The sequence below is a fragment of the Caulobacter sp. GW456-12-1-14-TSB4 genome, assembly GCF_059424195.1.
In genome coordinates this window covers 1-103,239 of record NZ_JBWKZF010000009.1, presented here as the reverse complement: position 1 = coordinate 103,239, position 103,239 = coordinate 1, and the positions used below count along the sequence as shown (strand labels likewise).

Below are 103,239 nucleotides of genomic sequence, written 5' to 3'. Positions count from 1 at the left end.
CCCCCCCCCCCCCCCCCCCCCCCCCCCCCCCGCGACTCTGTCCAGACCATGGCCGCTTCTCCTGATGACCCGATGATCCTGGTCGGCCGCGTGGCCGGCGGCTTCGGCGTGCGCGGCGAGGTGCGGATTTCGACCTATACCGAAGACCCGATGAGCATCGCGGCCTTCAAGGCGCTGAAGCGACAGGACGGCTCGCCCGCCCTGACCATCGCCTCGGCCCGCAAGACCAAGGACGGCGTCGTCTGCCGCTGCCCTGGCGTCGAGACCAAGGAAGCCGCCGACGCCCTGCGCGGCCTGCGTCTCTACGTCCCCCGCTCGGCCCTGCCGACCCCGGACGAGGACGAGTTCTACCTGACCGACCTGGTGGGCCTGACGGTCCGCCACATCGCCACCGACGTGCTGCTGGGCCGCGTGAAGAGCGTCCAGAACTTCGGGGCTGGCGACATCCTCGAGATCACGCCCGACCTGGGCGGTCCGACTTGGTACCTGCCGTTCACGCGGGCGGCCGTGCCCGAGGTCAAGATCGGCGAAGGCCTGATCCTGGCCGATCCGCCCGCCCTGGTGGGCGAACAGGAAGGCCCCGACAAGGAAGGTCAGGGCGAAGACGAAGAACTGGGCGACCGGGACTGAACTTCCTAAGAGGGACCTTGGCGATGTCGGACGGAAAATGGCGGGTCACCGCCTCGCGCCACATCCACAAGGACCGCTGGATCAGCCTGCGCGCCGATGACTGCGTGACCGACGAGGGCGCGGTGGTCGCGCCCTACTATGTCCTGGAATATCGTGACTGGGTCGAACTGGTGGCCCTCGATGCGGACAACAATGTCCTGCTCGTGAAGCAGTACCGCCACGGCCTGGGCGACATCTCCACCGAACTTCCGGCGGGCGGCATGGACCCAGGCGAGACCGATCCCGTCGCCGCGGCCGGGCGTGAGCTGCTGGAAGAGACGGGTTGCGCCGGGATCCTCAGCCTGGTCGGCGAAAGCTGGCCCAACGCCGGCACGCACACCAATCGGACGCACATCGTCCTGGCGCGCGATGTGGTCCGCGTGGCCGCGCCGAAGGACGATCCGGGCGAACGCATCGAGGCGCTGTGGGTGTCGGCCGCCGAGGCCATCCGCATGGCCTTGGCCGGCGAGCTCACGGTCGGCATGCAGACCAGCGCCCTGCTGCGGGGCCTGGCGGCCGCCGGCGTGGCGCGGATCGAACTCGCCTAGCGCTTACTTCCGCACCCGCATCAGGCATTCCTGGGCGACCGAGGCGACCAGCTTGCCGTCGTGGCTGAACATCTGGCCGCGCACCAAGCCACGGCCCTGCGAGGCGCTGGGGCTGTCCTGGGCGAATAGGGTCCAGTCGTTGAAGTCGAACGGGTGGTGGAACCACATGGCGTGGTCCAGGCTGGCGGCCTGGATGCCCGGCGTCGTCCAGATCAGGCCGTGCGGGCGCAGGGCGCTTTCCATGAATGCCATGTCCGAGGCGTAGGCCAGGGCGGCCTGCTGCATCTTGATGTCGTCGCCCAGCGGGGCCTTGGCCCGCATCCAGACTTCCTTGGCGCCCGGCTTCTTCACCGGGGCGACCGGGTTCTGGATATCGACCCAGCGGATGTCGACCGGGTTCGGCCGCTCGGCTTGGGCGATGATCTTCGGATGGATCGGCGGAACCATGGCCTTGAAGGCCTCGGCCACGGTCGGCAGGCTCTCGGGATCGGGCGCGGCCGGCATGTCCGACTGGTGCTCGAAGCCCTCTTCCGGCGTCTGGAACGAGGCGGCTAGGTTGAAAATCTGCTCGCCGTGCTGGATGGCGGCGACGCGGCGGGTCGTGAAGGTGCCGCCGTCGCGGGCCCGCTCGACCTCGTAGAGTACCGGGGCGGTGACGTCGCCCGGGCGGATGAAATAGGCGTGCAGCGAGTGGCAGATCCGGTCCGGCACGGTCTTGTAGGCCGCCAACAAGGCCTGGGCGATGACCAGGCCGCCGAAGATGCGCGGGAAGCCGTCGTTCGGGCTGACGCCTCGGAACAGGTTCACCTCGATCGGCTCGAGGTCGAGGATGTCGGCGAGGTTCTCGGTCGTCTGCATGGCGCAGTGCGATAAGCCTCGTTTTGCTGCATCGCAAGACGTCACCTTGCGTCAGGCGAACCGGGTCCCCATCGTGGGACGATGCGCCGCAGCCCGCCCGTCATCCACCACCCCGCCTTCCGCGCCGAGATGCCGGCGGGGCACCGCTTCCCGATGGACAAGTTCTCGCGTCTCGCCTCGTTGCTGGAGGCGCAAGGCGTTCCGGGTCCGGACGGGTTCGTCAGGCCCGAGTTCATCGACGTCGAGACCCTGCGGCTGGCCCACACCGAGGACTATGTCCGCGGCGTGATCGAGCTTTCGCTGCCGGCCGAGGTGGTGCGGCGGATCGGCATGCCCAATACCGACAGCGTCGCCACGCGGGCCAGGGCGGCGACCGGTGGCACCTTGCTGGCGGCGCGACTGGCTCTGGAGCACGGGATCGCCTGTAACACGGCCGGCGGCAGCCATCACGCCTCGGCCGAGAGCGGGGCGGGGTTCTGCGTGTTCAACGATGTGGCGGTGGCGGCCAAGCGGCTGTTGGCCGAGGGCGCGATCGGCCAGGCCCTGGTCGTCGATCTCGACGTCCACCAGGGCGACGGCACGGCGCGGATTTTCGAGGGCGATCCCAGCGTCTTCACGCTGTCGATGCATGCCGAGAAGAACTTCCCGCATCGCAAGGCTGTCAGCGATCTCGACGTCGAGCTGGCCGACGGGACCGGGGACGAGGCCTATTTGGAAAAGCTGGGGGAGATCCTGCCGGCGCTGCTGCGCAGCGTCCGGCCGGACATCGTCTTCTTCAATGCGGGAGTCGATCCGCACGCGGACGACAAGCTGGGCCGCCTGTCGCTGACCGACGAGGGTCTGGAGCGACGGGAAGCCTATGTCCTGGGCGCTTGTCTTTCGTCTGAGATCCCCGTGGTCGGGGTCATCGGCGGTGGCTACGACGCGGATATCGATCGTCTGGCGGGCCGCCACGCCATCCTGCATCGGACGGCGAAATCTCTTTATTCTTAAGCGTTTAGTTCGGTCGTTCTGTCGCCATCTCCGTCGAGGCGGCCCAGCTGGGCGGCCCGACGGAGGTTACGCGGCGATCACTTAGAAGCTCGTGGCGAGCGAACCGGCGATGACGACGAGCGGCAGAACGGCCAGAACGAGCGAGGCGAAACCGGCGACGGCGTTGGTCTTCATGGTCATGGTCTTGATCCCTGTTTTTGTTGTCCGGCGCCCGTTGGCGTCCGGTGATCAGGGATATAGGCGCTGACTCTCGTTAATGCACGTTACTCATGCTTCATGACGCCGTTTTAAGAAACTTTGTCGCACCAAAGCCGCATTACAGAGGATTAATGTGGTCGCCAAATTTAGTTTCTTGGGAAACATTATCCTTTGAGACGATCGTTCCGGACCCTGACGATTAATCATCACTGGGCGCGACGAGGAAGAGTCCCCGCATCGTCGCGATGGGTGCCGAGCGTGTCTCTTGCCAGGCCTCGACGTGGACATTGGCGATGCGGCGGCCCAGCTTCTTGATGCTGGCGCGGGCATAGGTGGTCAGCGGCCGGCCCGAGCGCAGATACTCGATCGAAACGTCGATGGTGCGCGGCTGGCGTTTCATCGGCGCGGCCACGGACAGCTGGGCGAGAGCCGTCATCTCCATGAACGCCCCCAGCACTCCGCCGTGGATGGCCGGCAGCATCGGATTGCCGACGATGTGGTGGGCGAACGGCAGGATGGCGGTCATCTCGTCGCCGGCCAGCTCGGCCTTGATCCCCAGGAAGCGGGCATAGGGGATGGAGTCCAGCATCGAGACCAGACGGGTGTCGACTTCGCTCATTGGCCGGCGCTCCCGGTCTTGGCCCGCGTCTCGCGTGGCGGCTTGAGGTTGGCGCCGGGTTTCTTGCCGGCGCTCGAGTCCAGCATGAAGGTCGCCTGGGCGGTGGCGACGGGGTCCTCCGGATCGCGGTCGTAGGCGACGGCGCGGACGAAGGCGACCGAGCGGGTCAGCTTGTAGCAGTGGGCCCTCGCCATGACGTCCAGGCCCGGCTCGGCGGCGCGCATGTAGTCGATGCGCAGGTCCAGGGTGGCGATCGAGGTGAAGGTCTCCATCGCCGCGTGCACGGCCTGGCCGCTGGCGTGGTCCAGCAGGGTGGTGACCACCCCGCCGGCGATGACCCCCGTCTCGGGATCACCGATGATCTCGGGCCGGTAGGGGACCTTCAGGATCGCGACCGCGTCGCCGATCTCCAGGGTGGTGAAGCCCAGGGCCTTGGCCTGCGGGCTGCCCTCGTTCATCGCCGTGGCGATGAGTTTCGTCTGCTCGTGATCGCTCATGTGGATAGGCTTAGCGCTTCCCGCGTTGTCATATCCAGCCGTGATCAAGCCCGAAGACCTTCTCTGTCCCCGGCCGGACGGCCTCTACTGCCCGCCGGGAGACTTCTTTATCGACCCTGTCCGCCCCGTGGACCGGGCCGTGATCACCCATGGCCATGCCGACCATGCCCGCGCCGGGCACGGGACGGTGGCCGCCACGCCCGAGACCCTGGCGATCATGGCGACCCGGTATGGCGAGGACTTCACCGAGCGTCGCCAGGCCGCGCCCTACGGCGAGAGTTTCTCTCACAACGGCGTCGAAGTGACCCTGGTCCCGGCCGGCCACGTGCTAGGCTCGGCCCAGGCGGTGGTGCGCTGGAAGGGCCTGACCATGGTGGTCTCCGGCGACTACAAGCGTCGCTGCGACCCGACCTGCGCGCGGTTCGAGCCCGTGCCGTGCGACGTCTTCATCACCGAGGCGACCTTCGGCCTGCCGGTCTTCCGCCATCCCGACGACGCCGGCGAGATCAGGAGCCTGCTGGCTTCGGTCGAGCAGTTCCCCGAGCGTTGCCACATCGTCGGGGCCTATGCGCTGGGCAAGGCGCAGCGGGTGATCAAGCTGCTGCGCGAGGGCGGCTGGGACAAGCCGATCTTCGTGCATGGGGCGCTGGAGCGGCTGAACGCCCTGTACGAAGCCCACGGTGTCGAACTGGGCCCGTTGGCCCCGGCGACCTCGTCCGGCCCAAAGGTGGCCTTCGCCGGCCAGATCATCATTGCCCCGCCTAGCGCCATCGCCAACAGCTGGTCGCGGCGGTTTCCGGACCCGGTCGATTGCTTCGCCTCGGGCTGGATGCGAGTGCGAGCGCGGGCGAGGCAGCGGGGTGTCGAGCTGCCGTTGATCCTCTCCGACCATGCCGACTGGGATGAGTTGACGGGGACGTTGAGCGAGCTCCGACCCGGCGAGGTCTGGATCACCCACGGACGGGAAGAGGCGCTCGAGCGCTGGTGCGAACTGGAAGGTTTGCCGGCTCGCGCGCTGCGGTTGGTCGGCTACGACGAGGAAGAGGGCGAGTAGCTCCCATCTAGCCCCTCTTCCTAAAGGAGAGGATTTTCACCCACGTACCGGGCTCGGGGTCTTATCAGCCGCCCCGTCTGGAGCTGCTCGATCGCGTGAGCGGCCCAGCCCGCGCTCCGCGCCGTCGCGAACAGGATGAACGGCGCGTCAGCGGGCAGTTTCAGCATCCGCGCCAGGGTCACCAAGGCGAAGTCGATGTTCGGCAACAGCCCCGTCGCGGCTTCGGTCGCCGTGCGCAACTCGGCCAGCAGAGGCGGGGCCTCGAAGGCCGCCAGCAGCGCCGCCGCGCGGGGATCGCCATCGGGATAGAGCGGGTGGTCAAAGCCCGGCATCGATGCGCCGCGCGCGAGCCGCGCCGAAACGGCATGAGCGGCGTCGCGCCGCTCGGCTTCCTCGACAAAGGCCTCGACCCGCGCGGCCATGCCGCCGTGTAGCGGTCCCGACAAAGCCGACAGCCCGGCGAGGCAGGCCGCCGACAGCGACGCGCCGGTCGAGGCCGCCACCCGCGCCGCGAAGGTCGAGGCGTTCAACTCATGATCGGCCAGCAGCACCAGGGTGCGGCGGACGAGATCGGCGCCGACGGCGTCCAGGCCCCAGGCGGCGGCGAAGCGAGCGTGGGCAGGGCCTTCGCCGGCTTGGCCCGTGGCGGCGTCGACCACGGCCTCCAGCAGGTCGGCGGCTTCCATGGCCAGGGCGAGCGGCGCGCGGCCTCGGGCCGGCGGTTCGCGACCGGCGCGGGCGGCCAGGGTGAGGAACAGTCGCGCTCGCGCGCTGTCGGCGGGCGGCGGCTCCGGCCGGCGGGACGACTTCAGCGCCGCGCCGTGGCCGCCGCGCAGCAGCCGGCCGACGTTTTCCAGGGTCAGGCCCTGCTCGGCCAATTCGACCGCGTCGCGACCTCGGTACCAGAGTCTCCCGCCGGCGACCGTGGTGATGGCCGAGGGCAGCACCGGCTCGCCCCAGGCGATGGCCTCGGCGGCGACGTCGGCGGCGCGGCGGCCGCGCGCCTTCTTCTGGGCCAGGGCGGCGACGTCCGAGGCGCGGTAGAGGCTTCGGCGCGGGTCGTGTGGATGGGCGGCGGCCTCGATCCGGCCCCGGCTGACATAGGCATAGAGGGTCTGCGGCCGTATCCCCAGCCGTTCCAGAACCTGATCCGCGTCCAGCCAATCCGCCATATAGATTGATTATATTGATCAAGATTGACGATCAAGCGCGGCCGGCGCTTTTCGACATTACGAAAGGAGACCGCACATGTCTGATGGTCTTGAGGGCGTCATCGCCGCCCGCACCGTTCTGTCCGATGTCGACGGGGCCAAGGGTCGCCTGGTGATCCGGGGCTACGCCGTCGAGGATCTGTCGGGTCGCACCCGCTATGAGGAGGCCGCGCACCTGCTGTTCGACGGCTTCTTCGAGGACGCGCCGTCGGATCTCGCGCCAGCCCTGGGCGAGGCTCGCGTCCGCGCCTTTGCCGAGGTCGCCGCCCTGGACGAGGGCCTGGCCCGTCGCGACCCGGTCGAGGCCATGCGCGCTCTGCTGGCTCGCCTGCCGGACGGCGACGACCTGCCGACCGCCCTGTTGCTGATCGCCGCCCCGGCCGTCTTCACCCCCGCCGTGCTGCGGGTGGCCAAGGGCGAAAGCCCCGTGGCGCCTGACCCGGCCCTGTCGCACGCCGCCGACATCCTGCGGATGACGCGTGGGATGCCCGCCACCGACGCCGAGGCCGCCGCCCTGGACGCCTACCTCGTCACGGTCTGCGACCACGGCCTGAACGCTTCGACCTTCGCCGCCCGGGTGGTGGCCTCGACCCGCGCGGGCCTGACCTCGGCGGTGCTGGCGGGGTTGTCGGCCCTGAAAGGCCCGCTGCATGGCGGCGCGCCCGGTCCGGTGATCGAGATGCTGGACGAGATCGGCACGCCCGAGAACGCCCGCCCCTGGCTGGAGAAGGCCCTGGCGCGCGGCGACCGGCTGATGGGCTTCGGGCATCGTATCTACCGTGTCCGTGACCCGCGCGCCGACGCCCTGAAGGCGGCCGTGCGCAAGCTGTCGGCGGCCTCGCCCAGCCTGCCGGGCCGCGTCGCCTTCGCCGAGGCCGTCGAGCAGGCGGCCCTGGAAATCCTGCGCGAGCACAAGCCCGACCGGCCGCTGGACACCAATGTCGAGTTCTACACGGCGCTGCTGCTGGAGGCCCTGGGCCTGCCGCCGTCCAGCTTCACCTGCGTCTTCGCCATGGGCCGCGTCGCCGGCTGGCTGGCCCATGCGCGGGAGCAACTGGCCGGCGGCCGCCTGATCCGGCCGCAGTCGGTCTATGTCGGGCCGGAGGCTCGCGCAGCGGCTTAGCCAACTGCGGCGGTGTGCGGTAGATAGGGCTCATGTCCCTGTCCGCCGCCGCCGATCCGAAAGCCACGCGCAACGTCGCGCTGCTGTCCGTGGCGACGGCGACCGTCCTGATCATCGTCAAGGCGATCGCCTGGCGGGCCAGCGACAGTGTGGCGATCCTGGCCTCGCTGTCGGACTCGGCGCTAGACTTGGTCGCCTCGCTGATCACCCTGCTGGCGGTGCGCTACGCGGCCGAGCCGCCGGACGCCGAGCACCGCTTCGGTCACGGCAAGGCCGAGGCCTTCTCCAGCCTGATGCAGGGCGGCCTGGTCTTCGCCTCCGGGGCGCTGATCGGGCGCGAGGCGTTCCAGGCCTTCCTCCATCCGCGTCCGGTCGAGCACGGCCTGGCCGGCGTGATCGTGATGATCGTCTCCATCGTCCTGACCCTGGGCCTGATCACGGCCCAGAGCCGGGTACTGAAGGCCAGCGGCTCGATCGCCATCGCCGGAGACCGGGCGCACTACGCCGCCGATCTCGGTTCGAACGCCGTGGCGCTGGTCGGGGTGGCGGCGGCGTCGTGGCTGGGCCTGTCCTGGGTCGATGCAGCGGCGGGCCTGGTCGTGGCGCTGTGGCTGATCTGGGGGGCGGTCGGCGTGTTCCGCGACGCCTCGAACCAGCTGCTGGACCATGAGCTGCCCGAGGGGGACCGCGCCAAGATCCTGGCCCTGGCCACCGCCGACCCCCGTATCCTGGGCGTCCACCAGCTGCGGACTAGGGCCTCGGGGCCTTACGTCCACATCCAAATGCACGCCGATCTCGACGCGGACATCGCCCTGGCCGAGGCCCACACGATCATGGTCGAGGCCGAGAACCGCCTGCTGGAAGCCTTCCCGGCGGCCGATATCCTGATCCACCCGGACCCGCGCGGTAAGGCCGAGCCGCACGGCGGCCTCTTCGCCCAGCCTGTCGAGGGTTGAGTTCCCAGAGCGTGTGAGAGTACGGAAGCCGTATGAACGACGCCCTCTCGCACCTTCCCCGCGCCTTCGCCGGCAAGACCGTGCTGGTCCTCGGCGACGTGATGCTGGACCGCTTCATCTATGGCGCGGTCGACCGCATCTCGCCCGAGGCGCCGGTGCCGGTGATCGCGGTCGAGAAGGAGACCGCCATGCTGGGCGGGGCGGGCAATGTCGCCCGTAACGTCGCCGCCCTTGGGGCCAAGGCGGTACTGATCGGCCTGGTCGGCCAGGACGACGCCGGCGCGGCCCTGCGCGGCATGATCGACGCCGAGCCGGGCCTGGAAGCCGAGCTGGTCGTCGACGCCCACCGCCGCACGACCGAGAAGGTCCGTTACATCTCCGGCTCCCACCAGATGCTGCGCGTTGACCGTGAGGATCGCGGCCCCGGCGACGCCGCCACGCTGCTGTCCGCCTTCAAGGCGCACCTGGCCGCCGCCGATGTCGTGGTGCTGTCCGACTACGCCAAGGGCGTGCTGACGGTCGAGGTCGTGCGCGGGGCGATCGACGCGGCCCGCGCCGCCGGCAAGCCGGTGATCGTCGATCCCAAGAGCCGCGACTTCGCCCGTTATGACGGCGCGACCCTGATCAAGCCCAACCGCAAGGAGGCCGCCGAGGCCACCGGCGTCACCGACAATACCGACGAAGCCTCGGAAGACGCCGGCGCGGCGATCCTGGCCATGGCCCCGGGCCTGGACGCGGCCCTGATCACCCGTGGCGGGGCCGGCATGACCCTGTCGGTGCGCGGCGAGGCGCCGGTGCATCTGCCGGCCACCGCCATCGAGGTGTTCGACGTCTCGGGGGCCGGCGACACCGTTGCCGCGACGTTGGCTCTCGCCGTAGCGGCCGGCGCGAGCCTGGTGGACGCCGCCCACCTGGCCAACCTGGCCGGCGGGCTGGTGGTGGCCAAGCTGGGCACCGACGTTGTCACCGCCGCCGAGCTGACGGCCGTCGCGGTCTCGGCCCAGGGCGAGCCCGGCGAGATCAAGATCGCCGATCGCGAACAGGCCAAGGCGATCGTCGAAGGCTGGCGGGCGCGCGGCCTGAAGGTCGGCTTCACCAACGGGTGCTTCGACCTCCTGCACCCCGGCCACCTCTCGCTGCTCAGCCAGGCCAAGGCCGCCTGCGACCGGCTGATTGTCGGCCTCAACACCGACGTCTCGGTCTCCAAGCTGAAGGGCCCGACCCGTCCGGTGCAGAAGGAAACCGGCCGCGCCACGGTGCTGGCCTCGCTGTCGTCGGTCGACCTGGTGGTGCTGTTCGGCGAGGACACGCCCTTGGAACTGATCAAGGCCTTCCGCCCCGACGTGCTGGTCAAGGGCGCCGACTACACGGTCGAGACGGTGGTCGGGTCCGACATCGTGCTCGGCTATGGCGGCAAGGTTGTCTTGGCCGAACTCAAGCAAGGCCAGAGCACCACGAACCTGATTGCTCGGATGAACAGCTGATCGCGAGCGCGTCAGGCGAAGTGTGAGCGGTTCGCCGCCCGGACGCGCGACATAAGTGTGTAAAGCGCCGTACAAAGGCCTGCTTTTCCTGGGTAAACCCCGTTCGGCAATCTCTTGTTAAGCAAAACGGCGCATCGCTCTTTCGATGCAGCCTGAGCGCACCTGGGCATGAGCGTCGAACGCACCCTTCACCATTTCCCGCTGGATCCCGCCTCGCGACAGGTGCGTCTGGCGCTGGGCGAGAAGCGGCTGCCGTTCCTCGAGGTGCAGGTCCGCTACTGGGAGATGCCGCAGGAGTTCACCTCGCTGAACCCGTCGGGCATGCCGCCGGTGCTGGTCGAGACCCGCAACCAGCGCAACCTCGTCGTCTGCGAAACCCGGGCCATCCTCGAGCATATCGAGGAGACCGAGAGCGAACCGGCCTTGCTGGGCCGCGACGCCAGCGAACGCGCCGAGGCCCGCCGCCTGATGCAGTGGTTCGACCGCAAGTTCGACAACGAGGTCAACGGCTTCCTCCTGCACGAGAAGATGGAGAAGCGTCTGCTGCGGATGGGCGCGCCGGACCTGGCCGCCCTGCGCCAGGGCCGCGAAGCCTTGAAGGCGCATCTGGGCTATATCGACGGCCTGCTGCAGACCCGCGACTGGCTGGCCGGTCGCCGCATGAGCCTGGCCGACTTCGCCGCCGCCGCGCACCTGTCGGTGATCGACTATTTCGGCGACGTGCCCTGGAAGGACTTCCAGACGGCCAAGACCTGGTACATGAAGCTGAAGTCGAGGCCGGCCTTCCGTCCGATCCTGGCCGACCGCTGGCCCGGCCTCGCGCCGGCCGCGCACTATGACGACCTCGACTTCTGAGCTTTCTCCCGAAGCGATCAAGGCTGAGATCCGCGCCGAGGCCCTGAAGCTGGGGTTCTCGACCTGCGGCTTCGCCGACGCGGCGGCGGCCTGGCCCAACGGCGAGTGGCTGAAGGCCTTCGTCCAGGCCGAGCGCCACGGTGACATGGGCTGGATGGAAGAGACGCTGGAGCGGCGCTCGCACCCCACGGCGATGTGGACCGAGGCCAAGTCGGCGGTGGTGCTGGGCGTCAACTACGGCCCCGACATCGATCCGTTGGAGCAACTGGCGCGCGGCGACCATGCGGCGATCTCGGTCTACGCCCAGGGCGACGACTATCACGACGTCATCAAGAAGCGCCTGAAGCTGCTGGCCGGCTGGATGCACCGCCGGTTCGGAAACGACGTGAAGGTGTTCGTCGACACCGCGCCCTTGATGGAAAAGCCGCTGGCCCAGCGCGCCGGCCTGGGCTGGCAGGGCAAGCACACCAACCTGGTCTCGCGCCAGTTCGGCTCGTGGCTGTTCCTGGGCAGCGTGCTGACCACGCTGGACCTGCCGCCCGATGACGCCGAGGTCGATCACTGCGGCCGCTGCAGCGCCTGTCTGGACATCTGCCCGACGCAGGCCTTTCCCGCCCCGCGACAGCTGGATGCGCGGCGGTGCATCTCGTACCTGACCATCGAGCTGGCCGGCCCGATCCCGGCCGAGTTCCGGCCGGCGCTGGGCAACCGGATCTATGGCTGCGACGACTGCCTGGCGGTCTGTCCGTGGAACAAGTTCGCGTCGCTCTCTAGCGAGGCCAAGCTGCAGGCGCGCCAGGAGCTGCGCCAGCCGGCGTTGGCGGAACTGGCCGTGCTGGACGACGCGGAATTCCGGGCGCTGTTCTCGAAGAACCCGATCAAGCGGATCGGCCGCGATCGCTTCGTGCGCAACGTGCTCTACGCGATCGGCAATAGCGGCGATGCAGGCCTGATGGCGGTGGTCGAGCCGCTGCTGGCCGACCCCGCGCCGGTGGTGCGCGGCGCGGCCGTCTGGGCCGCGCGGCGACTGGCCGGGGAGGACGCCTCGGCGCTGAAGCGCGCCGAGGACGATCCCGAGGTCCTGGCCGAGTGGGGCATCTAGATGCTCCCCCGCGCTGCGGGGGAGCTGTCACGGAGTGACTGAGGGGGCTAATGCGGCCTTGGCCGAGCTGGCCCCCTCCGGCCCTCTGGGCCACCTCCCCCGCAGCGCGGGGGAGGATCTTTACTTCAGCAGCTCTTCGATCGCCGTGCGGGCGGCGGCGCCCAGCTCCGGATTGGCCAGGGCCAGGGCGACATTGGCCCGCAGCAGGCCGATCTTGTCGCCGCAGTCATAGGTGACGCCTTCGTATTCCAGGGCGTGGAAGTCTTGGGCTTTCAACAGCTTCAGCATCGAGTCCGTCAGCTGGATCTCGTTGCCGGCGCCCTTCTCCTGGCTGGCCAGCAGATCGAAGATCTCCGGCTGCAGGATGTAGCGGCCGCTGATGAACAGGTTCGAGGGCTCGGTGCCTTTCGGCGGCTTCTCGACCATGCCGGTCATGCGGTTCAGGCGGCCGTCCTGGCCGTCCAACGCGACGATGCCGTACTGGTGGGCCTGGCCCTCGGGGCAGGGCTCGACCACGACGATGTTGCCGCCGACCTGGTCATAGGCCTCGATAGCCTGGGCCATGGCCGACTTCTGGGCGTGCATGACCATGTCGGGCAGCATGACGGCGAAGGGCTCGTCGCCGATGATGTCGCGGGCGCACCACACCGCGTGACCCAGGCCCAGCGGGGCCATCTGGCGTACGAAGCTCATCTCGCCGGGCTTGGGCAGCTCCGACAGCAGTTCGTCGAGCAGGGCGGTCTTGCCCTTGGCGGCCAGGGCGGCTTCCAGCTCGACCTGGTGGTCGAAATAGTCCTCGATCGCGCCCTTGTTGCGGCCGGTGACGAAGACGAAGTGCTCGATGCCCGCCGCGCGGCCCTCGGCGATGATGTACGACAGGATCGGCCGGTCGACGACGTTCAGCAGTTCCTTCGGAGTGGTCTTGGTGCCGGGCAGCACGCGGGTGCCAAAGCCTGCGACGGGAAGGACGGCTTTACGAACGGGTTTCATGAGTAACTCGTCTTGCTGTTCGGGACGCCGTTTCTAGAAGGGCTCGCGATTGAAAGCCACCGCTGTTCTGTGAAATCTCAGGCAAGTCCCGATGATGTTTGTACGGAGATGGATTTCCGAGCGGTCCGTGTTAGCTGGGTGATCTGATCGTTCGAGGTTCTTCCCATGCATCGCCGCGCCGTCTTCGCCACCCTCGCCGCCGCCGGCCTCGTCCTGGCCGCCTGCGGACCCAGCAAGAAGGCGCAGGAGAACCTGACCGCCGCCGACGCCTTCATGGCCAAGAACGCCAAGGAGCCGGGCGTCGTCACCCTGCCGCAGGGTCTGCAGTACAAGGTGGTGCGCGACGGTCCTCAGGGCGGCCTGCATCCGACCCAGGCCGACGAGGTCAAGGTCCACTACGAAGGCAAGCTGCTGGATGGCACGGTGTTCGATAGCAGCTACGAACGCGGCGTGCCGGCGGTGTTCCCGCTGGACGGCCTGGTGCCGGCCTGGGTCATCGCCCTGCAGCGCATGAAGGCCGGCGACGAGTGGATCCTCTACGTGCCGCCGGCCCTGGGCTATGGCGCGCAGGACAAGGGCCCGATCCCGGCCAACAGCGTGATGATCTTCCGCATCGAGCTGCTGGGCGTGAACCGCCTGGGCCCGGGCAAGCCGAAGGAATAAATCTGCTCCCCTTCCGGGGGAGCTGTCGGCGAAGCCGACTGAGGGGGCATCGCCGGCCTCTGCCGAGCTGCCCCCTCCGGCCCTTCGGGCCACCTCCCCCAAAGGGGGAGGAGATTTCAGATCACACCACCCGCGGCGGATAACCCTTTTCGCGCAGGGCGTTCATGACGTCCTGGGTGTGCTGGGCGTCGCGGGTCTCGATGGTGATGTCGAACTCCGCGCCCTTGGCTGGGACGTCCAGGGCCAGGCGGTTGTGGTTGACCTCGATGATGTTGGCGCCCATCGCGCCGATCTCGTGGGCCACGGTCGACAGCAGGCCCGGACGGTCGTCGCCGATGATCCGCAAGGATATCAGGCGCTGGGCGCGGACCAGTTCGCGGGTCAGCACCGAGGCCAGCAGGCGGGTGTCGATATTGCCGCCGCACAGGATCAGGCCGCACTTCTTGCCCCGGAAGCGTTCCGGATAGGCCAGCAGCGCCGCCAGGGAGGCCGCGCCGGCGCCCTCGGCGATGGTCTTCTCGACATTGCAGTAAAGCGCCACGGCCTGCTCGATGTGCGGCTCTTCCAGCAGCAGCACGTCGTCGATCAGCGGACGGGTGACGCCGTAGGTCAGGTCGCCGACCTGCTTGACCGCCACGCCCTCGGCAATGGTCTGGCCGCCGCAATGGGCCGCGACGCCGCGCATCTTGGCGGTGAAGGACGGGTACATGGCCGGCTCGCAGCCGATGATGTGGATGTCGCTTTTCAGCGCCTTGGCCGCCGTGGCCACGCCGCTGATCAGGCCGCCGCCGCCGATCGGCACGGGCAGCATCTCCAGGTCAGGCACATCTTCCAGCATCTCGAGGGCGATCGTGCCCTGGCCGGCCATGATGTCGTAGTCGTCGAACGGGTGGACGAAGGTCAGGCCCTGTTCTTCGCGCAGCTTGCGCGCATGGGCGTTGGCGTCGTCATAGGTCTCGCCCTCGATGATCACCGTCGCGCCGAAGTCGCGGGTGTGCTGCACCTTCACGAAGGGCGTGGTCTTGGGCATGACGATGGTGACGGGCACGCCGAGGCGCGCGCCGTGATAGGCCAGGCCCTGGGCATGGTTGCCGGCGCTGGCGGCGATGACGCCCTTGGCCTTCTCGGCCTCCGAGAGCAGCATCAGCTTGTTCAGCGCGCCGCGCTCCTTGTAGGCGGCGGTGAACTGCAGGTTCTCGAACTTCACCCAGACTTCCGCGCCGGTGATCTTCGACAGCGTCTTGGAGTGGCGGCACGGCGTGCGCTCGATCTGACCCTTCAGGCGGCCGGCGGCGGCTTGGATGGCGGCGAGGTCGAGGGTCATAGGCGCTCCAGCACGAGAACTCGCCGGGGCTCTAACACGGCCGCACCGTCCGGGCACACCCCTTTAGGGCGCGACCTCCAGCAGGTTTTCTATCGCCGCCCAAGCTTCGGGTTCGGTCAGCATCGGCGCGTGGCCGACGCCGGGGACCTCGGCATAGGCCATATGCGGCGCGGCGGCCTGCATGCGCTCGGCGATGGCGGGGTCGATCAGGTCGGAAATACCGCCGCGCACCAGCAGCAACGGGCGATCCTTCGCCAGGGCCCGGAACAGCGGATACATGTCCGGCGGAGCCAGCGCCGCGCCGCCTTCGGCCTGGCTCTTGGCGGCGGCTTCGGCGGCGGCCTTGATCGGGGCCGAGATGTCCGGGTCGTAGGCCAGGACGAACGCGCCGTCGGCTTCGTCGAACAGCCGGCGGGCGAAGACGTCCCAGTCTTGCGCGCCATACGCCGGGAAGGCGGCCGCGTTGATCGCCTTGGCGTAGGCCACGGCGTCGTCCCAGGTCTCGAACCGGCTGGCCATACCGGTATAACCAGCGATGCGGGCCAGGCCGACGGGCGAGAGCTCGGGGCCGACATCGTTGAGCACGGCGGCGGCGATCGCCTGGGGCATGATCGAGGTCAGCACCAAGGTGATCAGTCCGCCCATGCTGGTGCCGACGAACACCGCCTTGTCGATGCCGGCCGCCTGGAGCAGCGACACGACGTCGGCGGCGTAGGTCCCCGGATGGTAGTTCATCGGGTTCGGATCGCGGGCCGACAGGCCTCGCCCGCGCACGTCGACCGCCAGCACCCGGCGGCCCGTGGCGGCGATGCGCGGCGCCAGGTCCTCGAAGTCGCGGGCGTTGCGGGTCAGGCCATGGATGCAGATCACCGGCAGCTTCCCGGTCTCGCTCGTTGGCGCATAGTCCCGCGCGTGCAGCGGCAGGCCTTCGTGCGAGGTCCAGAAGAAGTCGGTGAACAGGGTCATCATCGGGCCTCGTCGGTGAACGGCGGGTCGCCAGGGCGCGCGGGCGTGGTAAGCAGCACTCCGTACCGCGATTTGAGAGCCCACCGGCCACCGATGCCGCCTGACACGATGGAAGACAAGAGCAAGCCCGGCCCTGCGATCACCGTCGTGATCGTCTCGTACCAGAGCGGTTCGACCCTGCAGCCGTGCCTGGACCAGCTGGCGGCCCAGACCTTCCGCGACTTCGAGACGATCCTGATCGACAACGCTTCGACCGACGGCGCCCCGCAGGCGGCGGCCAAGGCCCATCCGTGGGTCGATTTCGTCGAGGCGGGCGCGAACCTAGGCTTCGCGGCCGGCAACAACTTCGCGGCCCGCCGCGCCAAGGGGCGCTGGCTGGTCCTGCTCAATCCCGACGCCTATGCCGAGCCCGAATGGCTGGCCGAGCTGATGGCCGGCGCCGCGCGCCACCCGACCGTGAAGAGCTTCGCCTCGCTGCAGCTGTCGGCCGACGAGCCCGGGCTGCTGGACGGGGCCGGCGACAACGTCACGAGCGCGGGCATACCATTCCGCGGCGGGTATCGCCGGCGCGAACCGGCGGTAATACCCGAGGGCGAGGTGTTCTCGGCCTGCGGCGCGGCCATGCTGATCGACCGCGAGCTGTTCCTCGAGGTTGGCGGCTTCGACGAGCGCTACTTCTGCTACTGCGAGGACGTCGACCTGGGCTATCGCCTGCGGGTCTACGGCCAGCCGACCCTGCTGTTGCCGAAAGCCAGGGTCGCCCACGTGGGCTCGGCCAGCACCGGCGTGCGGTCGGACTTCGCCATCTTCCACGGCTCGCGCAACCGCCTCTGGACTTTCTTCAAGAACACGCCCGGCTGGCTGTTCCCGGTCACCTTGCCGCTGCACGTGGCGGTGACGGGGGGTCTGCTGCTGCTGCACTGGCGGCGCGGCGACGTCGGTTCGGCCATCCGGGGCATCAGGGCGGCGCTGAAGCGCGAGGACCTGGATCAGGTGTTCGCCGACCGCCGCGCCATCCAGGCCAAGCGCAAGGCCTCGATCGGCGCGATCCTGCGGGTGATGTCGGTCGACCCGGCGGCGTTCGTCGGCCGCCGGTTCATCATCCGGAAATGGAAAGGTCCTCGATCAAGCGCCGCATGAAGGCCGCGCCGCGCTGCATCTGGCTGATCTCGACATATTCGTCGGGCTGGTGGGCCTGGTCGATCGAGCCGGGGCCGCAGATCACCGTCGAGAAGCCCGCGCCCTGGAACTGCCCGGCCTCGGCGGCATAGGGCACGACCCGGGCCGGGCCGTTGTCGCCGGCCATACGGCGCGCGAAAGCCTCGGCGACGCCGTCCTCCTCGGGCGCGAAGGCGGGGGTCAGCGAGCGCCGCTCGACCTTGACGCCGCCTTCGGGGGCCTTGGTCTTGATCTCTGCGTCCATGGCTTCAACGGCGGCGAAGAAGTCGGCCAGGATCGCCATCGGCTCCAGATTGGCCGGAGTGCGCAGGTCGAACAGGAACTTGCACTCGCGGGCCAGGATGTTCCCGGCCGTGCCGCCGTGGACCATGCCGACCGTCAGGGTCGCGCCCTTGGGCGTGAATGGCGAGTTCGGATCGGCCTCGCGTTCGAGCTTTTCGGCCAGCGCCACCAGCATCGCCATCAGCTTGATCGCGACCGTATTGGCCGAGATGCCCAGATGGGTGAGGCTGGAATGGGCTTCGCGGCCGGTGACTGTGACCGAGAAGGTGGCGATGCCCTTGTGGCCGCACACGGCGACCATGTCGGTGGGCTCGCCGACGATCACGAGGGCCGGGCGGGGCAGGTCGCTGGCGATGACCTCGATCATGTCCGGCGCGCCGAGGCAGCCGACCTCCTCGTCATAGGAGAAGGCGAGGTGGACGGGCTTGCTCAGCGTCGCCTTGGCCAGGTCCGGCGCGGCGGCCAGGGCCAGCGCCAGGAAGCCCTTCATGTCGCAGGTCCCCCGGCCGTAGAGCCGCCCGTCGCGCTCGGTCAGCACCCACGGATCGCTGGACCACGGCTGGCCATCGACCGGCACCACGTCGGTATGGCCGGAGAGGACGACCCCGCCCTCGACCGCCGGGCCGAGGGTGGCCATCAGGTTCGACTTGGTCCCGTCGGCGTTCGGCACTCGGCGGGTCGGCACGTTCAGATCGGCCAGATAGGCCTCGACCCACTGGATCAGCTCCAGGTTCGAGCGGCGCGAGGTGGTGTCGAACGCCACCAGCGTACGCAGGATGTCGACGGCGAGTTCAGACAAGACTTCGGAGGAGGAAACCATGATCAGAGCCTAGACCCGTTCTCCCCGCGCCGCCTACCCACGCGCAGCAAGATCGCGGTCACGGGCGTTGTTGCCCCTAAAGCCCGCAGGAGACGCCCGTGATCGACCTCTACACCTGGACCACGCCGAACGGCCGCAAAGCCTCGATCATGCTGGAGGAGGTCGGCCTGCCGTATCGGGTCAATCCGGTGAACATCGGCAAGGACGAGCAGTTCGACCCGCACTTCCTGGCCATCTCGCCCAACAACAAGATTCCGGCCATCGTCGATCACGACGCCCAATGCGTCCATGGGGGCGGTCCGCAGAAGGTGTTCGAGAGCGGCGCGATCCTGGTCTATCTGGCCGAGAAGACCAGCCAGCTTCTGGCGCCGAGCGGCCCTGAACGCTGGGCGGCGTTGGAATGGACCTTCTGGCAGGTCGGCGGTCTCGGGCCGATGGCCGGCCAGTACAACTATTTCGCCGTCCGCGCCGAGGAGAAGGCGCCGCTGGCCATCAACCGCTTCGGCGACGAGGTCGTGCGCCTGTTGGGCGTCATGGACCGGCGGCTGAACGACCATCCCTGGCTGGCCGGCGAGCACTATTCGATCGCCGACATCGCCAGCTACGCCTGGACCAAGGCCATCCTGGCGGCCCTGGCCAAGGCCGAGCCGGATCGCGAACCAGGCGTGCCGGCCGTCGAGGCCTGGGTGCAGGCCGTGGGCGACCGCCCGGCCGTCCAGCGGGGCATGGCCGTGCCGCAGGTTTAGGAAAACTCCAGTCGTCCGGGGAAAATCGGCCTCGCCTCTGGCGTTCAGCCGCTTTTCTTCGGCGATACAGTTCTCTAGAGGGAGCGGACCATGATCCTGACCCTCTCCTGCCCCGACCAGCGCGGCATCGTCGCCAAGGTCTCCGCCTTCCTGTTCGAGCGCGGCTGCAACATCCTCGACGCCCAGCAGTTCGACGACCAGGAGACCGGTCAGTTCTTCATGCGCGTGGTGTTCGACGCCGATGGCGCCGACCGCGCCGAGTTGCGTGACGCTTTCGGGGCCCTGGCCGACGGCTTCAAGATGAAGTGGACCCTGCGCGACCGCGCCGAGCGCTATCGCGTGCTGCTGCTGGCCAGCAAGTTCGACCACTGCCTGGCCGACCTCGTCTATCGCTGGCGGATCGGCGAGCTGCCGATGGATATCGTCGGCGTGGTCTCCAACCACCCGGCCGAAACCTACGAGCATATCGACCTGTCGGGCCTGGCCTTCCACCACATGCCGGTGACCAAGGAGACCAAGTTCGAGCAGGAAGCCGATCTCTGGAAGCTGATCCAGGAGACCAAGACCGACATCGTCGTGCTGGCCCGCTACATGCAGGTTCTGTCGGACGGCCTGTCGGCCAAGCTGCAGGGCCGCTGCATCAACATCCACCACTCGTTCCTGCCGGGCTTCAAGGGCGCCAAGCCGTACCACCAGGCCCACGCGCGGGGCGTGAAGCTGATCGGCGCCAGCGCCCACTACGTGACCGGCGACCTCGACGAGGGTCCGATCATCGAGCAGGACGTCGAGCGCATCAGCCACCGCGATACGCCCGAAGACCTGGTCCGCAAGGGTCGCGACATCGAGCGCCGCGTCCTGGCCCGCGCCCTGCGCTATCGCCTGGAGGACCGCGTGCTGCTGAACGGCCGCAAGACGGTGGTGTTCACCGACTGATCTACGACCACGACACGCTGGAAAAGCGTCTCGCCGTCAGCGACAGTCCAACGTTGTCATAAGAAGCGTTGGGGAGGCCGCACGTGTCCAAGAAGATCATCCTCGCCGCCATCGCGGCGACGCTGCTGGCCGTTCCGGCCGCGCCGGCCTTCGCGCGGGCGACTCCGGCCGCTGAGGCCGCCGCTCCCGTCAAGATCGAGCCTCTTAAGATAAACGGGGCCCGGATCGACGCGGCCCTGAAGGCCATGGTCGACAGCGGCCGCGCCGTCGGCGTCTCGGCCCTGGTCTGGCAGGACGGCCAGGAGCGCTATTTCGGAACCGCCGGCATGGCCGACCGGGAGGCCGGCAAGCCGATGCGCCGCGACACGCTGGTGCAGATCTTCTCGATGACCAAGCCGGTCACCGGCGTGGCGCTGATGCAGCTGTGGGAGCAGGGCAAGTTCGGGCTCGACGACCCACTGTCGCGCTACCTGCCCGAATTCGCCGACATGAAGGTGATGGACGCGCAAGGCGCCGTCGTCCCGCCCAACCGCCCGATCCTGATCCGCGACGTCCTGCGCCACACGGCCGGCTTCTCGTACGGCGGGCGCGGCCTGCCGGCCGACAAGGTGTTCGCCACCGTCGATCCGCTGAACCTGAAGAACGACCTGGCCGAGTTCAGTCGCCGCCTGGCGACCGTGCCGCTGCTCTACCAGCCCGGCGAGCAGTGGAGCTACAGCGCCGCCGTCGATGTCCAGGCCCGCCTGGTCGAGGTGCTCAGCGGCCAGCCCTACGAGGCCTACGCCAAGGCCCACATCCTCGATCCGCTGGGCATGAAGCAGACCGGCTGGACCCAGCCCGAGGCCGCCTTCGCGCGCCTGGCCGCCACCTACAACAAGGGCGCGGACGGCAAGCTGGCCCGCCAGGACGACGCCGAGACCCGCAAGCTGAACTTCGACCCGTCGCGCCGCCTGACCATGGGCGGGGCGGGCCTGGTCGCGCCGATCGACGACTACGCCCGGTTCTCGCGGATGCTGCTGGGCGGCGGCACGCTGGACGGGGTCCAGATTCTCAAGCCCTCGACCGTGAAGCTTATGGCGACCGATCACCTGGACGCCCGCGTCACCGAAAAGTGGTGGCTGCCCAGCAAGGGCTCGGTGGGCTTCGGTTTCGACTTCGCGGTCCGCAAGAGCCAGCCCAAGACGCCTGAGGAAAACCGCGGCGCGACCGGCGAGTTCTTCTGGGACGGCCGCGAGACGACGCTGTTCTGGGTCGATCCAGCCAACAAGCTGACGGCGGTCTTTTTCGTCCAGACCTTCCCGTTCGAGGCCAGCCTGCATCGCGACATCCGGGCGGCGGTGTACGGTCCGAACTACCTCGGCCCCAAGGGCGACTAGGGCTTGGGCTGATCGGCCAGGTCCTGGATCTTCGACGCACAGCCCCGCAGGGTCTCGCCGTCGATCCAGACCTCGGCCGAATAGCCGTAGCGGCGGTGCGAGATGCCGTCCGAGCAGTCGCCGGGCGTCAGGCGCAGGACGAGCCGCTGCTTGTCCGCCGTCCCGTCCCAGACGCCCTGGTCGCCATCGGCCCGCACGCCGGGATTGGCGGTCGCGACGGCCGCCAGGTCCGGACGGGCCAGGGTCATGCTGGCGGCGCGGACCTTGAGGGTCCAGAACGGCTCGGTCCCGACCGCGTCGAAGTCGCCGCTGTAGTCCGGCCCCACTATCACCGGCGCATCGGCCGGCGGCGGGACGTTCTCGTTCGAGCCCAGCGGCGCGTCGCAGGCGGCCAACAGGGCTGTGGCCAATAAGCCTGTTGAAAGGAGGGCGATCAGGACGGCGGCGCGCATGTCTTTGGCTATCCCGGCGAGGCCCGGTGAGGCTAGACTCGCCGTCGATGAATCGCACCGGCCAACACGCCTTCCTTGAATTCTTCGCCGGCGGCGGCATGGCGCGCCTCGGCCTGGGCGCCGGCTGGTCCTGCGCCTTCGCCAACGACTTCGACGCGGTGAAGGCGGCGACCTATCGCGCCAACTTCCCGGGCGACGCGGAGGGTCACTTCCACACGGGCGACGTCTTCGACCTGACCGTTGACGCCCTGCCGAGCGCGGACCTGGCCTGGGCGTCCAGCCCCTGCCAGGACTTCAGCCTGGCCGGCGCGCGGGCGGGGCTGGCGGGCGGCAAGTCCTCGGCCTTCTTCGGTTTCTGGACCCTGATGAAGGCGCTGTCGGCGCAGGGGCGCGCCCCGCCGGTGATCGTCATCGAAAACGTCGTGGGCCTGCTGACCTCGCACCACGGCGACGACTTCACCGCCCTGTGCGGCGTGCTCTCCGAAGAGGGCTACCGCTTCGGCGCGCTGGAGATCGACGCCGGACAGTTCGTGCCGCAGTCGCGGCCTCGCGTCTTCGTGGTCGCCACCCGCCTGCCCACCGGTGAACTGGAAGGGACCAGCGCCTTCCACACCCGCGCCGTGCGCGAGGCGGCCGCGCGGCTGCCCGAGGACCTCCAGGCCAGCTGGATATGGTGGGGCGTCCCGTCGCCGCCGGCCCGCAACACCGACCTGGCCGTCATGCTCGAGCCCGACGCGGCCGTGACCTGGAACCCGCCCGAGCGCACCGAGGCCCTGCTGGCCCTGATGGCCGACAGCCACCGCCAGGCGGTCGAGACGCGGCGCAAGGCCGGCGGCCGTTCGGTCGGCGCGGTGTTCCGCCGGATGCGCGGTGGCGAGCAGCGCGCCGAGGTGCGTTTCGACGGTCTCGCCGGCTGCCTGCGCACGCCGCGTGGCGGCTCCTCGCGCCAGACCCTGCTGGTCATCGAGAACGGCGATGTCCGCTCGCGCCTGGTCAGCCCGCGCGAGGGCGCGCGCCTGATGGGCCTGCCCGACAGCTATCTCTTGCCGCGCGCTCAGACGGCTGGCCTGCAGGTGATCGGCGACGGCGTCGCGGTCCCCGTGGTGCGCTGGCTGGCGCAAAGCCTGCTGGAGCCCTTGCTCGATAGCAAATCTGCAAGCCTCGCCGCCGAATGACCCGCTGACAGTCCCCGCTTCGGGGTTTAGGGTGCCGCTCGCTTCCCGCAACCTTAAGGCTCTGGGCTTTCAGATGGACGACGCTTCCTCCCTCTATGACGCCGCGCGTTTCAAGCGCGCCGGTCGCGGCAAGATCTACGACTCGATCATCGACACCATCGGTGACACGCCGCTGATCCGCCTGCCGCGCCTGTCGGCCGAGCTGAAGCCCAAGGGCGAGGTGCTGGCCAAGCTTGAGTTCTTCAACCCGATCGCCTCGGTCAAGGACCGCATCGGCGCCTCGATGATCGAGGCCCTGGAGGCTCAAGGGCTGCTGAAGCCCGGCGCGACCATCATCGAGCCGACCTCGGGCAATACCGGCATCGCCCTGGCCTTCGTGGCCGCCGCCAAGGGCTACAAGCTGATTCTGGTCATGCCCGAGAGCATGTCGATCGAGCGCCGCAAGATGTTGCTGCTGCTCGGCGCCAAGCTGGAGCTGACCCCGGCCGAGAAGGGCATGCGCGGCGCCGTCGCCCGCGCCCAGGAGCTGATCGAGGCCACGCCCGGCGCGGTCATGCCCCAGCAGTTCGAGAATGGCGCCAACCCCTTGGTCCACCGCGTCTCGACCGCCGAGGAAATCTGGAACGACACCAACGGCGCCGTCGATGCGGTGGTTTCTGGCGTCGGCACCGGCGGCACCATCACCGGCGTCGGCCAGGTGCTGAAGGCCCGCAAGCCCGGCCTGAAGATGGTCGCGGTCGAGCCGGAAGCCTCGGCCGTGCTGTCGGGCGGCGCGCCCGGCCCGCACAAGATCCAGGGCATCGGCGCGGGCTTCGTGCCTGGCGTGCTGGATCGCGGCGTGATCGACGACATCGTCCAGGTCAATAATGACGACGCCTTCGGCATGGCCCGCCGCGCGGCGGCGTCGGAGGGTCTGCCGGTCGGCATCAGCTCGGGCGCGGCCCTGACGGCGGCCTTCGACCTGGCCTTGCGCGACGAGTATGCCGGCAAGGTGATCGTGGCGATCATCCCCAGCTTCGCCGAGCGCTACCTGTCCACGGCCCTGTTCGAGGGGCTCTGAGCCTCGCGGACCGAGCGCCTTGACCGACGTCTACGACAAGGCCAAGCGCTCGGCCGTCATGGCGCGGGTGAAGAGCAAGGACACCACGCCGGAAAAGGCCCTGCGCCGCATCCTGACGGGCCTGGGCGCGCGCTACCGCCTGCATCGCAAGGACCTGCCGGGCAATCCGGACCTGGTGATGTCGGGGCGCAAGCTGGCCTTCTTCGTCCACGGCTGCTTCTGGCACGGGCATGACTGCGCGCGGGGCTCGCGGGTTCCGAAGGCCAACCGCGACTACTGGCTGGCCAAGGTGGCCCGCAACGTCGCCCGCGACGCGCGATCGGTCGCGGCGCTGAAGGCGGCCGGCTGGCGGGTCGAGGTGATCTGGGAGTGCGACTTCAAGGACGAGGCGGCCCTGACCGCCCGTCTTCAGGCCCTGCTGGCCAGGACGTCGGAATCCTCGACGGCGCCCGCCAGCACCTGAGCCAGGGCTCCGAACAGTTCGACCGGATCGATCGGCTTGGCGACATGGGCGTTCATGCCCGCGTCGGTGCAGGCCTCCCAGTCCTTGGGCGTGGCCGAGGCGGTGACGGCGATGACCGGGGTGTCGCGATTGGGGCCGTTGCTGGCCCGCAGGATCCTGGTCGCCTCGCGGCCGTCCATGCCGGGCATGTAGAGGTCCATCAGCACCACGTCGAAGACCTCGGCCGCGAGAAGCTCCAGGGCCTCTTCGCCGGATTCGGCCAGGGTGGCGTCGACGCCGAGCGGTTCGAGGACCAGCTCGATGGCCCGGCGATTGACCACGTGGTCATCGACGACCAATACCCGCAGGCCGGTGATCGAGCGGCTCTCTTCCTCGACGCGCGGCGCCTCGGCCGGGTCCAGGGTCGCGGTCAGGGTGAAGCTGGCCCCCTTGCCTTGATCGGCCGCGCTGGCGGCGGTCAGGTCGCCGCCCATCAGGCGGGCCAGCTCGCGGCTGATCGCCAGGCCCAGGCCCGAGCCGCCGTGCTGGCGGACCACGGACGCGCTCAGCTGGTCGAACGGCGTGAACAGGCGGGGCAGGGCGGCCTCGGGGATGCCCGGACCGGTGTCATGGACCGTGATCGAAAGCAGCAGCTGGTCGCCGACAGGGCGGGTGTCCAGCACCACGGTGACGGCGCCCCGCTCGGTGAACTTGATGGCGTTGCTGAGCAGGTTGTTCAGCACCTGCTTCAGACGCATGGCGTCGCCGGTCGTCCAGCGGGGCAGGCTGGCCGCGCCGGTGACCCGCAGCCGCAAACCCTTCCGCGCCGCCTCGGGCCGCCACAGACGCAGGGTGTCCGACAGGCTCTGGCGCAGGTTGAAGGTGGTCTTCTCCACCGACATCCGGCCCGCTTCCAGCCGCGAGAAGTCCAGCAGGTCGTTCAGCAGGGTGCGCATCAGGCCCCCGGCGTCGGTGATCAGCTGGGCGTGGACCTTGGAGCTGGCCTCGGGGACCTCGCTATGCAGCCGCGCCGCGCCGGCCAGGATGGCGCTGATCGGGGTGCGCAGCTCGTGGCTGATCATGGCCACGAAGGCGGATTTGGCGGCGACGGCCTCTTCGGCCTCATGGCGGCGGCGTTCGGCCTCGGCCTTGGCGTCGGCTTCGGCCTTGAGGGCGGCGCCCAGGGTGCGGGCGGCCACGGTGACCGAGACGATCATCAGGATCGCGCCGAACCACAGCATGTCGGCGAGGCTGGCGCCCGGATTGGCCGCCTTGGCCACGAAGGGGACGATCAGCAGATAGAGAGCGTGGGGCATGGCGGCCATCAGGGTGGCCCAGCGGTTGCCGGCGTTGACGACGACGACATTCAGCAGGGCCCCGGCCAGCAGCATGCCGCCCAGGGTGGGCGCGAAGCGGATGTGGGACGAGAACAGCACGACAGAGAGGGCGCCGAACGCCGTCGAGGTGATGGCCGGCGAGACGAAGGCGGCCCAGCGACGCCAGGTGGCGACGACCGCGCCCGGATTGAGCGCCAAGGGGCGTCGCACCCAGAGCTCGAACGTGTAGCAGAGCGTGTAGATCAGCGCCCACAGCCAGCCCCAGGCCGGCCGCAGATAGATCTGCAGCATGGCGGCGATGACCAGGGTGGCGCCCAGGCGCAGATAGGTGTTCGCACGCCGCGAAGCGGCGGCGCGAGCCACATCCCCCTCTACTCCAGTCCTCGACATGGACGCCTGACACCCCCAGGGATCCCCCGATCCCCTTCGCGGCCTAGGCTAGGCGCGAAGGGCTAAAGGAAAATATAGAAAACCCCGCCGCGTCAATGGGTTGGCTCACTATGGGGTTGGGGCAAGATCGTGCGCTGAAACGCGCGTTTAGCGTGCTGGGGAGGTAAGTTTTTCCTGGCTAAGCTTGATCGGGCCTCGGGCCGAACGTCCGCTCCAGGTCCTCGGACGTAACGTCGTCCAGTTCCAGCCGCTTGAGGCGCGCGGTGTCGCCGGCGGCCAGGCGGATCGCCGAGCGCGGGATTTTCAGGGTCTTGGCCAGGAAGGCCAGCAGGGCGGCGTTGGCCGCGCCATCGACGGGCGGACTGGCGACGCGCACCTTCAGATAGGGCCGTCCGTCGCCGTCCAGCGCCCAGCCGTCGATCGCGTCGCGACCGCCGCGCGGGGTGATCCGGACGGCCAGGGTTTCCTTAGCCAAGGAGGCTCAGCAGCGTGCCTTGCAGGGCGGGCATGATGAAGCGCTGGACGCCGCGCAGCAGCAGCAGCACGACGATTGGGCTGATGTCGACGCCGCCGATCGACGGGATGATCCGGCGGAACGGCGCCAGGATCGGGTCGGTGACGCGGTCAAGGAAGGTGGCCGCGTTGTAGACGAACTGGTTGCGCCGATTGATCACGTCGAAAGCGAACAGCCAGCTCAGGATCGCCGAGATGACGATCGCCCACCACAGCAGGTCGAGCAGGGCGTTGATGATGAAGAAGACGAGATTGATGATCGGCGCCATGGGATTTCCGTCTGATGCCCCAGCTTCTTGCCGCGCCCGGAGGTTGCTGGCAAGGCGCGGTGAGAACCCCGCTTGACGTCCGCGCTCTGGGGCCGTATCTCCGCCGCTCCTTGGGGCCGTAGCTCAGATGGTAGAGCGCCTCGTTCGCAATGAGGAGGTCAGGGGTTCGATTCCCCTCGGCTCCACCAAGGACCTTTCGCAAAACTTGCATTCGTGACGATGAGCCGCTCAGGCTGATCCCCGCACGTTCTTGCCCTTGGGCCTGGACGCCGTGCGACGACACGCCACAGTCCTGGTTTACGGGATGGCGCCCCCTCCCGAGCGATGACGCTGATGCCCGATCGAATGTCGGGTCAGCGGGGGCGAAATGCGCCAATCGACGACTTACCGCGCGGCCGCCGCCGCGTTCCTGATCGCCGCCGGGTGCCTCTTGGCCGCCCACGGCGCGCATGCCCAGGACGGGCCGGCCTTCAAGCTCAGCGGCAGTTACACCGCCGACGTCGCCGGCACGGTGAGTGGCGGTCTGGCCAAGCGCGGCCGCCTGCTGGACGATCTGCAGGTGTTCGGCGACCTCGACCTCGACAAGGCCGTCGGCTGGAAGGGCGCGACCGCCCACTTCGAGCTGCTGAACAACAGCGGCGCCATGCCCAATGACGACGCCGGCACGCTGCAGGGCGTCGACAATATCGAGGTCACCCGCCAGCGCGCCCGCCTGTTCGAGGCCTGGGTCGAGCAGGGCTTCGGCGACAAGGCGTCGGTCCGCGCGGGTCTCTACGACCTCAACAGCGAATTCTATTCCAATGACAGCGCCGGCATGCTGCTGGCGCCCGCCTTCGGCATCGGTTCGGAGCTGGCGGCCACGGGCCCGAACGGTCCGTCGATCTTCCCGTCCACGTCCCTGGCCATCCGCGTGCGCTGGACGCCCAACGAACACGTCTATGCCGAGGCCGCGGCGCTGAACGCCAATGCCGGGGTGCTGGGCGATCCGGGCGGCATCAAGACCTCGTTCGACAATGGGTTGCTGCTGATCGCCGAGGCCGGCTGGACGGGGCGCGGCAAGATCGCCGTCGGGACCTGGCGCTACACCGACAAGCAGGACGACATCCGTTACCTGGCGCCATCGGGCGATCCGGCCCCGGCCACCGCGCAGGGCGCCTATGTTCTGCTGGAGCGGCGGTTGACCGGCGAGGCCGATGATGCGGTGCGCAAGACCACCGCCTTCGCGCGCCTGGGTGTGTCGGACGGCGACACGACGTCGTTCAAGGGTGGCTGGCAGGCGGGGATGCTGGTCGAGCAAGTGTTCGAAGGCCGCCCCGACAGCGCCTTCTCGATCGGCGTCAACCAGGCGTTCCTGTCGGGCAAGTACCGCGACAATGCCATCGACGCCGGCCTGCGCCTGCAACGCTCCGAGAGCGCGATCGAGGTGACCTATGCCGACAAGATCGGGCCGGTCACGATCCAGCCCGACATCCAGTATGTGAAGGATCCCGGCGCGGACGCCGGGGTGGGCCACGCCTTGGTGGCGATCCTGCGGGTGGGCGTGGAGTTCTAGAACTCCACGCCACCACAGTGCTTAGGCGCCGGCGGCTTCCGCGACGGCTTCGGCGGTGATGCCGAATTCCTTGTAGAGGCGCTCGAACGGGGCCGAGGCGCCGAAGCTCTTCATGCCGACGAACTTGCCGTCCTCGCCGATGAAGCGCTCCCAGCCCATCTTGATGCCAGCTTCGACGGCGACGCGGACAGGCGCCGTGCCGATGACCGAGGCCTGGTAGGCGGCGTCCTGCTTGGCGAACAGTTCCCAGCAGGGGGTCGAGACGACGCGGGTCGGCTTGCCCTTGGCCTGCAGGATGTCGCGCGCGGCGACGGCGACGCCGACCTCGGTGCCCGAAGCGAAGATCGTCACGGCCGCTTCACCGCCCTCGGCGGCCAGCAGCTCGTAGGCGCCCTTGGCCGACAGATCGCCGCCGGCCGTGCGGACGTGCGGGGTCTTCTGGCGCGACAGGGTCATGACCGACGGGGTGCGGGCGCTTTGCAGGGCGACCTTCCAGCACTCGGCGGCTTCCACCGCGTCGGCCGGGCGGAAGACCAGCAGGTTCGGGATGGCGCGCAGGGAGGCGACCTGTTCCACCGGCTGGTGGGTCGGGCCGTCTTCGCCCAGGCCGATGGAGTCGTGGGTCATCACGTGGATGACGCGGGCTTCCATCAGCGCGCCCAGACGGATCGCGGCGCGGCTGTAGTCGGCGAAGGCCAGGAAGGTGCCCGAATACGGGATCACGCCGCCGTGCAGCGACATGCCGTTCATGGCCGCGGCCATGCCGAACTCGCGCACGCCGTAGTGGACGTAGCGGCCGGTATAGTCAGGCGCGTCGAACGCGCCCATGCCCTTGACCAGGGTGTTGTTCGAACCGGTCAGGTCGGCCGAGCCGCCGATCATTTCCGGAATGGCCGGGATCAGCTGGTCCAGGGCCGCGCCCGAGTGGACGCGGGTGGCGTTGACCGGCTTGGTCTCGACCGCCTTGGCGATGTGGGCGTCCAGGACTTCGAAGGCGCTGGCGGGCAGTTCGCCGGCCATGGCGCGCTTGAAGTCGCTGGCGTGGGTCGAGGCGGCCAGCTTGGCTTCCCAGGCCTTGCGAACCTTGGCGCCGCGACGGCCGACGCTCTTCCAGGCCGTGGCGATGTCGCCCGGCACGGTGAAGGGCTCGGCGTCCCAGCCCATGGCGACGCGGGCGTCGCGGATCTGGTCGTCGAACAGGGTGTAGCCGTGGCTGTGGGGGTCGCCTTCTTTCGGACCCGCGCCCTTCGAGATCAGCGTCTTGCACGCGATCATGGTCGGGCGGTCCTGCTTGGTGGCCCAGCGCAGGGCGGCGGCGATCTTGCCGTGGTCGTGGCCGTCGACGACCTTCACGGCCCAGCCGGCGGCCTTGAAGCGGGCGACCTGGTCGCCGGTCTCGGCGATCGTCGCTTCACCGTCGATGGTGGTGTTGTTGTCGTCGAACAGCACCGTCAGCTTCGAGAGCTTCAGGCGGCCAGCGATGCTGATCGCCTCATGGCTGACGCCTTCCATCAGGCAGCCGTCGCCGGCGATCACCCAGGTGCGGTGGTCGACGATGTCGGAGCCGAAGCGGCCGGCCAGATGGGCTTCGGCCATGGCCATGCCGACGGCGGTGGCCAGGCCCTGGCCCAGCGGACCGGTCGTGGTCTCGACGCCGGGGGTGTGGTGCACTTCCGGGTGGCCGGGGGTCAGCGAACCCCACTGACGGAAGTTCTCGATCTCCTTCATCGTCACGGCCTTGAAGCCGGTCAGGTGAAGCAGGGAATAGAGCAGCATCGAGCCGTGGCCGGCCGACAGCACGAAGCGGTCGCGGTCGTGCCAGCCCGGCTGGCTCGCGTCGAACTTCAGGAACTTGCCCCACAGGACGGTCGCCACATCGGCCATGCCCATCGGCATGCCCTGGTGACCGGACTTGGCCTTGTGCACGGCGTCCATGGAAAGGACGCGGATCGCGTCGGCCATCTTGATGGGCGAAACGGGCATGTTGGCTTCCGTCTTTTCTATGTTTTGCGGGGCTGCGCGAGGGGCGCACTCGCATGGGAACCCCCGGGGGTCAACCCGCCGGGCCTTTTCTCAGGACTTCCGGACACGCATCGAGGACGCTAGGCAACATCGTCCGGCAGCGTTATAGCTGGATATAGACTTATGCTCATTTTCAGCATAACCCTGAAAGGCCGGTAGCTTGGCTCATCCGTCGTTCTTCTCGCCCTATCGCCATGGCTTCGTCCGCGTGGCCACCGCCGTTCCAAAAGTGAAGCTGGCCGATCCGGCGACCAATGCGCGGAGCGTCCTGGCCCTGGCCCGCGAGGCGCACGAGGCCGGCGTCGCGGTCATCGTGTTCCCGGAGCTGGGCCTGACCGGCTACACGATCGACGACCTCCTGCAGCAGGACGTGCTGCTGGACGCCGTCGAGGCGGCGATCGCCACCCTGGTCGAGGAAAGCGCCGAACTCGCGCCGATGATCGTGGTCGGCGCGCCGCTGCGTGACGGCGGCCGGCTCTATAACACCGCCGTGGCCATCCAGGGCGGCAAGGTGCTGGGCGTCACGCCCAAGAGCTTCCTGCCCAACTATCGCGAGTTCTATGAGCGCCGCTGGTTCACGCCGGGCGCGGGGGTGACCGGCAAGAGCCTGGTGCTGGCCGGCCAGACCGTCCCCTTCGGGACCGACGTCCTCTATTGCGGTGAGGGCGTGACGCCGTTCACGGTCGGCGTCGAGATCTGCGAGGACGTCTGGACGCCCACGCCGCCCAGCACCGCCCAGGCCCTGGCCGGCGCGGAAATCCTGCTGAACCTCTCGGCCAGCAACATCACCATCGGCAAGTCCGAGATCCGCCGCCTGCTGTGCGCCAGCCAGTCGTCGCGGATGGTCGCGGCATATGTCTATTCGGCCGCCGGGGCGGGCGAGAGCTCGACGGACCTGGCCTGGGACGGCCATGTCGACATCCACGAGATGGGCAATCTGCTGGCCGAGAGCCCGCGCTTCTCGACCGGCCCGGCTTGGACCTATGCCGACATCGACGTCGATCGCCTGCGCCAGGAGCGGATGCGGGTCGGCAGCTTCGGCGACGCTATGGCCCTTTTGCCGCCCAAGGTTCCGTTCCGGATGGTGCGGTTCGCGTTCGAGCCGCCGGCCGGCGACCTGGCCCTGGCCCGGCCGATCGAGCGCTTCCCGTTCACGCCGTCCGATCCCGCCAAGCTGCGTGAGAACTGCTACGAGGCCTACAACATCCAGGTCCAGGGCCTGGCCCGGCGGCTGGAGGCCTCGGGCCTGAAGAAGCTGGTGATCGGCATCTCGGGCGGCCTCGACTCGACCCAGGCGCTGCTGGTGGCGGCCAAGGCGGTCGATCAGCTCGGCCTGCCGAGGACCAACATCTTGGCCTACACCCTGCCGGGCTTCGCCACCTCCGACCGCACCAAGGACAATGCCTGGGCGCTGATGCGGGCCATGGGCGTCACCGCCGCCGAACTCGATATCCGCCCGGCCGCGACCCAGATGCTGAAGGACCTGGACCACCCGTTCGGGCGCGGCGAGCCGGTCTATGACGTAACCTTCGAGAACGTGCAGGCGGGCCTGCGCACCGACTATCTGTTCCGCCTGGCCAACCACAACGGCGGCCTGGTGGTCGGCACGGGCGACCTGTCGGAGCTGGCCCTGGGCTGGTGCACCTACGGCGTCGGCGACCACATGAGCCACTACAACCCCAACTGCGGGGCGCCCAAGACGCTGATCCAGCACCTGATCCGCTTCGTGGCCCACTCGGGCGACGTGGATGCGGCCACGACGGCGCTGCTGGAGGACATCCTGGCCACCGAGATCTCGCCGGAGCTGGTGCCGGGCGAGGTCACCCAGGCGACGGAGAGCTTCGTCGGGCCGTACGCCCTGCAGGACTTCAATCTCTACTACATGACCCGCTACGGCATGGCGCCGTCCAAGATCGCCTTCCTGGCCTGGACCGCCTGGCATGACGCGGGCAAGGGCGGCTGGCCGGTCGGCCTGCCGGAGTCGGGGCGTCGCGCCTACGAGCTGGCCGAGATCAGGAAGTGGCTCGAGCTCTTCCTGAAGCGGTTCTTCGCCAACCAGTTCAAGCGCTCGGCCGTGCCCAACGGACCCAAGATCTCGTCGGGCGGCGCGCTGTCGCCGCGCGGCGACTGGCGGATGCCGTCGGATGTCGCCGCCGACACCTGGCTGGCCGAGCTGAACGCCAACATCCCGAACTGATACGAGCAGGGCCGAAAAAGCTTTCGTTTTCCGCGCGCTTCACGATATCCCCACGCCCAAGCAGGGGTGCTTGTCAGTCTGAGGTTACTCTTGGCCGCGATCTATCCGGTTATCCTTTGCGGCGGTTCGGGCACGCGCCTCTGGCCCGCCTCGCGCAGCGACCAGCCCAAGCAGTTCCTGAAATTGGTCGGCGACCGCTCCAGCTTCCAGGAGACGGTGCTGCGCGTGCGCGACCTGCCGGGTGTGGCCGAGATCGTCGTGGTCACCGGCGAGGCCATGGTCGGTTTCGTCGCCGAACAGACGGCCGAGATCGACACCTGGGTCACCATCCTGGTCGAGCCCGAAGCCCGTGATTCCGCGCCGGCCGTCGCCGCCGCCGCCGCCTATGTCCAGACCCTGGACGCCGACGGCGTGGTGCTGATGCTGGCCGCCGACCACCACGTGGCCGATCCCGAGGTGTTCGGCGAGGCCGCCGTCACCGCCGCCAAGGCCGCCGAGCACGACCTGATCGTCACCTTCGGCGTCAAGCCGACCGTGCCGGCCACGGGCTTCGGCTACATCCGCCCCGGCGCGCCGTTGCTGGACGGTTCGGTGCGCGAGGTCGCGGCCTTCGTCGAGAAGCCGGATCGTGAGACCGCCGAGCGTTACCTGCTGGAAGGCTATCTCTGGAACAGCGGCAACTTCGCGTTCAAGGCCTCGACCTTGATGGGCGAGTTCGAGGCGTTCGAGCCCACCGTGGCCGTCGCGGCCCGGGCCTGCGCGGCCAAGTTGGAGCTGGAGGCCGGCATCGGCCGCCTGGACCGTGAGGCCTTCGCCGGCGCGGCCAGGATCAGTCTCGACTATGCGGTGATGGAGCGGACCCACAAGGCCGCCGTGGCTCCGGCCTCGTTCGCCTGGTCGGACCTGGGCGCCTGGGACGCGATCTGGGAGGCTTCGGACCGCGACCACGCCGGCAACGCCAGCGACGGCGATGTCGAACTGCAAGGGACCTCGAACGTACTCGTGCGCACGACGGGCCCGTATGTCGGCGTCATCGGCGTCAGCGACATCGTGGTGGTGGTCGAGCCCGATGCGGTGCTGGTCTGCCACCGCAAGGACAGCCAGGCGGTGAAGAGCCTGGTCGATGGCCTCAAGGCCAAGGGCCGCTCGATCGCGTCTCGGAAAAGCGCCCAGCCGAACGGGACCGAGACCCTCGTTTCGACCGACGGCTTCGATGTCGAGTTGCGCCGCGTGCCGGCCGGCGAGACGATCACCCTGCCGACCGCGACGGTGCAGCTGCTGGAAGGCGTGCTGGAGATGGACGGCGACGTCTATGCCGCCGGCGCGCTGATCCCGCTCGACGCCGAGACCCGCGCGCGGGCCATCGGCGCGGCGACCCTGCTGGTCACGAAACCCCGTTAGGATTGGGCCGCGCTGACGGCGCGGTCCATCTCCAGGATCGACAGCACGATGTGGTAGAAGGAGCTGGCCGGCGCCGGCTCCTCCACGAAGGTCTCGTCGGGCTGGTGCTTGTCGCGCCACAGGCCCGTCACCGGCGTGCGCAGATAGGCCAGCAGGCCCTCGGCGCCGGCGGCGGCCATGTCCCAATAGCGCGCCTCGCCGGTGGTTTCGGCGGCCAGGACGGCGGCCTTGATCCGCTCGGTCTGCGGCCAGAGGCGCGCGCCGTTGTCGTGGATCGAGAGGTCGTCGAGCAGGGCGTTGATCGCCACGCCGCGCGCCAGGTCGGTCCCGTGCGTCTCGCCGGCGTCGATCATCCTCAGCGCCGCGGCGATCGCATCGGCGCGGCCGGCCAACTTGCCCCAGCGTAGCAGCAGCCAGCCCCATTCGAACTGGTGGCCGGGCTCGCAGATGCGGCCTTCGACGCCCGGCGCCGGGTTCCAGTCGAGGTCGAAGAACTCGCGGACCATGCCGGTCTCGGCGTGGATGAACTTGGTCAGCGCGAGCTCGGCGATCTCGTCGGCCAGGGCGCGCCAGGCCGGGTCACCGTCGATCGCGTTCCAGGCCAGCATGGCCTCGAACAGGTGCATGTGCGGGTTGGACTGCAGCGGCGCGGTCGGGGGGTTGCTCTGGTGGAAGCCGGCGACGGGGTGCTTGCGCTCGGCGACCAGCTTTTCGCGCACCGCCACGGCGATCGCCTTGGCCTCATCGGCGCGGGCCGGCAGGGCCGTGGCGACGGCGGCCAGGGCGAAGATGGCGAAGGCTTGGTCGTAGAGGTCGGCGGTCTCGTCCAGGCTCTCGCCATCCGGCCCGACCAGGGTGCGGAACAGGCCGTCCGGGCGACGATAGGACGCCAGATAAAAGTCCAGGCCGTGCTCGACCGCCTCGCGCCAGGGGCCGCTCCAGCCCAGGTCGCCGGCGATGGCGAACGAATAGATCTGGCGGGGCAGCACCCGGCCACGACGCGGGCCGTCGACCGGCGCGCCCTCCAAGTCGATCTTCTCGAAGAAGCCGCCCTTCTTGTGATCGGCCCCGACCCGCCACCACAGCGGATAGGCCGCCTCGGCCGCCCAGGTCTTGAGGCGGTCGCGCAGGCGGGCGGCGTCGGTGAGGGCGTTCGTCATGGGCGCCATTTCTAGGCAGCTTGGGCGACGAGGCCAAGACATCCGGCGCGACGCGCGGTAGTGCTCACGTCCATGACCGCGCTCGCCGATCTCCCTCCGCTGAAGGCCGTGTTCCTGGATCGGGACGGCGTGCTGAACGTCGACCACGGCTATGTCTCCGACCCGGCCAAGCTGACCTGGATCGACGGCGCCCGCGAGGCGGTGGCGGCGATGACCCAGGCGGGCTTGAAGGTGCTGGTGGTGACCAACCAGTCGGGCATCGGCCGGGGCTATTTCGACGAGGCGCAGATGGACCGGTTCCATGCCGCCATGCAGGACCAATTGGCCGAGCTGGGCGGGCGGATCGACGCCTTCTACCACTCGCCGTTCCACGAGACGGCCGTCGTCGAGGAATTCCGCGTCGCCGACCACCCGGACCGCAAGCCCAATCCCGGCATGATCCTGCGGGGGCTCTCGGACTGGAACCTGACGCCGGAAGAAGCCGTGATCATCGGCGACCGCCACATCGACGTCGAGGCCGGCAACCGCGCGGGGATGCCGGGCTATCTGTTCAAGGGCGGCAACCTGCGGGCCTTTGTCGGCCAGGTGCTGGGCGAGCGCGTTCCGGCTCTCAAATGAGGATTCTGCAGTTCGGCAAGACCGGCCAGGTCGCGACCGCGGTCCAGGCCGCCGCCCAGGGGCGGGCCGAGATCATCGCCTTGTCCCGCGCCGACTGCGACCTGGAAAATCCCGAGGCCGTCCGCGCCGCGATCCTGGCGGCCGACTGCGACCTCGTCCTCAACACCGCCGCCTTCACCCACGTCGATCCCGCCGAGGCGCGGCCGGACGAGGCCTTCGCGGTCAACGCCGCCGCGCCGGGGGCCATGGCCGCCGCCTGCGCCGAGCGCGGCCTGCCGTTCGTGCATCTGTCGACCGACGCGGTGTTCGACGGCCTGACCGATCGCCCCTATGTCGAGACCGACGAAGCCCGGCCGATCAATGCCTACGGTCGTTCCAAGCTGGCCGGCGAAAGGGCCGTGCTGGCCCATCCCAAGGCGGTGGTGCTGCGCATCTCGTGGGTCTTCTCCCGCTACGGCCGCAACTATGTCAGCTTCATGCTGAAGCTGGCTCGCGAGCGCGAGGTCTTGAAGGTCGTCGCCGACCAGTACGGTACGCCGACCGACGGTGAGGCCCTGGCGGACTTTCTCGTCTCGACCGCGCCGCGCTGGGCGGCCGCCTCGGCCGAGGACCCGATCTTCGGCCTGTTCCACTTCGCCAATGCCGGCGAGACCAGCCGCTTCGACTTCGCCCAGGCCGCGATCGATCGCGATCCCCAGACGAAAGCACGGCTGGAACCGACCACCCAGGCCGCCTTCGCCGAGCCCGCGCCGCGTCCGCCGCGCTCGCCGCTCGACACCGGCAAGCTCCAGCGCGTGTTCGGTTTCACGCCCGAACCCTGGCGCGTGGCGGTCGAGCGCTCGGCCGATCGTCTCGTCCAAGCTGGTATGACGAGTCTGGCGTGACGCCGCCGCTCGGGCTAAACCGGCGCAACTTCCGCCCATCATCAGCAGCGCGAGCGACCATGCAGATCTTCCTCGACAGCACCGACACCAAGGTGATCGCCGACCTGGCCTCGACCGGCCTGATCGACGGCGTGACCACCAACCCGACCCTGATCGCCAAGTCGGGCCGGCCGATGCTGGAAGTGATCGCCGAGATCTGCGACATCGTCCCGGGCCCGATCAGCGCCGAAGTCGCCGCCACCACGGCCGACGCCATGATCGCCGAAGGCCAGAAGCTGGCCAAGATCGCCCCGAACGTGGTGGTCAAGATCCCGCTGACCCGCGACGGCCTGATCGCCTGCGCCGCCTTCGCCGACGAGGACATCAAGACCAACGTCACCCTGTGCTTCTCGCCGACCCAGGCCCTGCTGGCCGCCAAGGCCGGCGCGACCTTCGTCTCGCCGTTCATCGGTCGCCTGGACGACTACGGCTTCGACGGCATGGACCTGATCCGCGACATCCGCACGATCTACGACAACTACGGCTACGAGACCGAGATCCTGGCCGCGTCGGTGCGCAACGCCGCCCACGTCAAGGAAGCCGCCATCAGCGGCGCCGACGTCGTCACCATCCCGCCGGCCGTGTTCAGCGACCTCTACAAGCACCCGCTGACCGACAAGGGCCTGGAACAGTTCCTGAAGGATTGGGCCAGCACGGGCCAGTCTATCCTGTAGGCATGTCGTGCTCCCGGGCGGGTCTTTCACTCGCCCGGGACGCGAATAACTGATCACAGTTTATTTCGCACTGGCGAAGCTGGTTCGCAAATGCGAGTTCGTGCGTTAAGTCTTGGTCCGTTCACAGAGGGCCGCGCACATGGTTCCGACTGCCGCTGAGACCGAAGTCCGTTTGGCCGGCCCCGAAGAGGCCGACCGCTTCTCGCGATTCCTCCACGGCTTCCTGTCCGCCAACGGTTTTCCGTTCGTGATCGTCCACGACGCGCCCGAGTTTCTGGGCCAGCTGCGCCGGGTGGTGTTCGAGGACGTCTGCCTGTCGCGCAAGTTCGCCAGCGAGTGGCTGAACCAGCGCGGCACCCTCGGGACGGCCTAGGCCTGAAGCCGGGCCCGCACCTCCGGGTGGTCCTTCCAGGCGGGCATTTTCGACATGTAGGCGATGGTCTCGGTTTCGGCCTGGGCGCGAGGACTGCCGCGCCGCTCCTGCCATTGCACCATGCGTTCGAAGCGGGTCGGGAAGTCCTGCAGCACGCCGGCTTCATCGACGCAGTACTGGCAATAGTGACCGGTCTCGATCGGCATGCCGCAGCTTTCGCAATTGTGGCTCATGGGCGGGCTCCTTTCAGCTGGGCGACGAAGGCCTTGAAGTGGTCGAGCAGGGCGTCGCGCTGCTCGGGCGACAGATGCGCGCCGGCGGCGGCCAGCATCTCGAGGTCCAGGACATTGCGGCTCTCGATCAGCGCGGCCTGGCCGGCGTCGGTCAGCCAGATCAGGCTGCGGCGGGCGTCGGCCGGATCGCGGTCGCGGGTCAGCATCCCCTTGTCGACCAGGTGATCGACCATCTCTGAGAGGGTGCTCGCCGCGCGATCGACATGGCGGGCCAGCTCGCCGGCCGTCAGCCGGCCGTCAGCGGGCCGGCGGCGGCCAGGTGGTCCAGCAAGGCCACGGTCTCGGGCGACAGACGCTCGCGCTTATCGCGCACGCGGCGGACGGCGGCCCGGTAGGTCGCGCGGAACAATTCCTCGAAATCGGCGGCGAAGGCGTCGGTCATATAACGACGCTATGAGGGGCGTGATCCTTCGTAAATCCCGAACCAACGCCCTATATCCGACGGCCCGGCTCCTCTTCCCTTCATTCGGGAAACAGGCCTAGCTAGGGGAAATCGTTTCACCCGACGGCGGAGCTGCGCCATGAACGACCTCAAATCTGGCCTTCCGGGCATCGCTGGTTCCGCCCTGGACCTGATCGGGCGCACGCCGATGGTCGAGGTCAAGCACATCGACACCGGCCCCTGCCGGCTGTTCCTCAAGCTCGAGAACCAGAATCCCGGCGGCTCGATCAAGGATCGCGTCGCGCGCTCGATGATCGAGGCGGCCGAAGCCGATGGCCGGCTGAAGCCTGGCGGCACCATCATCGAGGCGACGGCCGGCAATACGGGCCTGGGCCTGGCGCAGGTCGCGACGATGAAGGGCTACAAGCTGATCCTGATCGTCCCCGACAAGATGGCGCGGGAAAAGATCCTGCACCTGCGGGCCATGGGCGTGGACGTGCGCCTGACGCGCAGCGACGTCGGCAAGGGCCACCCGGAATACTACCAGGACATGGCCCAGACGCTGGCTCAGTCGATCCCCGGCTCGCTCTACGCCAACCAGTTCGAGAACCCGGCCAATCCGCTGGCCCACGAGACCACGACGGGTCCCGAGCTGCTGACCCAGATGGAGGGCGACATCGACGCCATCGTCGTCGGCGTCGGTTCGGGCGGCACGCTCACCGGCGTTGGCCGCTACATGAAGGCCAACTCGCCGAAGACCAAGATGGTGCTGGCCGATCCGGTCGGCTCGATCCTGCGCGACTATGTCGAGACCGGGAGCTTCGGCGAGGCCGGCAGCTGGATCGTCGAGGGCATCGGCGAGGACTTCATCCCCGACAACGCCCAGATGGACTTGGTTTCCCAAGCCTATTCGATCAGCGACCGCGAGAGCGTCGACACCGCCCGCCTGCTGCTGAAGAAAGAAGGGATTCTCGCGGGCTCGTCCTCGGGCTGCCTGCTGGCCGCGGCCCTGAAATACTGCCGCGAGCAGACAGAACCCAAGCGGGTCGTGACGCTCGTCTGCGACACGGGCTCGAAGTACCTGACCAAGATGTTCAACGACTTCTGGCTGGCGGCCCACGGCTTCGACGGCCGCGAGCTGCACGGCGACCTGCGCGACCTGATCGCCAAGCGCTATGCCGAGGGCGGTGTGATCGCCATCGGCTCCGACGACACCCTGCTGACGGCCTATAACCGCATGCGTTCCAGCGACATCAGCCAGCTCCCCGTGGTCGATCACGGCAAGCTGGTCGGCATCCTCGACGAGAGCGACGTCCTGGCCGCGGTCGAGGCCGGCGACGACGCCCCGCGCTTCAAGACCCTGGTCGGCGCGGCCATGACCCGGGGGGTCAACACCCTGCAGGCCCATCAAAGCGTCGATGACCTCCCCGAAGTGTTCGACCGCGACGAGGTAGCCCTTGTCTGCGACGGCGAAGAATTTCTGGGTGTCATCACCCGGGTCGATCTGATCAACCACCTGCGTCTGAGCGCGTAGAGGATCCCGCATGACCGACATCCCCGGCAAGAACCGCCTGGACTTCGCCACGCGGACCATCCACGGCGGCCAGTTCCCCGACCCGACCACCGGCGCGGTCATGGTGCCGATCTACGCCACCTCGACCTACGTCCAGTCGAGCCCCGGTGAGCACAAGGGCTTCGAATACAGCCGCAGCCACAACCCGACCCGCTTCGCCTTCGAGCGCAGCATCGCCGACCTTGAGAGCGGCGCGGCGGGCTTTGCCTTCTCATCCGGCCTGGCGGCGGCCTCGACGATCCTGGAGACGCTGGACAGCGGCGCGCACGTGATCGCCAGCGACGACCTTTATGGCGGCTCGTTCCGGCTGTTCGACAAGGTGCGCAAGCGCTCGGCCGGCCTGACCTTCAGCTTCGTGGACATGGCCGACCTGGCGGCGGTCGAGGCGGCGATCACTCCAGCGACGCGGATGATCTGGGTCGAGACCCCGACCAATCCGATGCTGCGCCTGGCCGATCTGGCCGGCATCGCGGCCCTGGCCAAGACGCACAACCTGGTCACCGTCGCCGACAACACCTTCGCCAGCCCGTTCATCCAGCGGCCGCTGGAGCTGGGCTTCGACATCGTCATGCACTCGGCGACCAAGTATCTGAACGGCCACTCGGACGTGGTGGCGGGCGTGGCGGTGGTCGGCGACAACGCCGAGCTCGCCGACAAGATGAAGTTCCTGCAGAACGCCGTCGGCAGCGTGCTGGGCCCGTTCGACAGCTTCCTGGCGCTGCGCGGCGTCAAGACCCTGGCCCTGCGCATGCAGCGCGCCTGCGACAGCGCCCTAGAGATCGCGCAGTGGCTGGAGAAGCACCCGGCCATCGAGCGGGTGATCTATCCGGGCCTGGAAAGCCACCCCCAGCACGACCTGGCCAAGCGCCAGATGGTCGGCGGCTTCGGCGGCATCATCTCGGCCGACGTGAAGGGCGGCCTCGCGCCTGCGCGCCGAATGCTGGAGCGCACCCAGCTGTTCACGCTCGCGGAAAGCCTGGGCGGGGTCGAGAGCCTGATCGAGCATCCGGCGATCATGACCCACGCCTCGATCCCAGCCGATCAGCGCGCGGCGCTGGGCATCTCCGACGGCCTGATCAGGCTTTCGGTGGGGATTGAGTCTTGCCGGGACCTGATTTCCGACCTCGACGCGGCTTTATCAGACTGAGCAGATGATGGTGCTCGCCCTCGCCCGGCATGGCGGGTGAGGGGTCCTTGGCCTTGGTCGGACGCGGCGGCGGCAGGTCCTCGCGGACGGGGTCTTCGGACAACAGGTGCGCCACCAGCATCAGGTCGGTCTTGACCGGGCCGAAGTCGGCGGCGGCGGTCCAGGCGCGGATCGCGGCCTGGGCGTAGACCTCCGACAGGTCGGTGACCTCGATCATCACCGCCGGGTCCTTGCGGATGCGCGGGTCGTTCTCGGCCCGCTCGCGCAGCCGCTTCAACACTGCCACCAAGTCGGTCTTCAGCGGGACCTTGAACAGCACGTCCACGCGCCGGGTGCGGTGGGTCGAGTAGTTCAGGATCACGTCCCCGAACACCTTGCTGTTGGGGATCATCACCTTGACGTTGTCGGGCGTGGCGATCTCGGTGAACAGCAGGTCCAGCGACTTCACCGTGCCCTGGCGGGTCGAGGTCTCGATGACGTCGCCGACGCGATAGGGCCTAAACAGCAGGATCATCACCCCGGCCGCCACGTTCGACAGGGCGCCTTGCAGAGCCAGGCCGATGGCCAGCGAGGCCGCGCCCAGCACCGCGATGATCGAGGTCGCCTGCACGCCCAGCTGCTGCAGCACCGCCACCAGACCGATGGCGATGATGGCATAGCGAGCCAGGGAAGCGCTGAAGCTCTCCAGGGTCGGGTCCGGGTTGTTCCGATGCACGCGCATCAGGGTCCGGCGCATGAACCGCGCCGCCAGCCCGGCGACCCAGAAGGTCACCATCAGGATCAGGGCGGCGACCACCAGGTTCACCGCCACTCGGCCCAGCCAATCCAGGAAATGTCCGAACATGGTCTCGTCGGCCTTCACGTTGGCGATCGAGGGCAGGCGCGCTTCCGCCGGGATGATGCTGGGCTTGGTCTGCATGAAGGTCTCGATAGGCGCCCCCGCCGTGATTGGTCAACGACAAGGCGAGAGTGCGGTTCCGCTTCGCACCGACTTGCGAACGGAAACAGTCGGTTACATCAATTGGCTCGAAATCGCCGTGAACGGACTCTAGAGGCTGCGCTCATGAGCATGCCCTTCATCGACCTCGCCGCGCAGCAGCGCCGGATCCGCGACAAGATCGACGCCGCCATCGCCAAGGTGCTGGACAGCGGCGCCTATGTCATGGGCCCGCAGGTCCGCGAGTTCGAAGCCAAGCTCGCCGAGTTTGGCCAGGCCAAGCTCGCCTTGTCCTGCGCCAACGGCACCGACGCCATCGCCCTGCCGCTGATGGCCTGGGGCGTGGGCACGGGCGACGCGGTGTTCTGCCCGTCCTTCACCTTCGCCGCGACGCCGGAAGTCGTGCCGTGGGTCGACGCGACGCCGGTGTTCGTCGACGTGTTGCCCGACACCTACAATATCGACCCCGCCAAGCTGGACGCCGCCATCGCCGCGGTGAAGGCCGAGGGCAAGCTGACCCCGAAGGTGGTCATCGCCGTCGACCTGTTCGGCCAGCCGGCCGACTATCCGGCCATCAAGGCCATCTGCGATCGCGAAGGCCTGAAGCTGATCGCCGACAGCGCCCAGGGTTTCGGCTGCGCGCTGAACGGCCTGCATCCGCTGCACTGGGCCGATGTCGCCACCACCAGCTTCTTCCCGGCCAAGCCGCTGGGTTGCTACGGCGACGGCGGGGCGGTGCTGACCAACGACGCCACCTTGTGGGACCTGATGGACAGCTACCGCGTCCACGGCAAGGCGGTCGGTCCGGACCTGGAAGGCAAGACCTTCGACCACGACCCCAAGTACCTGAACACCCGCATCGGCATGAATTCGCGCCTCGACACCATCCAGGCGGCGATCCTGATCGAGAAGCTGGCGATCTTCGCCGAGGAAATCGAACTGCGTCAGGCCGTGGCCGACCGCTATGCCGAGGGCCTGAAGGGCGCGGTGATCGCGACCCCGGCCGTGATCGACGGCGGCGTCTCGGTCTGGGCGCAGTACGTGATCGAGCACGCGAACCGCGACGGCCTGGCCGCGCACTTGAAGACCCAAGGCATCCCGACGGCGGTCTACTATCCCGTGCCGATGCACGTGCAGGCGCCCTATGCGGACTTCCCGCGCGGCGCCGGCGGTCTGCCGGTCACCGAGGCCAAGGCCGAGACCGTGCTGGCCCTGCCGATGCATCCCTATCTGGGCGAGGCTGACCAGCAGAAGATCATCGACGCGATCCGGGCCTTCAACGGCTAGGCTGCGGCGAGACGCCGGCGACGCAGCAGGTTCACAGCCTGCAGCGCCGTCGCCGTGGCGGTCAGCGCCACGCCCATGGCGCAGACGCCGGTCCAGCCCGTCGACTTCCAGAGCGTGACCGCGACGCCCGAACCGGCCGCGCCGCCCACGAACATACCGCCCATGAAGACGGTGTTCAGGCGGGCGCGGGCCTCGGGCTTCAGCGCGTAGACGATGTGCTGGTTGGAGACGAGGACGCTCTGGATCGCGAAGTCCAGCAGGATTACTCCGGCGATCAGGGCCGGGATGCCGTCCCAGACGCCGAAGATCAGCCACGAGACCAAAGCGAGCGCCGCGCCCAGCATGATGACCGGTCGCGGGCCACGCTTGTCGGCGAAGCGGCCGGCGATCGGCGCGGCCAGGATGCCGACGGCCCCGATCACCCCGAACAGGCCGGCGATGTCCGAGCCCAGGTGGAACTCCTGCAGGTGCAGGGCCAGCACCGTCCAGAACGAGGTGAAGGTGGCGAACAAGAGCGCCTGCGTGGCGACGGCCAGGCGCAGCGAGGGGAACTCGCGCCACAGCTGGCCCAGCGAGATCATCAGGCTGCCATAGCTCAGGCCCGACTGCGGATGGCTGCGCGGCAGCTTCAGCGCCATCCAGCCGCCGGCCGCCAGGGCCACCGGCGCGGCCAGCCAGAACATGGTCCGCCAGCCGTAGTGGGCGCCGACGAAGCCGGCCAGGGTCCGCGACAGCAGGATGCCGCACAGCAGACCGGCCATCACCGTCCCCACCGTCGCGCCGCGCTTCTCGGGGCTGGACAGGTGGGCGGCGAACGGCACGATCTGCTGGGCCACGGTCGCGGCCGCGCCCATCAGCAGCGAGGTCAGGATCATCAGGCCGGCGGTGGGCGCCAGGGCCGTGGCGACCAGGGAGACGGCGAGCGCCAGGAACTGGAAGGCGATCAGCCGCCGCCGCTCCACGAGGTCGCCCAGCGGCACCAGCAGGAAGAGGCCGGCGGCATAGCCGGCCTGGGTGGCCGTCGGGATCATCGCCGCAGCCTCGCCGGGCAGGTCCTTCAGCATCAGGCCCAGCATCGGCTGGCTGTAATAGAGGTTGGCGACCGCCAGCCCCGTGGCCGCCGCCATGGCCAGGGTCAGGCCCCGGCTCAACGGGGCGGGGTCGATGTCTTTGTTGTGCATGGCGCCGCATATAGGGGCCAAGGCGCGTCGAGGCGACCCATATCAAGGGATGATGGTCGAGCGGCGGTTGGCGGCGCGGGGCTCGGGGCCTATATGGCCTGCAAGACCTCTCGCGGGACCGAGACGTCACCCGCGGGAAAATTCGTATGTCAGACACCAACCCCTCGCCGCACCCCGGCATGGGCTTCGGCCAGTTCGTCGCCCTGATCGCGGCGATGATGGCGACCAATGCTCTGGCCATCGACTCGATGCTGCCCGCCCTGCCGCATATCGGCGAGGCGTTGGGCGTGCATGATCCGAACGCCCGCCAGTGGGTGATCACCGCGTACCTGCTGGGCTTTGGCGTCGCGCAGCTGGCCTATGGCTCGCTGGCCGACCGCTATGGCCGCAAGCCGGTGCTGATGGTCGGCCTGACGCTGTACACGATCTTCGCCGCCCTCTGCGCCTTCTCGACCTCGTTCGAAATGCTGCTGATCGCGCGGTTCCTGACCGGCCTGGGCGCGGCCTCGACGCGGGTGCTGTCGGTGTCGATCGTCCGCGACTGCTATGCGGGCCGCCAGATGGCGCGGGTGATGTCGCTGGCCTTCATCGTGTTCCTGGCCACGCCGATCATCGCCCCGTCGCTGGGCCAGGCGATCATGCTGTTCGCCTCGTGGCGCTGGATTTTCGGCATCCTGTCGATCTTCGGCCTGATCGTCATGGCCTGGGCGGCGATCAAGCTGCCCGAGACCCAGCATCCCGAGGATCGCATCCCGATCTCGGTGGCGGGCGTCAGCTCGGCCTTCAAGACCGCCCTGACCGACCGCATCGCCATGGGCTACACCCTGGCCGCGACCCTGGTGCTGGCCGGCCTGTTCGGCTTCCTCAACTCAGCCCAGCAGGTGTTCGCCGAGGTGTTGGGCGCGGGCGACATCTTCCCGCTGATCTTCGCCGCCATCGCCGGGACCATGGCGGTGTCGTCGCTGCTGAACGCGCGGATCGTCGACAAGCTGGGCATGCGCAAGGTCTCGCACTGGGCCTTGATCGGCTTCATCGCCTTCGCCGCCGTCCACGCCGCGATCGCCCTCACCGGCCACGAAACCTTGCTCAGCTTCTCGCTGATGCAGGCCGGCATGATGTTCTGCTTCGGCCTCGTCATGTCGAACTTCGGGGCCATCGCCATGGAGCCGCTGGGCCACGTGGCCGGCGCGGCCGCCTCGATCCAGGGCTTCATCACCACGATCGGCGGGGCGCTGTTCGGGTTCCTGATCGGCCAGATGTTCGACGGCACCACCGTGCCGCTGACCTTGGGCTTCACGGGCTTCGGCCTGGCGGGCCTGCTGATGGTGCTGGCCACCGAGAAGGGCAAGCTGTTCCAGGCCGGCGCGTCCGGCCCGGCTCCGGCCGCGGCGCACTAGTCGAGCATCGCTTCCAAGGTGGCGAGCTCGTCGGCTTCGCGCGCAGGCTTGTCCCAGCGGATGCGGTTGATGCGCGGAAAGCGCATGGCCACGCCAGATTTGTGCCGGGTCGAGCGCTGCAGGCCCTCGAAGGCGACCTCGAACACCAGGCCGTGGTCCAAGTCGGCGCGCACCGAGCGCACCGGTCCGAAGCGCTCGATCGTGTGGTCGCGGACGAACTTGTCGATCAGCTTCAGCTCTTCGTCGGTGAAGCCGAAATAGGCCTTGCCGACGGGGGTCAGGTGGCGAACGCCCGCCTCGTCCTCGCGCCAGACGCCGAAGGTGTAGTCGGAATAGAAGCTGGACCGCTTGCCGTGGCCGCGCTGGGCGTACATCAGCACCGCGTCGATCAGGTGCGGGTCGCGCTTCCACTTGAACCACGGACCCTTGGGGCGGCCGGGCTCGTAGACGCTGTCGCGGCGCTTCAGCATCAGGCCTTCGGAAAGCCGGGCGTCGCCTTCGGGCGGGTCCAGGCGCAGGGCGGCCAGTTCCTCCCAGGTCTCGAAGGGCTGGAGGGGCGAGAGGTCGATGCGGGGTGTCGTCAGCCTGGCGACGAATGCCTCCAGCCGCGCGCGGCGCTCGACGAAGGGCAGGCCGCGCACGTCCTCCTCGCCATCCATCATCAGGTCATAGGCGCGGATGCCGGCCGGGAAGGTCGCCAGCTGCTTGCCATCGACCGTCTTGCGGTTCAGCCGCTGCTGCAGGTCTCCGAATGGGGCCAGGGCGCCGTCGCGCAGGACCAGCAGCTCGCCATCGATCGCGCCCTCGAAGTCCAGGGCCTCGACCACGTCCGGGAAGCTGGCGGAGATGTCGTCGCCCGTGCGGGTGTAGAGCCGCCGCTCGCCGCGTTCGCTGACCGCCTGGACGCGGATGCCGTCCCACTTCCATTCGGCGATGTAGTCGGCCGGATCGAGCTTGGCGAAATCGACCGCCTCGTCGATCGGCTGGGCCAGCATCACCGGTCGGAACCGCCCCGGCGCGTCGGGGGAGGGGCGTTCGGAGCGACCTTCCAGCCAGGCGAAGAGATCGCCATACGGCGGCTCCATCGCGTGCCAGACCTCCTCGATCTCGCCGATCTCGACACCGCCGAAATTGGCGCAGGCCTGCTTGGCCAGGCGCGAGGACACGCCCACTCGCAGGCCGCCGGTCATCAGCTTCAGCAGCGCCCAGCGGCCGTCGGGGTCGAGCGCATCCAGCCAGCCCTCGATCAGCCGCTGGACCTCGGTCCGCGAGGCCGAGTGCAGGGCCTCGATCACCTCGGAAAGCTCCGGCGGCCGGTTGGCGCCGGGCTTGGCGGGCCACACCAGGGCGACGGTCTCGGCGAGATCCCCGACATAGTCGTAGGACCAGGCGAACAGCTGCGCATCCATTCGCGCCTCGACCGCCTTGCGGATGAAGGCCGGCTTGGCGGCGTTGAACGACAGCGCGCCGGTCAGGGCCGCCAGGGCGTAGCCGCGATCGGGGTCGGGCGTATTGCGCAGATGGTCGGCGATCAGGGTCAGCTTGGCGTTGCGCGAGCTGGTCAGGGACAGCCGGTCGAGCAGGTGGGCGAAGGCGCGCATGAGTCATTGAACGCGGAAAAGCTAAAGCCGACCAGCGCTTGCCAACGATGGAGATCCGTGAGGATATCTCTGGAGGAGTGAAATTGGCGGGGCAATCTATGCGTTATTTGGCCGGCCTGTTGGCCGCAGCGACCCTTTGCGTGTTTTCCAATGCACAGGCCGAGACACTACCCGCCGCGCCCAAGGCTCCCGACATCAGCTGGCAAGACAAGCTCACTCATCGCACCGGCGTGATTCAGCTGCCCGCCGGCAGCGCGCGCCTCAACATCGGTCCCGATTATTATTTCCTCGACGAGGCCGACAGCCAGAAGGTGCTAGTCGAGGGCTGGGGCAATCCGGCGGAGGCGGCTAACGGCGTACTCGGGATGATCTTTCCCACCAAGTACAAGCCGTTGGATGATGCCGCGTGGGGCGCGGTGATCAGCTACGAGGACGTCGGCTACGTCTCAGACAAGGACGCCAAGAAGACTGATCCCGACAAGCTTCTGAAAAACCTGCGCGACGGCGAGGACGACAGCAACGCCGAGCGCCAGAAGCAGGGCTATCCCAGCGTGCACTTGGCCGGCTGGGCCGAGCGTCCAGCCTACGACGCCGATCGCCATGTGGCGATCTGGGCGCGGGACCTACAGTTCGGCGACGCCCAACACCACACACTGAACTATGATATTCGCCTCTTGGGGCGACGCGGCGTGCTGAGTCTGAACGTCGTGGCTTCGATGCAGGACTTGCCGCAAGTCAAGGCGGCCGCCGATGGGGTTCTGGCCCAGGCGGCCTTCGATCCGGGCTCCCGCTACATCGACTACCAGAAGGGCCAGGACAAGGTCGCAGAGTACGGCGTGGCCGGCATGATCGCGGCGGGTGTCGGGCTGGCCGCGGCCAAGAAGCTTGGCTTGTTGGCCCTGGCCATGGTCTTTCTGAAGAAGGGCTTTGTGCTGGTCGTCGCGGGCTTCGCGGCGGTAGCTAACTGGTTGCGGCGACTGTTCGGCAAGAAGGACAAGGTCGAGAGCGCGACGCCCAAGGGGCCGGACCTGATCTCGTAGCTGGACGGCTAACCCGCTCGAGCTTCGTCCAGCTGGCCCAGGATCATGATCTTCTGCCAGATCTTGCGGCCCAGGTCCGAGGCCAGGGTCTCGATGTCGTTGACGGCCGCGACGATGACGGGATCGTCGCTCTCGCCGGCATAGAGGGCTGCCAGCTTGGCGGTCAGGGCCAGCATCTCGGCGCAGTAGTCGAGATAGCGCGAGAGCTGGAAGCTGGTCATGTCGCGCTTGGGCGAATGGCGGGTGGCCGGGCCCAGGATCACGGTCGGGTCCTTGGTCAGCTGGTGCATGTCGATGACGTGGCAGAACGAGCGCAGCTCGTGCAGGGCCTTCTGGACCCGCTGCTGCTTCCAGCGCCGCTCCAGCGAGGCCAGGAACCAGGCCGCCGCGCCGGATAGCAGAGCCAGGTTGGCCGCCGACTCCAGGCCCTGGGCCAGGCCAAAGCCTTCCTTGGCGCGGATGACGGCGCTCCAGTCCAGCCGCCAGACCAGCATGGCCTCCAGGCCGACGCCGGCGATGACAATCAACGCCACCAGCAGGCGCAGGAAGAGGTAGGGCCGCGAAATCCGGCGGGCGCGGGCGGCCGTGCGCTGGCCCGTGTCGCTGAGCCGGCCACAGACCTGCGCCAGGCCCGAGGCCGGGAATCGCTCGGCCACGCGGGCGTAGAGGTTGTCGAGCGTCTCGACCACCTTGTCGGCGTCCAGCTTCTGACGATCCCGAGCCATGCCACGTCATAGCGCAGGTTCATGACCGCTCGCGCAAGGGCATGAATGGTGTTAGATTAAAACGATCGTTTGAATTGTTGTGAGGCGAGCATGGACGACGTTCCCGAAGGTTTCTCTCCTCACAGCCGCAAGAGCCCGCTGACCGATCCGTGGGAGCCGCTCTACGCCCGTCAGGCGCTTGACCGGCTGGTGCTGGGCGTGCGCGTCCGGCCCGAGCACTGCAATTCGCGGAGCATGCCGCATGGCGGCTTCCTGGCGGCGCTGGCCGACAACGCCATGGGCCTATCGCTGGGCGTCAACCTGGCGGCCGCGCGGCAGGCGGCCGGCGGCTTGGTCACCGTGTCGCTGACGCTGGACTATCTGGGCTCGGCCAAGCTGGGGCAGTGGCTCGAGTTCGACACCGACTTCGTCAAGCTGGGCCGCTCGATCTGCTTCGCGGAGGCGACGGTGCGCGCGGACGGGGTTCCCGTCGCGCGCGCCCGCGCAACCTTCAAGCTGCTGGAGGCCAAGGCCGCGGCCTAGGCCCGTTCGTGCACCGCTTCCTCGGCCGCGAGCGGCTGGGGCAGGCGGGTCAGCATTTCCTTCGGGCAGACCTGCCAGAACTGGTCCCGCACGCGGTCCCAGTCGCGCAGCAGCGTGGCCGCGAACACCGAGTCCGTCTCGCGGGCGTGCTCGGCGATCAGCGAGCGCAGCACGCCTTCCCAATAGGGCGAGGCCAGGCGCTGCACGACGATGCTGTCGGGGTTGATGGCGTCCTGGAAGCGGTCGTGCTGGTCGAGCACGAAGGCCATGCCGCCGGTCATGCCCGCGCCGAAGTTGCCGCCCGTCGGGCCCAGGATCACCACCTGGCCGCCGGTCATGTACTCGCAACCGTTGGCGCCGCAGCCCTCGACCACCGTGGTGGCGCCCGAGTTGCGGACCGCGAAGCGCTCACCCGCCTGGCCCGCCGCGAACAGCCGGCCAGAAGTGGCGCCGAACAGCACGGTGTTGCCGATCAGGGTGTTGGTTTCCGGCGCCGCGAGGCCACGCGCCGGCTTGATCACGATGGTCGCGCCCGACAGGCCCTTGCCGACATAGTCGTTGGCCTCGCCGGTCAGTTCGATGCGCAGGCCCTGGACCGCGAAGGCGCCCAGGCTCTGGCCGGCCGAGCCCTTGAGCTGGACGGTCAGGTGGCCCGAAGGCAGGCCCTTCATGCCGAACTTGCGGACGATGTGGCTGGACGTGCGGGTGCCGATGGTGCGGGCGGTGCTGCGGACCGTGTAGGTCAGCTGCATCTTCTCGCCGCGTTCCAGCAGCGGCGCGGCGTCGCGGACGATCTGGGCGTCCAGCGTGTCCGGCACCGCGTTGCGGCCGACGACCGTGTTGTAGGGCTTGTTGTTGCCCGGATCGGCGCGGACCAGCAGCGGGTTTAGGTCGAGGTCGTCGAGGTGTTCGCCGCCGCGCGAGACCTGGGCCAGCAGGTCGGTGCGGCCGACGATCTCCTGCAGGCTCTTGAAGCCCAGGCCCGCCAGAATCTCGCGGACCTCTTCAGCGACGAACGTGAAGAGATTGATGACCTTGTCCGGCGTGCCGGTGAACTTGGCGCGCAGGGCCTCGTCCTGGGTGCAGACGCCCACGGGACAGGTGTTGGAGTGGCACTGGCGGACCATGATGCAGCCCATCGCCACCAGCGAGGCGGTGCCGATGCCGAACTCCTCGGCGCCCATCATGGCGGCGATGACGATGTCGCGGCCCGTGCGCATGCCGCCGTCGGCCCGCAGGACGACGGAGTGGCGCAGGTTGTTGAGCGTCAGCACCTGGTTGGCTTCCGACAGGCCCATCTCCCACGGACCGCCGGCATATTTCACCGAGGTCTGGGGCGAGGCGCCCGTGCCGCCGACGCCGCCGGCGACCAGGATCACGTCCGCCTTGGCCTTGGCGACACCGGCGGCGATGGCGCCGATGCCGGTGGCCGCGACAAGCTTGACCGTGACGCGCGCGACCGGGTTGATCTGCTTCAGGTCATAGATGAGCTGGGCCAGGTCCTCGATCGAGTAGATGTCGTGGTGCGGCGGCGGGCTGATCAGCATCACGCCGGGCGTGGCGTGACGCAGGCGGGCGATCATCTCGGTGACCTTGAAGCCGGGCAGCTGGCCGCCCTCGCCGGGCTTGGCGCCCTGGGCGACCTTGATTTCCAGCTCGACGCACTGGTTCAGATATTCGGCGGTGACGCCAAAGCGGCCCGAGGCCACCTGCTTGATGGCGCTGTTGGGGTTGTCGCCATTGGGCAGTGGCTTGTAGCGCGCGCTGTCCTCACCGCCCTCGCCCGAGACCGACTTGGCCCCGATACGGTTCATGGCGATGTTCAGGGCGCCGTGGGCCTCTGGGCCGAGGGCCCCCAGGCTCATGCCCGGCGTGACGAAGCGCTTGCGGATCTCGTTGACGCTCTCGACGTCGTCGGTCGAGATCGGGTTGCGGTCCGAACGCCAGTCCAAGAGGTCGCGCAGCTGGATCGGCTTTTGCGTCCGCAGGCCGTTCGACCAGCGGCGATAGAGCTCGTAGTCGCCGGTGTCGCAGGCCGTCTGCAGAGTGTGCATCAGGCGCGCTTCGAAGGCGTGGGCCTCGCCCGAACGGCGCGACTTGTAGAGGCCGCCGACCGGCAGGGTGATGGCGCCCGAGCCCCAGGCCTTGCGGTGCAGCTCGACCGTCTTGCTCTCGATGCCGGCGAAACCGATGCCCGAGATGCGCGAGGGCATGCCGGGGAAGAACTCGGCGGCGAGAGCCCGCGACAGGCCGACGGCTTCGAAGTTGTAGCCGCCGCGGTACGAGGAGATGACGCTGATGCCCATCTTGGAGATGATCTTCAGCAGACCGCCCTCGATGGAGGTCTTGAAGTTGATGCAGACGTCGCGCAGCGACTTCTCGCCCAGCAGGCCGCGCTCCAGACGATCCTGGAAGCTTTCCTGAGCCAGGTAGGCGTTGACCGCCGTCGCGCCGACGCCGACCAGCACCGCGAAATAGTGGGTGTCCAGGCACTCGGCCGAGCGGACGATGATCGAGACGTACGAGCGCAGGCCCTTGCCGACCAGGTGGGCGTGGACGCCGCCGGTGGCCAGGATCATCGGCAGGGCGACGCGGCCGGCGTCGCTGGCCTCGTCGGTCAGGACGATGGCGCCGCAGCCGCGCAGCACGGCGTCCTCGGCCTCGGCGCGGATGCGGTCGAGATTGGCGCGCAGGGCGTCGCCGCCGCGCGCTTCCGGCGCGGGCAGGGGCATGGTGCAGTCGATGACCGCGACGTTCTTCTCGCCCAGCAGACCGTGGATGCGCTCGTACATGCCGGTGGTCAGCACGGGGCTTTCCAGCACGTAGACGTCGGCTTGCGCGGCGTCCTGGGCCAGGATGTTGCCCAGGTTCTTGAAGCGGGTCTTCAGGCTCATTACGCCGGTCTCCCGCAGGGGGTCGATCGGCGGGTTGGTCACCTGGCTGAAGTTCTGGCGGAAGTAGTGCGACAGCGGGCGGTACTTCTCCGACAGCACCGCCAGCGGCGTATCGTCGCCCATCGAGCCGACGGCTTCCTTGCCTTCCTCGACCATCGGGGCGAGGACCATTTCCAGGTCCTCGAGCGAGTAGCCGGCGGCGGCCTGGCGGCGCGTCAGCTCTTCACGGCCGTACTTGCGCGGCTCCGGACCCGGACCGATCTCCTTTTCGAGATCGACCATGTTGCCCAGCCAGTCCGTATAGGGGTGGCGGTCGGCCAGCTCGTCGATGATCTCGTTCTCGCCGTACAGGCGGCCCTCGGCGAGGTCGATGGCGATCATCCGACCGGGCGAGATGGCCAGCTTGCGGGTGATGCGGGCCTCGTCGACGCCGCACATGCCGGCTTCCGAGCCCATGATCACCAGGCCGTCGTCGGTATAGGCCACGCGCAGCGGGCGCAGGCCCGAGCGGTCCTTGCCGGCAACGACCCAGCGGCCGTCGGTGGCGCACAGGGCGGCGGGACCGTCCCACGGCTCCATCACGGCGTTGCAGTAGGAATAGAGCGCCTTGTGGGCGTCCTTCATCTTCGGATTGTTGGCTTCCGGCACCAGCAGGGTCTTGGCCATCGGCGCGTCACGGCCGGCGCGCACCAGCACCTCGAAGGTGTTGTCGAGGTTGGCGCTGTCCGAACCGCCCGGCTGGATCACCGGCTTCACGTCGTCCCCGAACTCACCGAAGGCCTGGGCGGCCATCTTGATCTCGTGGGACTTCATCCAGTTGACGTTGCCCTTGATCGTATTGATCTCGCCGTTGTGGGCGAGCATCCGGAAGGGCTGGGCCAGACGCCATTGCGGGAAGGTGTTGGTCGAATAGCGCTGGTGGAAGATCGCCACGGCGGCGGCGAAGCGCTCGTCCTTCAGGTCGGGATAGAACTCGTCGATGTGCTCGGCGAGGAACATGCCCTTGTAGATCAACGACTTGGCCGACAGCGAGCAGATGTAGAAGTCGCTGATGTTCTGGGCGTGGACGCGCTTTTCGATGCGCTTGCGGCACAGGAACAGAGCGCGCTCCAGCGCCTCGCCTTCCAGGCCGGCTGGACCGGCCAGCATGATCTGCTCGATTTCCGGACGGGTGGCGTTGGCCTTCTCGCCGATCACCGAGGTGTCGACCGGCACCTGGCGCCAGCCATAGATGTAGAAGCCAAAGCGCAGCGCCTCGGCCTCGACGATCGTACGGCAGGCCTCCTGGGCGCCCAGATCGGTGCGCGGCAGGAAGATCTGGCCGACGGCGATCGGGCCCTGGCGCAGGGCGTGGCCCGTACGGCGCACCTGGTCGATGAAGAAGTCCTGCGGGACGCTGACCAGCACGCCGGCGCCGTCACCGGTCTTGCCGTCGGCGTCGATCGCGCCCCGGTGCCAGAGGGCCTTCAGGGCCTTGATCGCCAGTTCGACGACCTCGCGGCGCGGCTGGCCGTCGATGGCGCAGACCAGGCCGACGCCGCAGGCGTCGCGCTCGGTGGTCGGGTCATAGGCGTGACCGTCGATCAGCGCCTGGCGGTTCTTCAGATAGAGGTCCATCTCGTTCATGGCTTCGGGTCCTCTCTCTTATTCCGCCGCGATCAGCGCGGGGCTGACCTTGGCCTGCAGGTAGCGGTGGATGGCGTCGGCGGCGTCGCGGCCGTCCTTGATCGCCCAGACGACCAGCGAGGCGCCGCGCACGATGTCGCCAGCGGCGAACACGCCGTCGAGATTGGTCATCTGGTTGCGGACGTCGGCCTTGACCGTGCCCCAGCGGGTGACCTTCAGGTCCGGCGCCGACCAGGCGTCCGGCAGGTTCTCGGGCTCGAAGCCGAGGGCCTTGACCACCAGCTGGGCTGGACGGTCGAAGTCGCCGCCGGGGATTTCCTCGGGGCTCTGGCGGCCGGAAGCGTCCGGGGCGCCCAGGCGCATGCGGATGGCGCGCACGCCGGTGACGGCCTCGGCTTCACCCGACAGGGCGCGCGGGGCGGCCAGCCATTCGAAGGTGACGCCTTCTTCTTCCGCGTTCGACACTTCGCGCATCGAGCCGGGCATGTTGGCCTTGTCGCGGCGATAGAGGCAGGTGACCGAGTTGGCGCCCTGGCGGATGGCGGTGCGCACGCAGTCCATGGCCGTGTCGCCGCCGCCGACCACGACGACATCCTTGCCGTCGGCGTTCAGCAGGCCGGACTCGATTTCCGGCACGGTGTCGCCCAGGTCCTGGCGGTTGGAGGCGATCAGATAGTCCAGCGCGGGCACGACGCCCTTGCTGCCGCCGCCCGGGACGGTCAGGTCGCGCGCGGCGTAGACGCCGACGGCGATCAGCACCGCGTCGTGCTTTTCGCGCAGGTCTTCCAGGGTCGCGTCCTTGCCGACCTCGAAGCCCAGTTTGAAGGCGACGCCGCCGTCGGCCAGGCGCTTCGTGCGGCGCTCGACGACGTCCTTCTCCAGCTTGAAGCCGGGGATGCCGTAGATCAGCAGGCCGCCGGCGCGGTCGTGGCGGTCATAGACGGTGACGTCGTAACCGGCCTCGCGCAGTTTCTCGGCGGCGGCCAGGCCGGCCGGGCCCGCGCCCACGACACCGACCGACTGGCCGCGCGCTTCGCCGGCCTCGAGCGGCTTCACCCAGCCCATCTCCCAGGCCTTGTCGGTCAGGTAGCGTTCGACCGAGCCGATCGTCACGGTGCCGTGACCTGATTGCTCGATAACGCAGTTGCCTTCGCACAGGCGATCCTGGGGGCAGATCCTGCCGCAGACTTCCGGCATGGAATTGGTCGCCTGCGACAGGGCGTAGGCTTCTTCCAGGCGGCCCTCGGCCGTCATCCGCAACCAGTCGGGGATGTTGTTGTGCAGCGGGCAGTGGGTCTGACAGAACGGCACGCCGCACTGCGAGCAACGCGAGGCCTGCTCGGTCGCCTTCGCATCGATGAAGTCGGCGTAGATCTCGTGGAAGTCGCCCGAACGCTCAGCCGCCGCGCGCTTTTCAGGCGTCGTGCGGGCCACCGTCGTGAATTTCAGCATGCGCTCGGCCATGCGACTTCCCTTGTCCCCGTCACGGGAGAAAAATTGCTCAGACGGGCCTCATACGGACTCTTTCGGGCAATAAGAATGTCATAGTAAAATTACTAGACCAATATATCCGTGTTGTGGGCAGGGTCTTTGAGATCGACTCGCAACATGACCTCAAAATAGTCCACTTTGTGGATTTACGACCTGTTTACCGTGTCGGGCGCACGCCAGATCGGGATTTGGAGCCGAAACATGCCTGATTGGCTGAGCGCGATTATTCTGGGTCTGGTCGAGGGGCTGACGGAGTTCATTCCCGTCTCCTCCACGGGCCATCTTCTGCTGACCAAGGAGCTGATGGGTCTGAAGGACCCGTCGTGGGACACCTTCATCGTGCTGATCCAGCTGGGCGCGATCCTGGCGGTGGTGGCCCTCTATTTCCAGAAGCTGTGGGGCGTGCTGATCGGCCTGCCGACCAAGCCCGAGGCGCGCCGCTTCGCGCTCAGCGTCATCGTCGCGGTGATCCCAGCCTTCGTGGCGGGCCTGCTGCTGCACGACGTGATCAAGAAGTTCCTGTTCGAGAGCCCGCTGATCATCTGCTGGTCGCTGCTGATCGGCGGGGTGATCCTGCTGTTCATCGACAAGAAGGCCCCGCCGGCCGTCGATCACGACGCCATGAACCTGCCGCTGCACAAGGTGCTGATCGTCGGCTTCTTCCAGTGCCTGTCGCTGATCCCCGGCGTCTCGCGCTCGGGCTCGACCATTGTCGGCTCCATGCTGTTCGGCATCGAGCGTCGGGCCGCGGCCGAGTTCAGCTTCTTCATGGCCATCCCGATCATGGTCGGGGCCTTCGTCCTGGACGTCTACAAGAACCGCGACGCCCTGGACGCCGGCCATATCGGCATCGTCGGCATCGGCTTCGTCGTGTCGTTCCTGTCGGGCCTGCTGGCCATCAAGTACATGCTCGATTTCATCGGCAAGCGCGGCTTCGCCCCGTTCGCCTGGTGGCGGATCGCGGTCGGCATCGGCGGGCTGGCGGTGCTCTACCTGCACCACTAGCCGGGAATGGCGTCCTTCGCGAAGGACGCCGCCAGGAACTCGACCAGCGCCCGGACCTTGGCCGAGGGGCGCGGGCCGCCGGGAAACACCGCGTGGGCGGTGACCGGCGGCAGGTCGTAGTCCGCCAGCAGCCGCACCACCGTGCCGGCCGCCAGTTCCTCGCCGCACATGACGGCGGAGGCCATGCCGACGCCCATGCCGGCGCGGATGCAGGCCATCATGCCTTCTCCGGTCGAGACGCGGACGCGATCGTCCAGCTCGACCGACACCGCCTTGCCGTCGCGCGAGAAGGTCCAGTGGCGCTGGGCCGACAGGCGCGGTCCCAGCACGCAGGCGTGAGCGGCGAGGTCTGCTGGCGTGGCGGGCGTTCCGTGGCGATCGACATAGCTTCTCGCCGCGACGATGATCCGGTCGAAGGTCGCCAGCTTTCGGGCCCCGAAACTGGAATCACGCAGCTCGCCCAGCCGCAAGGCGATGTCCGCGCCCTCGGCGATCAGGTCCTGGCGCTCGTCGGACATGTTGATGTCCAGCTTCAGCTGCGGATGGGCCTCCAGGAACGGCGCCAGGCGCGGGATCGCCTCGCGCAGGCCGAAGGTCACCGGCATGACGATGCGGATCAGGCCGTGCAGGCTGTCGACGCCGCGCGCCACGTGCTCGGCCTCGTCCAGGTCGGCCATCACCTGCTTGGCGCGTTCCAGGAAGGCCAGCCCCGCATCCGTGGGCGTCACTCGCCGGGTGGTGCGCAGCAGCAGTTTCACGCCCAGCCGCGCCTCCAGCTCGCCGACGATCCGCGAGACCGAGGGCTGTGACAGGCCCAGCTCCCGCGCGGCGCGCGAAAAGCTGCCGCTATCGGCGACGCGGGCGAAGACGGCCAGTTCCTGGAGGCGATCACTCATTCGTCAGATGTATAAATGATCTCCATAGCCGCCGGATACTCCTGCTTAAGCGGATGATCGATCTTGGCTCCATCGAAACGGCGCGACCGCGCCGAACCCTCGAAAGGAGATCAAGATCATGTCGCTGCAAGACCGCCTCGACGCCTTCCGCGCCCAGTTCGAAGCCGGCGCGGCCCCCTGGAACGCTCCCGCCTCGGTGATCGCGCTGATGCACAAGGGCACGGCCGAACTGGTGGCCACCGGCCAGGCCGACCGGGCCCTGAAGGCCGGCGACCGCGCCCCGGTGTTCAATCTGGAAGACCCGGACGGCGCCTATGTCAGCTCGCGCGACCTGCTGGCCAAGGGGCCGCTGGTCGTCAGCTTCTATCGCGGCGTCTGGTGCCCGTACTGCAATTTCGAGCTCCAGGCGCTGCAGGCGGCCTTGCCGGAGATCCAGGCGCGCGGCGCGAACCTGGTCGCCATCTCGCCCCAGACCCCGCCCAACAGCCGCAAGTCACAGCGCGAGAACGCGCTCGGCTTCCCGATCCTCAGCGACGCCGGCGGCGAGGTGGGCGCGGCCTTCGGCATCCGCTTTGCTTTGCCGGACTATCTGGTCGAGCTCTACAAGGCCTTCGGCAACGACCTGCCGCTGATCAACAAGGACCCGGACTGGACCCTGCCGATGCCGGCTCGCTACGTGATCGGGACCGATGGCGTCATCGCCTATGCCGAGGTCAATCCAGACTACACTCAGCGCCCCGATCCGTCGGAGCTGCTGCCGACCTTGGATCGCCTGGCCAGCCAGGTGCTGCTGTAACGAAAAAGCGCCGGACGATCCGATCGTCCGGCGCTTCGCATTTCGGTTCGGCGCAGAGCCCTAGAACGCGCCCGCCGGGGTCTCGGCGTACTGGCCGCCCTTGCGGTAGCGGTAGAGGTAGGTCGGGACCACGGCCTCGACGGCCGTGCCGATCACGCCGGCCTCGGCCAGGCCCGGCAGGCCGTGGTCGGCGACGTTGTCGGTCTTCAGCATCTCGACCTGGTCGCTGGTCAGCGGCGGAGCCCACGGGATGATCGAGCCCTGGATGTCGCCCAGCGAGCCGATCAGCGAGGCGATCGGCCAGGGCAGCGGGGCCAGCGGGCGGGCGCGACCCGTCTCGGTCAGGATCAGCTGGAGGATCTCGCGCATCGTGTAGACGGTCGGGCCGCCCAGTTCGTAGGTCACGCCGACGGCGGCCGGATTGGCCACGACCTTGGCGATCACGGCGGCGACGTCGGCGACGAACACCGGCTGGACGCGGCTGTCGCCGCCGACCAGCGGCATGATCGGCGACAGGGCGGCGATCTGGGCGAACTTGTTGAAGAACTTGTCGTCGACGCCGAACACCAGCGACGGGCGCACGATGGTCGCGCCCGGGAAGGCGGCGCGGACGGCGGCTTCACCGTCGGCCTTGGTGCGGAAGTACTTCGATTCCGAATCGGCCTTGGCGCCCAGGGCGCTCATGTGGACCAGGTTCTTCACGCCGGCCTTGGCGGCGGCCTGGGCCACGTTCTGGGCGGCCATGACGTGGATCGACTGGAACTTCTGGCGGCCGGTCTCCCAGAGCACGCCCACCAGGTTCACGCAGGCCTCGGCGCCGTCCAGCGCCCGGGCGATGGAGGCCGGGTTGCGGACATTGGCCTGGACCACCTCGATCTGGCCGACATCGCCCAGCATGCGCATGCGGTAGGCGAGGTTGGGCTGGCGCACGGCCACCCGAACGCGATGACCCGCCTTGGCGAGGGCGCGCACGACCTGGCTGCCTACGAAACCCGTGCCGCCGAACACGGTGACCAGACCCTGCATCTTCATTCCTCGTCGCAAGCGATAAGGGGGAATTAGACGACTGAGCGCGGCTTCGCAATGAAATCGCGCTTTATCGATTTTTGTCTGTTGACGGCGTCAGAAGCTTTCCCTAAACGTCCCGGCCTCGCAGCGACCTACCCGGTTGCGCAGCGGGCCCAGGTGGCGGAATTGGTAGACGCGCTGGCTTCAGGTGCCAGTGACCGAAAGGTCGTGGAGGTTCGAGTCCTCTCCTGGGCACCACCCCTAAACAGCTTCTTTGAAGCGGGGGTGGCGCCAAACTTCCCGACGGCGAGATCGCCATCGGTTGATGGTATGGCGGATAGATATCCCGTTCATCGTGAGTATAAGTGTCACGCGCTCTTATCGGGCGTGTGGTTCGTCGCGTCCACGCGAGCGCGACCAGACATGTTCGCCGGAGATTTCTGAGACTTGGCCAATTTCGTTCACGAGGGCGACCTGCCCGATGGCGTGTTCGCCGGTGTCGGCGTCATCGCCATCGATTCGGAGACCATGGGCCTGCGCCTGGGCCGCGACCCGCTGTGCGTGGTCCAGCTGGGGGGCGGCGACGGTGACGCCCATGTCGTGCGCCTGAACCGCGACACCTATGACTGCCCGAATCTGAAGGCGCTGCTGACCGATCCGAACGTGCTGAAGCTTTTTCACTTCGGCCGCTTTGATATCGCCATGTTCGAACTCCATCTGGGGGTCGTGACCGCACCCGTCTACTGCACCAAGATCGCCTCGAAGCTGGCCCGCACCTATACCGACCGCCACGGCCTGAAGGACGTGACGCGCGAGTTGCTGGGCGTCGAGCTGTCGAAGGTGCAGCAGTCTTCGGACTGGGGCGCGCCCAGCCTGAGCGCCGACCAGGTGGCCTATGCCGCCTCGGACGTGCTGCACCTGCACGCGCTGCGCCTGAAGCTGAACGCCATGCTGGAACGTGAAGGCCGCATGGCCCACGCCCAGGCCGCCTTCGACTATCTCCCCCACCGCGCCTCGCTCGACCTGGCCGGCTGGGAAGAGATGGACATCTTCGCCCACAGCTGACGGACGCGATGCAACAGGCCGCGGTCATGACTGGACGAACGATGAGCGCCGACCTCGCGCGCTGGCGTCGCCGCTCGCGTCGTGTCCTGGCCGCGCGCATCCTTCTGCCGGCCGCGATCGCGGGCCTGCTGGTGATCGTCGCCTCGCAGGTCGGCTGGCGCACCTACATGGCCGCCACCCATCCGCCGACGGAGGCCAAGACCGAGATCCGCCTGATCACGCCGCGCTTCTACGGTCAGTCGACCGACGGCCGCAGCTTCATGATCACCGCGCGCTCGGCGATCCGCGACGACAACGATCCGCGCCGCATCATCCTGGACGAGCCGGCCCTGACCCTGGACCTGGGTTCGCCCACGCCCACCCGGATGACCGCCAAGCACGGTCTCTACCGCCAGGACAGTTTCGGCCTGAACCTGAAGGACGACGTCCGGCTGGACGATGGCACCGGTTACCGGTTCGCGTCGGAGGAATCCTTCGTCGACACCAAGACCGGCGACGTCACGGGCGAAAGCACAATGAATGGCGAAGGGCCCAGCGGACAGGTGCAATCCAACGCCTACTCCGTATATGACAAGGGCGATCGCGTCATATTCCGGGGCGGGGTTCGCGCCCGGTTCGAACGGCAGTAAAGAAGATCAATGGCGCAGGTTCGCTTCAGATGCGGACCGCGACGAATGAGGACATGGTTCTGATGAAGCGACGGACGGCGGCGGCGGCGATGACGACCGCGTTGATCCTGGGTGGGATGGGCGCGGCCTATGCCCAGGATTCCAGCACGCCCGTGGACGTTTCCGCCGACAATCAGGAAACGATCAACAGCAAGTGCATCACGATCTTCACGGGCAATGTGGAGATCCTGCAGAACCGCTCGCGCCTGCGCGCCCAGAAGGTGACCGTCTACAGCGCCAAGAAGCCCGGCGCTTCGACCGACGGCGCCAATTCCTGCGGCGCGGCCCAGCGCATGGAGGCCGAAGGCGGCGTCTACATGGTCAGCGACACGCAGACCGCCCGTGGCGACCGCGCCGTCTACACCTTCGACAACAACATCGCGATCGTCACCGGCGACGTGGTGCTGGTGAAGGGCAAGGACGTGGCGCGCGGCGACAAGCTGACGGTCAACACCAAGACCAACGACGCCAAGCTGGAATCGAACGCCAAGGCCTCACCTCGCCGGGTCCGCGCGGTGTTCTACCAGGACGACAAGAAGAACGACGCGCCGGCCGCGCCCGCTCAACCCGCCGCCCCGCGCTAGGATTCGCGTTCCATGGCTCTGAACCCCAACGACACGGACGGCCTGTTCGTCGATTCCGTGGGCAAGTCGTTCGGCGACCGTCCGGTCGTCAAGAACGTCTCCCTGCGCCTCAAGCGTGGCGAAGTCGCCGGTCTGCTGGGTCCGAACGGGGCCGGCAAGACGACCTGCTTCTACATGGTCACCGGCCTGATCGCCGCCGACTACGGCGCGATCTATCTGGACGGCGAGAACATCACCGCCCAGCCGATGTTCCAGCGCGCGCGCCTCGGCGTCGGCTATCTGCCGCAGGAAGCCTCGATCTTCCGGGGCATGACGGTCGAGCAGAACGTCATGGCCGTGGTCGAGATGCGTCAGAAGGACCCGCGCAAGGCGCGTGAGCAGGTCACCAGCATCCTGGAAGAGCTGCGCATCACCCACATCCGCAAGTCGCCCGCCGTCGCCCTGTCGGGCGGTGAGCGCCGCCGCGTGGAAATCGCCCGCGCCCTGGCGTCCGAGCCGTCCTTCATGCTGCTGGACGAGCCGTTCGCCGGCATCGACCCGCTGGCCATCGCCGACATCCGCGAAGTGATCGGCTATCTCAAGGGTCGTGGCATCGGCATCCTGATCACCGACCACAATGTGCGCGAGACGCTGGACATCATCGACCGCGCCTCGATCATCCACGCTGGCGAGGTGCTGTTCGAGGGCTCGCCGCGCGAGATCGTCGAGAACCCGGAAGTTAAGCGCGTCTATCTGGGCGACAGCTTCAGCGAGCCCCGCCTGGGTGATTAATCCGCGCAGGGGTGGGCAAAAGGCGCCTGCGTCACCCCTCCGCACCCGGATCAAGTGCTTGGTCCATAAGGGTTAATGCCCCTGGCATGATATTTTCCGGGACGGAACGTCGCACCGGCCCAAGAATTGCAGGCGTTGGCGACCCGTTAACCAAACAGGCCCTTCAATGGCGGTCGAAGTTTTTCGATTTGTCAGGAGGGCGCATTGGCGCTCAGCCACCGCCTCGAGATCCGCCAGGGTCAGGGCCTCGTCATCACCCCGCAGCTGCAGCAGGCCATCAAGCTTCTGCAACTGTCGAACATCGAACTCGACGCGTTCGTCGAGCAGGAGCTGGAGCGTAACCCGCTCCTGCAACGCGATGAGGGCGAGTCCGAACAGACCAAAGAGGTCGAGAGCGAACGCGACGCCAGCCTGACCCAGCTGGACGCCGTGGCCGACACCACGGCTGGCCGCGAGATGGACACCCCGCACGAGGACGTCTCGCCGGGCGAACGCGCCACCGGCGACGGCGCTGACGCCGAACACGCCGGCGGCCAGATCGACTGGTCGCGCGCCGGCGGCGGCGGCTCGTTCGAAGGCGACGAGGGCTATGAAAGCGCCCTGACCGACGTTCCCACGCTTTCCGCTCACCTGCGCTCGCAACTGGTCCAGGCGGCCCTGTCGCCGGCCCGCAACGCCATCGCCGAGATCCTGATCGACGCCGTCGACGAGGGCGGCTACCTTCGCCTCGACGTCACCGAGCTGGCCGAGCGCCTGGGCTGCGCCCTGGAGCTGGTGGAAGAAACCCTGACCACCCTGCAGGGCTTCGAGCCCGTCGGCGTCTTCGCCCGCGACGTCCGCGAGTGCCTGGCGCTGCAGCTCAAGGACCAGAACCGCTACGACCCCGCCATGGCCGCGATGCTCGACAATCTCGAGCTGCTGGCCAAGCGCGACATGGCCTCGCTGCGTCGCCTGTGCGGCGTCGATGAGGAAGACCTGCGCGAGATGGTCGCCGAGATCCGGTCGCTGAACCCGCGTCCGGGCGCGGCCTATCACAGCGAGCCGGCCGAGACCCTGGTGCCCGACGTCATGGTCCGGGAGGGCCTGGGCGGCATGTGGCATGTCGAGCTGAACACCGACACCCTGCCGCGGGTGCTGGTCGATCAGCGCTACCACGCCCGCGTGGCCAAGGGCGCGCGCAGCGACCAGGAGAAGACCTTCGTCGCCGACTGCATGGCCACGGCCAACTGGCTGGTGAAGAGCCTGGACCAGCGCGCCAAGACCATCCTCAAGGTCTCCAGCGAGATCGTCCGTCAGCAGGACGGCTTCCTGGCCTTCGGCGTCGAGCACCTGCGGCCGCTGAACCTGAAGACCGTCGCCGACGCCATCGGCATGCACGAGAGCACGGTCAGCCGCGTCACCTCGAACAAGTACATCGCCACGCCGCGCGGCGTGTTCGAGCTGAAGTTCTTCTTCACCTCGGCCATCCAGTCGTCGGAAGGCGGCGAGGCCCACTCGGCCGCCAGCGTCCGTCACAAGATCAAGGGCCTGGTCGACGCCGAGAAGACCGAGGCCGACGTCCACTCCGACGACGCCATCGTCGAAATTCTCAAGGCCGCCGGGGTCGACATCGCCCGCCGGACCGTGGCCAAGTATCGCGAGGCCATGCGGATTCCGTCGTCGGTGGAGCGTCGCCGTCAAATGAAGGTTTCGGCCTAGAGCCAATCGCCCCCTCGCGCGTTCCTGAGCGGGCCGTACGAGGTTTGAATGCACGAGAAGTCGCTTGCGGACGTCATCGAGGGTTTCGGCGAGGACGCCAGACCTGTCCTGACCGTGGGCGAGATGCTCGAAGCGTTCGACAGCCGCGCCTTTGGGGCCATGCTGCTGGTCTTCGGCCTGCTGAACACCCTGCCGCTGCCGCCGGGCTCCTCGACCCTGCTATCCCTGCCGATCCTGTTCCTGGCCCCGCAGATCGCCATGGGCGCCGACACGCCGTGGCTGCCCCGGGGTCTGATGGAGAAGCCGCTGAAGCGCGACGACCTGCGCGGCCTCTTCCGCCGCCTGGCGCCGATCGTGCGCAGCATGGAGCTGATCACCCGCCCGCGGCTGCGGCCGATGTTCGCACCCCTGGGCGAGCGGGCGATCGGCGTGGTCTGCACCTTGCTGGCCCTCGTGCTGGTTTTACCCATCCCCTTGGGCAACCTGGCCCCCGGCGCGACGGTCGCCGTACTGGCCCTCGCACTGCTGCAAAGGGACGGCGTTCTGGCGCTCTTGGGCTACCTGATGGCCATCGGTAGCGGGGCTCTGCTGTTCGTCAGCGCGCACGTTGTCGTGATGGCCGTGCGCAAGCTGCTGGGCGTGTTTTCGGGCCTGTTCTGAGACCGTCCACAGACGTTTAAAGCGCCGCTTGACACCCGCTTGTGACAGGCGCGTTGTACTCGAATGCAAGTCCAAGTCTCCGGCAAGCATGTCGACGTTGGTGAGGCTCTGCGAGTGCGAGTCTCCGACGAAATCGCCCTGAGCATTGGGAAATACTTCGATCGCGGCGGTAACGCCGAGGTCGTGGTCAGCAAGGAAGGCTACGCCTTCCGTGTCGATTGCTCGGTAAAATTGGCTTCGGGCCAGCAGCTCATCAGTCATGGATCGGGGGGCGACGCGCACGCCGCGTTCGACTCCGCGCTGTCCAAGATCGATACGCGCATCAGGCGGTACAAGCGGCGTCTGAAGAGCCACTCGCCGGCGGCCACGGCCAAGCAGGTCGAGAACGCCGCGATGTTCGTCCTCAAGGCTCCCGAAGTCGAAGAGCACGAAGAACACGACTGGGATGTGGATGTCGACCACCCGACGGGCGCGCCCGCGGCGATGGTCATCGCGGAAACCCAGGCCGCCGTGAAGACAATGACCGTTTCCATGGCTGTCATGGAACTGGACTTGACCGCATACCCGGCAATCGTGTTTAGGAACGCCGCCCACGGCGGGTTGTCCGTGGTCTATCGGCGTCCAGACGGGAATATCGGCTGGATCGACCCCGAACGCACGAAGTCGCTGAACGGGCACGGGTCAACCGCGAGCTAACCAGATCCTGTCATGGTCTGGCGTCGTCGCGGCGGATTCGCGGCGACGGCGCCAAGGCGGTCGGAATCTAGCGAGCTTGTTACGTCCATGACCATTGGCGATCTTCTGGACCCCGGGGCGGTCGCGCTGCGCGCTGGCGCGCCCGGCAAGCGCCAGGCGCTTTCCCTGGTCGCCGACGTCGCCGCCCGCGTGCTGGGCGTCGACGCCGATCTCACTCTCGAAAGTCTGATGGATCGCGAAGCCGCCGGCTCGACCGGGGTCGGCGAGGGCGTGGCCATCCCGCATGCGCGTGTGGACGGCCTGGACCGCGTCCGCGCGGTCGTGGTGCGCCTGGACACGCCTGTGGCCTTCGACGCCCTGGACGACAAGCCGGTGGACCTCGTGGTGGCCCTCTTCGCCCCGCGCGACGCCGACGCCGCGCACCTGCGGGCCCTGGCGCGGGTGGCGCGGATGATGCGTCAGCCGGAAACCCGCGCGGCCCTGCGCCAGGCGCGCTCGGCCGACGCCATCCACGTGCTGCTGACACACGAAGCGACCAGCACGGCGGCGTAAAAAGGCCGCCCAACGCGGGCGGCCCTTCTCAAGATTCTAGTGAACCGAAACCGGCGCCAGTTCGTGGGCGAGGGCGGCGGCGATCGCCGTGTCGCGGTCGATCATCACGGCCAGGCGCGCGCCGTCGGCGCGGCACACCGCGTACAGGGTCTGGTCGGGCGCCAGGTTGAAGTCCTCCACGCCCTCGGGGACGTCGGCGAGAATCTCGGCCGCCTTGATCGGCCGGACATAGACCAGGTCAGGGCCGCCAAGGGCCGCGAACGCTTCGCTCGTGAAGAGCGGGTTGTGATGGGTGTTGGGCGTCATGATGACCACCTCCTTGATGAGGGAACGCGCCTTTCTCCAGCCGGTTCAGAGCCATTGCCGGAGGTGGCGGGTTCCGCGCGGCTTTCAGCCCGCGCTGCGAATGGGCCACGCGGGCTTTCAGCCCGCGCTGCGAATGGGAATGCGCTTGATCAGGCGCTCGGGTTCGGGGCGAGCCAGGTCGATGTGCAACAGGCCATGCTCCAGGGTCGCCGCGGTCACCTCCATGCCCTCGGCGAGGACGAAGGTGCGTATGAAGCCGCGCGCGGCGATGCCCCGGTGCAGGAAGGCCCGCTCGGCCTCTGTACGAGCGTCAGGAGCGTCACGCTTGCCGGCGACGACCAGTTGGCCGCCCTCGACCGTCACCTGCAGCTGCTCGGGCGAGAAACCCGCCACGGCCAGGGTGATGCGCACGCCGCCGTTGTCGGCCTGCTCGACATTGTACGGGGGATAGCTTTCCGAAGCGGCCTTGGCGGCGCGCTCGATCAGGTCTCGGGTGTGTTCGAAGCCCAGCAGGAAGGGGCTGTCGAACAGGATCGTCCGGGTCATCGCGAAGTCCTCGCTCAAGCGACTTCGTTCGCGGAGACAGACCCGAGGATCGGCGCCGATCCCCGCGACACGCCTTCAGATGTGGAGGCCGTGATCGGACGGTTCAAGAGGAGGGGGTTGCGAGGGTCCAGAAATGGACAAGGCCCGGACGTTTCCGTCCGGGCCTTGATGGTGGAGCTAAGCGGAGTCGAACCGCTGACCTCTTGAATGCCATTCAAGCGCTCTACCAGCTGAGCTATAGCCCCAAATTTTTCCTCGAAAACCTTGCGGTAACTCTCGGAAATCCTTGGTCTCTTCGGCGTTTCGACTTGCGTCGCCCTCCGAAGAGGCGCGGAAACTAGTCCGGGATTTTTTTGGGATCAAGCCTCTTCTCGAACTTTTTTCGAGAAAAATGTCGCACCCCTGAAAACCCCTGTGGATAGCCGGTTTCGGTCGCCCCAAACCGGCTATCCCGCCAGGTCTTTTAGTCGTCGTTGCCCTCGCCGGGCAGGCCTTCGATCTCGTCGTCGAGATTGTCGTCGTCGTCCTCGTCCTCCAGGAACGGAACGTCGTCGGCTTCCTCGTCTTCGAGTTCTTCGTCTTCGGCGAAGTCGACGCCCAGGTCGTCGCCACCCGCGGGGGTGGGCGCGCCCGGATCGGCGTCTTCGTCCTCGGTCTCGATGACGTCCGGCTCGACCTTGTCGAGTTCCGGCGTTTCATCGGCCTCGTCCTCGAAGCCGTCCTCGTCCTTGGGCGCGGACGCGGGCTTCTCGTCCTCGGCGTCATAGTCCGGCGTGATCGAGCGAGCCCGGACGCGGCGCGATTTCAGCGCCTCTTCCGGGTCGAACGTCTCGCCGCACTTAGGGCACACGGCCGGGCGACGGTCGAGGTCGTAGAATTTGGATTGGCAGTTGGGGCAAATTTGTTTTGCGCCCAATTCGGGATTGGCCAAGTGGCGACCCTTTGATCCGGATGGGAAAAGCGGCCGGTCACTTGCCATGACGAGAGCCCGCTGTCAAAAGCAAACCCCTTCGCGAAAACCACCAAGTACTAAGGAGCCGGTTTCGGCATGTCGTCGGCTGGATTGAAGAGCGCACCCGCAGGCGCTCTGCGAGGGATCGTGCGGGCCCCGGGTGACAAGTCCATTTCCCACCGATCGATGATCCTGGGCGCGCTGGCGTCTGGGACGACGACGGTGGAAGGCCTGCTGGAAGGCGACGACGTCCTCGCCACTGCGCGGGCCATGCAGGCCTTCGGCGCGCGGGTCGAGCAGGAAGGCGTCGGCCGCTGGCGGATCGAGGGCAAGGGCGGCTTCGAGGAGCCTTCCGACGTCATCGACTGCGGCAACGCCGGCACCGGCGTGCGCCTGATCATGGGCGCGGCGGCGGGTTTCGCCCTCTGCGCCACCTTCACCGGCGACAGTTCGCTGCGTGGTCGGCCGATGAGCCGGGTGCTGGATCCGCTGGCCCGCATGGGCGCGACCTGGATGGGCCGCGACAAGGGCCGCCTGCCGCTGACCTTGAAGGGCGGCAATCTGCGCGGCCTGAACTACACCCTGCCGATGGCGTCCGCTCAAGTGAAGTCGGCCGTGCTGCTGGCCGGCCTGCACGCCGAGGGCGGCGTCGAGGTCGTCGAGCCGGAGGCCACCCGCGACCACACCGAGCGCATGCTGCGCGCCTTCGGGGCCGAGGTGATCGTCGAGGACCGCGTCTCCGGCGAGAAGACCTTCCGCCACGTGCGCCTGCCCGAGGGCCAGAAGCTGACGGGAACGCACGTCGCGGTTCCGGGCGATCCGTCTTCGGCGGCCTTCCCGCTGGTGGCCGGCCTGATCGTTCCCGGCTCGGAAGTGACGGTCGAGGGCGTGATGCTCAATGAGCTGCGCACGGGTCTCTTCACGACGCTGCAGGAGATGGGCGCGGACCTGGTGATCAAGAACCAGCGCGTCGCCAGCGGCGAAGAGGTCGGCGACATCACCGCCCGCCATTCCAAGCTCAAGGGCGTCGTCGTGCCGCTCGAGCGCGCGCCGTCGATGATCGACGAGTATCCGATCCTGGCCATCGCCGCCGCCTTCGCCGAGGGCGAGACGGTCATGCGCGGCGTCGGCGAGATGCGCGTCAAGGAAAGCGACCGCATCAGCCTGACCGCCAACGGCCTGAAGGCCTGCGGCGTCCAGGTGGTCGAGGAGCCGGAAGGCTTCATCGTCACCGGCACGGGCCAGCCGCCCAAGGGCGGGGCCGTCGTGGTCACCCACGGCGACCACCGGATCGCCATGAGCCACCTGATCCTGGGCATGGCGTCGCAAGAGGCCGTCTCGGTCGATGAGCCCGGCATGATCGCCACCAGCTTCCCCGGCTTCGCGGACTTGATGCGCGGCCTGGGCGCCACGCTGACGGACGCCTAGACCGTGGGCTTCGTCATCGCCGTCGACGGACCGGCCGCCTCGGGCAAGGGCACCATCGCCTCGCGCCTGGCGGCGGCCTATGGCCTGCCGATGCTGGACACCGGCTTGCTGTACCGCGCCGTGGGCGTGCGGATCCTGGCCGCCGGCGGCGATCTGGACGACCCGGCCTTCGCCGAGACCCAGGCGCGCGGCCTGACCCTGGCCGAACTGGAAAAGTCGGAAGTGCGCACCCGCGCCGCCGGCGAGGCCGCCAGCCGTTGCGCCGTCCACCCGGGCGTGCGCTCGGCCCTCTATGACCTGCAGCGCGCCTTCGCCACGCAAGCGTCCGGCGCGGTGATCGACGGCCGCGACATCGGCACCGTCATCGCCCCCGAGGCGCCGGCCAAGCTCTATGTCACCGCCAGCCCCGAGGTCCGCGCCGACCGCCGCTGGAAACAGCTGGTCGGGCAGGGCGAAAGCGTCACCTTCGACGAGATCCTGGCCGATATCCGCAAGCGCGACGAGCGCGACGGCGGCCGCAAGGACGCGCCGATGACGCAGGCGGCGGACGCCGTCTTGCTCGACACCTCTGAAATGAGTATAGAGCAGGCCTTCGATGCGGCCCGCCGTATCGTCGAGGACGCGCGCGCCCGTCACCGGCCCTAGGCTGGAAGGGTAAATCCACCGCCGACCTCGCCGCGATAGAGAGAAATCGCGGGATCCGCAGACAACCCACTTCATCCGGAATCCCGAGAACCGCTTTCTCCAGCGGCGCTCGCTACAGGGCTTCCCCCAACCTAGAGACCAAAGATCAGCATGGCTGACGATATGAGCTTCAACCCGACGCGCGACGATTTCGAAGCGCTCCTCAATGACTCGATGGGCGGCCGCGACTTCGCGGAAGGCACCGTCGTCAAGGGCCTGGTCGTCGGGATCGAAAAGGACTTCGCCATCATCGACGTCGGTCTGAAGACCGAAGGCCGCATCCAACTGAAGGAATTCGGCGTCGACGAGAACGGCAAGGCCACCATCAAGACCGGTGACTCGGTCGAGGTGTTCCTGGAACGCCTGGAAAACGCCCTCGGCGAAGCGGTCATCAGCCGCGAAAAGGCCAAGCGCGAAGAAGCCTGGACCCGTCTGGAAGGCGTCTACGCCAAGAACGAACCCGTCATGGGCGCCATCGTCGGCCGCGTGAAGGGTGGCTTCACCGTCGACCTGGGCGGCGCCTCGGCCTTCCTGCCGGGCTCGCAAGTCGACATCCGTCCGGTTCGCGACGTCGGCCCGCTGATGGGCAAGGAACAACCCTTCGCCATCCTGAAGATGGACCGTCCGCGCGGCAACATCGTCGTCTCGCGTCGCGCCATCCTGGAAGAAGCCCGCGCCGAGCAGCGCACCGAACTGGTGTCGCAGCTGCAAGAGGGTGAAATCCGCGAAGGCGTCGTCAAGAACATCACCGACTACGGTGCGTTCGTCGACCTGGGCGGTATCGACGGCCTGCTGCACGTCACCGACATGAGCTGGAAGCGCGTCAACCACCCGAGCCAAGTGCTCGCCGTGGGCGACACCGTGAAGGTCCAGATCGTCAAGATCAACCCGGACACCCAGCGCATCAGCCTCGGCATGAAGCAGCTGCAGTCGGATCCGTGGGATGGCGTTGAAGCCAAGTACCCGGTCGGCGCCAAGTTCACGGGCCGCATCACCAACATCACCGACTACGGCGCCTTCGTGGAGCTGGAAGCCGGCGTTGAAGGCCTGGTGCACGTCTCGGAAATGTCCTGGACCAAGAAGAACGTCCACCCCGGCAAGATCGTCTCGACCTCGCAAGAAGTCGACGTGGTCGTGCTGGACGTCGATCCGTCCAAGCGCCGCGTTTCGCTGGGCCTGAAGCAAGCCCTGACCAACCCGTGGGAAGCCTTCGTCGAGGCTCACCCGGTCGGCTCGACCGTCGAAGGCGAAGTCAAGAACGCGACCGAATTCGGTCTGTTCATCGGCCTCGACAACGACATCGACGGCATGGTGCACTTGTCGGACATCGACTGGAGCGTCCCGGGCGAAGAAGCCATGGCGCGCTACAAGAAGGGCGACGTCGTCAAGGCGAAGGTCCTGGATGTCGACATCGAGAAGGAACGCATCTCGCTGGGCATCAAGCAGCTGGCTGGCGACCCGATGTCGGGCGACACCTACCGCAAGAACCAGACCGTGACCGTGACCGTGACGGAAGTCACCACGGGCGGCATCGAAGTCCGCTTCGGTGAAGAAGACGCTCCGATGTCGGCCTTCATCCGCAAGTCGGACCTGTCGCGCGACCGTCAGGAACAGCGCCCCGAGCGCTTCGCTGTGGGCGACCGCATCGACGCTCAGATCACCAACATCGACAAGGCGGCTCGCCGCGTGTCGCTGTCGATCAAGTCGCTGGAAATGGCCGAAGAGAAGGAAGCCATCGAGCAGTTCGGCTCGTCGGACTCCGGCGCTTCGCTGGGCGACATCCTGGGCGCCGCTCTCCGCGAGCGCGCTTCCAAGGAATAGTCTTCTTCCCCTCGTAGGATGAAGTAGCGGCGGTGAGAGCAATCCCACCGCCGTTTTCTTTTGTGTGAAAGCCTGCCACACATGCCTGAGGTTGAGTGCTTCGGGGGTGTGGCGTGGTTCAGCGTTGGACGGCGATGGCCGCCGTTTCGGTCCTGGCTCTGGCTGGCGCGGCCCGGGCAGACGACAAGCCCGCCTACGGCCCGCCGGCCGCGTGGGTGAAGGTGGCCGAGGTCCCGACCCTGTCCGACGACGCCCAGGCCCCGGCCCTGCAGGCGGTGCTGGACGACAGCCAGGTCCTGCTCGGCAAGGACGGCCTCTACAGCTACAGCCGCCGCATCGCGCGGGTGACCAAGCCCGAGGGGCTGGCGGCCGGCGCGCGGGCGATCACCTGGCAGCCCGACCGCGACAAGGTCACCCTGCACGCCCTGGCCATCATCCGCGACGGCCAGCGTATCGACGTCCTGAAGACCGGCGAGGACGTGCTGATCCTGCGCCGCGAGAAGGATCTCGAGCGGGCCATGCTGGACGGCCGGATGACCGCCTCGATCCAGATCAAGGACCTGCGGGTCGGCGACATGATCGACTGGGCCTACAGCATCGAGCGGCGCGACCCGATCCTGGGCCCGCGGGTCAGCGATTTCGAGCGCATGGGCTGGCCTGGCGCGGTCGGCCGTTATCGCGTGCGCCTGCTGTGGGCCGATGGCACGCCGCTGGCCTGGAAGGCCACGGCCGGTTTTCCCGAGCCGAAGGTCGGCAAGGCCGGCGAGCTGAACGAACTGCTGGTCGACGAGACCGGGGCGACCGCGCCCAAGTCGCCGCTCAGCGCGCCGGCGCGCTTCCAGCGGGTGGGTGAACTGCAGGCGACGACCTATCGCGGCTGGGCCGACGTCGTCGCGCCGATGGCCCCGTTGTACGACGAGGCCATGGCGTTGAAGGCGGACTCGCCGATCAAGGCCGAGATCGCCGCCATCGCCGCCGCCAGCCCCGACCCCAAGGTCCGCGCCTTCAAGGCCCTGCAGCTGGTCGAGGACAAGACCCGCTACCTGCTGCTGGCCATGGGCGACGGCGGCTACAAGCCGGCCTCGGCCGACGAGACCTGGGCGCGCCGGTTCGGCGACTGCAAAGGCAAGACCGTCCTGCTGCTGGCGATCCTCAAGGGCCTGAACATCCAGGCCGAGCCGGTCGTGGTCCTGGCCAGCCCGGCCGCCGACGGCCTGGACCAGCGCGTGCCCTCGGCCAGCCAGTTCAACCATGTGCTGGTCCGCGCCACCATCGACGGCAAGGCCTATTGGCTGGACGGGACCCGCTCGGGCGATCGTGGGGGCTTGCAGACGATCAGCCCGCCGCCGTTCCTGTGGGGCCTGCCGATCAAGGCGTCGGGCGCGACCCTGGAGCCCATCGCCCAGAAACCGCTGACCCGTCCCGATACCGACGCGACCATGCGCCTCGACGCCTCGGCGGGTCTCGACAAGCCGGCCAAGGCGTCGATCACCCTGGTCATGCGCGGCGCCGCCGCGCGGGCCACGGCCCGGGCGATCGAGATCGCGCCGCGCGCCGATATAGAGCGCGGCTTCCGTCAGAGCTTCTCGACGTCCTTCAGCTGGATGCGGGTCGAGACGCTGGACTGGACGGTCGCCGACGACGGCGTGGTGACCATCGTCATGGCCGGAAACGCCGACATGGATTGGCGCCTGAACGACGATGTCGGCCTGAGGGAATGGCGTCTGCCCATGTCGGGGACCAGCAAACCCGCCCTGTTCCCTCACCGCGAGCCGGGACCCAACGCCGACGCGCCCTACGTCATCACCTTCCCCAGTTTCAAGAAGGCCCTGATCGAGGTCACCCTGCCGAACGGCGGGGCCGGCTTCACGGTCAAGGGGCCGGCCTTCAACGGCAAGCTGGCGGCCGCCGACGTACTGCGGACCTCGGAGTTGGCGGCTGGAAAGGCGCGTTTCTTCGAATCGGACCTGACCTTGGAGCGCGAACTGCCCTTCGATCAGGCCGAGGAGGCCAACAAGGTGCGCCGCCGACTGGCCGAGCAGGCCCTGATCATCCGCGCGCCGAAGGGTTCGTAAGGGGCCGCCGTTAACTGAACCCCGTTCGAGAATCGCACGCAACCCCTTGAAGACTCAGCCATCGTTGGGCAAAGGTCCGCTCGCGCCTTTTCCTCCCAGGGGCGTTCCGGGGATATCGATGATCAAGTCTGAACTCATCGCCAGGCTCGCGAATGAAAATCCGCACCTGACGCAGAAGGACGTCGAACGCGTAGTCGGCGTGATCCTGGAACGTATGATTGGCGCCTTGGAAGACGGCGGCCGTGTCGAACTTCGTGGTTTCGGGGCCCTGTCGGTCCGTTCGCGTCCCGCCCGCACCGGCCGCAACCCGCGCACCGGCGAGGCTGTGGACGTCCGCGCCAAGCATGTGCCGTTCTTCAAGAGCGGCAAGGAACTGCGCGCCCGCCTGAACGCCGACGGCGACGAATAACAACAATCGTGACCCGGGGTTGACCCCGGGCGGCGAACGCCTTCAGCCTTTGCGCCTTGTTTTTGCGGCAACCAGGGGTTTGTCATGAGCGTCGTCAAGGAATTCCGCGAGTTCATCGCGCGCGGCAACGTCATCGACCTGGCCGTCGGTGTGATTATCGGCGCGGCGTTCAACAGCATCGTGAAAAGCCTGGTCGATCAGGTGATCATGCCGCCGATCGGCCTGCTGACCGGCGGCCTCGACTTCTCGAAGCTGGAATGGGTGCTGCGGACCGAGAACCCGGCGACCGAGGCGATCGAGAAGGTGTCGATCCAGTACGGCGCCTTCATCAACACCCTGATCCAGTTCTTCATCGTCGCGGCCGTGGTGTTCCTGCTGGTCAAGGTGGTCAATGGCATCCGCCGCGCCGACGCCGAAGCGCCCGCGCCGGAAGTCCCGCCCGCCCCGACCCCGCAGGAACTGCTGCTGACCGAAATCCGGGATCTTCTGGCCAAGAAGTAAGGCCATCCCCAATCCGATCTCCCCGGCGAAGGCTGGGGCCCAGATGCAAGAGCGCCCGCGGTCCGGACGGGATCGCGGGCGTTTCTGCGTGCGCCTCGCCGCGCCATATGATCTGGGCCCGGCCTTCGCCGGGGAAACGGGCTTGGGGGTTAGCTCAGCGCTTCAATAGCGGCGCGCGCCGCGACCTGGCCCGTCTGCCAGGCGCCGTGGGCGGTGGAGAAGAAGTTGGGGCTGCAGGCCTCGCCGGCGAAGAACAGGCGCTGGTCGACCGGCGCGGCCAACACCGCCCGCGCGCCCGCGTGGCCGGGCAGGGCGTGGGAATAGGAGCCGCCGGCGAACGGGTCGGCGGCCCAATGGGTCTCCGCGATCACGCGCACCTTGGACCGGATGTCGCCGCCATAGGCATTGACCAGCCCGTCCACGGCGAAGGCCGCCGCGGCGCCGGGGCCCTCGCCCTCCAGCGCGCGGGCGTGAGCGCCGCCCAGGAACACCTCGATCATCGGCTTGTGCAGCGGCCGCAGGTGATAGGCCCCGGTCGCCGTGACATGGGGATTCGAATAGAGCTGGGTTTCGGCCGCGAACATCTCCGGCTCGTCCAGCGACAGGAACACCTTGTCGGCCAGGCCCAACGGCAGGTTGGCGGCGGCGTCCAGCTTGTCGGGCAGGGCGGGCAGGAAGCGTATGCCGCCCTGGGCCAGGATCGTGGTCGGCACGCAGACGATCGCCGCCCGCGCCGAGATCGTCCCGAGCGGCGTCTCCAGCTCCACGCGCGGACCGTCGTGGCGGATCAGGGTGACGGGGCAGGATAGTCGCGTCGTCAGTTTGCCGCCCAGGCCGGCGATAGCCGTCCCGTAACCCTCCGCCACGCGCCAGTTGACCTCGGTGTCCTCATAGGCGGCGTAGTCGTGCAGCGAGACCTGGTCGAACTCCGCGCCGTTGTAGAAGGCGCTGAAGGCGTTCAGCAGCGGGGTCCAGGGGCTGTCGGGATCCATCAGGTCCGAGGCCGGGCGGTCGGGGCCGCCGTCGCGGGCGGCCGCTTCCAGTCGCGCGTCCAGGGCCAGGAACGCCTCGCCGAACGCGGCGCGCTCCTCGGGGGCGAAGACCGGGTTGTCGGCGATGTTGGCCCAGGGCGGCGGGGTCTTGTCGATGGTCAGGCCCAGGGCCTCGACCCGTTCCACCAGAGGGTTCTGGTCGGCCGAGTGCAGCCACTCGCAGCCAAGGTCGATCGGACCGACCGAAGACGGGATCGTATGGGCGCGGCCTCCCAGCCGATCCCTGGCCTCCAGCAGGATCCCGGACCGCCCGCTGGCGGCGACCTGCTCGGCGGCGGCCAGGCCAGCCGCGCCGGCGCCTATGATCGCGATGTCGACTTCATGCATGGGCCTGGACCTTAGCTTGGCCTGTCGATTCACGCGATGGGTGGGCGAAGCTGCGCCTTTCCTGAGCGGAACGAAGTTCTTCGAAATAAACCTGCCTGCGTCAATTTGTGCATTTCTTAATTAGAACCTTAAAGGTCAAGCTTTATTCGTTGTTAAGCTTGTCGCAGGGGGCGATATAGTTTGTCGCATCGACCTCCACCTGAAAGAGAACCATAGTGTTCGTGGCTGCTCCGTCGGCCGTCCGAGGTGGCGCGGCAGAGTAACGTGAATGGTCTGTCGGCCCCATATTGGGTTTTTCAAGGCATAGATTGGCCTCAGTATTAGATAAAACATGGAAGTGATCCAAATATTTTGATCACAATTAGTTCTGAATTGCCGAATTTGACGACAAAACAACTACCCTTATTCCGAGTAACCATTCATTATCACTAACAAATGGTTTCCTTTCGTCCGCATTAAGTACGAAAATATACTTGAAATTGACGCCTCATGGCCAGTATTGGCCTCAAGACGGAGGGGCGTTACATGCCAAGCTATATCACTGCGAACGGTCTGCAACTTGCGCTCTCCAAGACGAGCGATGGCTGGCCGGCCAATACTACGGGTAAAGAAACCCAGACCGGCACCGCGAAGAACGACATCTTCCATGGCGCTGGCGGCGATACTCTGATCGGCGGTCAAGGCGACGACACCTATACTCTCTGGGACAACTCGGAGACGGTGATCGAGAAACCCGGCGAGGGTATCGACACGATTGACGCTCGTTTTTGGGGCGCGGTAACCCTTTCCGACAACGTCGAAAACCTGCTGCTGAACTCGGCGGGCTCGACGGCGGGGACGGGCAACGCCTTGAGCAACATCATCATCGCCGGCACCGTCGGCGCGACGATCGACGGCATGGGCGGCGATGACGTCCTCGTGGGCGGCGCGGGCGCTGACGTGTTCAAAGTGGGCGCGGGCAACGGCTCCGACGCCATCATGAACTTCAAGTCCGGCAGCGATACGATCCTGCTGCGCGGCTACAACATCACCACCTTCGACCAGCTGAAGGCCATCGCCACGCAGTCGGGCGCGGACGTCAAGTTCGCCTTCGCCAACGGCGAGTCGCTGGTCCTGCGCGACATCAAGCTGACCGACCTGACGGCCTATGACTTCGGCATGCGCCCGACGGTCACGCCCGCCAGCGGCCTGAACGCTCTGACCGGCCCGGGGGCCGTCTACAGCGACAAGGGCTGGTATGTCCTGAACAACATCTGGAACCCGGGCACGCTGGTCTACGGCAAGGACTACTTCATCGACAGCTCGTACAGCGCGACGGACCTGACGGCGAAGACGACCTTCAACTGGTCGTTCCCGACCATCACCGACCCGTCGCCGACGATCCGCGCCTATCCGGAAGTGATCTTCGGCCCGGCTCCGATGAGCGGCGGCTCCAAGATCACGGACGTGGCCGGCGTGTTCCCGGTGCAGGTCAGCGCCATCGCCAACCTGAACGTCGACTACGACGTCACCTTCGCGGGCAACAAGGCCGGCTTCAACGTGTCGTTCGACATCTGGCTGACCAACACCCCGAACGGCGGTCGCTCGACGATCACCAACGAAGTGATGATCTGGGTCCACAAGGGCGGCTTCGAAGCCTTCGGCACGCAGGTCGGCACCTATACGGACGCCGCCGGCAACACCGCCAAGATCTATACGAACAAGGGCGACTGGACCTACACGGCCATCGTGTTCGACAAGGACGTTCCGAAGGGCCAGCTGGATTTGGACGGCATCTTCGCCGCCCTGCAGAAGCTGGGCATCGTCAAGACCACCGAATACCTCGCCTCGGTCGAACTGGGCGCGGAAGTGGTGTCGGGCGCCGGCTCGCTGACCATCAACAATCTGGACCTGCAGCTGCAGACCGCCGGTTCGGGCGGCGCGGTCAAGACGATGTCGGTGACCGGTTCGGGCACGACGACGAAGACGACCACCACCGTCACCGTTCCGATCGACGACAACACCAATGTCGTGACGACGCCGACCCCCCCGGTCACCTCGACGCCGTCCACCCCGGCGACGACCCCGACGGCCCCGGTCACGACGCCGACGACCCCCGTCACGACTCCGACGACCCCGGAGACTTCGACGTCCACCACGGGCACCTCGGGCGCCGACCGGATCGCCTACAGCGCCACCGCGGCGAAGATCGACGGCGGCGCGGGCAGCGACACCCTGGTGCTGAAGGCCGGCGCGACGATCGACCTGAGCAAGGCCGCCAACCAGGCCCTGACGGGCTCGGCCGTGGTCGTCAACTTCGAGCACGTCGACGCTTCGGCCTCGAGCGGCGCGGTGATCCTGACCGCCGCGGCGGCGGGCTCCACCCTGATCGGCAGCGCCTACGGCGACACCATCACGGGCGGCGCGGGCAATGACTACATCGACGGCGGCGCGGGCTCCGACAAGATCAGCGCCGGCCAGGGCGACGACCGCGTGGTCTACTACGCCGGCGCCAGCCTGATCGACGGCGGCGCGGGCACCGACACCCTGATCGTCAACAACGCGCTGACGGTGAACCTGGGCAACTTCAGCGGCAGCATGGTGACCGGCGGTTCGGCCTACGTCACCGGCTTCGAAAACGCCGACGCCACCAATTCGATCGCCGCTGTGACCCTGAACGGCTCGCAGTACAACAACACCCTGATCGGCAGCGCCTTCAACGACACGATCATGGCCGGCGACGGCTACGACATCGTCAAGGGCGGCGCGGGCAACGACTACATCGACGGCGGCGCGGGCGTTGACCAGCTGTTCGGCGAATTCGGCGACGACCGCATCGTCTATGACGCGGCCGACACCATCGTCGACGGCGGCGCGGGCATCGACACCCTTATCCTCAAGACGGCCGCGACCGTGAACCTGGCCAACTACAACCAGGTGACCGGCAGCGCCGGCACGGTGACGGGCTTCGAGAACGTCGACGCTTCCGGCGCCACCGCCGGCGTGACGATCACCGGTTCGGCCGGCGCCAACGTCCTGATCGGCTCGGCCTTCGCCGACAAGCTGGCCGGCGGCGCGGGCTCCGACACCCTGACGGGCGGCGGCGGGGCCGACGTGTTCAAGTTCGACGCCTACGCCGCTGGCGACGTCGACACGATCACGGACTTCTCGCGCGCCCAGGGCGACAAGATCGACCTGACCGCGATCGACGCGATCAAGGGCGGCGCGGACAACGCCTTCGCCTTCATCGGCGAGACCGCGTTCCACAACGTGGCCGGCGAACTGCGGGCCTTCGCCGTCAGCGGCGGGGTCATGGTGCAGGGCGACGTCGACGGCAACGGCGTGGCCGACTTCTCGATCATGGTCCAGAACGTCAGCTCGCTGGTCGCTACGGACTTCTTCCTCTAAGCACTACCTCTCGAAAACGTTGAGCGCCGCGTCCTCCGGGACGCGCCGCTTTTCGTTTGGGCCCTATTTCATCAGGCTGGGCGCATCGAGGTCCAGCTTGTCGGCCGGTATCACCGTGGCGTTCGGCGCGGCCTTGGCGAGGTCCTCGCCCATGGCCTTGGCGTCGCCGGCGACGATGACGCTCATCTGGGCCGGGTCCAGCTTGGCCTTGGCGAAGGCCTGGACCTCTTCGGGGGTCACGGCCTCGACCTTGGCGGCGTAGCTCTGGATCTCGGTCAGCGGCACGCCATAGACGGCGTAGTTGCCCAGGATGTTGGCCAGGCCTTCCGAGGTGCCCAGGTCCCGCCCGAAATTGCCGACCAGCACCGACTTGCGGGCGGTCAGCTCGCCGGCCGAGGCCGGTTCGGCGCCCAGGCGGGTCAGCTCGGCGCGGGTCAGGGTGACGACCTCGCCGGCCGACGGGTTCTTGGTCTGCACCCGGGCCGAGAAGCCGCCGAAGCGCCCCTGCGGGGTCAGGCTGGAGCCGGCGCCGTAAGACAGGCCGCGCTTGATGCGGATCTCCTGGTTCAGGCGCGAGCTGAAGCCGACGCCCAGCACGGTGTTGGCCACGATGCCCTGGTAATAGTTCGGATCGGCGCGGGTGATCGCCGGCTTGGCCAGCACCACGGCCGCCTGGCCGGTGCCGGGCAGGTCGATGACGACGTTGCGCGGCGCATAGCCGGTCGGGGCGGCCGGCGGGGCCGGCGGCGGGGTCGCGGGCTTCTTCCAGCCGCCGAACGCCTTTTCGGCCAGGGCGAAGCCGGCCTCGGGCGTCAAATTGCCGGTCAGCACCAGCACCGCGTTGTCCGGACGCCAGTACGCAGCGTGCGTCTTGGCCAGGTCCGTACGCTTGATCTTCGGCAGCGAGCCGGGCGTGCCGCCGGCCACGTGGCCATAGGCCGAGCCGGCATAGAGCACCGGGGCGGTGGCGAAGGCGGCGAGCGTGCCGGGGCGCTGGAACGACACCGACAGGCCGTCCAGGGTCTCGGTGCGCACGCGGTCCAGCTCCTCGGCCGAGAAGGCCGGATGCTCGGCGACGTCGGCCATGATCGCCATGGCGGGCGCGGCGTTGTTGGCCGTGACGCTGAGGGTCAGCGAGGCGGCCTCCCAGCCCGAGCCGGCTTCCAGATTGGCGCCCAGGGCCTCGGTCTCGCGCGCGACCTGCGTGGCCGAGCGGCTGGTGGTGCCTTCGGTCAGCAACTCCGAGGTCAGGCTGGACGTGCCGGCGAGGCCGGTCGGATCGGAACTCGCCCCGCCCTTGACGGTCAGGTCGGCGGTGATCAGCGGCAGGTCGCTGGACTTGGCGACAATGACCCGCAGGCCGTTGGCCAGGGTCTTCTCGGCCGGGCTCGGCATCACGGCCGGGACCGGCGCGCCGACGGCCGGCGGCTTCTGGCGCTCGCCTTCTGGGGCGAGGGTGGTGACGGGGCCGTCGTACTTGACCGAGGCGACCTTCGGGATCGCCGGCGTGGCGTCCTTCTCGCCGGCCGGCTTGTCCTTGTCCGCCAGGTAGCGGATCACCGTGCGGCGGTCATCGGCGAGATATGTCTTGGCCACGCGCTGGAGGTCGGCGGCGGTGACGGCCTGCAGCTTGGCGAGGCTGGTGTTGGCGGTGGCCGGATCGCCCTCGGTCTCGAGCGCATAGCCGATGGCGAAGCCGCGGCCGTCGATCTCCTCGCGGCGGCGGACGGCGTCGGCCAGCAGGCCGGCTTTTGCTTCAGCGAGTTCGGCGGGCGTGACCAGGCCGTCGCGGACACGGGCGACCTGGGCGCGCAGGGCGGCCTCGCCCTGGGCCACGGTCTTGCCGCCGGCCATCACCGCGCCGACGTAGAACAGGCCCGGCTGGGCGTTGTTCGGGGCGCTGGAGAACACCGACTGGGCGATCTTCTGGTCGTAGACCAGGCTGTCATAGAGCCGCGAGGACTTGCCGGCCGACAGCACGGCGTCCAGCACGGTCAGGGCCGGCGCGTCCTTGTCGGCGGCGGCCGGGGCCAGCCAGGTGATGGCCAGGGCCGGCAGCGGCACGTTGGGGCCGTAGGTGTTGACGCTCTTGGGACCCGTGCGGGCCGGTTCGACCACCGTGACCTTGGGGATGTCGCCCGCCGGCTTGGCGATCGGGTTGAAGTACCGGTCGATCAGCGCGTCCAGCTTGGCCTGGTCGAAATTGCCGACGACGATCAGGGCCGCGTTGTCCGGGCGGTAGTAGGTCTGGTGGAAGGCGCGCACGTCATCGACGGTCGCCGCATCCAGCTCCTCGATCGAGCCGATGCCCGGGCGCTGGTAGGGGTGGGTCGTGAACGACTGCTGCGGGATCGACAGGGCGAAGAAGCGGCCATAGGGGTCGGCCAGCACGCGCTGGCGCAGCTCTTCCTTCACGACGTCGCGCTCGGAGGCGAACACGCTTTCGTCGATGACCAGCGACTTCAGGCGGTCGCTCTCGGCCCAGAGCAGGCGCTCCAGGTGGTTGGCCGGCGCGACCTCGTAATAGTTGGTGAAGTCGTCCCAGGTGGAGGCGTTGTTGAAGCCGCCCACGTCCTCGGTCAGGCGGTCCAGCGTCTCGCTGGGCATGTTTCGGGTGGCCTTGAACATCAGGTGTTCGAACAGGTGCGCGAAGCCCGAACGGCCGCGCGGATCGTCCTTGGAGCCGACGCCGTACCAGACCTGCACCGTGACATTCGGCGTGGTCGCATCCCGCGAGGTGTAGACCTTCATCCCATTGGCCAGGACGCGTTGCTGGTAGATGATCGGCGGAACCGCGATGGCCGAGGACGCGGGCGCGGCGGCGGCCGGCTTAGGCTTCGGCTTAGCCTGGGCGGCCATGGCCAAAGGTGAAAGCGCGGTCGTTGAAAGGGCCGCGGCCACGAGGGCCAGCTTGGCGGTGCGGATCATGCGCGAAGGTCTCCTGAAGCAGTCCGCGGCGACCGTAGCATCGCGCTCGGCGGGGTAAACCTTACCGTCCTGTCATGTGGGTGGAACCAAGCTGCGCCGTCTGTGTTAGGAGCATCACGTCGTTCCCGCCCGCGTCCATCCGCGTAACGGACCCGATTTGCGTGGGGAATAGCTTGTCCGACAGTTCGCTTCGCGACCGCCTGCGCGCGGCCACTTCTGAAAGCCACGCGACCCTGGACGCCACGGTCGCTGGCTGGCGCATCGAGACGCCGCTGGGCTATGGCGCGTTCCTGTCGGCCTCGGCCCTGGCCATGGTCCCGCTGGAGTTGGCCCTTGAGCGGGCTGGCGTCGCCGATTGGCTGCCGGACTGGCCAAAGCGCGTGCGCCGCACCGCCTTGGCCCGCGACCTGGCCGCCCTGGGCCTGGAGGCTCCACCCTTCGCCAATGCCCATGTTCCGTCCCCGGATTTTGCGGCGGGCCTGCTCTACACCCTGGAAGGCTCGCGCCTGGGCGCGCGCTTCCTGGCCCGCCAGGTGCGCGGCGCGGGTCACGGCCTGCCGGTCGACTACCTGACCCAGGGCGAGGGCGACGATCTGTGGCGGACCTTCTTGGCCTGGCTCGAAAAACCCAATGTCGGGACGCGGACAGACGCGGTCGAGGCGGGCGCGCGATATGGCTTCCAGTGTTTCTCGGACGCGTTCGAGACCATAGCCCCGCCTGGAGCTCCGAATGTCCGAACCGGCGCCCATGTCCGGGTTTGAAGTCGACCTGACCAACTGCGACCGGGAGCCGATCCATATCCTCGGCTCGGTGCAGCCGTTCGGCTTCCTGCTGGCGATCAATTCCGACTGGGTCGTGGTCCACGCCTCGACCACCAGCCTGCGCTATCTGGGCCTTGGCCATGAGGACCTGATCGGCAAGCCGCTGACCCAGGTGCTGAGCGGCCACGCCATCCACAATATCCGCGGTCGCCTGCAGATCATGCGCGGCGCCGACGCGGTCGAGCGGATGTTCGGCCAGCCCCTGGCCGACGGCGGCGAGGACTTCGATCTCGCCCTGCACTATTCCGGCCGCCTGCTGATCCTGGAGGGCGAGCCCAGCCATCCCGACACCCTGATCGAAGCCGCCTCGGCCGTGCGCTCGATGACCACGCGGATCGCCGCGCGCCCGACCTTCGAGGAGTTCTGCCACGAGGCCGCCCGCCAGGTCCGCGCCCTGACCGAGTTCGACCGGGTGATGGTCTATCGCTTCGCCCATGACGGCGCGGGCGAGGTGATCGCCGAGTCGGTGCGGCCCGGCATCGGCTCGTTCCTGGGGCAGCGCTATCCGGCCCAGGACATCCCGGTGCAGGCCCGCGCCCTGTACGAGCGCAGCTGGCTGCGGATCATCGCCGACGTCGACGCCGAGGTCTCGCCGATCTTCCCGCCGACCAGCCCGGCCGGCGAGCCCGTCGACCTGTCGATGAGCATGCTGCGGGCCGTCTCGCCGATCCACATCGAGTACCTGCGCAACATGGGCGTGGCCGCCTCGCTGTCGATCTCGATCCTGCGCGACGGCAAGCTGTGGGGGCTGTTCGCCTGCCACCACTACGCGCCCAAGCACATCAGCTACGAGCGCCGCACGGCCGCCGAGCTGTTCGGCCAGCTGTTCTCCCTGACCCTGGAGAGCCGCGAGCGCGAGATCGAGACCCGGCGGATGTCCGAGGCGCGCAACCTGCACGACCGGATGATGAATGCGGTGGTGAAGACCAACCAGGGCGCCGACGGCCTCAGCCCCTATCTGGAAGACCTGTGCCGTCTGGTCGGCTGCGACGGCCTGGCCCTGTGGTTGGAGGGGCGGCTCACCCTGCGCGACTCCACGCCCGACGCCAGCGACGTCCACACCCTGGTGCGGGTGCTGCGCGAGAAGGACACCCATTCGGTCTTCGCGACCAACGAGATCGCCAGCCTGCTGCCCTCGGCGGCGACCTGGTCGGAGAAGGCCGCCGGCATGATGGCCGTGCCGCTGTCACGGACCGCGCGCGACTACCTGATCTTCTTCCGCAAGGAAGAAGCCAAGACCGTGGTCTGGGCCGGCAAGCCCGCCAAGCTGGTGCAGGTCGGGCCGCTGGGCGACCGCCTGACCCCGCGCAAGAGCTTCGAGGCCTGGGAAGAGACCACGCGCGGCCAGAGCCGGCCGTGGACGCCGGTCGAGCGCTCGCTGGCTGAGAGTCTGCGCGCAAGCCTGCTGGAGATCGTCTTCCGCCTGACGGACCTGGCCGACGAGGAACGCCAGCGCGCCAACCAGCGCCAAGAGCTGTTGATCGCCGAGCTGAACCACCGGGTGCGCAACATCCTGGGTCTGATCCGTGGCCTGATCACCCAGAGCCGCTCGGGCGTCGCCAGCGTCGAGGAGTTCGCCGAGGTGATCGGCGGCCGCGTTCAGGCCCTGGCCCGCGCCCATGATCAGATCACCCGTCACCAGTGGGGGCCGGGCGCGCTCAGCGACCTGATCACCGCCGAGGCCGAGGCCTACCTGTCGAGCAAGGCCGAGCGCGTGCGCCTCAACGGCGCGCCGACGGCCCTGGCCCCGGACGCCTTCTCGATCCTGTCCCTGGTCATCCACGAGCTGATGACCAACTCGGCCAAGTACGGGGCCCTGTGCGACCAGCGCGGCCACGTGGCCATCGACTGGGCGCGCGACGCCAAGGGCGACCTGATCATCGACTGGCGCGAGCGCGATGGCCCCCTGGTCAAGCCGCCGACCCGCCGGGGCTTCGGCTCGACCATCATCGAGCACTCGATCCCGCACGACCTGAACGGCGAGGTGGAGCTGGACTACCGGCCGGAAGGCTTCCAGGCCCGCATCCGCATCCCCGGCCGCTACGTCTCGACCGAGAACGTGACCACGGCGGTGACCCAGCCGCGCCGCGCCGACACGCCGGTGCGCGCGCCCGCGCGGATGCTGGTGCTCGAGGACAACATGATCATCGCGCTGGACCTGGAGGACATGCTGACCCGCCTGGGCGTCAAGCAGATCACCGTCGCCTCCAGCGTCGCCCAGGCCTTCGAGGCCCTGGCCGAGGAGAAGCCGCCGTTCGCGATCCTCGACGTCAATCTGGGCCAGGAGACCAGCTTCCCGGTCGCCGAGGCGCTGCAGGACGCCGGCGTGCCGTTCGCCTTCGGCACCGGTTTCGGCGACAGCGGGGCCTTCCCCGACCGGTTCAAGGAGACGCCGGTGCTGCAGAAGCCCTACAGCGCCGAGAGCGTGGCGGCGCTGTTCTAGCGATTGCTTCCACTGTCGCGCCTCCTAAGGTGGAGCGATCGGGGAGGAAGCCGCATGAAGTTCGTGATCCTGGGCCTGGCGCTCGCGCTGACGATGGCCGCGCCCGTGGCGGCGCAGAACGAGGGCGTCGAGGAGATCGTCGTCACCGGCTCGCGCCTGACCGAATATGATCCGGTCAAGACGCCCTATGTCGTGCTGCGCACGCGCGCCGACAATATCGTCACCACGGTGCGGGTGGTCTGCGACACTCGCGATCTGAGCCAGCGCCGCGAGGAGCTGCGGGCCACCCTGCGCAACATGATCAAGGCCGCGACGGGGGCGAAGGTCGAGCTCGGCCTGGGCGACGAGGTGATCGGACGCTTCGACGACACCATGCTGGACGCGGTCATCCAGCCCGACAAGAAGGCCGACACCAGCGTCGCGGTCCTGGTCGTGAAAACCCGCATCGCGCCGGGCGACACCTATGACGCCGCCACTGGCCGCATCAAGGCGTTCGCCGAGAAGACGGCCAAGGTCGGCCGGACCGAGATCCTGCCCGACGACGAATGGAACCTGACCCTGATCGGTCCGCAGAAGCGCCGCCCCGAGGTGCTGGACCTGGTCGCCGAGGACGCGCGCGCGACGGCCAAGCGGTTCGGCGACGACTATGCCGTCTCGGTCGAGGGCCTGCAGCTGCCGCTATCCTGGTACCAGTCAGGACCGTTGGAACTGGCGCTGTACGTGCCCTATCGGCTGACGGTCACGCCCAGGCGGCCGCAGTAGCCGAAGATCACTCCGATCCACGGATGGGCGACGAGCACGCGGAAGCGGTAGACGCCGTCGCGGGCGAAGGTGCGGGCTCGCACGCGCGGGGCCCAGGCGGTCGGCAAGGTCAGCGGCCCGATCCGCCAGCCCTCCAGCATCCAGGAGAAGCCACCGGGATAGTCGGCGGCGTGGAAGCGGAAGGTCAGCAGGCCGGCTGTCTCCTCGAAGGCGTAGGCGTCCTCGCGGACCCGGACGATGCGCGAGCGGAAACGGCGGGTCCCGAACTGGCGGGTCCAGGTCTCGCCCAGTCCATCGGGCGCGATCTGGACGGTGGTGTCGTGGCGGCCGTGTTCGGGCAGGCCTTGCAGCATCCGGACAAGGCGCGCCGGACCGCCGGCGCCGCGTCCGCGCGCCCAGCCGGTCAGGGTGCGCGCCGAGCCGTCATGCGCCTCGCGGACGACGTCGGGCATCGCGTCCAGGCGTGGGCCGAGTGCGCGGGTGAAGACGCCCTTGGCGCGCGGAGCCGCCTTGTCGATCCGGGTGCGGATCGGGAAAGGCTTCAGCGGGGCCAGCAGGTCCTCCAGCGATAGCAGGCCGACGCAGGCGGTGGCGCGGGGCGGGCCGTCCAGGCGGTCGTCCAGCAGGGCGCGCACGATGGCGGCGGCGGGCGCGGCGGGCGTATTGGGTCCGACGCCGGCATTCGCCCACAATCCCCAGCGGGCGCGGACAACCTGGTCGCCGGCGTCCTTGCCGACCGCCTCGACGACCATGCCGCCACGGTCCGTGCCGAAGCGCGCCAGACCGTCGGCAAGGGCGCCTAGCGGGCGGACGAAGGGCTTGAGATCGTGGACGAGCCCGATCCGTCGCGCCCAACCCAGCAACGCCAGGCCGTGGTGCGCCAGGGGAAGCTCCAGGCCCGCCTCGAAGCGGCCGACATGGCGGGGCTTGTAGCGGCGAGGCAGGGCGTCGAGGTCGGGCGTATCGGCCAGGGCGACCCAGCGATGGCCAAGGCCTGGGAAGATCACGCGCCGCGAGCCGCTCCAGCCCGGTCGCTCGGTCCAGGCGCTGCTTTCGAACACCCGCACCGGCCGGCCGACCCACGAGAAGATGGCCTCGACCACGGAGGGTCCACGTGGGGCGTCGGCGCCGGGCGAGATGGCGGTGGTGACCGCGTCGATCCGGCTCCAGCCGGCAGTCAGGCAGTCCAGCGCCGCCGTGCTCAGCGCCGGGGTCGAGCTGGCCCCGGTGATCGCCCAGCGGTTCGCGGCCGTGGCGACCGGGGCCATTGCCTCCGGGAACTGTTCCACGAAGGCGCGGCCGTCGGCCAGATCGATGTAGTGGGCGCCGGCCGCCAGAGCCGCCTTGGCCAGGCGCAGGTCGCTGGTCTGGAACGGTCCGGCTGCGTCGATCACGGCGAAGGCATTCAGGCTTTCGGGCAGGCCTTCGGGCGCGTTGCGGTCGAAGGTCATGATCTCGATCGTGGCCGGGCCGTCCAGGCGATCCCGCAAGGCCTCCAGCGGCCCACGCCGGCGGGCGGCCAGCACCAGCACGACGTCCGGCCAGCGGGCGATCATCGCGGCCAGGCGCGCGCCGAACACGCCGCTGGCCCCGACCAGGATGATGCGCCTCAAGGGATGGGCGCTCATTCGAGGATGAACCGCGCCCGCTGCTCGGCCGTCGGGACCATGCAGTGGTCCTTCTTGCCCATCAGCCGGTAACGATGGGTCGCGATCCAGTCATAGGCCGCGTCGGTCGTGCCACGGGGCAGGCGATCGACGAAGGCGAACCAGCCCCAGGGCGCGTCCAGCCGGCGCAGCAACGCGCCGATGGCGGCGGTCTTGGTCAGGGCCCGGCCGTGGTCGAGGAACAGGAAACTCTCGGGCGTCTCGGGATCGATGCCGTGGTTGCGGGCAAGCGCCCGACCGTAGGAAGACTGGATAGGCGTGAAGCGGATCACGCCCTTGCGGTCCAGGCGCAAAACGGCCTGCACCGAGCCCGTGCAGAAATTGCAGACGCCGTCGAACAGCCACAGGCCGTCGGGCGCGTCCTTCTCGTTCATCGTCCCTCGCACTCGCGACGCAGCGCCTTCAGCGAGTTTGGCACGTCGCGGCGCATCATGGCGCTGATCATGCCCGCCGGGACCACGAAGGGCGAGGTGGCCCACATGTCGTAGGTGACGCGGGTGCGGGTCCCGCCGTCCAGCGGCTCCAGCCGCCACGAGCCGTCGCAGGCGCGGATGTCGCCGCCGATGCAGGTGAAGTGGATTTCGCGGTCCGGCGTCAGGGTCACCCGCGAGGTCGAGCGCATGGTCGGCAGGAAGATGCTCCAGCGGACCGTGTGCTCGCGGATCTCGGTCCCGTCCGCGCCGCGCGAGACGACGCGACAGCTCTTGACGCCGGGGCTCATGCGGGCGGCGCGGTCGCAGTCCAGGATGATGCGGAACACCACGGCCGGGGGCGCGGCGATGTCGACGCTGGCCCGGACCATGCCCCGGCCGTGATTGTCGGCCTGGGCGTCGATCGCGATGCCGTTCTCATGCGATTCCCATTCGGCGTCGGCGCGGGCGGGACCCGCGAGGACGAGGACGGCGAAGAGGAGAACAAGCCGGCGCATAACACTCAAGCTAACGCAGCCGGCTTACGCTTGGTTACGCCCACGAAGTCGATTTTCGACTTCGCTCCCCAAAAAGAGGTGGGCGTGACGAAGTCACGCGCCGGCTCGATTTTTCACGAGATCGTCGACCACGGAAGGATCGGCCAATGTGGATGTGTCCCCCAAGCTGCCCAATTCGTTCTCCGCGATCTTGCGCAGGATGCGGCGCATGATCTTGCCCGAGCGGGTCTTGGGCAGGCCGGGCGCCCACTGCAGGACATCCGGCGCGGCGAACGGGCCGATTTCATGGCGGACCCACAGGATCAGGTCCTTGCGCAGCTGGTCGGTGGCCTCCACGCCCGCTTTCAGGGTGACGTAGGCGTAGACGCCCTGGCCCTTGATGTCGTGCGGGTAGCCGACCACGGCGGCCTCGGCGACGGTCTCGTGGGCTACAAGCGCGCTCTCGATCTCGGCGGTGCCCAGGCGGTGGCCCGAGACGTTGATCACGTCGTCCACGCGGCCGGTGATCCAGTAGTAGCCGTCGGCGTCGCGGCGGCAGCCGTCGCCGGTGAAGTACTTGCCGGGATAGGTCGAGAAATAGGTCTCGAAGAACCGGCCGTGGTCGCCATAGACGGTGCGCATCTGGCCCGGCCAGCTATCGGTGATGACGAGGTTGCCCTCGGTCGCCCCGTCCAGGACCTTGCCTTCGGCGTCGACCAGCTGCGGCTTGACGCCCGGCAGCGGCTTGGAGGCCGAGCCCGGCTTCAGGTCCGTCGCGCCCGGCAGCGGGGTGATCAGCATGCCGCCGGTCTCGGTCTGCCACCAGGTGTCGACGATCGGCAGGCGCTCCTTGCCGACCACGCGATGGTACCAGAGCCAGGCTTCCGGATTGATCGGCTCGCCGACGCTGCCGAGGATGCGCAGGGACGACAGATCGTTCTTGGTCACGTGCTCGTCGCCCTCGCGCATCAGGGCGCGCAGGGCGGTCGGGGCCGTGTAGAAGATCTCGACCTTGTGCTTGTCGACCACCTCCCAGAAACGGCTGGGGGTCGGATAGTTGGGCACGCCTTCGAAGATCAGGCTGGTTCCGCCATTGGCCAGAGGCCCGTAGACGACATAGCTGTGGCCGGTGACCCAGCCGACGTCGGCCGTGCACCAGAACACTTCGCCGGGCTTGTAGTCGAACACCGCCCAGAAGGTCCAAGACGCCCAGGCCAGATAGCCGCCCGTGGTGTGCAGCACACCCTTGGGTTTGCCCGTCGAGCCCGAGGTGTAGAGGATGAACAGCGGGTCCTCGGCGTTCATCGGCTCGGGCGGGCAGTCGGCCGAGACCGTGTCGCGCACGTCGCCATAGACGACGTCGCGGCCCTCGACGACCGGGACGTCGGCGCCGGTCCAGCGGATCAGCAGCACCTTCTCGACCTCGGGGCACTGCAGCAGGGCCTCATCGACATTGGCCTTCAGCGGCACGCGCTTGCCGCCGCGCCGGCCCTGGTCAGCGGTGATGACGATGCGGCTCTCGCAGTCCTTGATGCGGCCGGCGATGCTGTCGGGCGAGAAGCCGCCGAACACCACCGAGTGCACCGCGCCGATGCGAGCGCAGGCCAGCATGGCGGCGGCGGCCACGGGGACCATCGGCAGATAGATCGTGACCCGGTCGCCCTTCTTGACGCCCAGGTCCTTGAGGACATTGGCCATGCGGCAGACCTCCTCGTGCAGCTGGCCATAGGTCAGCGTGCTGGAGGTCCCCGGCTCGTCGCCCTCGAAGATCAGGGCGACGTCGTCGGTCTTGGCCGGCAGGTGGCGGTCCAGGCAGTTGGCCGAGACGTTGAGGACGCCGTCCTCGTACCAACGGATGTGGAAGTCGTCCTTGGCGTAGGAGACGTCCTTGATCTTCGTCGGCGGAGTGATCCAGTCGAGGCGGGCGGCGATGTCGCGCCAGTAGCCTTCGGGATCGGCCTCGACGCGCGCCACGGCGGCGTCATAGGCGGCGGCGTCGATATGCGCGCTCTCCGCCAGCTCTTGGGGAACCGGGAAAACCTGTCCGTCGCTCACCAGCCGTACTCCCTTATGTCGTTGGCCGTCGAATAGGCGAAGCGCTCGGGGCCGCGCAAGAAGACCAATGCGGTTTCTTGCGCCAGCGCAAGGCGGGGTCCAATTGAGGGGGGTATTCTAGGAGACCGACCCATGCTGCTCGCCCTGTCCACCTGGTCCGAGATCGAAGCCCGCCTGCAGACCAGCACGACCGTCGTGGTGCCGATCGGCTCGAACGAGCAGCACGGACCGACGGGCCTGCTGGGCACCGACTGGCTGTGTCCCGAGATCATCGCCCACGAGGCCAGCAAGCGGGCGGACGATCGCATCCTGGTGGCCCCGACCTTCAATATCGGCATGGCCCAGCATCACCTGGCCTTCCCGGGCACGATCTTCCTGCGGCCCTCGACCTTCATCGCCGCGATCGGCGACTGGGTGCGGTCGCTGGGCGCGCACGGCTTCACGCGGATCTATTTCCTGAACGGCCACGGCGGCAATGTCGCCTCGATCGAGGCGGCGTTCTCGGAGGTCTATGCCGACTACAGCTTCCGCCAGCAGCGCGCGCCGTTCGCCCTGAAGCTGAAGAACTGGTGGGACCTGGCCGGCGTCAACGCCCTGGCCAACCGCCAATTCCCCGTCGGCCACGGCAGCCACGCGACGCCGTCCGAGATCGCCGTGACTCAGTGGGCCTATCCCGAGACGATCAAGACCACGGCCTATGAGCCCCAGATCGCCCCGTCGGGTCCGATCCGCGAGGCCCTGGACTTCCGCGCCCGCTACGCCGACGGCCGCATGGGCTCCGACCCGGCCCAGGCCACGCCCGAAAAGGGCGGCGAGCTGGTCAACATGGCCGCCAATGCGCTGCTGGAAGACATCGCCGCGTTCGGGGCCGAGAAGGCGCCGGCCTAGGCTTCCACGGCCCGGCGCTCCAGCGCCGGCTGCCCATGCCGGGTGGCCATGATCTCGCCGATCACGGCCACGGCGACCTCGAACGGAGCCTTGCCGCCCAGGTCGAGGCCGATCGGGGCGCGCAGCTTGGCGAGGTCGCGGTCGGTCAGGCCGGCAGCCTTCAGCCGCGCGAGCCGCTCCGGCAACCGCCGCCGCGCGCCCAGCAGGCCGACATAGGGCGCGGCTGAGGGCAGGGCCGCCATCAGCGCGGCGTGGTCGACTTCCATGTCGTGGCCGCAGACGGCAACGGCGGTCCACGTGTCCAGGGCGATGCCGGCCAGCGCCGCCTCGGGCGTCTCGCGACTGTAGGCGACCCCGGCCAGGGGCGGTGGGGCGGCCGGGCCCTTGGGGCGGACCAGGAAGGTCTCGAAGCCCGACTGCGCGCCCAGGCTGGCCACGGCCAGGGCGGTCGGGTCGCCGCCCAGCACCACCAGGCGCGGCGGCGGATCGTAGGCGCGCTCGAAGGCGCCCGGCCACAAGGCCTGGGGTTCCTCGACGCACAGGCGCTTCAAGCCATCGGTCACCCAGAAGGCGGGCACCCGGGCCTCGGCCAGGTCCAGCAAGGTGCGGACGGCCGGGTCGTCGGGCTCGATCTTCTCGACCAGGATCTCGATCCGCGCGCCGCACAGCAAGCGGATGTCGGGCCAGGGGCTGCCCTCGCCATAGACGAGACGGCGGGGCTGGCCGTCCTCCAGGCAAGCTTCGGCATGGACCTCGACATCGGCCTCGATGCAGCCGCCCGACAAAAATCCCGAAACAATATTTTCGCCGAACACCATCTGCGCCCCGACCGGACGCGGTCCGCCGCCCCCCAGGGCGATGATGGTGGCGAGGGCCGCCGGACCCCGTGAAAGCGCGGCGGACAAGGCCGGGCGGGCGTCGTCGGCCATGCCGTGCATGGGCCAAGGGGAGGCGGTGTCGTCGTCTGAGCGGTCGGTCGTCATCATGCCGACGTTAACGCCTCCGCAAGGTTCCAGAAACCGGATGTTCAAACCTTGGCGCGTACCGTTCGCATCTGTTTGATGTTTTCGCGCACGGATGGCGATGTCCATTTCGGTCACAAAACTCGGTTTGGCTGCGGCCCAGTTCGGTCTCGACGGCGGAAGCTCGTCGGCGCCGCGCGGGCGTTCGCCTGAAGCCGAAGCGCGCGACATTCTCAATATCGCCGCCCGCGCCCGCCTGTCGGTGCTGGACGCCTCGGGTCTGTTCGGCCGCGCCGAGACCCTGCTGGGCGACCTGATCCCGCGTCCGGTGCCGTTCCGCGTCAGCCTGGCCACGGCCCGCGCCGATCGCGGTCCCGACTTCGTCGAGGCCGAAGCCCGCGCCAGCCTGCGCCGCATCGGCGTCGAGCGCGCTGATTCGATCATCGTCCATTCGCCCTCGGAACTGTGCGGCCCGCACGGCGCGGCCCTGTGGGACCGCCTGCACCGCCTGAAGGACCAGGGCCTGTTCGCCAAGATCGGCGTCGCCGCCCACGCCACCGACGATCCGGTCGGCGTCGCCCGCCGCTTCAAGCCCGACATCCTGCAGGCCCCGGCCAGCTTGCTCGACCAGCGCCTGCTGGCCGATGGCTCGCTGCAACGCATCGCCGGCATGGGCGTCGAGGTGCATCTGCGCTCGATCTTCCTGAACGGCCTGCTGTTCTTGCCGCCCGACCGCGTCCCGGCTCAGCTGAAGGGCGCCTCGGGCCGTCTGTCGCGCGTGCGCCGGATGATCGCCGAGGGCCGTTCGGACCCGCTCCAGGCCGCCCTGGGCTTTGCCCTGTCGCGTCCGGAAGGCTCGGCCGTGCTGGTCGGCGTCAACTCGGCCGCCGAGCTGTCGGCCGTCGTGGCCGCCGCCTCGAGCCCGCCGCCGGACCTCGACTGGGACGAGATGGCCATCGACGATCCGGTCGCGCTCGATCCGCGACGTTGGGTCGCCTGATCCAAGCCTAGAATCACCAGCGACACTGCGACGGCTGATCGGCCGCCGCTTTCGCGTGTCTTGGTATCCACGAATTAAGCATGCCGGTTAGCGACCTATAAGCTTCTGATTCACATCAGTTTTATGAGTCTGGTCTAGCTTGTTTCCGAGATAGGGAGACGCGTCATGATCCTCGCCGTCCTGCAAGCCCGCATGGGTTCATCCCGGTTGCCGGGCAAGTCGATGGCCACCCTCCAGGGTGAGCCGATGATCATGCGTCAGCTGGAGCGCCTGCGGGGCGCGCGTCTCCTGTCGAAGATCATGGTGGCGACCAGCAACGAGGCGGTCGACGACGCCCTGGCCGGTTTCCTGGTCTCGCGCGGCCACACCGTCCATCGCGGGGCCGGCGCCGACATCCTGGCGCGCATCGCCCGCTGCTCCGAGGCGATCAGCTCGGTCAGCCACGTGGTCCGCCTGAAGGGCGACGCGCCGTTCATGGATCCGGGCGTCATCGACGACGCCGTTCGCCTGGCCCTCTCCAGTGACGCAGACTACACGTCCAACCGCGTGCATCGCACCTTCCCGGCCGGTCTCGAGGTCGAGGTGATCAAGGCCAGCGTGCTGCGCGAGGCCGCCGCCGAGGAGCGCGATCCGCAGGCCCGCATCTCGCCGACCGCCGCCATCCGCAACCAGCCTGAGCGGTGGAGCCAGGCCCATCTGAAGGCCGCCCGCGACTGGTCGCGGTTCGACTGGCGCGTGAAGACGGCCGCCGACCTGGCCTTCGCTCGCTCGGTCTATGACGCCCTGCATCCGGTCGACCCGGACTTCCGGATGACCGACGTGCTGGACATGGTCGAGAGCCGTTTGGATATCGCTCGCTTCGCGGCGTGATTTAATTCCGTTTCCCCGGCGAAAGCCGGGGCCCACATCGTATGGCTGTGAGGCGCATGCAGAAACGCCCGCGATCCTGTCAGGACCGCGGGCGCTCTTGCATCTGGGCCCCGGCTTTCGCCGGGGAAACGGTTTAGGCCCAAGCCCCGTACGGATCGACCGAGCTCTTGCCCAGCGCCTCGGCCACGGCCGGGTGGGTCAGTTCGCCGTTGAGGACGTTCAGGCCCCGCGCCAGGTGGACGTTGGTCTTCAGCGCGTCCAGACCTTTGTCGGCCAGCGCCAGGCCGAACGGCAGGGTGGCGTTGCCCAGGGCTTCGGACGAGGTGCGCGGGGCCGCGCCCGGCATGTTGGCCACGCAGTAGTGGACGACGCCGTCGACCGTGTAGGTCGGCTCGGCGTGGGTGGTCGGCTTGCTGGTCTCGAAGCAACCGCCCTGGTCGATTGAGACGTCCACGAGCACCGAGCCCGGCTTCATCTGCTTCAGATGTTCGCGGCGCACCAGCTTCGGCGCGGCCGCGCCGGCGGTCAGCACCGCGCCGATGATCACGTCGGCCTTGAGGATCTCTTCCTCGACGGCGGCGAAGGTCGAATAGCGGGTCAGGATGCGGCCCTGATAGAGGTCGTCCAGCTCGCGCATGCGCGGGATCGAGCGTTCCAGCACCACCACCTCGGCGCCCAGGCCGGCGGCCATGCGGGCGGCGTTCGAACCGACCACGCCGCCGCCCAGCACGACCACGCGCGCCGGCGGCACGCCCGGCACGCCGCAGAGCAGCAGGCCCATGCCGCCATTGTGCTTGAGCAGGGTCTCGGCCGCCGAGAACACGGCGATCCGGCCGGCCACTTCCGACATCGGGGCCAGCAGCGGCAGGCCGCCTCGCGCGTCGGTGACGGTCTCATAGGCGATGGCCGCGCAGCCGCTCTTCAGCAGGCCTTCGGTCTGGGCCGGATCGGGCGCCAGGTGCAGGTAGGTGAAGAGGATGTGGCGCGGCTCGAGCTTCTCCCACTCGACCTTCTGCGGTTCCTTGACCTTCACGATCATGTCCGCGCCGGCGAAGACCGCATCGGCGTCCGGAGCGATGGTCGCGCCGGCCTTGATGTAGACGTCGTCGGCATAACCGGCGCCCAGACCCGCGCCCGACTGGACGAGGACGGTGTGGCCGTGGCCGACATATTCCCGGACGGCCGTGGGGGTCAGGCCGACCCGGTGTTCGCCCGGTTTGATCTCGGAAGGGACGCCAACGCGCATGATGCTTTCCTCCAAAAGCGATTTGACTCCGGTTTACGCCTCCGATCCTGCAGTTTCCTTGGCCATTTCATGCGACAGAAACCGTGTTATGCAGGAATCCTGCGTAAGATGAGGTCTGTGGTGAAGAAACCTCCCGTCAACCTCGACAGCTTCGACCGGAAGCTTCTCCATCTGCTGCAACGGCGGGGCCGCGCCAGCTATGTGGAAATGGGCGAGGCGGTGAATCTTTCCGAGTCCGCGTGCCTTCGTCGCGTGCGGGCGCTGGAGGAGGCCGGGGTGATCGGCCGCTACGCCGCCGTGATCGACGAGCGGGCCGTGGGGCTGCCGCTCAGCGTCTTCGTCACCGTCACCCTGTCGTCCCAGGCCGAAAGCGCGCTGAGCGCCTTCGAGAAGGCGGTGACCAATGTCCGCGAGGTGGCCGAGTGCTACCTGATGACCGGCGGTTCGGACTATCTGCTGCGGCTGGTGGTGCGCGATGTCGACGACCTGGAGCGGGTCCACGCCCAGGAGCTGACCCGCATCCCCGGCGTGGTCCGCGTCAGCAGCAGTATCGCCATGCGAACTGTCGTTAAGCGCGTCGAACTGCCGCTTTAAGCCCTTCGACTGCTGTTAAATGCGGTTAACCTAAACTGGGTATGCTCCCCGCCGACATCAAACCGCGTCGGGGGACGAGATGGTTTCGAGACGACTTCTGCTGGGCGCGCTGGCGGGCCTGGCCGCGCCGGCCATCGCGTTCGCCGAGGGTGATGGCCCCGCGCCGACCATCCTGACCAAGAAGGGCCGCCGCACGCGCTCGGCCCTCAAGCACCAGACCACCGACAAGGCCGCGCTGGACAAGGCCCTGGCCAACGTCAAGCCGCTGGAGGCCGAGCCCGCTCACGCCCCGGCCGCTAGCGCCGAGCCTGCCCAGGAGGTCGCGCCCGACGAGGCGCTGGGCCGCCTGAAGCACGGCAACACCATCTTTGCCCGAGGCGGCGCCAACCTGATGCTGCCGACCCTGGCGCGGGTCAGCGAGTTGTCCAAGGGCCAGAAGCCGTTCGCGGTGATCATCGGCTGCGCCGACAGCCGCACCGCGCCGGAGCTGATCTTCGACTGCAATCTGGGTGAGCTGTTCGTCGTCCGCGTGGCGGGCTCGACCGTCAGCCGCGAGGGCCTGGGCTCGATCGTCTACGCCGTCGAGCACCTGGGCGCGCCGCTGATCGTCGTCCTGGGCCACACCAAGTGCGGCGCGGTCGGCGCGGCGGTGGACGTGGCCACCAAGCACGCCGACTTGCACGGGGCGCTCTACGAGATGGTGCTGCCGATCATCCCGGCGGTGCTGGAAGCCCAGGAAAAGCACCCGACCGACCTGCAGGACGCCGCCATCCACCAGAACGTCCGCGACATCGCCGGCCGCCTGAAGGTCGCCGACGGCGTCCTGGCCGAGCGCATCGCGGAAGGGCGGCTGAAGGTGGTCTCGGCCTGTTACGACCTGGCGACGGGCGTGGTGTCGTTCGACGCCTGATCAAGCTTAAGTATTCAGCGTAACGCTGTCATTCGACTGCCGTTGACCCCTGGTCGCGCTTAGGTTCAATTCGCCTGAACTCGCGCAAATCAGGGAAAGATACGGATGTCGACGGACGAGACGCCGCCGGAAGGCGGTCGCGACACCCAATCTTCCCTGAAAGCGCGTTGGGACAAGCTTCGCGGCCAGGTTTCCGAACGTTGGCCCGCCGCGCTGAAGGGCCCGGTGGCGATCGCCGTGGCCGGGGCGTTGGTCGTCGGTTTCGGCGGCGGCTTCGCGGTCGGCAAGGCCGGCATGTTCTTCGGCGGCGGCAAGCCGGCCGGGGCGACGGCGGTCAAGGGCGAGGCCTGGAGCCTGTTCGGCAAGCCGCGCTCGGCCAACGCCCCGCGTCGCGGCATCCCAAAGCCGGAAGGCTTCGCTGTCTGGCAGACCCGCGTCGACAGTTCGGGTCCTGATCCGCTGGCCTGTATCCGCATGAGCAAGGATTTGGATCCGTCCAAGTCCTATGCCGACTTCGTGCTGGTTTCGCCGGACCTCGGCCGCCAGCCCTCGGTGCGGGTGAAGGGCGACGAGCTGTGCCTGGGCGGCGTCGGCTTCACCGATCACCGCATCACCCTGCTGAAGGGCCTGCCCGCCAAGGGTGGCGACACGCTCACCGCCAATGCCGATGTCGACTTCACGTTTGGTGAAAAGCCCCCGTATGTCGGCTTCGCCGGCGACGGCGTGATCCTGCCGCGCGAGGAGTCGGACGGCGTCGGCATCGAGACGATCAACGTCCAGGCCCTGGCCATCGAGGTCTGGCGCGTGCCGGACCGCAACCTGGTCCGCAAGTCGATCACCGCCCCCGACCCGACCGGCGAGGGCGACTGGGCCGGCGACTATGGCGACGACGCCGTGGGCGACGACGGCCGCCAGGTCTGGAAGGGCACGATCCAGGTCACGGGCGGCGCGACGGGCCAGAAGGCCACCACCGTCTTCCCGCTGGGCGCGGTGCTGAAGGACATGAAGGCCGGCGCCTTCGTCATCAAGGCGCGCGACGCCTCGGGCGGCCGCGATCCGGACGACAGCGAGAACAACCCCGCCCAGGCCCGCCGCTGGATCGTGTTCACCGACATGGCCATGCTGGCCTATGACGGGTCGGAAAGCCTGGACGTGGTGGTCCGCTCGCTGAAGAGCGCCAAGACCCTGTCGGGCGTCAACGTCAACCTGGTCGCCGCCGACGGCGAGCCGCTGGCCGAGGCCAAGAGCGACGCCGACGGCCGCGTGCGCTTCCTGCGTCCGCTGCTGAAGGGCCAGGGCGCCGAGCGCGCCAAGATGGTCATGGCCTATGGCCCGCAAGGCGACCTGGCCGTGCTGGACCTGGACCGCTCGCCGGTCGACCTGTCCAAGCAGGGCGTCGGCGGCCGCACCGAGGGTGGCGTCGATGGACGCAGCGTGGCGTCCGACATCGACGGCTACCTCTATGCCGATCGTGGCATCTATCGGCCCGGTGAGACCGTCCACCTGACCTCGATGGTCCGCGACCGGATGGCCAAGGCCGTCGCCGATCGCAAGGGCGAGGTCATCGTCAAGCGGCCCTCGGGCGTCGAGTTCAAGCGCTATGCGTTCGGCCAGGCCAATGCCGGCGCGGTGCTGACCGACATCGCCTTGCCGCGCTCGGCCCCGCGCGGCCGCTGGACCGCCGAGCTGCATATCGAAGGCATCGAGGACGCGACTGGCTCCTTGAACTTCTCCGTCGAGGACTTCGCGCCGCAACGCCTGGCCGTGACCACCACGGGCCAGGAAGCCCGCCCCGTCGGGGCCGGCGAGACCCGCCAAGTCGATGTCTCGGCCCGCTTCCTCTACGGCGCGCCGGGCGCTGGCCTGCAGACCCAAGGCGAGGCCCGCCTGCGCGCCGACAGCGACCCGTTCCCCGCCTATAAGGGCTTCGAGTGGGGCGACCAGTCCAAGACCTTCGATGAGAAATATCTGGACCTCGGCTCGACCGTCACCGACGGCGAGGGCCGCGCGATCCTGTCGGTCGCCACCACCGACGCCGGCGACACCGCCCAGCCGCTGGTCGCTTCGGTCACCGCCTCGGTGTTCGAGCCCGGCGGCCGTCCGGTCCGCGAGGGGCTGGAGCTGAAGGTTCGTCCCAAGGCGCTGTACTATGGCGTCAAGGTCGACCAGGGCGAGGCCGGCAACGGCGACCCGCCCGTCAGCCTCGACATTATCGCCGTCAACGCCGCTGGCCAGCGGGTCGGGGCGACCGCCACCTACACCCTGGTGGCCGAGCGTTGGGACTATGACTGGTTCCAGCAGAACGGTCGCTGGCAGTGGCGCCGCAGCAGCCGCGACGCGATCGTGGCCAAGGCGCAAGTGAACATCAGCGCCGGTTCGCCGGCCAAGTTCACCCGCCGTCTCGGCTGGGGCGACTACCGCCTCGAGGTCGAAGGCGCGGACGGCGCCAAGACGGTCACCCGCTTCTCGGCGGGTTGGGGCGCGCCGGCCCGTGAAGGCGAGGCGCCGGACGTGGTCCGCGTCTCGGCCGGGACCCAGACCTACAGCCAGGGCGACACGGTCGAGATCACGCTGAAGCCGCCTTACGCGGGCGAGGCCCAGATCGCGGTCGCCACCGATCGCCTGATCGACCTCAAGACCGTCAGCGTCGGCGAGAAGGGGACCACCGTGCGCCTGAAGACCTCGGCCGCCTGGGGCGGCGGGGCCTATGTCATGGTCAGCGTCATCCAGCCGCGTGACCCGGTCGCTTCGCCCAAGCCGCGTCGCGCCCTGGGTCTGGTCTACGTCCCGATCGATCCGAAGGGCCGCAAGCTGACGGTGGACCTCGGCACGCCGACCAAGATCGACAGCAAGGCGCCGGTCGAGATTCCGGTGAAGGTGTCGGGCCTGGGCTTTGGCCAGAAGGCCAAGGTCACCATCGCCGCCGTGGACGAGGGCATCCTGCAACTGACCCACCAGGACAGCCCCGACCCGGTGAAGTGGTACTTCGGCAAGCGCGCCCTGACCCTGAACTACCGCGACGACTACGGCCGTCTGCTCGACCCGAACCTGGGCGCGCCGGCGAACGTCAACTTCGGCGGCGACGAGGTCGGCGGCGAGGGCCTGACGACCACGCCGATCAAGACCGTGGCCCTGTGGTCCGGCATCGTCGAGACCGGCCTCGACGGCAAGGCGGTGGTCAAGCTGCCGGCCGCCGACTTCAACGGCGAGCTGCGCATCCAGGCGGTAGCCTGGACCGACACCGCCGTCGGCTCGGCGTCCAAGCCGCTGACCGTGCGCCAGCCGGTGGTGGCCGACCTGAACCTGCCGCGCTTCCTGGCGCCGGGCGACCAGGCCTACGCCACGCTGGAGCTGCACAATGTCGAGGGCAAGCCGGGCGCCTATACGGCCGAGGCGTTCTCGACCAACGGGTTGAAGGTCGCCTTCAAGAAGGTGTTCCAGCTGATCCTCGGCCAGCGCATCGCCGAGAAGATCCCCTTCCTGGCGCCGGACGTCACGGGCATCGGCAAGATCGGCTTCAAGGTCGCCGGTCCTGGCTTCGCCACGCAGAAGGACTATCCGATCCAGACCCGTCTGGGCTGGGGCGACGTCGTGCGCACCACCACCGAGGTCCAGAAGCCGGGCGAGAGCTTCACGCCCTCGTACCAGCTGCTATCGGGCCTGGCGGCGGGCGACGTGACGATGCAGGTCAGCTACTCGCCGATCCGGGGCTTCGACCCCTCGGCGATCGCGGTGGCGCTGCAGCGCTATCCGTACGGCTGCACCGAGCAGCTGGTCTCGACGGCCTATCCGCTGCTCTACGCCCAGACCTTCTCGAACGATCCGAAGCTGAAGCGGACTCCCGCTGCGCTGGCCGGGGCGGTGGGCAAGCTGCTGGATCGCCAGACCCTGGACGGCGCCTTCGGGCTCTGGCGGGTCGGCGACGGCGAAGCCGATCCGTGGCTGGGCGCCTATGTCGTCGACTTCCTGCTGGAGGCGAAGGCGCAAGGCGTGGCCGTGCCCGACAACGCCATCGACAAGGCGGTCTCGGCCATGCGCCAGGTCAGCCGGCCCGAGGGCTTCTCGTCTGCCGCCTACCGCATGGAATATCCGGGCTGGTGGGCCAGCAACGAGGACGCGTCCAAGAAGGCGACCGAACGCATGCGCCGCCGCGCCAGCGCCTACGCCCTCTATGTGATGGCCAAGGCCGGCAAGGGGGATCTCGCCCGCCTGCGCTGGTGGCACGATGTCCAGATGAAGGACGAGAGCCAGCCGATCGCCAAGGCCTACGTGGCGGCCGGCCTGGCCCGCATGGGCGACAACGCCCGCGCCCGTTCGGCCATGCGCCAGGCGGTGTCCAGCCTCGGCTACAAGGACGAGCAGGACTGGTACCAGTCGAACCTGCGCGACACCGCGGTGATCACCGCCCTGGCGGCCGAGTCCAACATGATGGACATCGCCCGCCAGATGCAGGGTCGCCTCGAGAACGTCAGCAAGGATCCCGACAGCCTGAACACCCAGGAACAGGCGGCGCTGCTGCACGCGGCCAACGCCCTGATCCAGGCCTCGGGTCCGATGTCGATCCAGGCCAGCGGGGCCAACGCCCTGCCGCCGGCCGGCGGCGCGCCGCGCTGGGCGGTGGGCAAGCTGGCCGACGCCCACTTCGTCAACGCGGGCAAGGGCGCGATCTGGCGGACCGTCTCGGTGCGCGGCACGCCGGTCTCGGCCCCGGGCGCGGAGGCCAACGGCCTGTCGGTGTCCAAGCGCCTGCTGTCGATGGGCGGCGGCGCGATCGATCCTTCGACCATCCGCCAGGGCGACCGGATCATCGTGCTGGTCTCCGGCCAAAACCAGCAGGCCCGCTCGACCGCCCTGGTGGTCGACGACGCCCTGCCGGCCGGCTTCGAGATCGAGACCACGCTGGGCGCCGACGACGCCCAGAACGGACCGTTCAAGTTCCTCGGCGAACTGACCGCCGCCGACGTCCAGGAAAGCCGCGACGACCGCTTCATCGCCGCGCTGGACCTGGAGGGGAACAAGGGCTTCGCCCTGGCCTATGTGGCCCGGGCCGTGACGCCGGGGAGCTTCTTCCTGCCCGGCGCAGTGGCCAAGGACATGTACCGCCCGGCGGTGGTGGGCCGCTCGGAGGCCTCGCGCGCGACGATCGCGCCGGGGCAGTGATGATCAAGAACTCTCCCTTCCCCCTTGATGGGGGAAGGG

The 103,239-nt window shown here is 68.3% G+C and carries 93 protein-coding genes and 3 tRNA genes; 58 read left to right on the top strand and 38 right to left on the bottom strand.

Features of this window, described 5'->3' with window-relative positions:
- Positions 1-48: 48 nt before the first annotated feature.
- On the top strand, positions 49-630 hold the full coding sequence (gene rimM, locus AC07YH_RS10865; RefSeq protein WP_494747005.1) for a ribosome maturation factor RimM: 582 nt from the start codon (positions 49-51) through the stop codon (positions 628-630).
- A 23-nt stretch (positions 631-653) separates the two neighbouring features.
- Positions 654-1,217, top strand: a complete 564-nt coding sequence (locus tag AC07YH_RS10860; RefSeq protein ID WP_494747004.1) for an NUDIX hydrolase — start codon at positions 654-656, stop codon at positions 1,215-1,217.
- 3 nt (positions 1,218-1,220) lie between these two features.
- On the opposite strand, the gene AC07YH_RS10855 is transcribed toward AC07YH_RS10860, so the two are convergent.
- A complete protein-coding gene (locus AC07YH_RS10855) occupies positions 1,221-2,075 on the bottom strand; it encodes an acyl-CoA thioesterase (protein WP_494747003.1) in 855 nt (284 codons plus the stop codon).
- A gap of 81 nt (positions 2,076-2,156) precedes the next feature.
- Here AC07YH_RS10855 and AC07YH_RS10850 point away from each other — a divergent pair, with 81 nt between their 5' ends.
- Positions 2,157-3,068, top strand: a complete 912-nt coding sequence (locus AC07YH_RS10850; RefSeq protein ID WP_494747002.1) for a histone deacetylase family protein — start codon at positions 2,157-2,159, stop codon at positions 3,066-3,068.
- Positions 3,069-3,149: 81 nt separating this feature from the next.
- Here AC07YH_RS10850 and AC07YH_RS10845 read toward each other — a convergent pair whose 3' ends face one another.
- The 3 genes from AC07YH_RS10845 to AC07YH_RS10835 form a co-directional block, all read right to left on the bottom strand.
- Positions 3,150-3,248 carry a hypothetical protein gene (locus AC07YH_RS10845; RefSeq protein WP_494747001.1) on the bottom strand — a complete coding sequence of 33 codons (99 nt, stop codon included), beginning with the start codon at positions 3,246-3,248 and terminating at the stop codon, positions 3,150-3,152.
- 217 nt (positions 3,249-3,465) lie between these two features.
- A complete protein-coding gene (locus AC07YH_RS10840; RefSeq protein ID WP_494620202.1) occupies positions 3,466-3,885 on the bottom strand; it encodes a PaaI family thioesterase in 420 nt (139 codons plus the stop codon).
- On the bottom strand, positions 3,882-4,382 hold the full coding sequence (locus AC07YH_RS10835; RefSeq protein ID WP_494747000.1) for a PaaI family thioesterase: 501 nt from the start codon (positions 4,380-4,382) through the stop codon (positions 3,882-3,884). The genes AC07YH_RS10840 and AC07YH_RS10835 overlap by 4 nt, the downstream gene beginning before the upstream one ends.
- 25 nt (positions 4,383-4,407) lie before the next feature.
- Here AC07YH_RS10835 and AC07YH_RS10830 point away from each other — a divergent pair, with 25 nt between their 5' ends.
- Positions 4,408-5,436: a ligase-associated DNA damage response exonuclease gene (locus AC07YH_RS10830; protein ID WP_494746999.1), complete on the top strand. Its 1,029-nt coding sequence runs from the start codon at positions 4,408-4,410 to the stop codon at positions 5,434-5,436.
- Positions 5,437-5,456: 20 nt separating this feature from the next.
- On the opposite strand, the gene AC07YH_RS10825 is transcribed toward AC07YH_RS10830, so the two are convergent.
- Entirely contained in the window at positions 5,457-6,608 is a 1,152-nt protein-coding gene (locus AC07YH_RS10825) for a citrate/2-methylcitrate synthase (protein WP_494746998.1), read from the bottom strand.
- A gap of 76 nt (positions 6,609-6,684) precedes the next feature.
- Here AC07YH_RS10825 and AC07YH_RS10820 point away from each other — a divergent pair, with 76 nt between their 5' ends.
- From AC07YH_RS10820 to queG, 5 genes are all read left to right on the top strand, one after another.
- Positions 6,685-7,770 (top strand): citrate synthase/methylcitrate synthase, encoded by a 1,086-nt coding sequence (locus AC07YH_RS10820; RefSeq protein ID WP_494746997.1) that lies wholly within the window; start codon positions 6,685-6,687, stop codon positions 7,768-7,770.
- Positions 7,771-7,802: 32 nt separating this feature from the next.
- Positions 7,803-8,726 carry a cation diffusion facilitator family transporter gene (locus tag AC07YH_RS10815; RefSeq protein WP_494746996.1) on the top strand — a complete coding sequence of 308 codons (924 nt, stop codon included), beginning with the start codon at positions 7,803-7,805 and terminating at the stop codon, positions 8,724-8,726.
- Between the two features lie 32 nt (positions 8,727-8,758).
- Entirely contained in the window at positions 8,759-10,210 is a 1,452-nt protein-coding gene (gene rfaE1 / locus AC07YH_RS10810) for a D-glycero-beta-D-manno-heptose-7-phosphate kinase (protein WP_494746995.1), read from the top strand.
- Positions 10,211-10,378: 168 nt separating this feature from the next.
- Positions 10,379-11,065 (top strand): FtsZ-binding protein FzlA, encoded by a 687-nt coding sequence (gene fzlA / locus AC07YH_RS10805; RefSeq protein ID WP_494746994.1) that lies wholly within the window; start codon positions 10,379-10,381, stop codon positions 11,063-11,065.
- On the top strand, positions 11,046-12,167 hold the full coding sequence (gene queG / locus AC07YH_RS10800) for a tRNA epoxyqueuosine(34) reductase QueG (RefSeq protein WP_494746993.1): 1,122 nt from the start codon (positions 11,046-11,048) through the stop codon (positions 12,165-12,167). The genes fzlA and queG overlap by 20 nt, the downstream gene beginning before the upstream one ends.
- 120 nt (positions 12,168-12,287) lie before the next feature.
- Here the strand turns inward: queG and AC07YH_RS10795 are convergent, their stop codons facing one another.
- Positions 12,288-13,157 carry a UTP--glucose-1-phosphate uridylyltransferase gene (locus AC07YH_RS10795; RefSeq protein ID WP_494746992.1) on the bottom strand — a complete coding sequence of 290 codons (870 nt, stop codon included), beginning with the start codon at positions 13,155-13,157 and terminating at the stop codon, positions 12,288-12,290.
- Between the two features lie 165 nt (positions 13,158-13,322).
- On the opposite strand from AC07YH_RS10795, the gene bamJ reads away from it, so the two are divergent.
- Positions 13,323-13,820 carry a BamJ family beta-barrel-assembly machinery protein gene (bamJ, locus tag AC07YH_RS10790; protein ID WP_494746991.1) on the top strand — a complete coding sequence of 166 codons (498 nt, stop codon included), beginning with the start codon at positions 13,323-13,325 and terminating at the stop codon, positions 13,818-13,820.
- A gap of 121 nt (positions 13,821-13,941) precedes the next feature.
- On the opposite strand, the gene AC07YH_RS10785 is transcribed toward bamJ, so the two are convergent.
- Together AC07YH_RS10785 and AC07YH_RS10780 are read right to left on the bottom strand one after the other, a co-directional pair.
- A complete protein-coding gene (locus tag AC07YH_RS10785) occupies positions 13,942-15,144 on the bottom strand; it encodes a threonine ammonia-lyase (RefSeq protein WP_494746990.1) in 1,203 nt (400 codons plus the stop codon).
- A gap of 63 nt (positions 15,145-15,207) precedes the next feature.
- Positions 15,208-16,110: an alpha/beta fold hydrolase gene (locus AC07YH_RS10780; protein WP_494747103.1), complete on the bottom strand. Its 903-nt coding sequence runs from the start codon at positions 16,108-16,110 to the stop codon at positions 15,208-15,210.
- A gap of 93 nt (positions 16,111-16,203) precedes the next feature.
- On the opposite strand from AC07YH_RS10780, the gene AC07YH_RS10775 reads away from it, so the two are divergent.
- Positions 16,204-17,250 carry a glycosyltransferase family 2 protein gene (locus AC07YH_RS10775; protein ID WP_494746989.1) on the top strand — a complete coding sequence of 349 codons (1,047 nt, stop codon included), beginning with the start codon at positions 16,204-16,206 and terminating at the stop codon, positions 17,248-17,250.
- Here AC07YH_RS10775 and argE read toward each other — a convergent pair.
- Entirely contained in the window at positions 17,210-18,391 is a 1,182-nt protein-coding gene (gene argE, locus AC07YH_RS10770; RefSeq protein ID WP_494746988.1) for an acetylornithine deacetylase, read from the bottom strand. The two genes, AC07YH_RS10775 and argE, sit on opposite strands and share 41 nt — an antisense overlap.
- A gap of 98 nt (positions 18,392-18,489) precedes the next feature.
- Here argE and AC07YH_RS10765 point away from each other — a divergent pair, with 98 nt between their 5' ends.
- From AC07YH_RS10765 to AC07YH_RS10755, 3 genes are all read left to right on the top strand, one after another.
- Positions 18,490-19,137, top strand: coding sequence for a glutathione S-transferase N-terminal domain-containing protein (locus AC07YH_RS10765; protein WP_494746987.1), 648 nt, complete (start codon positions 18,490-18,492; stop codon positions 19,135-19,137).
- Positions 19,138-19,227: 90 nt separating this feature from the next.
- Entirely contained in the window at positions 19,228-20,070 is an 843-nt protein-coding gene (gene purU, locus AC07YH_RS10760) for a formyltetrahydrofolate deformylase (RefSeq protein ID WP_494746986.1), read from the top strand.
- 83 nt (positions 20,071-20,153) lie between these two features.
- Positions 20,154-21,446 carry a serine hydrolase domain-containing protein gene (locus AC07YH_RS10755; RefSeq protein WP_494746985.1) on the top strand — a complete coding sequence of 431 codons (1,293 nt, stop codon included), beginning with the start codon at positions 20,154-20,156 and terminating at the stop codon, positions 21,444-21,446.
- Here AC07YH_RS10755 and AC07YH_RS10750 read toward each other — a convergent pair.
- A complete protein-coding gene (locus AC07YH_RS10750; RefSeq protein ID WP_494746984.1) occupies positions 21,443-21,898 on the bottom strand; it encodes a COG3650 family protein in 456 nt (151 codons plus the stop codon). The genes AC07YH_RS10755 and AC07YH_RS10750 overlap by 4 nt on opposite strands.
- Positions 21,899-21,945: 47 nt before the next feature.
- On the opposite strand from AC07YH_RS10750, the gene AC07YH_RS10745 reads away from it, so the two are divergent.
- From AC07YH_RS10745 to AC07YH_RS10735, 3 genes are all read left to right on the top strand, one after another.
- Complete coding sequence (locus AC07YH_RS10745; RefSeq protein WP_494746983.1) at positions 21,946-23,073, top strand: DNA cytosine methyltransferase; 1,128 nt, start codon at positions 21,946-21,948, stop codon at positions 23,071-23,073.
- Positions 23,074-23,146: 73 nt separating this feature from the next.
- Positions 23,147-24,133, top strand: coding sequence for a cysteine synthase A (gene cysK / locus AC07YH_RS10740; protein WP_494746982.1), 987 nt, complete (start codon positions 23,147-23,149; stop codon positions 24,131-24,133).
- A gap of 19 nt (positions 24,134-24,152) precedes the next feature.
- Positions 24,153-24,596: a very short patch repair endonuclease gene (locus AC07YH_RS10735; protein WP_494746981.1), complete on the top strand. Its 444-nt coding sequence runs from the start codon at positions 24,153-24,155 to the stop codon at positions 24,594-24,596.
- On the opposite strand, the gene AC07YH_RS10730 is transcribed toward AC07YH_RS10735, so the two are convergent.
- The 3 genes from AC07YH_RS10730 to AC07YH_RS10720 all read right to left on the bottom strand — a co-directional run bounded on the left by AC07YH_RS10730 (position 24,542) and on the right by AC07YH_RS10720 (position 27,084).
- Positions 24,542-26,302 (bottom strand): ATP-binding protein, encoded by a 1,761-nt coding sequence (locus AC07YH_RS10730; RefSeq protein WP_494746980.1) that lies wholly within the window; start codon positions 26,300-26,302, stop codon positions 24,542-24,544. The genes AC07YH_RS10735 and AC07YH_RS10730 overlap by 55 nt on opposite strands.
- 178 nt (positions 26,303-26,480) lie before the next feature.
- Positions 26,481-26,777, bottom strand: coding sequence for a DUF167 family protein (locus AC07YH_RS10725; RefSeq protein ID WP_494746979.1), 297 nt, complete (start codon positions 26,775-26,777; stop codon positions 26,481-26,483).
- Positions 26,770-27,084, bottom strand: coding sequence for a YggT family protein (locus AC07YH_RS10720; RefSeq protein WP_494746978.1), 315 nt, complete (start codon positions 27,082-27,084; stop codon positions 26,770-26,772). The genes AC07YH_RS10725 and AC07YH_RS10720 overlap by 8 nt, the downstream gene beginning before the upstream one ends.
- 112 nt (positions 27,085-27,196) lie before the next feature.
- On the opposite strand from AC07YH_RS10720, the gene AC07YH_RS10715 reads away from it, so the two are divergent.
- Together AC07YH_RS10715 and AC07YH_RS10710 are read left to right on the top strand one after the other, a co-directional pair.
- A tRNA-Ala gene (locus AC07YH_RS10715) sits at positions 27,197-27,272 on the top strand.
- 179 nt (positions 27,273-27,451) lie between these two features.
- A complete protein-coding gene (locus tag AC07YH_RS10710; protein ID WP_494746977.1) occupies positions 27,452-28,636 on the top strand; it encodes a carbohydrate porin in 1,185 nt (394 codons plus the stop codon).
- A gap of 21 nt (positions 28,637-28,657) precedes the next feature.
- On the opposite strand, the gene tkt is transcribed toward AC07YH_RS10710, so the two are convergent.
- On the bottom strand, positions 28,658-30,619 hold the full coding sequence (gene tkt, locus AC07YH_RS10705) for a transketolase (RefSeq protein ID WP_494746976.1): 1,962 nt from the start codon (positions 30,617-30,619) through the stop codon (positions 28,658-28,660).
- 199 nt (positions 30,620-30,818) lie between these two features.
- On the opposite strand from tkt, the gene AC07YH_RS10700 reads away from it, so the two are divergent.
- Both AC07YH_RS10700 and AC07YH_RS10695 read left to right on the top strand, forming a co-directional pair.
- Positions 30,819-32,855 (top strand): NAD(+) synthase, encoded by a 2,037-nt coding sequence (locus AC07YH_RS10700; RefSeq protein ID WP_494746975.1) that lies wholly within the window; start codon positions 30,819-30,821, stop codon positions 32,853-32,855.
- A gap of 90 nt (positions 32,856-32,945) precedes the next feature.
- Complete coding sequence (locus tag AC07YH_RS10695) at positions 32,946-34,256, top strand: mannose-1-phosphate guanylyltransferase (protein WP_494746974.1); 1,311 nt, start codon at positions 32,946-32,948, stop codon at positions 34,254-34,256.
- On the opposite strand, the gene AC07YH_RS10690 is transcribed toward AC07YH_RS10695, so the two are convergent.
- Positions 34,253-35,416, bottom strand: coding sequence for an AGE family epimerase/isomerase (locus AC07YH_RS10690; protein ID WP_494746973.1), 1,164 nt, complete (start codon positions 35,414-35,416; stop codon positions 34,253-34,255). The two genes, AC07YH_RS10695 and AC07YH_RS10690, sit on opposite strands and share 4 nt — an antisense overlap.
- A 72-nt stretch (positions 35,417-35,488) precedes the next feature.
- Between AC07YH_RS10690 and AC07YH_RS10685 the strand changes: the two genes are divergently transcribed.
- The 4 genes from AC07YH_RS10685 (at position 35,489) to AC07YH_RS10670 (ending at position 38,004) form a co-directional block, all read left to right on the top strand.
- Positions 35,489-36,034, top strand: coding sequence for a D-glycero-alpha-D-manno-heptose-1,7-bisphosphate 7-phosphatase (locus AC07YH_RS10685; protein ID WP_494746972.1), 546 nt, complete (start codon positions 35,489-35,491; stop codon positions 36,032-36,034).
- Positions 36,031-36,918 carry a dTDP-4-dehydrorhamnose reductase gene (rfbD, locus tag AC07YH_RS10680; RefSeq protein ID WP_494746971.1) on the top strand — a complete coding sequence of 296 codons (888 nt, stop codon included), beginning with the start codon at positions 36,031-36,033 and terminating at the stop codon, positions 36,916-36,918. The genes AC07YH_RS10685 and rfbD overlap by 4 nt, the downstream gene beginning before the upstream one ends.
- Before the next feature lie 59 nt (positions 36,919-36,977).
- A complete protein-coding gene (gene fsa, locus AC07YH_RS10675) occupies positions 36,978-37,631 on the top strand; it encodes a fructose-6-phosphate aldolase (RefSeq protein WP_494746970.1) in 654 nt (217 codons plus the stop codon).
- A 139-nt stretch (positions 37,632-37,770) separates the two neighbouring features.
- Positions 37,771-38,004, top strand: coding sequence for a hypothetical protein (locus AC07YH_RS10670; protein ID WP_494746969.1), 234 nt, complete (start codon positions 37,771-37,773; stop codon positions 38,002-38,004).
- On the opposite strand, the gene AC07YH_RS10665 is transcribed toward AC07YH_RS10670, so the two are convergent.
- The 3 genes from AC07YH_RS10665 to AC07YH_RS10655 are packed head-to-tail and all read right to left on the bottom strand — an operon-like array spanning position 38,001 to position 38,679.
- Complete coding sequence (locus tag AC07YH_RS10665; RefSeq protein WP_494746968.1) at positions 38,001-38,237, bottom strand: zinc ribbon domain-containing protein; 237 nt, start codon at positions 38,235-38,237, stop codon at positions 38,001-38,003. The two genes, AC07YH_RS10670 and AC07YH_RS10665, sit on opposite strands and share 4 nt — an antisense overlap.
- Positions 38,234-38,512, bottom strand: coding sequence for a MarR family winged helix-turn-helix transcriptional regulator (locus AC07YH_RS10660; RefSeq protein ID WP_494747102.1), 279 nt, complete (start codon positions 38,510-38,512; stop codon positions 38,234-38,236). Before AC07YH_RS10660 ends, AC07YH_RS10665 begins: the two co-directional genes overlap by 4 nt.
- A gap of 11 nt (positions 38,513-38,523) precedes the next feature.
- Positions 38,524-38,679, bottom strand: a complete 156-nt coding sequence (locus AC07YH_RS10655; RefSeq protein ID WP_494746967.1) for a hypothetical protein — start codon at positions 38,677-38,679, stop codon at positions 38,524-38,526.
- Between the two features lie 139 nt (positions 38,680-38,818).
- On the opposite strand from AC07YH_RS10655, the gene AC07YH_RS10650 reads away from it, so the two are divergent.
- Both AC07YH_RS10650 and AC07YH_RS10645 read left to right on the top strand, forming a co-directional pair.
- Entirely contained in the window at positions 38,819-40,213 is a 1,395-nt protein-coding gene (locus AC07YH_RS10650; protein ID WP_494746966.1) for a pyridoxal-phosphate dependent enzyme, read from the top strand.
- A 10-nt stretch (positions 40,214-40,223) separates the two neighbouring features.
- Complete coding sequence (locus AC07YH_RS10645; RefSeq protein WP_494746965.1) at positions 40,224-41,399, top strand: trans-sulfuration enzyme family protein; 1,176 nt, start codon at positions 40,224-40,226, stop codon at positions 41,397-41,399.
- On the opposite strand, the gene AC07YH_RS10640 is transcribed toward AC07YH_RS10645, so the two are convergent.
- Positions 41,329-42,318 (bottom strand): mechanosensitive ion channel family protein, encoded by a 990-nt coding sequence (locus AC07YH_RS10640; protein ID WP_494746964.1) that lies wholly within the window; start codon positions 42,316-42,318, stop codon positions 41,329-41,331. The two genes, AC07YH_RS10645 and AC07YH_RS10640, sit on opposite strands and share 71 nt — an antisense overlap.
- Positions 42,319-42,462: 144 nt before the next feature.
- Between AC07YH_RS10640 and AC07YH_RS10635 the strand changes: the two genes are divergently transcribed.
- Positions 42,463-43,623 (top strand): DegT/DnrJ/EryC1/StrS family aminotransferase, encoded by a 1,161-nt coding sequence (locus AC07YH_RS10635; RefSeq protein ID WP_494746963.1) that lies wholly within the window; start codon positions 42,463-42,465, stop codon positions 43,621-43,623.
- On the opposite strand, the gene AC07YH_RS10630 is transcribed toward AC07YH_RS10635, so the two are convergent.
- Positions 43,620-44,804: an MFS transporter gene (locus tag AC07YH_RS10630; RefSeq protein WP_494746962.1), complete on the bottom strand. Its 1,185-nt coding sequence runs from the start codon at positions 44,802-44,804 to the stop codon at positions 43,620-43,622. The genes AC07YH_RS10635 and AC07YH_RS10630 overlap by 4 nt on opposite strands.
- 179 nt (positions 44,805-44,983) lie before the next feature.
- On the opposite strand from AC07YH_RS10630, the gene AC07YH_RS10625 reads away from it, so the two are divergent.
- Complete coding sequence (locus AC07YH_RS10625; protein WP_494747101.1) at positions 44,984-46,201, top strand: multidrug effflux MFS transporter; 1,218 nt, start codon at positions 44,984-44,986, stop codon at positions 46,199-46,201.
- Here the strand turns inward: AC07YH_RS10625 and AC07YH_RS10620 are convergent.
- A complete protein-coding gene (locus tag AC07YH_RS10620; RefSeq protein WP_494746961.1) occupies positions 46,198-47,802 on the bottom strand; it encodes a cisplatin damage response ATP-dependent DNA ligase in 1,605 nt (534 codons plus the stop codon). The two genes, AC07YH_RS10625 and AC07YH_RS10620, sit on opposite strands and share 4 nt — an antisense overlap.
- Positions 47,803-47,900: 98 nt before the next feature.
- Here AC07YH_RS10620 and AC07YH_RS10615 point away from each other — a divergent pair, with 98 nt between their 5' ends.
- Positions 47,901-48,842, top strand: a complete 942-nt coding sequence (locus AC07YH_RS10615; RefSeq protein WP_494746960.1) for a DUF2167 domain-containing protein — start codon at positions 47,901-47,903, stop codon at positions 48,840-48,842.
- 8 nt (positions 48,843-48,850) lie between these two features.
- Here the strand turns inward: AC07YH_RS10615 and AC07YH_RS10610 are convergent, their stop codons facing one another.
- Positions 48,851-49,567 (bottom strand): hypothetical protein, encoded by a 717-nt coding sequence (locus tag AC07YH_RS10610; RefSeq protein ID WP_494746959.1) that lies wholly within the window; start codon positions 49,565-49,567, stop codon positions 48,851-48,853.
- Positions 49,568-49,657: 90 nt separating this feature from the next.
- On the opposite strand from AC07YH_RS10610, the gene AC07YH_RS10605 reads away from it, so the two are divergent.
- Positions 49,658-50,089 (top strand): PaaI family thioesterase, encoded by a 432-nt coding sequence (locus AC07YH_RS10605; protein WP_494746958.1) that lies wholly within the window; start codon positions 49,658-49,660, stop codon positions 50,087-50,089.
- Here AC07YH_RS10605 and gltB read toward each other — a convergent pair.
- Positions 50,086-54,609 (bottom strand): glutamate synthase large subunit, encoded by a 4,524-nt coding sequence (gene gltB / locus AC07YH_RS10600; RefSeq protein WP_494746957.1) that lies wholly within the window; start codon positions 54,607-54,609, stop codon positions 50,086-50,088. The two genes, AC07YH_RS10605 and gltB, sit on opposite strands and share 4 nt — an antisense overlap.
- Before the next feature lie 18 nt (positions 54,610-54,627).
- The gene (locus AC07YH_RS10595; protein WP_494746956.1) at positions 54,628-56,073 is read right to left on the bottom strand and encodes an NAD(P)-dependent oxidoreductase; all 1,446 of its coding nucleotides are present in this window, start codon (positions 56,071-56,073) and stop codon (positions 54,628-54,630) included.
- Positions 56,074-56,301: 228 nt separating this feature from the next.
- Between AC07YH_RS10595 and AC07YH_RS10590 the strand changes: the two genes are divergently transcribed.
- Complete coding sequence (locus AC07YH_RS10590) at positions 56,302-57,105, top strand: undecaprenyl-diphosphate phosphatase (protein ID WP_494746955.1); 804 nt, start codon at positions 56,302-56,304, stop codon at positions 57,103-57,105.
- Here the strand turns inward: AC07YH_RS10590 and AC07YH_RS10585 are convergent.
- Complete coding sequence (locus tag AC07YH_RS10585; protein ID WP_494746954.1) at positions 57,102-58,001, bottom strand: LysR family transcriptional regulator; 900 nt, start codon at positions 57,999-58,001, stop codon at positions 57,102-57,104. The genes AC07YH_RS10590 and AC07YH_RS10585 overlap by 4 nt on opposite strands.
- Before the next feature lie 118 nt (positions 58,002-58,119).
- Between AC07YH_RS10585 and AC07YH_RS10580 the strand changes: the two genes are divergently transcribed.
- Positions 58,120-58,797, top strand: a complete 678-nt coding sequence (locus AC07YH_RS10580) for a peroxiredoxin-like family protein (RefSeq protein ID WP_494746953.1) — start codon at positions 58,120-58,122, stop codon at positions 58,795-58,797.
- Between the two features lie 60 nt (positions 58,798-58,857).
- Here the strand turns inward: AC07YH_RS10580 and AC07YH_RS10575 are convergent, their stop codons facing one another.
- Positions 58,858-59,823: a complex I NDUFA9 subunit family protein gene (locus AC07YH_RS10575; RefSeq protein ID WP_494746952.1), complete on the bottom strand. Its 966-nt coding sequence runs from the start codon at positions 59,821-59,823 to the stop codon at positions 58,858-58,860.
- Between the two features lie 153 nt (positions 59,824-59,976).
- Here AC07YH_RS10575 and AC07YH_RS10570 point away from each other — a divergent pair.
- The 9 genes from AC07YH_RS10570 to ptsN all read left to right on the top strand — a co-directional run bounded on the left by AC07YH_RS10570 (position 59,977) and on the right by ptsN (position 66,499).
- Positions 59,977-60,063: transfer RNA gene (locus AC07YH_RS10570), tRNA-Leu, on the top strand.
- Between the two features lie 189 nt (positions 60,064-60,252).
- The gene (locus AC07YH_RS10565) at positions 60,253-60,870 is read left to right on the top strand and encodes a ribonuclease D (RefSeq protein WP_494746951.1); all 618 of its coding nucleotides are present in this window, start codon (positions 60,253-60,255) and stop codon (positions 60,868-60,870) included.
- Positions 60,837-61,499, top strand: a complete 663-nt coding sequence (gene lptC / locus AC07YH_RS10560) for an LPS export ABC transporter periplasmic protein LptC (RefSeq protein WP_494747100.1) — start codon at positions 60,837-60,839, stop codon at positions 61,497-61,499. Before AC07YH_RS10565 ends, lptC begins: the two co-directional genes overlap by 34 nt.
- A gap of 62 nt (positions 61,500-61,561) precedes the next feature.
- Entirely contained in the window at positions 61,562-62,122 is a 561-nt protein-coding gene (locus AC07YH_RS10555; protein WP_494746950.1) for an LptA/OstA family protein, read from the top strand.
- A 12-nt stretch (positions 62,123-62,134) separates the two neighbouring features.
- Positions 62,135-62,893 carry an LPS export ABC transporter ATP-binding protein gene (gene lptB, locus AC07YH_RS10550; RefSeq protein ID WP_494746949.1) on the top strand — a complete coding sequence of 253 codons (759 nt, stop codon included), beginning with the start codon at positions 62,135-62,137 and terminating at the stop codon, positions 62,891-62,893.
- Between the two features lie 204 nt (positions 62,894-63,097).
- Positions 63,098-64,591, top strand: a complete 1,494-nt coding sequence (rpoN, locus tag AC07YH_RS10545) for an RNA polymerase factor sigma-54 (RefSeq protein WP_494746948.1) — start codon at positions 63,098-63,100, stop codon at positions 64,589-64,591.
- A 48-nt stretch (positions 64,592-64,639) separates the two neighbouring features.
- A complete protein-coding gene (locus tag AC07YH_RS10540; protein ID WP_494746947.1) occupies positions 64,640-65,251 on the top strand; it encodes an exopolysaccharide biosynthesis protein in 612 nt (203 codons plus the stop codon).
- 63 nt (positions 65,252-65,314) lie between these two features.
- Complete coding sequence (gene hpf / locus AC07YH_RS10535; protein ID WP_494746946.1) at positions 65,315-65,947, top strand: ribosome hibernation-promoting factor, HPF/YfiA family; 633 nt, start codon at positions 65,315-65,317, stop codon at positions 65,945-65,947.
- 87 nt (positions 65,948-66,034) lie between these two features.
- Positions 66,035-66,499 (top strand): PTS IIA-like nitrogen regulatory protein PtsN, encoded by a 465-nt coding sequence (gene ptsN / locus AC07YH_RS10530; RefSeq protein ID WP_494746945.1) that lies wholly within the window; start codon positions 66,035-66,037, stop codon positions 66,497-66,499.
- Positions 66,500-66,535: 36 nt separating this feature from the next.
- Here the strand turns inward: ptsN and AC07YH_RS10525 are convergent, their stop codons facing one another.
- The 4 genes from AC07YH_RS10525 to AC07YH_RS10510 all read right to left on the bottom strand — a co-directional run bounded on the left by AC07YH_RS10525 (position 66,536) and on the right by AC07YH_RS10510 (position 68,282).
- Complete coding sequence (locus AC07YH_RS10525) at positions 66,536-66,805, bottom strand: DUF1150 family protein (protein ID WP_494746944.1); 270 nt, start codon at positions 66,803-66,805, stop codon at positions 66,536-66,538.
- A 117-nt stretch (positions 66,806-66,922) separates the two neighbouring features.
- Positions 66,923-67,351, bottom strand: coding sequence for an Hsp20 family protein (locus tag AC07YH_RS10520; protein ID WP_494746943.1), 429 nt, complete (start codon positions 67,349-67,351; stop codon positions 66,923-66,925).
- A gap of 169 nt (positions 67,352-67,520) precedes the next feature.
- Positions 67,521-67,596: transfer RNA gene (locus AC07YH_RS10515), tRNA-Ala, on the bottom strand.
- 218 nt (positions 67,597-67,814) lie between these two features.
- The gene (locus tag AC07YH_RS10510) at positions 67,815-68,282 is read right to left on the bottom strand and encodes a TIGR02300 family protein (protein ID WP_494746942.1); all 468 of its coding nucleotides are present in this window, start codon (positions 68,280-68,282) and stop codon (positions 67,815-67,817) included.
- 117 nt (positions 68,283-68,399) lie between these two features.
- Here AC07YH_RS10510 and aroA point away from each other — a divergent pair, with 117 nt between their 5' ends.
- The 6 genes from aroA (at position 68,400) to mscL (ending at position 75,221) form a co-directional block, all read left to right on the top strand.
- Positions 68,400-69,731, top strand: coding sequence for a 3-phosphoshikimate 1-carboxyvinyltransferase (aroA, locus tag AC07YH_RS10505; protein WP_494746941.1), 1,332 nt, complete (start codon positions 68,400-68,402; stop codon positions 69,729-69,731).
- Between the two features lie 3 nt (positions 69,732-69,734).
- Positions 69,735-70,376: a (d)CMP kinase gene (cmk, locus tag AC07YH_RS10500; protein WP_494746940.1), complete on the top strand. Its 642-nt coding sequence runs from the start codon at positions 69,735-69,737 to the stop codon at positions 70,374-70,376.
- A 150-nt stretch (positions 70,377-70,526) separates the two neighbouring features.
- Complete coding sequence (gene rpsA / locus AC07YH_RS10495) at positions 70,527-72,236, top strand: 30S ribosomal protein S1 (protein WP_494746939.1); 1,710 nt, start codon at positions 70,527-70,529, stop codon at positions 72,234-72,236.
- A gap of 113 nt (positions 72,237-72,349) precedes the next feature.
- A complete protein-coding gene (locus AC07YH_RS10490; RefSeq protein WP_494746938.1) occupies positions 72,350-74,311 on the top strand; it encodes a DUF3857 domain-containing protein in 1,962 nt (653 codons plus the stop codon).
- Between the two features lie 118 nt (positions 74,312-74,429).
- Positions 74,430-74,720 (top strand): integration host factor subunit beta, encoded by a 291-nt coding sequence (locus AC07YH_RS10485; RefSeq protein ID WP_010921415.1) that lies wholly within the window; start codon positions 74,430-74,432, stop codon positions 74,718-74,720.
- 84 nt (positions 74,721-74,804) lie between these two features.
- Positions 74,805-75,221 carry a large-conductance mechanosensitive channel protein MscL gene (gene mscL, locus AC07YH_RS10480; RefSeq protein WP_494746937.1) on the top strand — a complete coding sequence of 139 codons (417 nt, stop codon included), beginning with the start codon at positions 74,805-74,807 and terminating at the stop codon, positions 75,219-75,221.
- 149 nt (positions 75,222-75,370) lie between these two features.
- Here mscL and AC07YH_RS10475 read toward each other — a convergent pair whose 3' ends face one another.
- Complete coding sequence (locus tag AC07YH_RS10475) at positions 75,371-76,600, bottom strand: flavin monoamine oxidase family protein (RefSeq protein WP_494746936.1); 1,230 nt, start codon at positions 76,598-76,600, stop codon at positions 75,371-75,373.
- Between the two features lie 525 nt (positions 76,601-77,125).
- Between AC07YH_RS10475 and AC07YH_RS10470 the strand changes: the two genes are divergently transcribed.
- Entirely contained in the window at positions 77,126-79,987 is a 2,862-nt protein-coding gene (locus tag AC07YH_RS10470; protein WP_494746935.1) for a calcium-binding protein, read from the top strand.
- A 63-nt stretch (positions 79,988-80,050) separates the two neighbouring features.
- Here the strand turns inward: AC07YH_RS10470 and AC07YH_RS10465 are convergent, their stop codons facing one another.
- Positions 80,051-82,915 (bottom strand): M16 family metallopeptidase, encoded by a 2,865-nt coding sequence (locus AC07YH_RS10465; RefSeq protein WP_494746934.1) that lies wholly within the window; start codon positions 82,913-82,915, stop codon positions 80,051-80,053.
- A 173-nt stretch (positions 82,916-83,088) separates the two neighbouring features.
- On the opposite strand from AC07YH_RS10465, the gene AC07YH_RS10460 reads away from it, so the two are divergent.
- Genes AC07YH_RS10460 through AC07YH_RS10450 form a run of 3 tightly spaced genes read left to right on the top strand, consistent with a single transcriptional unit; the run spans position 83,089 to position 86,941 of the window.
- Positions 83,089-83,676, top strand: a complete 588-nt coding sequence (locus AC07YH_RS10460) for a biliverdin-producing heme oxygenase (RefSeq protein WP_494746933.1) — start codon at positions 83,089-83,091, stop codon at positions 83,674-83,676.
- The gene (locus AC07YH_RS10455; protein WP_494746932.1) at positions 83,663-86,179 is read left to right on the top strand and encodes an HWE histidine kinase domain-containing protein; all 2,517 of its coding nucleotides are present in this window, start codon (positions 83,663-83,665) and stop codon (positions 86,177-86,179) included. The genes AC07YH_RS10460 and AC07YH_RS10455 overlap by 14 nt, the downstream gene beginning before the upstream one ends.
- A gap of 54 nt (positions 86,180-86,233) precedes the next feature.
- Complete coding sequence (locus AC07YH_RS10450; RefSeq protein WP_494746931.1) at positions 86,234-86,941, top strand: hypothetical protein; 708 nt, start codon at positions 86,234-86,236, stop codon at positions 86,939-86,941.
- Here the strand turns inward: AC07YH_RS10450 and AC07YH_RS10445 are convergent.
- The 4 genes from AC07YH_RS10445 to acs all read right to left on the bottom strand — a co-directional run bounded on the left by AC07YH_RS10445 (position 86,905) and on the right by acs (position 91,573).
- Positions 86,905-88,554 (bottom strand): DUF4166 domain-containing protein, encoded by a 1,650-nt coding sequence (locus tag AC07YH_RS10445; RefSeq protein WP_494746930.1) that lies wholly within the window; start codon positions 88,552-88,554, stop codon positions 86,905-86,907. The genes AC07YH_RS10450 and AC07YH_RS10445 overlap by 37 nt on opposite strands.
- A gap of 11 nt (positions 88,555-88,565) precedes the next feature.
- Entirely contained in the window at positions 88,566-88,982 is a 417-nt protein-coding gene (locus AC07YH_RS10440; protein ID WP_494746929.1) for a thiol-disulfide oxidoreductase DCC family protein, read from the bottom strand.
- A complete protein-coding gene (locus AC07YH_RS10435; RefSeq protein ID WP_494746928.1) occupies positions 88,979-89,536 on the bottom strand; it encodes an SRPBCC family protein in 558 nt (185 codons plus the stop codon). Before AC07YH_RS10435 ends, AC07YH_RS10440 begins: the two co-directional genes overlap by 4 nt.
- A 93-nt stretch (positions 89,537-89,629) precedes the next feature.
- Positions 89,630-91,573 (bottom strand): acetate--CoA ligase, encoded by a 1,944-nt coding sequence (acs, locus tag AC07YH_RS10430; protein ID WP_494747099.1) that lies wholly within the window; start codon positions 91,571-91,573, stop codon positions 89,630-89,632.
- Between the two features lie 129 nt (positions 91,574-91,702).
- Between acs and AC07YH_RS10425 the strand changes: the two genes are divergently transcribed.
- Entirely contained in the window at positions 91,703-92,458 is a 756-nt protein-coding gene (locus tag AC07YH_RS10425; protein WP_494746927.1) for a creatininase family protein, read from the top strand.
- Here AC07YH_RS10425 and AC07YH_RS10420 read toward each other — a convergent pair.
- Positions 92,455-93,549: an XdhC family protein gene (locus AC07YH_RS10420; protein ID WP_494746926.1), complete on the bottom strand. Its 1,095-nt coding sequence runs from the start codon at positions 93,547-93,549 to the stop codon at positions 92,455-92,457. The two genes, AC07YH_RS10425 and AC07YH_RS10420, sit on opposite strands and share 4 nt — an antisense overlap.
- Here AC07YH_RS10420 and AC07YH_RS10415 point away from each other — a divergent pair.
- Positions 93,542-94,420, top strand: coding sequence for a bifunctional regulator KidO (locus AC07YH_RS10415; protein ID WP_494746925.1), 879 nt, complete (start codon positions 93,542-93,544; stop codon positions 94,418-94,420). The two genes, AC07YH_RS10420 and AC07YH_RS10415, sit on opposite strands and share 8 nt — an antisense overlap.
- A gap of 165 nt (positions 94,421-94,585) precedes the next feature.
- On the top strand, positions 94,586-95,290 hold the full coding sequence (locus AC07YH_RS10410; protein WP_494746924.1) for a glycosyltransferase family protein: 705 nt from the start codon (positions 94,586-94,588) through the stop codon (positions 95,288-95,290).
- A 133-nt stretch (positions 95,291-95,423) separates the two neighbouring features.
- Here AC07YH_RS10410 and ald read toward each other — a convergent pair whose 3' ends face one another.
- The gene (gene ald / locus AC07YH_RS10405) at positions 95,424-96,536 is read right to left on the bottom strand and encodes an alanine dehydrogenase (protein ID WP_494746923.1); all 1,113 of its coding nucleotides are present in this window, start codon (positions 96,534-96,536) and stop codon (positions 95,424-95,426) included.
- A gap of 120 nt (positions 96,537-96,656) precedes the next feature.
- On the opposite strand from ald, the gene AC07YH_RS10400 reads away from it, so the two are divergent.
- The 3 genes from AC07YH_RS10400 (at position 96,657) to AC07YH_RS10390 (ending at position 103,200) form a co-directional block, all read left to right on the top strand.
- Positions 96,657-97,130 carry an Lrp/AsnC family transcriptional regulator gene (locus AC07YH_RS10400; RefSeq protein WP_494746922.1) on the top strand — a complete coding sequence of 158 codons (474 nt, stop codon included), beginning with the start codon at positions 96,657-96,659 and terminating at the stop codon, positions 97,128-97,130.
- Between the two features lie 79 nt (positions 97,131-97,209).
- Complete coding sequence (locus tag AC07YH_RS10395; protein ID WP_494746921.1) at positions 97,210-98,040, top strand: carbonic anhydrase; 831 nt, start codon at positions 97,210-97,212, stop codon at positions 98,038-98,040.
- 99 nt (positions 98,041-98,139) lie between these two features.
- Positions 98,140-103,200, top strand: a complete 5,061-nt coding sequence (locus tag AC07YH_RS10390; protein WP_494747098.1) for an alpha-2-macroglobulin family protein — start codon at positions 98,140-98,142, stop codon at positions 103,198-103,200.
- Positions 103,201-103,239: the final 39 nt, after the last annotated feature.

Bases quoted from the DNA above. Each gene is read 5' to 3' on its own strand.
- AC07YH_RS10855 (WP_494747003.1), bottom strand. From the start codon at position 2,075: ATGCAGACGACCGAGAACCTCGCCGACATCCTCGACCTCGAGCCGATC.
- lptB (WP_494746949.1), top strand. From the start codon at position 62,135: ATGGCTCTGAACCCCAACGACACGGACGGCCTGTTCGTCGATTCCGTG.
- AC07YH_RS10440 (WP_494746929.1), bottom strand. From the start codon at position 88,982: ATGAACGAGAAGGACGCGCCCGACGGCCTGTGGCTGTTCGACGGCGTC.
- AC07YH_RS10525 (WP_494746944.1), bottom strand. From the start codon at position 66,805: ATGACGCCCAACACCCATCACAACCCGCTCTTCACGAGCGAAGCGTTC.
- AC07YH_RS10520 (WP_494746943.1), bottom strand. From the start codon at position 67,351: ATGACCCGGACGATCCTGTTCGACAGCCCCTTCCTGCTGGGCTTCGAA.
- AC07YH_RS10670 (WP_494746969.1), top strand. From the start codon at position 37,771: ATGGTTCCGACTGCCGCTGAGACCGAAGTCCGTTTGGCCGGCCCCGAA.
- ptsN (WP_494746945.1), top strand. From the start codon at position 66,035: ATGACCATTGGCGATCTTCTGGACCCCGGGGCGGTCGCGCTGCGCGCT.
- AC07YH_RS10730 (WP_494746980.1), bottom strand. From the start codon at position 26,302: ATGTCGAGGACTGGAGTAGAGGGGGATGTGGCTCGCGCCGCCGCTTCG.
- AC07YH_RS10815 (WP_494746996.1), top strand. From the start codon at position 7,803: ATGTCCCTGTCCGCCGCCGCCGATCCGAAAGCCACGCGCAACGTCGCG.
- AC07YH_RS10415 (WP_494746925.1), top strand. From the start codon at position 93,542: ATGTCCATTTCGGTCACAAAACTCGGTTTGGCTGCGGCCCAGTTCGGT.
- fzlA (WP_494746994.1), top strand. From the start codon at position 10,379: ATGAGCGTCGAACGCACCCTTCACCATTTCCCGCTGGATCCCGCCTCG.
- AC07YH_RS10665 (WP_494746968.1), bottom strand. From the start codon at position 38,237: ATGAGCCACAATTGCGAAAGCTGCGGCATGCCGATCGAGACCGGTCAC.
- purU (WP_494746986.1), top strand. From the start codon at position 19,228: ATGATCCTGACCCTCTCCTGCCCCGACCAGCGCGGCATCGTCGCCAAG.
- argE (WP_494746988.1), bottom strand. From the start codon at position 18,391: ATGGTTTCCTCCTCCGAAGTCTTGTCTGAACTCGCCGTCGACATCCTG.
- rimM (WP_494747005.1), top strand. From the start codon at position 49: ATGGCCGCTTCTCCTGATGACCCGATGATCCTGGTCGGCCGCGTGGCC.
- AC07YH_RS10395 (WP_494746921.1), top strand. From the start codon at position 97,210: ATGGTTTCGAGACGACTTCTGCTGGGCGCGCTGGCGGGCCTGGCCGCG.
- AC07YH_RS10410 (WP_494746924.1), top strand. From the start codon at position 94,586: ATGATCCTCGCCGTCCTGCAAGCCCGCATGGGTTCATCCCGGTTGCCG.
- mscL (WP_494746937.1), top strand. From the start codon at position 74,805: ATGAGCGTCGTCAAGGAATTCCGCGAGTTCATCGCGCGCGGCAACGTC.
- AC07YH_RS10540 (WP_494746947.1), top strand. From the start codon at position 64,640: ATGCACGAGAAGTCGCTTGCGGACGTCATCGAGGGTTTCGGCGAGGAC.
- AC07YH_RS10465 (WP_494746934.1), bottom strand. From the start codon at position 82,915: ATGATCCGCACCGCCAAGCTGGCCCTCGTGGCCGCGGCCCTTTCAACG.
- AC07YH_RS10775 (WP_494746989.1), top strand. From the start codon at position 16,204: ATGCCGCCTGACACGATGGAAGACAAGAGCAAGCCCGGCCCTGCGATC.
- bamJ (WP_494746991.1), top strand. From the start codon at position 13,323: ATGCATCGCCGCGCCGTCTTCGCCACCCTCGCCGCCGCCGGCCTCGTC.
- AC07YH_RS10595 (WP_494746956.1), bottom strand. From the start codon at position 56,073: ATGGCCGAGCGCATGCTGAAATTCACGACGGTGGCCCGCACGACGCCT.
- cysK (WP_494746982.1), top strand. From the start codon at position 23,147: ATGGACGACGCTTCCTCCCTCTATGACGCCGCGCGTTTCAAGCGCGCC.
- AC07YH_RS10605 (WP_494746958.1), top strand. From the start codon at position 49,658: ATGGACGACGTTCCCGAAGGTTTCTCTCCTCACAGCCGCAAGAGCCCG.
- rfaE1 (WP_494746995.1), top strand. From the start codon at position 8,759: ATGAACGACGCCCTCTCGCACCTTCCCCGCGCCTTCGCCGGCAAGACC.
- rpsA (WP_494746939.1), top strand. From the start codon at position 70,527: ATGGCTGACGATATGAGCTTCAACCCGACGCGCGACGATTTCGAAGCG.
- AC07YH_RS10450 (WP_494746931.1), top strand. From the start codon at position 86,234: ATGAAGTTCGTGATCCTGGGCCTGGCGCTCGCGCTGACGATGGCCGCG.
- AC07YH_RS10420 (WP_494746926.1), bottom strand. From the start codon at position 93,549: ATGGACATCGCCATCCGTGCGCGAAAACATCAAACAGATGCGAACGGT.
- AC07YH_RS10435 (WP_494746928.1), bottom strand. From the start codon at position 89,536: ATGCGCCGGCTTGTTCTCCTCTTCGCCGTCCTCGTCCTCGCGGGTCCC.
- ald (WP_494746923.1), bottom strand. From the start codon at position 96,536: ATGCGCGTTGGCGTCCCTTCCGAGATCAAACCGGGCGAACACCGGGTC.
- fsa (WP_494746970.1), top strand. From the start codon at position 36,978: ATGCAGATCTTCCTCGACAGCACCGACACCAAGGTGATCGCCGACCTG.
- AC07YH_RS10840 (WP_494620202.1), bottom strand. From the start codon at position 3,885: ATGAGCGAAGTCGACACCCGTCTGGTCTCGATGCTGGACTCCATCCCC.
- gltB (WP_494746957.1), bottom strand. From the start codon at position 54,609: ATGAACGAGATGGACCTCTATCTGAAGAACCGCCAGGCGCTGATCGAC.
- AC07YH_RS10750 (WP_494746984.1), bottom strand. From the start codon at position 21,898: ATGCGCGCCGCCGTCCTGATCGCCCTCCTTTCAACAGGCTTATTGGCC.
- AC07YH_RS10425 (WP_494746927.1), top strand. From the start codon at position 91,703: ATGCTGCTCGCCCTGTCCACCTGGTCCGAGATCGAAGCCCGCCTGCAG.
- queG (WP_494746993.1), top strand. From the start codon at position 11,046: ATGACGACCTCGACTTCTGAGCTTTCTCCCGAAGCGATCAAGGCTGAG.
- tkt (WP_494746976.1), bottom strand. From the start codon at position 30,619: ATGCCCGTTTCGCCCATCAAGATGGCCGACGCGATCCGCGTCCTTTCC.
- AC07YH_RS10610 (WP_494746959.1), bottom strand. From the start codon at position 49,567: ATGGCTCGGGATCGTCAGAAGCTGGACGCCGACAAGGTGGTCGAGACG.
- AC07YH_RS10845 (WP_494747001.1), bottom strand. From the start codon at position 3,248: ATGACCATGAAGACCAACGCCGTCGCCGGTTTCGCCTCGCTCGTTCTG.
- AC07YH_RS10720 (WP_494746978.1), bottom strand. From the start codon at position 27,084: ATGGCGCCGATCATCAATCTCGTCTTCTTCATCATCAACGCCCTGCTC.
- AC07YH_RS10690 (WP_494746973.1), bottom strand. From the start codon at position 35,416: ATGACGAACGCCCTCACCGACGCCGCCCGCCTGCGCGACCGCCTCAAG.
- AC07YH_RS10745 (WP_494746983.1), top strand. From the start codon at position 21,946: ATGAATCGCACCGGCCAACACGCCTTCCTTGAATTCTTCGCCGGCGGC.
- AC07YH_RS10620 (WP_494746961.1), bottom strand. From the start codon at position 47,802: ATGCGCGCCTTCGCCCACCTGCTCGACCGGCTGTCCCTGACCAGCTCG.
- AC07YH_RS10615 (WP_494746960.1), top strand. From the start codon at position 47,901: ATGCGTTATTTGGCCGGCCTGTTGGCCGCAGCGACCCTTTGCGTGTTT.
- AC07YH_RS10655 (WP_494746967.1), bottom strand. From the start codon at position 38,679: ATGACCGACGCCTTCGCCGCCGATTTCGAGGAATTGTTCCGCGCGACC.
- AC07YH_RS10590 (WP_494746955.1), top strand. From the start codon at position 56,302: ATGCCTGATTGGCTGAGCGCGATTATTCTGGGTCTGGTCGAGGGGCTG.
- AC07YH_RS10825 (WP_494746998.1), bottom strand. From the start codon at position 6,608: ATGGCGGATTGGCTGGACGCGGATCAGGTTCTGGAACGGCTGGGGATA.
- AC07YH_RS10470 (WP_494746935.1), top strand. From the start codon at position 77,126: ATGCCAAGCTATATCACTGCGAACGGTCTGCAACTTGCGCTCTCCAAG.
- AC07YH_RS10575 (WP_494746952.1), bottom strand. From the start codon at position 59,823: ATGCAGGGTCTGGTCACCGTGTTCGGCGGCACGGGTTTCGTAGGCAGC.
- AC07YH_RS10850 (WP_494747002.1), top strand. From the start codon at position 2,157: ATGCGCCGCAGCCCGCCCGTCATCCACCACCCCGCCTTCCGCGCCGAG.
- AC07YH_RS10475 (WP_494746936.1), bottom strand. From the start codon at position 76,600: ATGCATGAAGTCGACATCGCGATCATAGGCGCCGGCGCGGCTGGCCTG.
- AC07YH_RS10485 (WP_010921415.1), top strand. From the start codon at position 74,430: ATGATCAAGTCTGAACTCATCGCCAGGCTCGCGAATGAAAATCCGCAC.
- AC07YH_RS10780 (WP_494747103.1), bottom strand. From the start codon at position 16,110: ATGACCCTGTTCACCGACTTCTTCTGGACCTCGCACGAAGGCCTGCCG.
- rfbD (WP_494746971.1), top strand. From the start codon at position 36,031: ATGAGGATTCTGCAGTTCGGCAAGACCGGCCAGGTCGCGACCGCGGTC.
- AC07YH_RS10580 (WP_494746953.1), top strand. From the start codon at position 58,120: ATGTCGCTGCAAGACCGCCTCGACGCCTTCCGCGCCCAGTTCGAAGCC.
- AC07YH_RS10645 (WP_494746965.1), top strand. From the start codon at position 40,224: ATGACCGACATCCCCGGCAAGAACCGCCTGGACTTCGCCACGCGGACC.
- AC07YH_RS10835 (WP_494747000.1), bottom strand. From the start codon at position 4,382: ATGAGCGATCACGAGCAGACGAAACTCATCGCCACGGCGATGAACGAG.
- AC07YH_RS10635 (WP_494746963.1), top strand. From the start codon at position 42,463: ATGAGCATGCCCTTCATCGACCTCGCCGCGCAGCAGCGCCGGATCCGC.
- AC07YH_RS10640 (WP_494746964.1), bottom strand. From the start codon at position 42,318: ATGCAGACCAAGCCCAGCATCATCCCGGCGGAAGCGCGCCTGCCCTCG.
- AC07YH_RS10860 (WP_494747004.1), top strand. From the start codon at position 654: ATGTCGGACGGAAAATGGCGGGTCACCGCCTCGCGCCACATCCACAAG.
- AC07YH_RS10685 (WP_494746972.1), top strand. From the start codon at position 35,489: ATGACCGCGCTCGCCGATCTCCCTCCGCTGAAGGCCGTGTTCCTGGAT.
- AC07YH_RS10710 (WP_494746977.1), top strand. From the start codon at position 27,452: ATGCGCCAATCGACGACTTACCGCGCGGCCGCCGCCGCGTTCCTGATC.
- AC07YH_RS10630 (WP_494746962.1), bottom strand. From the start codon at position 44,804: ATGCACAACAAAGACATCGACCCCGCCCCGTTGAGCCGGGGCCTGACC.
- AC07YH_RS10785 (WP_494746990.1), bottom strand. From the start codon at position 15,144: ATGACCCTCGACCTCGCCGCCATCCAAGCCGCCGCCGGCCGCCTGAAG.
- AC07YH_RS10795 (WP_494746992.1), bottom strand. From the start codon at position 13,157: ATGAAACCCGTTCGTAAAGCCGTCCTTCCCGTCGCAGGCTTTGGCACC.
- aroA (WP_494746941.1), top strand. From the start codon at position 68,400: ATGTCGTCGGCTGGATTGAAGAGCGCACCCGCAGGCGCTCTGCGAGGG.
- AC07YH_RS10650 (WP_494746966.1), top strand. From the start codon at position 38,819: ATGAACGACCTCAAATCTGGCCTTCCGGGCATCGCTGGTTCCGCCCTG.
- AC07YH_RS10625 (WP_494747101.1), top strand. From the start codon at position 44,984: ATGGGCTTCGGCCAGTTCGTCGCCCTGATCGCGGCGATGATGGCGACC.
- AC07YH_RS10585 (WP_494746954.1), bottom strand. From the start codon at position 58,001: ATGAGTGATCGCCTCCAGGAACTGGCCGTCTTCGCCCGCGTCGCCGAT.
- hpf (WP_494746946.1), top strand. From the start codon at position 65,315: ATGCAAGTCCAAGTCTCCGGCAAGCATGTCGACGTTGGTGAGGCTCTG.
- AC07YH_RS10555 (WP_494746950.1), top strand. From the start codon at position 61,562: ATGAAGCGACGGACGGCGGCGGCGGCGATGACGACCGCGTTGATCCTG.
- AC07YH_RS10820 (WP_494746997.1), top strand. From the start codon at position 6,685: ATGTCTGATGGTCTTGAGGGCGTCATCGCCGCCCGCACCGTTCTGTCC.
- AC07YH_RS10455 (WP_494746932.1), top strand. From the start codon at position 83,663: ATGTCCGGGTTTGAAGTCGACCTGACCAACTGCGACCGGGAGCCGATC.